Raw genomic sequence first — 87,961 nt, 5'->3', positions numbered from 1 at the left:
CTGCGCTACCTGCGCGTCGACGTGACCGACGCCGGCGCGGTGGCCGACGCGGTCGCGGGGGGGCCCCCCGCCGGGGGGGCCGGGGGCGCCCGGGGGCCCCGGGGGGGGGCGCCCCCCCCCGCGGGGGGGGGGGCCCGCCCGGGGGGCGGCCCGGGGGGGGGGGGCCCGCCGCGGCGCGGGGGGCCCCCCCGGGGGCCACCCCCCCCCCCCCGGCGCCCCCCGCGGGGCCCCCCGCGGGGGGGGGGGGGGGGGGCCGCCCCGGCCGCCCCGGCCGTCGCGGCACCACCCCGCCGCCGACCCCTGGCCCGAACACCCATCCGAACCAGAGAGATCGAGGATCACCCGTGACCGTGACGGAACACGTCCGCCCCACCGCGGCGCCGGAGACCGCCCAGGTCCTCTCCGCCGAACAGCGGTACGCCGACGAGCTGGCCTTCCTGGCCGCGTACGACGACGGGGCCCGGCCACCGGGCTGGGCGCTGACCCCGCGCGCCGTGGTCACCTTCATCCAGGGCAGCGACGGCGAGGCGCTCAAGCTGCCCGCCGACCGGCGCACCGGTCCGGGCGGCGCCGAACTGCCGGCCAGCATGACCATCGCGCCGAAGTTCATCGGTGAGCGGAGCCTGGTCGAGCGGTGCGTGGTCACCCTGGCCGGTGAGCGGGGCCTGCTGCTGGTCGGCGAGCCCGGCACCGCCAAGTCCATGCTGTCCGAGCTGCTGGCCGCCGCGGTCTGCGGCACCAGCGCGCTGACCGTGCAGGGCACCGCCGGCACCACCGAGGACGCCTTCCGGTACGGCTGGAACTACGCCCTGCTGCTCGCCCAGGGCCCGACCCCGCAGGCGCTGGTCGACTCGCCGGTGCTGACCGCGATGCGCACCGGCCGGGTGGTCCGGATCGAGGAGGTCACCCGCTGCCTGCCCGAGGTGCAGGACGCGCTGGTGTCCATCCTGTCGGACCGGCGGATGAACGTGCCCGAGCTGGCCGGCACCGAGGACGGCCTGATCCGCGCGATGCCCGGGTTCACCGTGATCGCCACCGCCAACCTGCGGGACCGCGGCGTGTCGGAGATGTCCTCGGCCCTCAAGCGCCGGTTCAACTTCGAGACCATCCACCCGATCTCGGACGCCGACACCGAGACGGACCTGGTGCGCCGGCAGGCCACCGCCGCCGTGCAGCGCGCCGGCGCGGCGTACACGGTGGACGACGCGGTGCTGGACGCGCTGGTCACCGTGTTCCGCGACCTGCGTTCCGGCCGGTCGGGCGAGGGCTGGGACGTGGAGCGGCCCGGCACGGTGATGTCCACCGCGGAGGCGGTGCAGGTGGCGGTGTCGCTCGGCCTGGCCGCCGCGTACCTGCCCGGCGGGGACGCGCTCGACCTGGTGCCCGGGCACCTGCTCGGCGTGGTCCGCAAGGACGACCAGAACGACCACGCCCGGCTGCTCGGCTACTGGGACGGGCCGGTCCGCCGCCGCGCCGAGGACGGCTCGGCGATGTGGCGCCGGCTCTGGGACCTGCGGGAGAGCCTGCGGTGACGATCCTGTCCAGCACGCCGCCCGGCGCGGCCCCGCCGACCGCCGGCCCGGTGCCGGCCGCCCCGTCGACGGCCGACCCGACGACGGCCGATCCGCGGGCCGTGGTCGACGCGCTCGCCGGTTCGGTCCGGCCGTACCTGATCGGGGTGCGGCATCACAGCCCGGCGCTGGCGGCGGTGGTCCCGGCACTGCTGGACGCCGCCGGGGCCGAGGTGGTCTGTGTCGAGCTGCCGGCCGACTTCCAGGGCTGGCTGCCGTACCTGTCCGACCCGGCCGCCCGCGCCCCGCTGGCGCTGGTCGGCAGCCACGGCGCCGACGGGCCGATGGGCTTCTACCCGTTCGCCGACTTCTCGCCGGAACTGGCCGCGATCCGCTGGGCCCGGCAGCGCGGCGTCGAGGTGGTCTGCTGCGACCTGCCGCTGGCCGACCCCGGCTGGACCGCCGCCGGCACCGACCCGGCCGGCGGTGCCGACCCGGCCGCCGGCGGCGATCCCGGCCCGGACGCCGGTGGGCCGGTGCCCGGCCTGCGCCGGTCCTTCGCCGCCGCGCTCAGCGCCAGCGGCACCGGCCGGGACGGCGACGACCTGTGGGACCGGGTGGTCGAGGTGCGTGCCCCGGGCTGCCCGCCCGAGGCCGTCCGCCGGGCCGCCCTCGGCGTCGGCTGGGCGATGCGCACCGACAGCGCCAACGGCGACGGCGTAGTACCGGCCCGCGACCTGGCGCGCGAGCGGCACATGCGCCGGGTGTTGGCCGAGGCCGGCGTCGACGGTCGGCGGGTCGCCGCCGTCGTCGGGGCCTTCCACGCCCCGGCCCTGCTCGCCGCCCCGTCGGCCGACACCGCCGCCGACCCGGCCCGGGCGGCCGGGCCGGCCGGAGGTGCCGCGCCCACCCGGCCCGTCACCGCCCCCACCGGGCCGGTCCGGTCCGTGACGACCCCGCCGGGGCCGGCCACCACCGACGGCGGCGGCACGGTCACCTCGCTGGTGCCGTACGCGTTCGACCTGCTCGACTCCCGGTCCGGCTACCCGGCCGGGATCCGCGACCCGCGCTGGCAGCAGTCCGTCTTCACCGCCGCCGGCGACCCGGAACGGATCCGGGCCGCCGCCGCCCGGGCGGTCACCGACCTGTGCCGGGAACTCCGCGCGGCCGGCCACACCGCCGGCACCGGCGAGGCCGCCGAGACCGTGCGGCTGGCCAGCGACCTGGCCCGGCTGCGGGATCTGCCCGCCCCGGGCCGGGGCGAGGTGCTGGAGGCGGTCACCACCGTGCTCGGCCAGGGTGAACTGCTCGGCCGCGGCCGAGCGCTGGCCAAGGCCCTGGAAGTCGTGCTGGTCGGCGCGGAACGGGGCCGCGTCGCTCCCGGTACGCCGCGGTCCGGGCTCGGCCCCGCGGTCGAGGCGGAACTGACCGCGCTGCGGCTGCCCAACCCGGACAGCCCGAAGCCCCGCGAGGTCCGGCTGGACCCGCTGCGCACCGAGCTGGACGGGCGGCGGGAGATCCTGCTGCAACGCCTCCAGGTCTGCGGCGTCGGCTACGGCGAGCCGATCGCGGTGTCCGGCACCGGCGACGGCGCCGCCCTGACCACCCGCTGGCAACTGGCCTGGACGCCGTCCGTGGCGGCCCGGCTGGACCTCGTCGGCGTACGCGGGGTGACCGCGGCGCTGGCCGCGGCCGGCACCCTGCGCGAGCGGTTCCGCCGGGAGGCCGCAGACGGCGGCCCCACCCCCGCGCAGCTGCTCGTCGGGCTCCGCGACGCCGCCCGCTGCGACCTGCCCGAGCTGGTCACCGACCGGCTCGAACTGGCCGCCACGGTGCTGCCGGGCACCGGCACGCTGCCCGAGCTGCTGGCCGCACTGGACCTGCTGGAGGCGCTGCGCCGCGAACACCTGCCCGGCACCACCGCCGACGGCCGGGCCCGGGCGGCCGAGCTGGCCGTGGTGCTGCTGGACGCGGCCGTCCGCGGGCTGCCCGGCCTGGCCGGCAGCGACGCCACGGCCGACGCCGCCGCGCTGGTCGACCTCGCGGTCCGCGCTGGCGAGGACCGGATCGGCCTGCGCCTGGACGAGGCCCTCGACCACCTGGCCCGGAACGGTTCGTCGCTGATCCAGGGCGCCGCCCTGGCCGCCCGGGTGCTGCTCGACCTGACCGATCTGGAGACCCTGGGCGGCCGGGTGGCCGGCTGGATCGACGCGGCGACCGGACCGGACACCCGGCGGCAGCTGCACCGGTTGCTCGGTGGTCTGCTCACCGCGGCGCACCCGCTGCTGCAGTCCGCCCCGGCCGCGCTCGACCCGCTGCTGGAGCGGGTCGAGCGGCTCACCGACGCCGACTTCCTGGACCGGCTGCCGGCGCTGCGTGGCGGGTTCGACGTGCTCACCCCGGCGGCCCGGGACCGGCTGCTGCACACCGTCGCCGAACGGCTGGGCGACCGGCTCGATCTGGCCTTGTCCGCCCCGCCCGAGCTGCTGGCCCGGTGGGCCGCCGCCGACGCGGCCGGCCGGGCCGCCCTGCTCGCCCGTCACCTCCCGATCCCGGGCCCGCCGACCGGCTCCGCCGACGCCCCGGCCGGCGTCGCGCCCGAGCCGGACACGCCGAGCGGCGGGCTCACCCCCACGGACCGGTGGCGGCTGCTGCTCGGCCGCCAACCCGACCGGTTGCCCTCCGACGCCCGCCGCTACGCCCGCGCCCTCGACGAGCTGTACGGGGCGGGTCAGGGCGAGGGCGCCACCGACCTCGGCCAGGCGGCCGGCGGCGGCCAGGAGGCTTCCTTCCCGACCGCGCGCGAGTGGGCCGACGAACTCGAGGCGTTGTTCGGCACCGCGGTACGCGAGGAGGTCATCGCCCGGGCGGCCGAGAGCGGCCGTGCCGACGTGCTCACCGAGCTCGACCCGGCCGCCGTGCGCCCCTCGATGGAGCTGCTGACCTCGGTGCTGTCGCTGGCCGGTGGCCTGCCCGAGGGGCACCTGGCCAAGCTGCGGCCGCTGGTGCGGCGGCTGGTCGAGGAGCTGACCAAGCAGTTGGCCACCCAGGTGCGTCCGGCGCTGACCGGGCTGACCAACCCGCGTCCGTCCCGCCGACCCGGCGGCCGGATCAACCTCGCCCGTACGCTGCGAGCCAACCTGGCGCACACCCAGCGGCTCGGCGACGGCCGGACGGTGGTGGTGCCGGAACGGCCGGTCTTCAACACCCGGACCCGCCGGGAGGCCGACTGGCGGCTGGTGCTGGTGGTCGACGTGTCCGGTTCGATGGAGGCGTCGGTGGTGTGGTCGGCGTTGACCGCCGCCGTACTGGCCGGGGTGCCCACCCTGTCCACTCACTTCCTCGCCTTCTCCACCGAGGTGGTCGACCTGACCGACCGGGTCGACGACCCGCTGTCGCTGCTGCTGGAGGTGCGCGTCGGCGGCGGTACGCACATCGCCGCCGGGCTGGCCCACGCCCGTTCGCTGGTGACCGTGCCGAGCCGCACCATCGTCGCGGTGGTCAGCGACTTCGAGGAGGGCTACCCGCTGGCCGGGCTGCTCGGCGAGGTCCGCACGCTGGCCGGTTCCGGCGTGCACCTGCTCGGCTGCGCCGCGCTGAACGACAGGGGAGTGCCCTGCTACTCGGTGCCGGTCGCCGAGCAGCTCGTCGCGGCCGGGATGCCGGTCGCCGCTCTCAGCCCGCTCGAACTCGCCCGCTGGGTGGGCGACCGCGTACGCGGAGGATCACGTTGACGGAGCGCACACTCACCGCCGCGGACACCGACCGGTTGCCGCCGGTGCTGCCGGGGGTCGCCGCCGCGGCGGTGGCGGCCCTGCCACCCCGGCTGCACAAGCGGCTGGACGCCACCGTCGAACGGCTGGCCGGGGTACCGGTCGGCCGGGTCGACGGCGGCGTCTCGGTCGACTGCGGCCCCGAGGCCCTGGTCACCCTGACGCCCGGGCCGACCGGCGCGGTCACCGACCCGCACCAGGCGCGGTGCAGCTGCCTGCTGGCGCCCCGCTGCCTGCACCGGACCGCGGTCCTGGTCGCCTGCCCGGTCGCCGACCCGGCCACCCACCCCGATCCGGCGGCCACCGCCGCCGCGCCGTCGACGTCGGACCACGCCGGCGCGGCCACCGGGGGGACCGGACGATCGGCTGGCGCGACCGCCGGTCGTACCGGCCGGAGCACGGCACCGACGAAGGCGCAACGGGCCGCCGCCGGCGCGCTGTGGCGGGCGGCCGCCGCGGTGCTCGCGGCCGGCGTGCCGGCCGCCGGCGCGGTCCCCCAGGCCGAACTCCTGCGGGCCGCCCACAGCGCCCGGCTGGCCGGCCTGCCCCGGGCCGAGAGCGCCGCGCTGCGCACGGTACGTGGCCTGCGCGCGCACCGGGGACGGCAGAACGGCCACCGGCTCGCCGAGCTGGTCGAGGTGCTGCACGACCTGCTGTACGTGGCGGGCCGGCTGGCCGCCGGCGACCCCGACCCGGCGCTGGTCGGCGTGCTCCGGCGGGCCTACCAGCCGGACGGCACGCTGGAGGTGTACGGCGTCTGCCGGGAACCGGTGATCAGCGCGACCGGGTACGCCGGGGTGGTCACCCATCTGGTCGCCGCCGACGGGCGCCAACTCTCCTTCGGCGACGTGAAACCGGGCGGCCCGGACCGGGCACGGGACTGCGCCCGGGCGGTCACCGAGATGGGCGCGGTGGCGGTCGACCACGCGGTGCTGTCCCGCGGTGGCCTGCGGATCACCGGCACCACCGTCTCCCCGGACGGCCGGCTCGGCGCCGGCAAGGGCGTCCGGGCCACCCCACTCACCAGGACCGACTGGTCCACCGGGCCGCTGGCGGACCTCTTCACCCGCCCGCTCGCCGAGGTGGTGACCGCGCAACTCGCCACCGACGACCCGGAGGACCCGGCCCGCGCCGGGACCGCGCTGGTCGGCTGTGACCTGGTGGTGGTGGGTGCCGCCGGTGACCAGGTGCTGGCCCGCGAGCTGGCCCCCGGCACCGACGCCGCGCCGGACCGCGCGCCGGTGCCGGACGGACCGGTGATCCGGCTGGCGCCGGTCAACTCCCACCCGCTGCTGGCCCACGTGGCCAACCTGCGGCGGCTCGCCTCCCGGCCCGGCCTGCGGATCCGGGTGGTCGGCCGGCTGGACCCGGACCGGGCCGGCACGCTGCACCCGCTCGCGGTCGGCCCGGTGCCCGGTGCCGCCACGACGCTGCGGCTGCCGGCGGACTGGCACGGCCGGGCGGACCTCGGCTACGACGAGATCCAGGGCGGCCACCTACCGCCGCGCGACCCGGCCGCGATGACCGAGCCGGTCCTCGCCGTCGGCGCCGACACGGTCGCGGAGTCCCCGCTGTGGCGGGTCCGCCGACTGGTGGAGCTGGCCGTCTCCGGCGGTCGCCGCGCCGTCGCCGAAGCGGCCCGTGGCGAGGGCGTCGGGCTGGCCGGTCCGCTGCGTCGCGCCGGCTTCACCACCGCCGCCGCGGTGGCCGCCGCGCTCGCCGACGAGTCCGACCGGCGCGGCCGGGACACGTTCGGCCGGCTCACCGATCCCGACCCGGACCGGTACGCCTGGGCCTGGCTCGCCGTGACCGCCCACCTCGCGGCCGCCGAACGGGAGCTCGTCCGGTCCTCCTGGACCGCCCCGCCCGTCGGCTGACCTGCCGGGATCCGTAGACGTCGAGTTCACGGCGGCTGGTGGGGCACGCGATCGCCGGCCGCGGCGCGGGCCGCCGGGGTCGGCGCCCGCCCGAACCCGGGCGGGCGCCGGCCCTCGGGCGGCGCGGCCTGCGCTGGTCGGACGGGTTCGCTACCTCGAGGCGAACGGCGCTCGAACGGGGCGTACGGACGGCGCCGGCTCAGCCGCCCGCGCGTACGCTCTCCCGCGCCGTGCGGGCGAGCTTCTCGTCGTGCGGCCGGTCCAGTTCGCGCGCGATCTCGATGATCCGGTCGAGCAGCGCCAGCGCCTCGTCGTGGCGCCCCGCCGCGCGGCACGTCTCGGCGTAGGTGTGCAGGACGTCGATCTCCAACTGCACCTCGGCCAGCGGCTCCAGCAGCTCGAAGGCCCGCCGGTGGTGTTCGAGCGCCTCCTCGGGTGAGCCCATGACCCGCAGCGCGACACCGAGGTAGTTGTGGCACCAGGCCTGGTTGTGTTGCAGGTTGTTCTGCTCGGAGAGCCGCAGCGCGTGACGCAGCGCCCGCAGCGACTCCGCCGGGTGGTCCGCTGCCAACGCGACACCGAGGGTGACGAGCCCGGTGATCTGTGCGGGCCCGTCCGCCAGGGCGACGGATGCCCGGGCGAGTTCGACGGCTTCGTGGTGCCGCCCGAGGTGAAGGGTCACCCATCCGTCGAAGGCCAGCGCCTGGGACTGCCCGGCGGGGCGCCCGATCGTCTCGAACAGCTCGCGTGCCCGCCGGAACTGCGCCTGCGCCGCTTCGAGGTCACCGAGATCCCGGCGTACGAGGCCGATGCGCAGCGCCAGCGCGGCCGCGGTGTCGTCGTCCGGCCCTGCCCGCTCCGCCGACTCGTAGGCGGAGAGCGCCCTGGTGAGTCGTCCGGCGGCGGCACAGGCGTAGCCGAGATCCGCGAGCAGCGCGGCCCGCTGCTGGTCGCGGCCGAGACGTGCGGCGGCGGCCGCGGCCGCTTCGAGCATGCGTGTCTGGTCGTCGGTGCCGCGGTGCCGGAAGAACCAGACCCGCATGGCCTGCGGCAGCTCGGCCACCACCTCGTCCACGCCGAGCCGGACGGCGACGTCGAAGCAGGCCACCAGGTTGACGTACTCGAGGTCGAACCAGGCCATGGCCCTCGCCGGGTCTCCCGGTGCGGGTTCCCTGCGGTGCGGCGAGGGCAGCGTCTGGTCGTGGGCGACCGCCCGGGCCAGGTAGTGCCCCAGGACCCGACGCAGGGCGGCGTCGGCCTGTGGTTCCTCGTCGGCGGCGATGTCCGCCGCGTACTGCCGGATCAGGTCGTGCATCCGGTACCGCCCGGGCGAGGGCTCCTGGACCAGGTGGGCGTCGACCAGTTCCTCCAGCGCGGCGCCGGTCCGGTCGGCCGGCAGGTCGGTGAGCGCGCCCACCACCGCCGCGTCGAAGTCGGCGCCCGGCAGGACGCCCAGCAGCCGGAACACGCGGCGCTGGACCCCGTCGAGCTGCCGCAGCGACATGCCGAACGCGGAGTCGAAGCGGTTGGCGGTGTCGCGCAGCCGCTCGGCCAGCACCGCCACCGTCCAGCCGGGGCGGTGGCGAAGCCGCGCCCCCGCCATGCGTAGCGCCAGCGGGAGCCCGCCGCACTGCCGCAGCACCTGGCTGACCGCCTCCTCCTCGGCGAGCGTGAGCCCGGCCGCCCGGCCGAACAGGCGTGCCGCGTCGCCGTCGGCCAGCGGCTCCAGCGACACCGGCGGCACCCCGTCCAGGCTCACCAGCCGGTGGCGGCTGGTGAGCAGGACCGCCGACCTCCCCGCGCCGGGGAGCAGTGGGCGCACCTGCTCCGCGCCGACGGCGTTGTCGAGCACGACGAGAACCCGCCGGCGCGAGAGCTCCGAGCGCCAGAGCGCCGCGCGTTCGGCGGTGCCGGCCGGCGGGTGCGTCACGCCCAACGCGCCCAGCAGCCGGCCCAGCGCGGCCGGCGGCTCCAGCGGATCCTGGCCCGGGGTGAAGCCGTGCAGGTCGAGGTAGAGCCCGCCGTCCGGGTACGCAGGGGCGAGCCGGTGGGCCACGTGTACGGCCAGGCTGGTCTTGCCCACGCCCGCCATGCCGTCGATCGCGACCGCGCCGGTGCTGTGCAGCAGCTCTTCGACCAGCGCGGACTCCGCTTCCCGGCCGGTGAAGTCGAACAGGTCGGCCGGCAGGTCGTTGCGGCGCGGGGCGGGCGCGGCGCCGGCCCTGGCCGCCTCGGCCCACACCGGGCGCAGTGACCGGGGGTCGCGGCCCACCACCCGGCACAGCGCCACGACGGCCTCCCACGGCGGCACGAGCTGACCGGTCAGGTACCGCGACAGCGACGAGCTGCTCAGATCGGCCTGGCGCGCGAGGGCGCGCAGGCTGAGCCCGCTCAGCTCCTTGATCCGGGCGAGCTGGGTCACCAGTCGCTCGTGGGGGCTGGACACGCGCGACACCGTACCGTCCCGGCCCACCGAGACGGATCGGCGGTGCGTCTGCGCTGCTGGAGCGCGTTCTACGTGTCCCACGGTGTCCCACGGACCGCGCGGGCCCCGGCCCGCCGATGGTCGGATGACTCCGGTCAGAGACACCCACGACGAAGGAGCGGCGATGTCGACCGAGCGCATGCCGAACCCGGCGGTTCTGGTCCCCGAGGCGATGGCGGCCCTGATGGCGGTCACCAGGGCGATCGCGGGTGCCGGGGTGGACGGCAGGCTGCTGGCGCTGAGCCATCTGCGGGCCAGCCAGATCAACGGCTGCGGCCCGTGCGTGGTCGGGGGCGTCCACCAGGCCCGCCAGCACGGCGTGAGCGCAGACCAGCTGCACGCCGTGGCCGCGTGGCGGGAGACGCCCTGGTTCAGCGACTCCGAGCGCGCCGCGCTGGCCCTGACCGAGGCCGTGACGCGGCTCGCCGACCAGCCGGACCCGGTGCCGGACCAGGTGTGGGACGTGGCCGCCACGCACTTCGACCAGAAGGAGTTGGCCGCCCTGCTGCTCAACATCGCGCTCACCAACGCCGTCAACCGGCTCAACGCGCCGACCCGTCAGCAGGCGGGCAGGTGGTGATCCAAAAATTGACGACGGCCGAAGAGGCCGATCGACGCTGACGCAACCGGTGGGAGTCGGCCCGGACCGGGCCCCACCGACCAGTACCGCCCGATAGCCACACGTCACGGAGAGGACGTCGCCATGTCGACCGCCACGAAGAGCACGAAGAGCACGAAGACCGCCACGAAGAGCACGAAGGCCGCCACCGAGAACGGCGAGAAGCACGAGGGTTTCACCGACGAGGAACGCAGCGCGATGAAGGAGCGCGCCAAGGAGCTGAAGAAGGGCGCTCGGCGCGGCGCCAAGGCCGACCCGGAGAGCGAGGTGCTCGCGAAGATCGCCGAGATGGCGGAGTCCGACCGCGTGATCGCCGAGCGCCTGCACGCCGTCGTCAAGGCCACCGCGCCGATCCTCACCGCCAAGCTCTGGTACGGGATGCCCGCGTACGCCCGCGACGGCAAGGTGGTCTGCTTCTTCCAGAGTGCGGCGAAGTTCAAGACGCGGTACGCGGTGCTCGGCTTCAGCGACGAGGCGAACCTCGACGACGGCGTCATGTGGCCGACCTGTTTCGCGCTGGCCGAGCTGACCGCCGAGCAGGAGGCCAGGATCGGCGCGCTCGTGAGGCAGGCGGTGAGCTGAGGGCCGGGCCCTCCTCGGCGGGATGTCGGATCTGCCTCGTCCGGCGTCCCGCCGCGGAGATCCACAATTCATCGATAGGTTTACATATATCGGTTGCCTCGTGTATGAAGGCTGCAAGCACGACTGGGTGCTGGTTCTTCGGGAGGAGCGACGATGAAACATGCCCTGCGCCGCCTACGAACGGCGGCGGTCGCACTCGGCGCCTGCACACTCGGGCTGAGTCTGCTGTCGGTACCCGCCGCCGAGGCGTCCGCGGCCCAACCTCTCGCACCGCACTCCGAACGGGCACCCGAGTCGGATCAGTTCTCGGCCGAGGGCGTCACCACGGTCGGCGAACTCCGCACCGTCGACGGATCGCTGTCCTACGCCCGGAACGGCCGTACGCAGATCATCCGGCACCCCGGCGCGTCGTACGTCAAGGTGCACTTCAGCGCGCTGCGACTGGCTGACGGCGACTACGTGACCGTGTCGAGCCCCGACGGCCGGGAGAGCTACCGCTACGACCGCTACCTGAACCGGGCGACCGGCTCGGACTACACCACGGACGGGCAGCCGGGCTTCTGGGCGATGTCGGTGGAGGGCGACACCGCGGTGGTGACGCTGCACAGCAGCCGCCCCTCCCGGGGCAGCGCCGCCACCATCGACCGGTTCTGGCGCGGCTACGACCGCACGGAGATCGCGCAGTACAACCTCTCCACGCAGTCCGTCTGCAGCACCGACGCCCGCCGCGACGTGGTCTGCTACCAGAACAGTCACCCCACCGAGTACGCCCGCGGCATGGCGGTGGCGCGGCTGCTGATCAGCGGCGGCGGGATGTGCACCACCTGGCGGGTCGGCAACACCAACCGCATGCTGACCAACAAGCACTGCTTCTCGACGCAGTCCGCCGTCAGCGGCAGCGAGATGCAGTTCAACTACCAGTGCGCCACCTGTGGCGGCGCGAACCCCGGCGCCGGCACCAAGGTGAGCGGGGCCACGCTCTACAAGGTGAGCAGCGGTGGGTCCGGCGAACTGGACTACGCCCTGTACTCGGTGAACAACTTCACCAGCATCCAGAGCTTCGGCACGCTGTACCTGGCGACGACCGCCACCAGCACCGGCACGCGGATGTACATCCCGGGGCACGGTGACGGCAGCCCGAAGCGACTGTCGATCTACGAGGACACGCAGAACGGTGCGACGTGCGCCGTGCGGAACGCGAACTACAACACCTGGAACATCAGCTACAGCTGTGACACCTCCGGCGGCAACTCCGGCTCGCCGGTGCTGAACGCCAGCCACCGGGTGATCGCCCTGCACCACCTCGGCGGCTGCCCGTCGAACCAGGGCGCGAAGGCGCACCTGATCTACAACGAGATCGCCAGCCTGATCGACAACGGCTGACGGCAGCGGCGACGACGGCCGCCGCGGCGCTCATCGCGCCCCGGCGGCCGGCGGCCGTCGGGGCGCGGGCACAGGCTCCGGGCCGGCGCCCGCAGCCGCACCATCGGCATCGTGACCCCGCACCGGCCTCAGTCCGGCAGGACGTGCGCGAGGCGGGCGAGCGCCGACTTGATCTCAGGGACGGTCCGTCCCCGGTCGTGGCGCTGGTACCGGTACACCTCCGGGGCGAGCGGCGCGAGAAGGGCGTCGGCGAGGGCGTCGTCCTGCCAGCCGACCTCCCGGATCAGGGACAGGACGAACGTCCGCCAGAAGCCGTAGGCCCCGGCCGCGAAGCGGGTGGCGCCCTGTTCGGCGCCGAGCGCCAACGGCAGGTGCTGCTCGAGCAGGTCGATCATGGAGTCGTAGAACGCCGTGAGGCGCCGGCGGGGCGGGGCGCCCGGCCCGAGCGGCGGCGGGCCGGAGAGCATCTGCCGCTGCAACCGCTGTTCGTGTACGTCGAGGAGGGCGACGGCGACCGACGTGACGTCCGGGTAGCGACGGTAGAGCGTCGCGCGGCCGACGCCGGCGGCGGTGGCCAGGTCCGTCATGGATATCTGCGGTCCACGCTCGGCGAACAGGCGTTCGGCGGCCGCGAGGATGCGCCGTCGGTTGGCTGCGGCGTCGGCCCGCTCCCCGGGGCCCGACGCCAGGAGATCGTCCGCCACCGCGACAGCTTAACCGGACATCTCGTCCGCTTGTGCGCCGCCCCGCCGCCGTCGGGCGCGGATAAGTGGACGCAATGTCCACTTGCGTGTTAGCGTCTCGGCGTAAGCGGACAGCGCGTCCGTTTCCTTCGACGATTAGGGACCAGAGCCATGACCCACCTGCTGCACCTGGACGCCAGCGCCCGCCGGGCATCACACTCCCGCACCCTGGGCAGGGCGTTCGCCGAGAAGTGGCGGGCCATCCTCCCTGACGGCAGGTACACCTACCGGGATCTCGCCGCCGCCCCGGTTCCGGTCATCGGCGAGGCGTGGACCGAGATCTGCGACTACGCGTTGGAGCACACCATCACCGACCCCGGCCGCCTCGCCGAAGGCGTGCGCACCCCGGCCCAACGGGAGGCGTGGGCGGTGGTGGAGCCGCTGCTCACCGAGCTGCTCTCCGCCGACGTGCTGTTGATCGGGGCACCCATGTACAACTTCTCGATCCCGGCCAGCCTCAAGCTGTGGATCGACCAGGTGACGTTCCCGCGCGCCGTACTGGCGGCCAAGGTCGTCGTCGTCGGCGCGCGAGGTGGCTCCTACGCCCCCGGCGCCCCCCGTGAGCCCTTCGACCACCAGGAGCGCTACCTGCGGGACTTCTTCCGCGGCCACTTCCAGGTGGACGACGTCACCTTCATCAACGCCGAGTTCGTCAACTCCACGGTGGACCCGACCCTGGACGGGTGGCGCGATTCCTACCGCAGTTCGTACGCCGACGCCCGGCAGGCGGCGGTCGAGCTGGCCGGAACCGTCGCCACCGGGACCCTCGCGCCCTCGGGTCAGCGGGCATGAGCTGGCTCGTCCTGGCGCTCGCCGGCCTGGTCGAGATCGTCTGGTCGCAGACCATCAAACCGACGCAGGGCTTCACCAGGCCGGTGCCGACCCTGCTCTGCGTGACGCTCGGAGCCGCGGCCGTCTACCTGCTGTCCCGGGCGATGCAGGACCTGCCGGTCGGTACGGCCTACGCCGTCTTCACCGGCATCGGCGCGATCGGCGCGATCTCGCTGGGCGTCGTCGTGCACAAGGATCCGGTGAGCGTCGGCCGCTTCGCCGCGCTGGCGCTGATCATCGGCGGCATCGTGCTCGCCCGGGTCACCAATCCCGACTGAGCGTCCCGGATCCCCGTTGCCGGTCCGGGTGGGCGCGCCGACCCGGGCGTGTCCTCCGCCGGCGCTGTCGGGGCGCCGCCCTGGTCCCCGCGCCCCGGGGGTCGGGCCGGATGCCGACTGTATCCCTGCCCCACACCTCTGCTTGCCATGATCATATCGTTTTTCAACAAAACGACGATACGATCGGTGTGTGAGTACCTCTCCGGAACCGGTGGTCATCATCGGCGGCGGCCAGTCCGGCCTCGCCGCCGCACGCGCCGCCCTCGCGGCGCGTCTTCGCCCGATCGTCCTGCACGGCGGGGCGGAGCCGGTCGGCTCCTGGCCGGCCTACTACGACAGCCTCACCCTCTTCTCCCCGGCCCGCTACAGCGCGCTGCCCGGCATGGCGTTCGACGGGGGAGACCCGGACCGCTATCCGACCCGGGACGAGACCGTCGACCACCTGCGGCGCTACGCCGGCAGCGTCGACGCCGAGATCCGCACCCGCGTCCGCGTCACGGCCGTGCGCCCGCGCCCGGGGGGCGGCTACCTCGTCCGCACCGACACCGGCGAGGAACTCGCGGCGGCGGGCGTCGTCGCCGCCAGCGGCTCCTTCGGGAATCCCTACCTGCCCGTGCTGCCGGGCCGACCCGACTATGCCGGGGAGGTGCGACACGTGGCGGACTACCGCCGACCCGACCCTTACGCCGGAAAGCGGGTCGTCGTCGTCGGCGCCGGGAACTCCGCGATCCAGGTCGCCCACGAGCTGGCCCCGCGGGCCACCGTCACCCTGGCCACCCGAGCGCCCGTCCGGTTCCTTCCGCAGCGCATCCACGGCCGGGATCTGCACTACTGGCTCGACGTCACCGGCGCGGACCGCATGCCGCGGGGGCTGCTCACCCGCCTCATCCGGCACGCCGCCGTGCTCGACACCGGCGTCTACCGCGACGCCCTCGCCTCCGGGCTCCTCACCCGGCGGGAGATGTTCACCGCGTTCACCCCCGACGGCGTCACCTGGCCCGACGGCACGACCGAACCCGTCGACGCGGTGATCTTCGCTACCGGCTACCGACCCGACGTCGGATACCTCGCCCCCGTCGGGGCGCTGCACCGCGGCGTGCCCGCGCACGCTGGCGGCCTTTCCACCACCCATCCCGGGCTCGCCTACCTGGGGCTCGAGTTCCAGCGATCGTTCTCGTCCAACACCCTGCGGGGTGTCGGCCGAGACGCCACCCACGTCATCGCGGCCCTGGCCGGGTACGTGTCCAGCGGAGGCCGGCGCTGGCGGAGGGGAAGCCGCCAGTCGACGGCCGCCGGCGCCGGCGGCCAGCGATCCTGAGGCGCGAGGCCGTCTCCGGGCTCCGGTCCGGGTGCCCGGGCTCGAACCGCTCACCCGTCGGCGCTGCGACGGCGGTGGCCGGGGCCATCCGCCGTCGGTTCGACGAGGGTGCGCCCCCGGCTTGCTTTGACACGGGTCTAGGTTGACATTCTTCTAATCAGCGTGACAGTCTCTGCTTAGATGGACGTCAAGGCAGCGTCCGTGACGGAAGGGGAACGTCATGTTCGGACGTATTCGCCGAGCGCGGGCGGCGACGGCGGCGGTGCGGTTCTGCGACTCCTGCGCCGAGGTCACTACTGCCGAGCAGCGCGCGCAGCGCCGCTACGACGACGCACGCACTGCCGCCTACGCCGGGACCCTCCGGTAGTACCGAGGCCCGCTCGCCGCCACGTGCCGGCCGGTGCGAACGCCGCCGTCCCACGTCGCCCGGGTCGGGGCAGGGCGGCCTGTCCAGCCATCGGTTCGAATAGTGTCGAGAAAGAGGAACCTTCTGATGAGCGTTGTCGACGAGCTGCCGGTCGTGGTCATCGGCGCCGGTCCGGTGGGGCTGGCCGCCGCGGCGCACCTGCACGAGCGCGGCATCTCCTTCACCGTCCTCGAGGCGGGGGAGACCGCCGGCGCGGCGGTGCGGCAGTGGGGGCACGTGCGGCTGTTCTCCCCGTGGCGGTACAACATCGACCCGGCCGCCCGCCGGCTGCTCGACGAGGCCGGCTGGGTCGCCCCCGCGGCGGACGCCCTGCCCACCGGCGCGGAGCTCGCCGCCGAATATCTGCAGCCCCTGGCCGAACTGCCGCAGCTCAAGCCGCACCTGCGCTACGGCGCCCGGGTCGAGGCGATCAGCCGGCTCGGCCTGGACCGGTTGCGCACCGCGGGTCGCGAGCAGACGCCGTTCCTGGTCCGGCTCGCCGACGGTGAGGAACTGCTCGCCCAGGCGGTCATCGACGCGTCCGGCACCTGGGGCACGCCGAACGTGCTCGGCGCATCCGGGCTGCCGGCTCGTGGTGAGGTGGACGCCGCTGCCTTCCTGGAGCACGCGCTGCCGGACGTTCTCGGCGCGGACCGGGCCCGGTTCGCCGGCCGTCACACCCTGGTCGTGGGCGCCGGCCACTCTGCCGCGAACACGCTGCTGTCACTGGCGGAGCTGGCAGCCGTGGCGCCCGGCACGGAGGTGACCTGGGCGATCCGCGCGGCCAGCCCGGCCCGCACCTACGGCGGCGGGGACGCCGACGCGCTGCCCGCGCGTGGGGCTCTCGGTGCCCGGCTGCGTGAGCACGTCGACGCGGGACGGATCCGGCTGCTCACCGGCTTCTCCGTGTACGCCCTCACCCCGACCGACGGCCGCGTCGCTGTTGTCGTCCGGCACGACGCCGGCGGGGAGGAGTCGGTGACGGTGGACCGGATCGTCGCGGCGACCGGTTTCCGCCCCGACCACTCCATCGCCAGCGAGCTGCGGCTCGACCTGGACCCGGTGCTGGGAGCCACCCGGGCGCTCGCGCCGCTGATCGACCCGAACGAGCACTCCTGCGGCACGGTGCCCCCGCACGGTGTGGACGAGCTGGCGCACCCCGAGGCCGGCTACTACGCCGTCGGCATGAAGAGCTACGGCCGGGCCCCGACGTTCCTCATGGCCACCGGCTACGAGCAGGTCCGCTCCGTCGTCGCCGCCCTCGCCGGCGACTGGGCGGCTGCTCGCGACGTCCAGCTCGACCTGCCCGAGACCGGAGTGTGCAACAGCAACCCCGCCGAGTCCGCCAACGCCGACAGCTGCTGCGGCCCGGCGCCCGCCGCCGGCTCCACCGGTCGCGGCCTCGCCACCGGCATCTCCGGCGGCCTGCTGTCGGCGCCGCTGAACCTGGTCACGCTCGACGCCGTTCCCGCCGGCGGTCAGACCGGCGGCTGCTGCGCGAGCTGATGCCCGCCACCACGACGGTGCCCGCCGACCCCAGGGTCGGCGGGCACCACACCGTCCAGGGCCGACGGATCGTCGCCGCGCTCGCCGTCACGCAGACGGTCGGCTACGGCACCCTCTACTACGCGTACGCCGTCCTGCTGAACCCGATGGCCACCACCCTCGGCGCGTCCACCACCGCCGTGACCGGCGCCCTGACCGCCTCCGTCCTCGCCGGCGCGCTCATGGCCATCCCCGTCGGCCGGTGGCTCGACCGGCACGGCGGGCGCGCCCTCATGACCGTCGGCTCCGCCAGCGCCACCGCGCTGGTCCTGGCCTGGTCCCAGGTCGACGCCGTCTGGCAGCTCTACGCGGTGATGATCGGCATCGGTGCCGCCGGCGCGATGGTCCTCTACGAACCCGCCTTCGCCGTCATCGTCACCTGGTTCACCCCCGACCGCCGAAACACCGCGCTGCTCGTGGTCACCATCGTCGCCGGCTTCGCCAGCACGATCTTCCTGCCGCTGACCGGCCTGCTCGTCGAACACCTCGACTGGCGCACGCGCTGGTCGTCCTCGCCGCCGTCCACGGACTGACCACCGTCCCGCTGCACGCCGCCACCATCCGCCGCCCGTCCAGCCCATCCGCACGGCACCGGCGACAAGGCCACCCCGTCTCGGCCCGGACCGCGACCCACGACCGCCGATTCCGAGTCCTCGTGATCGCCTTCGTCGCCCACGCCGCCGCCACCAGCACCATGGTGGTCCACCTCGTCGGCTACCTCACCAGCCGCGGCCACCCCGCGACCTTCGCCGCGACCGTCACCGGCCTGCTCGGCGTCCTCTCCGTCACCGGCCGCATCGTCTTCACCGCAGCCCGACGACTGGCCCCGATGACCACCATCGTCGCCGCGATCTTCGCCGTCCAGGCCGTCGCCGCCGCCTGCCTGCCCACCCTCGCCGGCAACCGCGGCGGCGCTGTCATCGCCGTCGTGGCGTTCGGGCTCGGCTTCGGCGTGTCCAGCCTCGCCGCCCCCGCACTGCTCGCCGACCGCTACGGCACCATGGCGTACGCCAGCATCGCCGGCGTCCTCGCCGTGCCCGTCACCATCTCCCGAGCCCCCGCACCGCTGGCCGCCGCCGCGCTACTTCGTGACCGGCCACCACTGGCTGCTCATCGCGGTGGCGCTCTGCTGCGCCGTCGCCGCCACGGGCATGCTCCTGCGGGCCGCACCGCTGTCCGGCAGCCACGACCGCTGATCGACGAGCACCCGATGGGGCGCGTCCCGCCGTGTCGGTCGCGGCGGCGAGGTCACGGCGCGGTGGTGCCGCGGCCCGCTCGGGCGGCTGCTGGTGGCTCGACCCAGGACAGTGGTGCCGGCGGTGGAGCCGTGGGTCAGGCGCGGGGCGCTGCCGGCTCGACCGAGAGCAGCGCGGCGAGCTGGCGCAGAATCTGCGGCCGGGCCCGGTAGTAGACCCACGTACCCCGCCGCTCGGCGTCCACCAGACCCGCCTCGCGCAACGTCTTGAGATGATGCGAGATCGTCGGCCCGGACAGGTCGAACGCCGGCGTCAGGTCGCACACGCACGCCTCCCCGTCCTCGGCGGAGGCGATCATCGACATCAGCTGCAGCCGAACCGGGTCACCCAGGGCCTTGAACGCCGGCGCGAGCACCGAAGCGGTCCCGGCCGGGACCCGGCGCTGCGCCAGGGGCGGGCAGCACGGCGTGTCGGCGTTCAGGTCGATGACGGCGAGCGACGCGGGTTGCTTCGACATACCTCTAGGTTGACATCTCTCTAATCAGCGTGCAAGTCTTTGATTCGAAGGACGTCAAGACAGGCGTCCGGAGGGCAGGGGACCACCATGTTCAGCTCCATCCGCCGCCCACGGGCACCGCTGGCCGCCGTCCGGTTCTGTGACTCCTGCGCCCGGGTGTCCACGTCCGCCGAACGCGCCGAACGCCGCTACGAGACCGCCCGCACCACCGTTTACCCGCTGATCAGCCCGCGCTGAGGAAGGCCCTGACATGAGCGACGACACCACGCCCACCGGCGGCTTCGCCGGAGACCCCGCCGCGGCCCTCCGGGTCACCGGGTCGGGCGCCTGCTGCGGCAGCCCCGCCCAGGCCGTCGGCGGGCTCCTCCCGTCCGTCGGCGGAACCGACGCCGCCGACCCGTGCTGCGGCACCCGGCAGGCCGCCCAGGCGGCCACCTCGTGCTGCGGCACCCAGGCCGAGACCGACGCCGTCGCCACCGGGCAGGGGTGCTGCGGATGACCGCCCCCGCCGACCTGCTCGATCTGCTCGGCCAGGTCGACCCCGCCCGGATGACTGCTACCGTCGTCACCCTCGCCGGCGACCCCATGGCCGGCCGGCGCGTCGGCTCATCCGGCGGCGCGGCAGCCCGCGCATGGCTCGTCGAGCAGTTCACCGCCCTCGGCGCCGACGTGCGCACCGAGGGTTTCCGGTCCGCGCCGTGCCGCAGGTGTACGAGGCGCCAGCAGTCACCTGGGGTGACCGCGACGGCTCAACCCCGCTGGTCTTCGGTCGCCAGGTCGCGATCCACCCCGCCTCCGCCGACACCAGCCACCCGCGCCGGGGCGCTCTCGGTATCGCGCACACCGACGAACCGGCCGGGCGATGGCTCGTCGTGCCGGCCGGGATGAGCCTGTTCGACGCCTACCGCGACACGCAAGGCGCGGCCGGGCTGCTGGTTCGCCGCCCGGTCGACGCCGACGGCTGGCAGTTCACCATGCTCGCCGGGCCGGACCCAGGGCCGCTGCCGGTGCTGACCCTCAGCCCCGACACCCACCACGCCGTCCTCAGCGCCGCCGCCAGAGGCGGAGGTTGGCTGGACGCCGCGACCCCACTGCGTCGTGAGGACGTCACCGGCACCAACATCCACGGTGAGTTCCGGCCAGCCGATCCCGGCGGCACCGAGCTACTGCTGACCGCCCACTACGACGGCGTCGGCGACCATCCCGGCCTGCGTCTGCCCGCCGCGGCGGACAACGCCACCGGCGTGGCCGTGGTCCTCGAGGCCGCCCGCGTCCTCGCGCCCGCGCTCCCCAGCGGCGTGGGGTTGTCCGTCGCCCTGCTCGACGGTGAGGAGGTCGGCGCGCTCGGCTCCGCCCACCACGCCACCCAACTCCGCGCTGCGGGTGCCGCGCCCCTGGTCATCAACGTCGACGGAGCCGGTCACCTCGACGCGGCTGCCGCCGTCGAGGCCGGCGGCCCCGCGCACCGCCTGTTAGCCCTGCTCGATCAGGCCGGCCGCCACACCGGGGTGCCACTGGCAGCCGGCCCTGTCGCCTCCGACAACCGCCGCTACGGCGGCGCCGGCTTCGCAGCCGTGGGCATCGGCGCCGGGATGGGCGGCTACCACAGTCCCGCCGACACCCCCGACAAGGTCGACCCCACCACCCTGGCCGCGACAGCCCGCCTGGTCGTCGCCACCGTCCACCTCGCCGCGACGGCACCCGCCATCCGCTCGGCTCCGCGGTCCGGGCGTGCAACAGCATGAGGGTGAGCAGCCCCGCCACCTCGGGGTGGTCGATCGCGGCCGCGGGCTGCCGGGTGAGCCGGACGGCCGCCGCGGCGAGGTCGACGTCGCCGGAAGCTGAGCCCGGCTGAGCCGCCCCACGGTGTCCGGATCCCGGCGTCGCGCTCGTCACCACCGTCGGTGTACCGCTGCCTTGCGGCCGGTCACCAGGCTGGCCGGCGGGACGTCATCGGCCACGACCGCGCCAGCGGCGACCACGGCATCACGCCCGATGGTGACGCCGGGAAGGATCGTGGCACCGGCGCCGATCCATACGTTCTCCGCCACGTCGATGGGCGCGCCGCTCAGCCACTCCCGTCGCTCCCCGGGATCGACGGGGTGACCCACGGTGATGAACGTGGTCCCAGGTCCGACCATCACGCGCTCGCCGAGCCGGATGCCGGCGTAGTCCAGGAAGGTGCAGTTCTGATTGATGAACACGCGCTCCGCGAGGTCCAGGTGGAGGCCGTGGTCCGTGTAGAAGGGCGGATAGATCGTGACTCTCGCCGGCAGTGGCCTGCCGAGGATCTGCTCGAACAGTTCCGCCTTGCCCGCTTCGTCGTCGAAGGGCAGGACGTTCAGGCGGGTGGTGAGCGCGGTGACCCGCAGGACCCTGTCGGCCATGGCCTGGAACTCGGCGCTGTGGATGCGCATGAGAGGGTCGCTGGGCATGCCACGGTCCTTTCTGGTGTACCGCGGTGACTGGTTGAGACCCGCTGGGCGTCGGTGGCGGCCGTTACCGGCCGCCGGTCGAGTCAGCTCTGTCGGCGTCAGGACCTGCGAGAGCCTGCGATGTCGCTGTCGCCGCGCCGTGGCGTCGTTGCCCAGGACGGGTGCCAGACCGGCTCGGGGAGCCTTGGCAGGCTTTCGAGGTGCGCGATGATCCCGCGGAGTCCCGGATGTGGGTTCGTCCTGGGGAGGACGAGCGAGAGCGGGTAGGCGAGGGTCGGGTTCACGATGGGGATGCGGCGCAGGTCGTAGTTCGTGGGCCACAGGTACCGGTCGCGCGCCCCGACGAGGGTGGCCACGTCCGCGGATTCCGCGAGAGCGCCCAGGAGCACCTCGTCTCCGAAGTGCGGGCCTGCCGCGTCGAGGCGTAGGTCGAATTCGGTGGCGAGCTGGTCGTAGAAGTCCGCCCATTCGCTTCGGGGTGCGATACCCGGCACCCAGATCCGGTGCTTACGCAGCTGCGGGGGCGTCAGTCTCCGCGCGGAGGCGAGCGGATGTCCCGGGCCGACGAGAAGTTCCAGCGGGGAGTCGAACGCGTGGATCATGCGCACGTCGGGCGGCAGTGCGCCCGGGGCGGTGACGGTACGGAACGAGGCGTCGATGTCGCCCGCCTCGACGGCGGCGACCGCCACGCGCGGGTCGTTGACCCGCAGGGTCACCACGTCGAGGCTGATTTCGGGATGCGACCGCCAGTAGTCGTGCAGAACGACGGCCTGCGCGCTCCGCAGGCCGAGAACGTCGATCCGAAGGGCGCGGAAACCCGGCCTGACCGCGGTGACGGCGCGGTCGACCCCCGCGACGATGCTCCGCGCGTGGGGAAGAAACGCCTGGCCGTCGAGCGTCAGCTCGACTCCCCGGGCGGTACGTGTGAACAGACGGACCTCCAGCTCGCGTTCCAGGGCGGCGACCCGCTTGGAGACCGCCTGCTGCGTCACGCCCAGCTCGTCGGCCGCGTGTCGCAGCTGTCCGAGTTCGGCCGCCCGGACGAAGGTTCGCAGTGCCTCGCTGTCCACCGGCCCACCCTAGGCGTGCACAACCGATGGTTGTGGCGCGCCGTGGACCGGTTGTTGGATCGGGCTCCGGCGCGGCTGATGTGCGTCGAGCGTCCGAACCGTCGGTTGTCGGCAGGGGCCGTGTGCGCGTGAGATCGGGACCGGCCTCGCGGGTGGGGCGGCCCGGCGGGGACGCCGATGACGTCCCCGCCGGTGGTGACAACCTCTCGCTGGGTCGAAGGTCCACGGTGGGGCCTGTGGGAACCGGGTGGGCGGGTGGCCCCGATGGTGCGGGCGACCCGCCCGACGGGACCGGTTCGTGCGGCGGACCGTCAGGCGTGGCTGGCGGAGCGCCGGGTGCGGAGGAAGACGATGGCGATGAGTACGCCGAGCAGGACGAGGGCGGCGTTGGCGGCGATGGCGACGGTGATGCCGTGCAGGATCGCCCCGGCGGAGACGGCTCCGGCGGTGGTGGCGGTGACGATCGTGGACATGATCGGGGTCCCCATGGTGATACCGACCTGCTGGGACATCGAGGCCAGGCCGGTGGCCAGGCCCTGCTCGTGGTCGGGCAGTCCGGTGGTGGCGGTGACCATGAAGCCGACGATGACCAACATGTTTCCGACGCCGCCGAGGAAGGTGGCGGGTAGCAGCAGCCCCATCGAGGCGGACGTGTCGCCGAGGAGGAGCAGGACGGCGGTGAAGACGGCCTGCATCAGCCCGCCGCCGACCAGGACGGTCCGGGTGGAGGTGCGGGCGATCGCCTTCGGGGCGAGCATCCCGCCTGCCACGGTGCCCAGGCCCAGGACGCCGAAGGAGATCCCGGCGGCCAGCGCGGAGAAGCCGAGGGTCTTCTGCAGGTAGACGGTGAGCAGGTAGACCAGGGAGGTCTCGGTGACGAAGGCGAGCATGCCGAGCACGTTGCCCCAGGCCACGGTGGGCTTCTTCAGCACGTGCACGGGGACGAGGGGCTGGGCGGACCCGCGCTCGATGAAATAGAAGACGACCAGTAGGACCGCGCCGACGAGCAGCCCGGTGAGGGCGACGGGGTGGGTCCAGCCGTGCTCGCCGGCCTGGGTGAGGCCGTACACGATGCCGAGCAGGCCGAGGGTGACGGTCAGGGCGCCGGGCAGGTCGACCTTCGGCCGCTCGGCGGGACGCGACTCGGCGATGACGGCGGGGGCGACCAGCAGGACGGCGAGAGCGACGGGCACGTTGATGAAGAACGCCCAGCGCCAGGAGAGCAGATCGGTGAGGACGCCGCCGAGGACGGCGCCCGCGGTGAACCCGGCTGACATCAACGCCCCGTTGAGGCCGAGCGCCTTCTGCCGCAGCGGGCCTTCGGGGAAGGACGTGGTGAGCAGGGCAAGGCCGGCGGGTGTCGCGGCGGCGGTGGCCAGGCCCTGGACGACGCGGGCGATGATCAGGGTCTCCGGGTTGGGGGCGAGGCCGCCGACGAGGGACGCCAGGGCCAGCAGGCCGAGGCTGCCGAGGAAGATCCGCTTGCGGCCGACGAGGTCGCCGATGCGGCCGAAGAAGAGGGTGAACCCGGCGGCGCACAGGGCGAAGGCGGTGGCGATCCACTGCAGGTTCGTCAGGGAGAAACCGAGGTCGTCGCCGATCTTCGGCAGGGCGACGTTCAGGATCGAGAAGTCGACGGCGAGCATGAACTGGGCGACCAGCAGCACCCCGAGGACCACCTTGAGGCGGCCGGTCAGCCGCTGCGGGGAGACGCCGGCAGCGGGAGCCGCGACGGTGCCCCCGGGCGCGAGACTGGTGGTGGACATGACAACACTTCCTTCCGGGTCAGCCGACGCGAGCCGACAGCAGTCGTTGCGCGGGCGGCACGGGTGACGCGGGGACAACCCGCGCACCTAAACGGTTCCTTAGTTCCGTTACGATGGGGAACCGTAGCACCGCGAACCGACTTAAGGGAACCACAGTTCCGATACGGGTCCCTGTGAGTGAGGAGACACCCGATGGCCACCGCACCCCAGCCGGGCAGCGTCCGCCCCGGCGGACGTACCGCCCGCGTCCGCGAAGCCGTCCTGCAAGCCGCCGGCGACACCCTCGCCGAGAAAGGGTTCGACACCCTGGACCTCGCCGAGATCGCCCGTACCGCGGGCGTGGGGAAGACCACCGTCTACCGCCGCTGGGGCACCCCCGGCGCACTCGCCGCCGATCTCCTCGACCACATGGCCGAAGAGTCCCTGCCCCGCGCCCGAACCGGCAGCGTGGACAAGGATCTGCAGGAGAACGCCCGTCTGGTCGTCAAGACCCTGACCGACTCCCGCCAGGGGCGACTCTTCAAGGCCCTGATCGCCGCCTCGCTCTGCGACGAGCAGGCGGCCCGAGCGCTACACCGCTTCTACGCCGTACGCATCGACGAATGGGCCGGCTGCGTCACCGACGCCGTGGAACGCGGCGAACTGCCCCCCGGGACCGACCCCCGGCGCGTGATCGCCAACGTCTCCGCACCCCTGTACTACGCCCTGCTCAACACCGGGGAAGCGTTGGACGACGAGGCGGCGGACCGCGCCGCGGCCACGGCTCTGGCCGCCGCGCGCGCCGGCGTGGGGTGATCACCCGGGCGGACCTGCGGGCCCACGGGGATCCTCCGGAACCGGCGACGCGCCCGTGCCGCGACGGGCCCGGCAGGAGCGACGTCGGGTGCTCGCCGAGCCCGCGCGACTCGCCGAGGTACCCGACGGCCTGCCCCGGACCACCGGGGACGCGCACCAGGGGCGGGCCGGTACCGACCCCCGACATGCCAGCTCCGTGGCGCACCAGGAGTGGAGGCGTCGCCTCCGGCGCGGGTCTGCCACGGACCCGCGCCAGGGCGGGGCGGTCGGGCAGCAGCAGCGGTGCGACCCCGGCCCGCGGATGGGCCGGGACGATGCACCGCCGCTGCTCGCCCTTCGCACATCCGGGCAGAACGACCCTGCGCCGGATGGCATCCGATTCGACCGTCAGCAGCTCCCGCCGGACTTGCGGTAGCGCTCGACCTCCGACCACACCGAGGACATTCCGGCGAGACAGCGGTCGAACACCCGGGCGTGCTCCAGGTAGGCGGCGCGGTCGGGCCCGGGGTGCACGCAGAGGTCGTCCTCGTCGTTGACGGTCCACGGCGGCACGTCGTGGCCCAGCGCGCCGGGCAGCAGGGAGGCGACCCCCCGGGCGCCGAGTTCGCTGGTGAGCTGCCGCCGGACCGGGCGGCCGAGCACGTCGGCGAAGATCTGCGCCCACACCGTCGAGCGCGCGCCCCCGCCGGCCAGCCGCCAGGGCCGGTCACCGACGTCCGCGCCGCTGGCCAGCACCCGGTCGATCTGCACCCGGTGGTACTGCGCGACGCCCTCGATGACCGCCCGGGTGAGGTGGCCCCGACGGTGGTTGCTGGAGATGCCGAGGAAGGTGCCGGACGCCGACGGATGCTCGGGCGAGCCGTTGACGAAGGGCAGGAACAGCAGGCCGTCGGCGCCGGGCGGCACCGCCGCGGCCTCCTGCAGCAGTTCCGCCGCGGCGAGGCCGCCGGTCTGCTGGTGGGGCACCCCGGCACAGGCGAGCCATTCGAGGTTGGCGGCCGACGTGGGCGCCACCTCCATGGCCAGCATGGTGGCCGGGTCGGGCATGAACGCGCTGAGCGTGACCTCCGGGGCGGGGGTGCGCGCGGGCACCACCACGCCGTTGATCGCCCAGGTGCCGACGATGATCGTCCCGTCCCCGAGTTCCCGTCCCCCGGCGCCGAGGGTGGCGGCCACGCAGTCCATGCACCCGGCGATGACCGGCAGGCCCTCGGGCAGCCCCGTGCGGGCCGCCGTCGTCGCGCTGAGTCCGGCGACCACCTCGCCGGACCGGCGTGGCGGCGGGAACCGGTCCAGGTCGGCGGCGGGCAGGCCGACCAGTTCCAGCGCCGTCGGCGTGTACGCGCGGGTGTCGAGCCCGACCATGCCGAACGCGCTGGCGTCGCTGTAGTCCGCGCTGGCCACGCCGGTCAACTGGGCGGTGACCCAGTCCTTGCAGGACAGCACCCACCGGGTGGCGGCGTACGTCGCCGGTTCGGCGTCCCGCAGCCAGCGCAGCAGGACGGCGGGCTGGGCGGCCCACGGGATCGAGCCGGTCTCCCGGGCCAGCCGGCGGGCCCCCTCGGGCGGGATCGCCTGGACGATGTGCTGCGCCCGGCTGTCCGACGAGGCGATGGCCGGCCCGATGGGGCGCAGGGACGCGTCGACCGGGTAGATGCCGTTGCCGTGCGCGGCGACGCCGATGCCCGCCGGGGCGTACCCCTCGGCGGCCAGCTTGCCGCCGACCTCCGCCAGCAGCGACAGCACCGTGTCCGCCAGTCTGGTCATGTCGACGTCGTGGCGGTGGGCGGTGACGCTGGTGCGTGGCGTGCGAGCGACGACGACGGCCAGTTCGTTGCCGACGACGTCGAAGGCGGCCACCTTGGTGGCGGTCAGACCGACGTCGACCCCGAGGTAGCAGGTGTGCGGAATCGTCACGACGTCCTCCTGTCGCTCGTTCCGGTCGCCGGGACGAGGTTCAGCCCGCGCGGGCGGAAGCGCCGCAGCTCCGCCCGGTAGGCGGCCACCTCGGCGTCGGCCCGTCCGGTGTCCCAGCCGAGGTGCCGTACGGCGACGTCCGCGCAGGTCACGGCCGCCGACGCCGCCATGTCCGGGCCGAGGCCGACCAGCGTACGGCGCAGCAGCACGTCGGCCAAGGTCACCGCCCGTTCCTCGCGGAAGGCCAGGACGACCTCGGCGGCGACCGCTCCGGTCCGCTCGTCGACGACCTCGGCCAGTGCCGGGTCGGCCACGGCCAGTTCGAGCACCCGGCGGGCCCGGACGCCGTAGATGTCCAGCAGCCGGGCGGACTGCGCCGGCGTGAACGGCGTGGCCGAACGCGCGAAGTCCGCGCGGAAGGCGTACCAGTCCGGTGTGTCGGCGCCGGGCAGCGGCCGGGTCCGGGTGGTGCACCGCTGCCGCGGCCGGCCGAGCACCTTCAGCGCCTCGTCGGTGGCGTCCTCGGCCAGGGCGCGGTGGGTGGTCAGCTTGCCGCCGATGATCGTGAGCAGCCCCTCGTACGCGGGCGCGTGGTTGAGCACCGTGTGCCCGCGACTGATCTTGGCATTGTCCGACACGCCGGCCGTGTAGGGCAGCGGGCGGATTCCGGCGACGCTGTACAACACGTCGTCCGGGGTGAGGCCGGCCTGGGGGAACAGCCGGTTGGCCTCGGCGAGCAGGTAGTCGATCTCGGCGTCGCTGGCGACGACCTCGTCCAGGTCGCCCTCGTACGTCAGGTCGGTGCTGCCGAGGACGTACCGGCCCGCCCACGGAAAGACGAAGATCGGTCGCCGGTCGGCGGCGGCCTCGAAGAAGATGCAGGTGTCCGGGGCGCCCGGGAACGGGTCGATGATGATGTGGCTGCCCTTGGTGCCGCCGTTGAGGCGCCCGCTCTCGACCTGGCCGTCGAGGATCCGGTCGATCCACGGCCCGGCCGCGTTGATCGTGACGCGGCCCCGGATCTCCCCCGCACGCCCCGACTGGTTGTCGCGGGTCCGGACCCCGTGCACCCGCCCGTTCGTCACGAGCAGACCGGTCACCGTCGTGTAGGTCAGTACCCGGGCGCCCAGCCGCTCCGCGTCGATCAGCAGTTCCACGCAGAGCCGCTCGGCCCACGGCACCTGGGCGTCGTTGAAGAGCACCCCGCCGCGCAACCCCTTGCGGGACAGGTGGGGCCAGCGTCGGCCGATCGCCCGGGCGGACAGGCCCCGGCTGCGTCCGCGCCCGCGGCCCGCGGCCAGGACGTCGAACGCGGCCAGGCCGAGGCGGATCAGCGGTCCCGGCCGGCTGTCGCCGGCGTAGAACGGGATGAGCATGGGGTAGTCGTGCACCAGGTGCGGGGCGGTGCGGAACAGCAGGTGCCGTTCCCGGATCGACTCGTGCACCAGGGTGAAGTCGTAGCGCTCGAGGTACTTCAGGCCCCCGTGGATGAGCCGGCTGGAGGTGGCGGTGGTGCCGGCGCCGACGTCACCGCGGTCGACCACGACGACGCTCAGGCCCCGGCTGGCGGCGTCCCGGGCGATGGCGAGGCCGTTGATGCCGGCGCCGACGATCACGAGGTCGACGATGTCATCAGCGCCGCTCTGTGGGTGTGACATGAGGAGCTCCCGGAAGTGAGGGGTGCGGGCCGGGTTGCGGACCCGCACCCCTGGCGATGATCAGGACGCGGAAGAGGCCGACCGGAAGAGCTCGTAGGCGTCCGCGGGCTTGGCGTCGTCGTGCACCACGGCGCGGACCGCGGCCAGCATCGCGGCCGGGTACTCGCTCTGGAAGATGTTGCGGCCCATGTCGACGCCCGCGGCGCCCTCCTGCATGGCGCGGTACGCCATGGTCAGCGCGTCGAGCTCGGGCAGCTTCTTGCCGCCGGCCACGATGATCGGCACCGGGCAACTGGCGGTCACCGTCTCGAAGCCCTCGTTGACGTAGTACGTCTTGACGATGTGGGCGCCCATCTCCGCGCTGATCCGGGTGGCGAGCCGGAAGTAGCGCGCGTCGCGGACCATGTCCTTGCCCACGGCGGTCACGCCCAGCACCGCGATCCCGTGCCGCTGCCCGGCGTCCACCAGGGCGGCCAGGTTCGCCACCGACCGGGACTCGTGCTCGCCGCCGATGAACACCTGGATCGCCAGCGCCGCGGCGTTGAGCCGGACCGCGTCCTCGATGTCCAGCGCGATGTGCTCGTCCGAGAGGTCCCGCAGCACGCTGGGCCCGCCACTGGCCCGCAGCACGATGCCGGCGGTGCTGTGCGACGGGATGCTGGTGCGCAGGGCGCCGCGGGTCATCATGATCGCGTCGGCGTCCGGCACGAGCGGGGCGATGTTGGTGTCGAGCCGCTCCAGGCCGGCCATCGGCCCGAGGAAGTAGCCGTGGTCGAAGGCCAGCATCACCGTACGGCCGTTGTCGGGTCGGAAGATCCGGGACAGTCGGTTCTGCAGGCCCCAGTCCTGGGCGTGGGCGCCCTTGACGTGGAAGCCCGTGGCCGTCGAGGCGGTCCCGCCGAAGTCGCGGGCGTCGAGCAGACCGTCGGTGTCAGCCATGTGTGTTCTCTCCTGTGCTAGTTCCAGTGGCGGTCGCGGCCGCGGGTCGCAGCCGTCGACGGGGTCGGGTGGTCCAGCCGGCGTTGCGGAGGGTTCCGCCGCCGGCGAGGAAGAGGACGAACAGCACCAGGCCGCCCTTGAGCAGGTTCTGCGCGGCGGTGCTCCAGCCCACGAGGTTGACGAGACCGTCGAGCAGGATGAAGAAGAGCGCGCTGCCCCAGATGCCGACCGGCACGGCCCGGCCGCCCGAGATGAGCGTGCCGCCGATGACCACGACGGCGACCGAGTCGAGCAGGTAGCGGGTGCCCAGATCGGGCGACGGCGCGATGTAGGCGGCGAGCAGCGCGCCCGCCAGTCCGGCCAGGGCGCCGCTGGCCAGGTAGGTGGTGGCGATGATCCGGGTGACGGGGATGCCGGCGCGTTCCGCGGCCCGCCGGCTCTGGCCGACCGCGAGCAACGAGCGACCGTACGTGGTGCGGCTGAGCAGGGCCACGACCAGCGCGGTCAGCGCGGCCACCGCGACGGCGAGCACGGGTACGCCGGCCGGGCGCAGGTTGAGCAGCTTGCGCAGCCCGTCGTCGGGCACCGCGGTGAAGCCGTCGGCCAGCGACAGGGTCAGCGACGAGGCGATCAGCCCGGCGGCCAGGGTGGCGATGATCGGCGGGACGGCCAGCCCGAGGATCGCCACCACGCTGACCACCGCGACGGCCAGCCCGGCGCCGATGCCGGCCAGGATCCCGACGGGCACCGATCCGGTCGACGCGGTGACCTGGACCGCGACGAAGCCGGCGAGGGAGATGATCGGCGCCACCGACACGTCGATGTTGCCCGGCCCGGCGGTGATCACCAGCATCTGGCCCAGGCCGACGATGACCAGGTACGGGGCCAGGGACAGCGCGAGCGAGACGGTCTGCCCGCTGCCCTGGTCCGAGATGGCCAGGATGGTGACCCAGACCAGCGCGGCGGCGACGAAGCCCCACATCCAGGGGCGGGCGAGCGTACGGAGGGTCATCGGAGCACCTTTCCGACCACGACGCGGCCGGCGAGCACGGCCAGCACGATCGCGCCCTGCACGGCCGACTGCATGTTCGACGGCACGTCGAGCAGGCTGAGGACGACACTGACCAGGCCGAGGGTGATGCCGCCGATGGCGACGCCCCACGGCACGGCGGTGCCGCCGGCGAAGGACCCGCCGCCGAGGATCACCGCGGCGACCGTGATCAGCGTGTAGCTGCTGGCGGACGAGACGTCGCCGCCGCCGGTCTGCGAGGCGAGCACCAGCCCGGAGAGCACGCCGAGCGCCCCGGCCACGGCGTACGCGACGACCCGCGCGGCCAGCGGTCGCAGGCCGGCCCGTTGCAGCGCGACCGGGTTGCTGCCCAACGCGCGGACCCGCACCCCGACGGAGCTGCGGGCGGACAGCAGCCAGACCACCGCCGCGACGACGAGGATCGGCAGCAGCGGGGCGGGGATGCCGGCCGGTTGCCAGGAGCCGAACGTCGCCAGCCACTGCGGCGTGCTGCCGCCCGGCGTGGGCAGGACGAACATGCCCAGTCCCAGCCAGACGAACGAGGCGCCGAGGGTGGCGATCAGCGAGGGCACCCGGCGCAGGTGGATCAGCGCGCCGAGCACCGCGTAGGCCGCCACGAGGCCGAGCAGCATCAGCGCGCCGGTGCCGGGGGAGGAGACCAGCCTGGTGGCGGTGACGACGGTGACCAGGCCGACGAAGTTGCCGATGCCGAGGTCGATGTCGCCCACGGCCATGAGCACCATCTGGGCCTGGGCCGCGATGACCAGCGGCACGGCGGCCGAGAGGACCAGCGTGAGACCGGGGACGGTCAACACGTCGGACTGCAGCGACGCGCAGACCGCGATCATGGCGACCATGGCGACCGCGCTGACCATGGCGGGTCCGGTGCGGCGCAGCAGGGCCCGCGACGGCACCGCCGTCGCGACGAGATTCGTCATCGCTGTGCTCCTGTGGACTCGGATTCGGCGAAGGAGACGGCGATGATCCGTTCCTCGGAGATCTCCGCGCCGGTCAACTCGGCGACGACCCGGCCGGCCCGCAGCACGTAGACCCGGTCGCAGTGCGCCATCTCGGCGTTCTCGCTCGAGTACCAGACCACGCTGCGGCCGTCCGCCGCCTCCTGCCGGATGAGCGTGTAGAGGTCGGTCTTCGTGTGCACGTCGACCCCGCGGAACGGGTCGTCGAGCAGGACCAGATCGGCCGTGGAGGCGAACGCCCGGGCCACGATGACCTTCTGCTGGTTGCCGCCGCTGAGCTCGGTCATGCCCGCGTCGGCGCCACCGCGGATGGCCAACCGGTCCACCCAGTCGCGGACCGCGGTCTCCTCCGCGCCGGCGCGGCGTACGCCGTACCGGGACAAGCCGCGCATGGCGGTGACGATCAGGTTCTCCGCCACGGACCACAGCGGCAGGACGCCCGAGCGCTGCCGGTCACCGGGCACGTACGCGCGGGTGCCCTCGACCGTGGTGTCCCGCCGGACGGGGCGCCAGAGCCGTTCGAGCACCTGCTGCTGACCCTGACCGGCGAGCCCGGCCAGCCCGACGACCTCGCCCCGGCCGACCGTGATCGACACGTCGTGCAGGCCGTGGCCGGTGGCGCCGCGTAGTTCGGCGACGACCGGCCGGTCGCCGGCCGGGCGGGCGGTGGCGGGCGCGGCGGCGGGCTCGGCCACCTCCGCGCCCATGAGGGCGAGTACGTCCTGCTCGCTGAGGCCGGCAGCGGGCCGCTCCGCGACGACCGCGCCGTCGCGCATCACCGCGACCCTGTCGGCCACGGAGAGCACCTCACGGATCCGGTGCGAGATGAGCAGGACGGCCGTGCCCCGGGCGGCGAGCCGCCGGACGTACGCGTAGAGCGAACGTGCGGCGTCCGGGCCGAGCGACTCGGTCGGCTCGTCCAGGATCAGCAGCTCGAGCCGGTCGACGAGGCTCGCCCGGGCGATCTCCACCATCTGCCGCTGGGCCAGCGACAGGTCCTCGACCCGGTCCCGCGGCCCCACCCCGTGCCCCGGGAACATCTCGTCCAGCCGGCGGGCGACGGCGATGCTGGCCGCCCGCCGCCAGCGCAGGCGGGGCAGGCAGTGTCGGGAGGAGACCCAGATGTTCTCCGCGACGGTGAGGTCCGGGCAGAGCGACGTTTCCTGGTAGGCCATGCGGACCGCACGGAACGGGCCGGCGCCCGGCGCGCCGCCGCGCGGCACCTCCTGGCCGCCCACGGTGACGGTGCCCTCGTCGCACGCTTCCAGGCCGGCGAGGACGCGCATCAGCGTGCTCTTGCCGGCGCCGTTGTGGCCGACGAGGCCGAGCACCTCACCGGCGCGGACGTCGAGGTCCACCCCGGTGAGGGCCCGGGTGCGCCCGTACGTCCTGGTCACCCGCCGCGCGGTGACGACCGGTGGCGCCGCGGACGGCTCCCGGCCGCCCTGCGGCGGGGCCGCGTGCGACCCCACCGGCAGGTTGTCGACGTGCATCATGCGCTCCTCGGTTGCTGTTTCGGTCAGCCGGCGGCCGTCGGGATCGGCGGCTGCACGGGGGCGCCACCGCTCTTCGCGGCCTCGACCTGCTTGCGGAAGAGCTCCTGCGTCCACGGCCATGCGGCGTACTCGTCGGGCTTGAGGACGTTGGCCCACGCGGCGACGTCCTTCTGCTCCACCAGCACGATCGGGAAGGTGACCTCCTTCGGGATGTCCTTGCCGTCGAGCAGGTCGATCGCCTCCCACAGGGCGGCGACCGACTGGCCCGGGTCGGACATGACCGCGACCGAGCCGTTGTCGAGCTTGCTGTCCTGCCAGTACTTCAGCGCGCGACCGTTGGTCTCGAAGGTGACGGCCGGGACCGGCTTGCCCGCGCTGGTGAAGGCCTGCGCGACGCCGTAGCCGTCACCGCAGCCGATGACCCCGTCGACCTTCGGCACGCTCGACAGCACACCGAGCACGGCCTTCTGCGCCTTGGCGCCGTCGCACATGCCGTTGACCGTCGCGGCGACCTTCACGTCCGGGTTCTTGGCCAGGATGTCCTGCGTCGTCTGGTACATCTCCGCCTCGGGCTGGGAGCCGACCACGCCCCGGCTGACGATCACCGTGCCCTTGCCGCCGATGCCCTTCACCAGCGGCTCGGCGGCGGCCGTCGCCCAGTCCTTGAAGCTGTTGAGAAGCACGTGGGCGCAGGGGGCGTCGATCGCCGAGTCGAATACCACGACCTTGATCCCGGCGTCGCAGGCCTGCTGGATGACCGGCTTGAGCGCGGTCGGCGAGGCCGGGTCGATCAGCAGGGCGTCCGGCTTCTGCAGCAGCAGGCTCTTGATCTGGGCGACCTGCTCGGTGGCCGAGTTCTCGCCGGGGGCGTTGACGACCTTGAACTTGCCGATCAGCCCGTCCTTCTGCGCCTGGGTGGCGGCGGCCTCGAACTTGGCGATCATCGTCTGCCGCCAGCCGTTGCCGATGAAGCCGTTGCTGAGCGCGATGAACGGCTTGTCGCCGCCGCTTGCGCCGCCGTCGTCCGAGCCGGAGCCGCAACCGGAGGCCGTCACCGCGATTGCGGCCACGAGCGAGGCTGCGGCTGCGGCGCGCCAGCGCCGGGATGTGTGGTGGATGCGCATGGTGGGGGCCTCCAGGGAGAGCGGGCCCGCCGGAGCGGGACTCGGTGTGCGCAGGTCGCCTGCCGCCACGGGGGTGCGGCGAGGTGCAGTTATTACAGACCTGTAGTGACAGGTGCGCTAGAGCTGCGTTAAGAACGTGTTACACGTCACAGTGTTCTTGATAACAGGGGCATAACGGCCTGCGGTTTAGGGCACCCCGGGATCGCGGGACCGGGGCCTGTTCCCTGGGTGATCGGGGAGCCTGTAATGACAGGGCTGGCGACATGGCATGCTGTAGGTGATCGATGAGAAGGGGATCCATGACGATGACCTACCGGCGGTTGACCCGTGACGGGGGAGAACCGCTGTGGATGCAGCTGATGCGCGCGCTGCGCAGCCAGATCGAGGCGGGCGAGGTCGGGCCGGACCAGCCGCTGCCCTCCGAGGCGGAGCTGAGCGACATCTTCGGCGTCTCCCGGACCGTCGTCCGGGAAGCGCTGCGGGAGCTCGTCCAGCAGCGGATGATCTACAAGGTCAAGGGGCGGGGGGCCTTCGTCGCTCCACGTAAGACGGAGCTGCACTTCGTCGGCTCGGTGTCCGGATCCGCCCACGACCTGCGGGAGGCCGGCCGCCGGGTGGCCACGCACACGATCAGTCAGAGCCTCGGCGAGGCGGACCAGCGCGAGGCCGAACTCCTGCAGATCCCGTACGGCGAGCAGGTCGTACGGATGCGCAGACTCCGCCGGGTCGACGGACAGCCGTGGCTGCTCGTCGACACCGCCCTGCCCGCTCGCCTGGTGCCGGGCCTGGAGCGCGCCGTGCTCGAGAACCAGTCGCTCTACGACGTCCTGCGCCGCCGGTACGGGTTGGAGGCCGCCGCCGCCGACCGCTGGATCGAGGCGGTCTTCCCCAAGCCCGAGGACGCCGCGCTGCTCGAAGTCACCGCCTCGACGCCCCTGCTCGGCATCGAATCCGTGGCCTGGCTGCCCGACGGCACCCGCTTCGAGGCCTACTACGCGCTGCACCGCAGTGACCAGACCCGGTTCTTCGTCGGCATCCGGTGAGCCGCTGACCAAGGGATGGACGGTTCCGGTGCGGGGATGCCCTCCGCCCGCCGGTCTCCTCGCGTCAAGGCAGTTGCCTACCCGACAGATCGTGTCCGTCGCCGCCGCCAAGACATAGGTTGATGTCAAAGTGTGAGCGCGGGGGAGGCGTCAGCCGATGGACGCGGTGCGGGAAGCCCAGTCGAACGCAGGGCCTCGTCGGCCTGCTGCCAGGCCCGTCGCCGGGCGGGACGCGACCCGCTGGAGGGGTTTCCTCCGACTGGCCCGACTACGCTTCCTGCTGTACAACCTCCTGCCGGTGGGCCTCGCCGTGGCGGTGTCGGTGCACCAGGGCCACCCGCTCGACCTCACGTGGTACGCCGTCGCGCAACTGTTCGCGTGGACGGTCCACGTCATGACGCACTACTGCAACGAGTACTTCGACCTGGAGGCCGACCGGGCGAACGTCTACTACACCCCGTGGACGGGTGGCAGTCGGGCGCTCGTGGACGGGTCGGTCACACCCGTGGTGTCGCTCCGCGCCGGAGTCGTTCTGCTCGGCGCGTCGGCGCTGATGGTGGCGATCATGCCGTCCTGGCCGGCACGGGCGCTCGCCGCCGCGGCCGTGGCGTTGGCCTGGTTCTACACCGCGCCGCCGTTGCGGCTGAACTACCGAGGCGCCGGAGAGATGACGGTTGCCGCGATCCTCAACGGCTTGTGGCCCGCCGTCGCGGCGGTGCTCCAGGCCGGCACCGTGCCGGTGCTGCTGCTGGCCGTGCTGGCGCCGACCGCGGTGCTCCAGGTGGCCCGGATGATGGTGATGAACCTGGGGGACCGCCGGTCGGACGCGATGGTCGGCAAGCGCACGCTGCCCGTCATCATCGGTTACCGGCGGGCGGTGCGGGTGATCTGCGGAGCGCAGCTGATCGGGTACGCGACGCTCACCGTCTTCGCGCTGCTCGGCTGGGTGCCGTGGCTGGTCTGGGGCGCGATGGCCGCCACCGCGCCGCTGTCGGCGTGGCTCGTCGGGCAGCTCCGTGGCGGTGCCATGAGCGACCTCGACCCGGGGCGCATGACACCGGTGGTGTTCTGGGCCTCCAACCATGTGTCCCTGATCGTCGCCGCCGCGATGCTGGGCGTGATCCTGGACGCCGCGCGCCGCTCCGCCGACACCGGTGCGCTGGTCGTGCTCGGTGCGGTGCTCGCCGGCTACGGACTGCTGTTCGCCCACCGCCTGTGGTTGGCGCGCCGACCCGCCGCCGATCGGCAGGCCCGTGTCGGGGGAGCCGGGCCGACGGGCTGAACGCGACCGTGGTCCGCGCGGACCGAACGGACCAGCGGTCGTCGCCGTGACGAAGCCGACCCCGGACTATGCTGTGTCGCCGTCGCGGGTACCCGCGCGACACGTCGGAGGAGGAGTGCTCGTGCGACGTCAGCCCCTGGTCATCGCCGTCGCGCAACCACGAACCATCGCGTACGACGTCGTCGCGAACGCGGCCGGGCACGCCGACATGGTCTGGTCCGCGCAGGCGCGGGTGGTGGTCTTCCCCGAGCTGTCGCTGACCGGATACGAGCTGGACGCGCCCGCCGTCACCGCCGATGATCCGCGGTTGGCGCCGATCGTCGATGCCTGCGCCGAAACGGGGTCGACGGCGTTGGTGGGCGCTCCGGTCCAGGGCGAGGCGGGCCGGGAACACATCGCGATGCTGGCCGTCGACGGGGCCGGCGCGCGTGTGGCGTACCGGAAGAGGCATGTGCACCGGTCCGAGGAACGGTTCACCCCCGGCGACGGACCGGCGGTGCTCGACGTGGACGGCTGGCGGCTGGGCCTGGCGATCTGCCGCGACACCCGGTTCCCGGAGCACGACGCGGCCACCGCGGCGCTGGGCATGGACGTCTACGTCGCCGCCGTCCTCGACCACGCCCGGGACGCCCACGCGCCGGCCGAGCGCGCCCAGCGTATCGCCGCCGACCGCAAGGTGTGGGTCGCCACGGCGAGCTTCGCCGGGTCGACCGGCGGGGGCTTCGACGAGGCGGCGGGCGGCTCGGCGGTATGGGCGCCCGACGGCGGGATCCTCGCGCAGGCCGGGATCGAGGCCGGGGAGATCGTAGCGGCCACGCTGCGGGACTGCGCCGCGGCCAGGTAGGTCCCCGAGTACGCCAGTCCCGCGGTGATGATCAGCGCCCGCGCTCTCCGAGCGCGATGGTGAAGACCTGCTGGAACAGGGCGGTGCGAGCGGCCCCGCCCGCCCCACCCCCGGGACCTGTCCGGCGGGCTCGGCCATGAGTCGCTCGTGAGGCTCCGGGGCGCTCTCCTCCGGCAGGTGCCCCGGGATCGCGAGATGGCGAACCGAGTGCGTTACGCCGTCAAGGACGAGGAGCTCCTACTGGTCCCGCGCCTCACCGACCATGGATTCGCCGGCGGCGCGACGGAGTGAGTGGTGCCGGGAGAGGTCCTCGTGGGCCGGCGCGCCCTGCCGGACCCGCTCGGCCGAGCGCACCGTCGGCTGGGCCGGCACCCGGGGCGCCTCCCCGCTCTCCGTGACCAGGGCCTCGGTCTCCTGGACCAGATAGTGTGGCCGGCGCTTGGTCTCGTAGTAGATCCGGCCGATGTACTCACCGATGACGCCCAGGATCGTCATGTGGATGCCGCCGAGACCGATCACGCTGACGATGATGGTGGTGTAGCCGGGTACGTCGATCCCCTTGCTGACGGCGTCCGCGACCACCCAGGCCATGTAGACCACCGCGATCAGCGTGAGGAACAGGCCGCCGTAGATCGCCAACCGCAGCGGCCGGTTGTTGAACGACAGCAACCCGTCGAACGCGTAGTTGAAGAGCTTGCCGAACGTCCACCTGCTGCGGCCCGCCTGGCGGGCCTCGTTGCGGTGCGCGACCACCACCGTCCTGAACCCGATCCAGGAGAACAGCCCCTTGGAGAACCGGTTGTACTCGGGCATCGCCAGCACCGCGTCCACCGCGAGCCGGGACAGCAGCCGGAAGTCACCCGCCCCGTCCAGCAGCCGCACGTCGATCCACCAGTTGACCACCCGGTAGAAGGACCGCGAGGCCAGGGTCCGCAGGAACCGGTCGCCGCGCCGGTCCCGGCGGACGATCACCTGGTCGAAGCCCTGCCGGTACAGCGCCACCATGTCGGGCAGCAGCCGGGGCGGGTGCTGGAGGTCGGCGTCCATGATGACGACCGCGTCCCCCGTGGCCCGCTCCAGGCCGGCCATCATCGCCGCCTCCTTGCCGAAGTTCCGGCTCAGCGACGTGTACCGCACGGCCGGATCCGTGGCGGCGAGCCGGCGCAGGGCCGCGAGGGTGCCGTCGGAGCTGCCGTCGTCGACGTACACCACCTCGATGTCCACGTCGGACAGGTCCGCGATGGCGGCGGTCACGGCCGCGTGCAACCGCTCCACCGACGCTTCCTCGTTGAAGCAGGGCACCACCAGCGACAGGCGCACGTCGTCACTCCGCCCGGCCCGTACCGGCGACACCCCGACCGGCGCCGGGACGCCCCGCGCTCACCCGGTCACAGGTGGTAGACCAGCACGCCATCGATGTCCTCCCGGGTGATGCCCAGGCCGTCGACCGGCCGGGCCGCGATGCCCTCCCACGGCGTCCCGGCGGCCCAGCCCGGCAGGGCCACCACCGACCGCACCCCGATGCTCCGCAGGTACGCCACGCTGCCCGGATCGGGGAAGGCCGCCGTCGCGGCCCGGGTCTGTGCCTGGGTGACGGGCTCGAATCCGGCCAGCCCGTTCGTCACCCGGGGGAACCCGTCGGTCGTCCACAGCATGAAGATCAGGTCGACCGCGCCGCCGGCCGGCAGCACGAGCATCGGCTCCGTCGCGGCCCGCATCGCGGCCGGTGGCGTGGGCACCACCGGGTGCGGCGTCCGGTTGACCCCCTCCACGCCGACCAGGGCCAGCGGCACGAGCAGGACCGCCGGCGCCAGGAGCCGGAGCCAGCCGCGGGGCGACCACCGCCGCACCGCCCGGGCGAACACCGTCACCGTCCCCGCCGCCAGCACCGCCAGCAGCAGGCTCGTCCAGTGCATCATCCGGCCCGGCGTGCGCAGCGCGTCCCACCCCGGCAGGTGCTTGGACAGCGTCAGGTAGCCGGGGTCGCCGTCGCCGCCGAGGGTGGCGCCGAGGCCCAGCAGCACCGTGCCGAGCACGCCGAGCCCCAACGCGATCCGGTGGCGGGCCGGATACACCGAGACGAACATCCCCGCCGCGGCCAACGCGAGCAGGGTCATTCCGGGCAGCAACGCCATCTCCGGCGGCCAGGACAGCTGTTCCCGGGCCGCCGCGTGCCGCTCGCCCCACAGCCACGAGTCCGCCGGTGCGGTGACGAGCCCGATCGGCGGGGGCGAGAACATCTCCGTCCAGGCCAGCGTCCGCTCGGCCTGCGGGTTGAGGTCGACGACCCGCAGGTAGACCAGGCCCAGCAGCAGCGTCACCGCGCCGAAGACGGCCCCGCCGGCCAGGTCCGCGACCAGCAACCGCCGGCCGAACTCGGGCCGGCGCCTCCGCCGCCACCACGACCACCCGTAGCAGCCGGCCGCGACCAGCACGGCGGCCAGCAGGAAGTACACCAGCGGCAGCCCGATGCCGAAGCCCAGGCTGACCTGCCAGGCGGCGACGAGCCATCCCGCCAGCGCCCAGCCCGGCCGCCGCCGCTCCGGCCGGTACCCGTACCGCAGCGACCATCCGTGGCCGCGGGCCAGCATCGCCAGGCACAGGGCGATCCCGCCGCTGGACAGGATGTTCAGGTGACCGGAGTGCGCCAACCGCCACGGCGCGAACGCCCACGCGACCCCGGCGACCGCCCCGCCCAACCGGCCCGCCCCGAGCTGCCGGACCAGCGCGTACGCCCCGACGAACGCCAGCGCGTGCAGCAGCACGTACATCACGTTGTACCGGACGAGGGCGGCCTCGAAGCCCGAGCCGAGCATCCCCACCGGGGCGTACCCGAGCAGGGTGTCGCTGTAGGCGAACGTGTACGTCTCGGGGAAGAACGTGTTCGAGTGCCAGAGGCCGGACGGGTTGTTGAGCACGGCGTGCCCGGCCCAGGCCATCTGCCACGCCTGCAACGTCGGGTCGCCGATGTCGCCGGGGACGGTGCTCGCCGGATGCCGGATCGTCGGCCAGGTCAGCACCACCGCCAGCAGCACCCCGCCGAGCACCGCCAGCGTCCACTCGTGTCGCAGCCAACGCCACCGGTCCCCCCTGCCGGGGCGCCCGGCGGCGGGGGCCTGGTCGTGGTCGGCGATCTCGGCGGACGCTCGGGCGTCCGTGGACCCGGTGGTCATGGAGATAGATGATTCACGATGCGCGGCGCGGTGTCGATCCGCGGTCCGAGATGTGGGCTCGCGCCGGGCCGGAACGTCGACCCGGGTGCGGCGGGGGCGCCGGGTCGCGCCGCCCGCCGCCCCCGTTCACCGGCCGGACGCCAGCTCGGACCGTCGCGGCGTACGGGGAATCCGCACCAGCCCGCCCTGTTGTTCCCCGCGTCGGAGCCCGTCGGCGGGTAGTAGATGTTGCCGATGACCCAGATGCACCTTCCGCTGGCGTAGGCCGTCACCGGATCGGCGTAGTACCGGTAGGTGCCGTGGTCCCGGTCGTCCGCCGCCAGCAGCCGGTAGTTGCTGGTGCCGGACGAGCAGACCCACAGCTCGACCGACATGACCTTGCTGACGCCCCAGGTGTTGGCGCTCGACACGGTCCGGGCGCAGCTGTAGCCACCGCTGTAGTAGACCTCCACGTGCCCGTACCTCGTCGAGCCGTTGACGGCAACGTCCCCGTACAGGTCGAATCGCCCAGGATTCGCGATCGCGAGGTGGTCAAGGGTGCCTCCGTTCTCTCGGTGTCACGCCGCGCCGAGCGGCGCGTGTCGCCCGACCCGCGGCACCCCGGCGGGCGGCGACGTGGCCGCGTACGTCGATGGCGGGGGCGGTTCGAGACCGGCACAGTCAACGCCGTCCACACCCGGCGGCCGAGTGATTCGAACTGGTTCGAATCACTCGGCCGAGCCGACCGGCGCCGTTGCCGGACGTTGCCCGCCGCGACGGCGTCGACGGGGGGACATATCGTCGGTGCGGTGATCACCGTCCGACCCGACGTGCGGGCGCCGGCCGGCACCCGACCGCGCCGAGGGCGGGGGCTGCCGCGATGAGCGGCCCGTCCCGCATCCTGATCTACGCGGTGTACGGCGCGGGCAAGTCGACCCTCGCGGCGCGGCTGGCCGAACGCCTCGGGTTGCCGTGGTACCCGGTCGACGACCTGCTCTGGCAGCCCGGCTGGGTCGAGGTGCCGCTCGCGCGGCAGCGCAGCCGGATCGAGGAGATCTGCCGACGCGACCGCTGGATCCTCGACGGGGCGTACCACGGGTGGCGCGATGTGCCGCTGGCCCGCGCCGACCTGGTCGTCGGCCTGGACTACCCCCGGTGGCGCTCCTTCTGGCGCCTGCTGCGCCGCACCCTCCGCCGGCTGCTGACGGGGGAGGAGATCTGCAACGGCAACCGCGAGTCGCTGGGCAGCGTGCTGTCCCGGGACTCGATCCTGGTGTGGCACATCTGCGCGTTCGGTCGGGCCCGGCGGCGGATGCGGGCCTGGCAGGCCGATCCGTCCGGCCCGCCGGTACTGCTGTTCCGCTCCCCGGCGGCCCTGGAGCGCTGGCTGGCGGGTCTGCCCCGTCGGTGAGGCTCGGCGGCGCTCCCCGGTGCCGGGTTCGCCGTCCTTCGCCGTCCTTCGGCGATCGGCGGCCCGGTGATCCGGGTCCCTTCCGTCCGTTGAAGTTTTCTGCCAGGATGCATCGATACATGGAAGACTTTCTTCCTTGCGGGGTGCTCGTCCGCCGGGCCGGCGGCGGCCACCCTGCCCGCCGCCGCGACCCTCGTCGGGCCTGTGCCGCTGGTGCTGGGCCGCGTCCATCCTTCGGGAGGAAAAGTGCTGACCAGGAGAAACCTGCTGACCACCGCCGCTGCTGTCGCGGTCGGGTCGGCGGTAACGGGGCAGGCCGCCCAGGCGGCCCTTCCCGTGGTGGACATGGAGGCGCTCATCAAGGCCGCACAGACCGATCCGCGTCGGGCGGACACGGCGATCACCGTCGGCAGCAGGGAGAGTGTCCTGCAGGTGGAGCGCGCCCTGCAGGCCCGGGGGTTCCTCGCCACCACGTACGTCGACGGTCACTTCGGCACCAGCACCATCGCGGCCTACGCCGCCTACCAGCGCTCGCTGGGATACTCGGGCCTCGACGCCACGGGCCTTCCCGGCCAGACCTCGCTGCGGCTGCTGGGCGAGCAGCGTTTCACGGTGACCCGGGTGCTGTCGCCGGGCAGCGTCGTGGCCTTCCGCGGTGTGCAGGTGAACACGCGTACCAGGGCCATGTTGCTGGAGGCCGAGCGGCTGCTCGGCGGGCAGTTGACCATCACCCAGGGCTCGTACAACGTCAGCAACCCGGCCTCTGCCGGCACCCATGACGGGGGCGGGGCCCTGGATCTCTCCGTCAGCGGCATGTCCACCACCTACCGCACCAACGTGGTGCGGCAACTGCGCCGGGTGGGCTTCGCGGCCTGGCTGCGCACGCCGGAGCAGGGAAACTGGCCCTACCACATCCACGCCATCGCCCTGGCCGACACGGACCAGGCCGTGAACGCGCAGCACCAGGCCGGCGACTACTACCTCGGTCTCAACGGGCTGGCCAACCGGGGCGCCGACGACGGCCCGGCCGTCACCCCGAAGGTGTCCTGGGAGGAGTACCTGCGGACGACCTGATCCGGCCGGTGCCGGGGAGGCGGGCAGGGCGGTCGGCAGGCAGGGCGGTCCCGGCTGGTTTCATCCGGTACGTTCCGGGCATCCGGCGACATGCCGGTCGACATCATGGATCCCCCACTGCCGTCACACCTGCAGCTGGAGGTCACCTCGGCGTGCAACCTGCGCTGCATGATGTGCCTGGTGCGGTACCGGCCGCCGGTGAACAAGATCGCCGGCGCGATGCGACCGGAGCTGTTCCACCGGCTGGTGGGGGAGATGCCGGGACTGAACCGGCTGACCCTGCAGGGCCTGGGCGAGCCGCTGCTGTCGCCGTACCTCATGCAGATGATCGAGGCGGCCGTCGCGCGGCGGATCACGGTCGGTTTCAACACCAACGCCACCCTGCTCACCCGGCGCCGAGCCGAGGAGCTGGTGGCGAGCGGGGTCGACTGGCTGCACGTCTCGCTCGACGGCGCCCGGGCGACCGCCTACGAGGCGGTCCGCGACGGCGCCGACTTCGACACCGTGGTGGCCAACCTCGCCGGCCTGGTACGGGCCAAGCGGGCCGCGGGCAGCGCCACCCCGTGGATCCGGGTGGTGTTCGTGGCCATGCGGGACAACGTCACCGAGCTGCCGGAACTGGTGCGCCTGCTCGCCCGGATCGGGGTGGACGAGCTGCACGTGCAGAACCTCTCGCACAGCTTCTCGGACGCCGATCCGGCCGGCCGGTACGACGAGATCCGGCAGTTCACCACCGACCAGGCGCTGTGGGCCGGTGCCGATTCCGGCCGCGCCGCCGACGCCTTCGCCGAGGCGGGCCGGGTGGCCCGGGAGCACGGGGTGCGCATCCGCCTGCCGCAGGCCGGCGTTCCGGCCGCTCCGAGCCCGCTGCCGGAGCGAGGATGTTCCTGGCCCTGGGACGCCGCCTACATCACCAGCGCCGGCGTCGTGCAGCCGTGCTGCATGGTGATGGGCGACGACCGGGTGTCGCTGGGCCGGCTGGGTGAGCAGAGCTTCCCGCAGATCTGGTACGGCGAGGCGTACCGCGAGTTCCGCCGGCGCCTCGCCGGTGCGGATCCGCCCGAGGTGTGCCGGGGTTGCTCGCTGTACCGGCGCACCTTCTGACATCCCCGGGCCGGCCTGCGCGCCGGCCGGGTCCTCTCCGCGGCAGCACCGGCGCGGATCCGGCTCAACCCGTCCGGGAGACCGGGGGGAGCTCCGCCGTGTCGGCGCCCGTCGCCGCGGCCGCCTGTCGGTCGCCAGGCGGCCGCGGGGGCGAGATCCAGGTGACCATCACGACCGAGATGATCATGAGAAGGAACCACGACGCGAGCTTGGCCGGCGAGACCGGGTGCCAGCCGCCCAACTGGGTGGGGTACAGCCAGGCCTGCGACCAGGTGGCGATGTTCTCCGCGAGCCAGATGAAGAGGGCGACGAGGAGGAAGGCGAGCAGGAGCGGCATGCGCAGACGCGCCCGGAAGATGCGGAAGTGCATGACACAGCGCCCGAACACGAGCGCGACGACCGCGATGAGCAACCACCGGATGTCGAAGACGTAGTGGTTGGTGAAGAAGTTGGCGTAGATCGCGGCGGCGACGACGGCCGTCGTCCAGCGCCTGGGGTAGCGGTCGAAACGCAGGTCGAACAGCCGGTTGACCCGGACCATGTAGGAGCCGACCGCGGCGTACATGAAGCCGCTGAAGAGGGGCACCCCGCCGAGCCGCAGGACGCCGTCGGGCGCGTAGGACCACGAGCCGATGTGGGTCTTGAACAGCTCCATCGCCGTGCCGACGAGGTGGAACAGGATCACCACCCGCAGTTCGCGCAGGCTTTCCAGGCGTCCGGCCACCATCGCGATCTGGATGCCCGCCGCGGCGAGGGTCAGGAAGTCGTTGCGGGCGAACGCCGCGTCCTTCGGATACCAGAGATGCGCCGCGAGGATGACCGCGAGCATCGCCCCACCAAACACGCACGCCCAGGCCTGTTTGAGCCCGAAGACCGTGAACTCGGTCAGCCAGGCGGCCGGTCCGCGCCGGGGCAGCCGCGCCAGGACCGCGCGGAAGCGGGCATCGATCGCACGTTCGGCCGTGGTCAGGGCGGCCGGTCCGGACCGGGTACGCATCGCCCCGACGCTAGCGTGCCGGCAGGTCGGGCCGGCACGACCGCTCGCGGTGCGGCTGCTCGCACCCCGGCGACCACGGGGCCCCGGCGGGGGGCCGCGATCCGGGTGGACGGTGGAGCGGCCGCGTGGTCCTGCGACGATGCCGAGCGGCGTGCCCGCGAGCCGGCCGGGGCGGGGCGGCTCACGCCTCTGCTGCGGCGGGTGCCGGTGCGCCGCCGCGGGAACGCTGGGTCAGGACGACGCAGGCGAGCACCACGGACGCGGCTCCGACCGACGCCGGGGTCACGGCCTCGCCGAGCAGCAGCGCCGACCAGAGCAGGGTGAGGACGGGCTGGGTGAGCTGGATCTGCCCGACCTGCGCGATGCCTCCGCGGGCGAGGCCCGCGTACCAGGCGAAGAAGCCCAGGAACATGGAGACCGCGGTGAGATAACCGAACGCCGCCCAGGAGACGGCGCCCGCGTGCGGCGGGTGGACCGCGGCGGCCACGGCCGTGCTGGGCAGCGTGACGGGCAGCGAGAGCAGCAGCGCCCAACAGATCGTGCGGGCGCCACCCAGCTCGCGGGCGAGCGCGCCGCCCTCGGCGTATCCCAGGCCGCACAGCACGACCGCCGCGAGCAGGTACAGATCGGCGAGGGCCGGGGCGCCGCTCACCGTGCCGCTGACGACCAGGAAGGCCAGCACCGCCAGCAGGCCACCGATGCTCGCGACCCAGAACAGCGGCGGCGGACGCTCACCGGCGCGTAGCACCGCGAACACCGCGGTCGTGGCGGGCAGCACGGTGATGACGACCGCGCCGTGCGCGGAGGTCTGCGTCGTCAGGGCCAGCGAGGTGAGCAAGGGGAAGCCGACGACGACGCCGAGCGCGACGATCGACAGGCGCCGCCACTGGCCGGGGTGGGGCCGCGGCGCGCCCGTGGACCTCAGGTACGCCCACGCCAGCAGCGCCGCGCCGACGGCCCGGCCGAAGGCGACGAACCAGGGGTCGAGCTCATGTACGGCAACGCGGGTCATGGGCAGCGACATGCTGAAGCCCAAGACGCCCAGCGCTCCGAGGGCGAGCCCGAGGGTGCGGTCCGTTGTTACCGTGCTGGTGGCAGTAGCGCTACTCTTCCCCCTCATGGACAACGGTAGCGCAGTCGAGCGCGTCATCCAAGATCTGCGCGGGCTGGTGGCCGACGCGGATCCCGGGGACCGCCTGCCGTCGGTGCGCGAGCTGACCGCGCGGCACCACGCCTCCCCGGTGACGGTCACCGAGGCGATCCGTCAGCTCGCGGCGCAGGGGCTGGTCGAGGCGCGGTCGGGCAGGGGCACGTTCGTGGCCGCCGCGCCCACGCGGCAGCGCGTGTCGGACCTGTCCTGGCAGACGGTGGCGCTCGGCCCCCGCCCAGCGGGCGAGGAGGACATGCAGGCGTTACTGGCGTTACCGCCAGCGGGCGCGATACCGCTGTCCGGCGGCTACCTGGACCCGGATCTCCAGCCGGCCGCCGCGCTCGGCGCCGCGCTCGCCCGAGCCGCGCGGCAGCCCGCGTCGTGGCAACGCGGTCCGGCCGAGGGGCGGGAGGATTTGCGCGCCTGGTTCGCCCGCGAGACCGGCGGCGGACTGAGCGCGAGCGACGTGGTGATCTGCCCGGGCGGGCAGGCCGCGCTCTCCTCCGCGCTCCGCGCGCTCGCCGCCGCGGGGGACACCCTGCTCGTCGAGTCGCCGACCTATCTGGGCGCGCTGGCCACGGCCCGCGCGGCCGGGCTGCGGGTGGTGCCCGTTCCCGCCGACGCCGACGGCGTGCGCCCCGACCAACTGACCGCCGCGTTCGCCCGCACCGGCGCCCGGTTGTTCTACTGCCAGCCGCTGCACGCCAACCCCACCGGCGCGACCCTGGCGGCCCACCGCCGCGCCGACGTCTCCGCCGCCGTACGCGACGCCGGGGCCTTCCTGATCGAGGACGACTACGCCCGGGACCTCACCGTCGACGGCGAAGCCCCCGCCCCGCTGGCCGCCGACGACCCCGACGGGCACGTCATCTACCTGCGTTCCCTGACCAAGTCCGCCGCGCCCGGGCTGCGCGTCGCCGCGATCGGCGCCCGCGGCCCGGCCGGCGCCCGGCTGCGGGCGGCCCGGCTGCTCGACGACTTCTTCGTGGCCGGCCCGCTGCAACAGGCCACGCTCGAGTTCGTCACCTCGCCGGCCTGGGCGCGGCACCGGCGGGCCGTGCGTGCCGCGCTGCGGGCGCGGCGCGGGGCGCTGCTGGCCGCGCTGGCGCGGCACCTGCCCCACCTCGCCCCGCCGGCGGTTCCGCGAGGCGGCCTGCACCTGTGGGTCCGCCTGCCCGACGGCACCGACGACGTCGCACTGGCCGCCGCCGCGGCCACCGAAGGCGTCGTGGTCTTTCCCGGGCGGCCGTGGTTCGCCGCCGAACCCCCGGCACCGCACCTGCGCCTCACCTACGCGGCCGCGCCACCGGAGCTCATGGACGAGGCCGTCCGCAGGCTCGCCCGCGCCCTGAGCAGCCGAACGCCATCCGCCTGAGCTTCGCCGTCCGCGGCGCGGTCGCTCACCGTCGCCGCCGGCACGTCCGCGCGGGCAGGGGTAGCCCGCAGGGTACGCACGGCCCGCGGGAGCCGGCGGGGAGCCGCGCCGAGCCGGGCCGACCTGACGGCGGCCCGGCTCGACGTCGCGGCTCGCGCTGGGGACCGGGGGTCAGCGCAGGCGGGCCTCGATGGCCTCGATGATCCGCGGGCGCAGTTCCGCGGCGCGGATGACGGCGTCGACGGAGCCGACCTCGACGGCACGCTGGATGTTGTGTACCCGGTCGAACTCCGCGGCCACCTCGCCGAGCTTCTCCGCGCGGACCGCCGAGCGGAGCTCGTCGAGCTCCGCGGTCAACGCGGCGCGGTCGGCGCCGGAGGCGGCCGCGACGCGGGCCTCCAACTCCCGCACGCGCGGGTCAGCCGCGGTACGGGCGTTGACGTCGCCGGAGAACACCACCGCCGCGGCGGGGGCGCCGCCGAGCACCGAGGCGAACGAGCCTTCCAAGGCGAGCACGGTCATGTTCGGGTTCAGCGCCTTGGAGAACACCACGAACGCGCCGCCGTGGTACCGCGAGATCACGCAGAACACGATGGGCCCGCGGAAGTTCACGATGGCGCGGCCGATCTCGGCGCCGTACTCCAGTTGCAGCTTCCGCATCGACTCCGGCGAGCCGTCGAAGCCCGACAGGTTCGCCAGCACCACCACCGGCCGGTTGCCGCTGGCCGCGTTGATCGCCCGCGCGGCCTTCTTCGACGACCGCGGGAACAGGGTGCCCGCGGTGTAGGTGTCCGGGCCGTCGGTGGGCGGGAAGCCGCGTCGCGGCACCGACCGTGACTCGATGCCGAGCAGGCACACCGGCATGCCGCCGAGGTGCACGTCCTGCACCACGGCGGTCTCCGCGTCGGCCATGCCCGCCCAGCGTTCCAGCACCGGGTGGTCCTGGTCGGAGAGCGCCCGCATCACGGTACGGATGTCGAACGGCTTCTTGCGATCCGGGTTGGCCTCGGCGGAGAAGATCTCGCCGACGGTGGTGAAGTCGCTGCCCGCCATGGCGTGCGGGAAGTCGGAGATGTCGCGGTCGGCGGGATCGGTCGTGGTCGCCCGCCGGGGCGCCTCCTCGCCGGGCGCGACGTACGTGTGGTCGTAGTACGACATCAGCACGTCCCGCGCGGCGACCAGGTTCGGCGCCCAGTACTGCGCCTGCCCGTTCGGGCCCATCACCCGGTCGTAGCCGCCGATGCCGAAGTTGTCCTCGGCCGACACGCCGCCGGAGAAGTCGAGCGACTGCTTGCCGGTGAGCACCATGGCCGAGTCCGGCGTCATCACCAGGATGCCCCTGGTGTGCATGAGCATCGTCGCCTCGGCGTTCCAGTACGGCTGGGCCCCGACGTTGATGCCGGCGACCACGATGTTGATCTCGCCGCCGTCCTGGGTGAACTCGACGATCCGCTTGAGCGCCGCGGCCACCCAGTCCATGTTCTCCGTGCCGGACTCCATCGAGATCCGCGCACCGGAGGAGAGCGCGTACCACTCCAGCGGCACCCGCAGCCGCTCGGCCAGGTCCAGCGCGGCGATCACGCGGCGGCACTCCGGCTCCGACAGCGCGCCCAGCGACTTCGTCGGGTCGCCGAGCAGCACGACCCGGGTGACGCCCTCCGGGTGCCGGGGGGTCGGGGTGGTGACCACGCCCGCGACGATCGCCGCCGTGTTGCGGCCCTTGGGCCGGTCGACCGGCACCAGCGCGTGGTTCGCGTCGAGGTCGTGCTCGACGAAGTCGCCGAGCAGGCCGGTCAGCTCGTACGGGTACACCGTGTTGCGGCTGCTCGCGCGCAGCACCTTCTGCCGGTAGTCGTCGAGCGGCTCGATCGGCTCGTCCGACGGCTCGCCGACGGTCAGCTCGGCGCCGCCGGTGGCGTCGAAGGAGATGCGCACGGCCATCTTGGTCAGCTCGCCGGTCCTCCGGTCGCGCTGCCGCGCGATGAACAGGATCTCCTCCAGCCCGGCGCCCGCGGTCGTCGGCCGCACGCGCCCGGCGATCATCTCCAGCTCCGCGCGGGTGAGCTCGCTCGGCGGCCAGACGTAGACCACGATGCGGTTGGTGGGTAGGCGCTTCTTCGACGGTCGCCGCGACTGGGCGCGCCGGATGGAGTCGAGGCAGGTGGCGATCGTGTCCTCGGCCGTCGGCAGGGCGACCAGCCTGCCGTCCTGCTCGCGCAGCTCGGTCAGGTCACGCACCTGTGCGAACGCGACGAGCCGGTCGTCCGACGGGTTCTCCCGCGCCACGCACTGGAACAGGTAGACCTCCTCGTCCGACGACGGCAGCCGGGTGAGGTCGAACTTGCGCAGCCGCTCCAGCTGCATCCGCTGCGCGATGTAGGGGTGCAGGCCGCGGACCAGCCGCTCCTCGGTCATCCCGGCGGTCGACGGGCGGAACGTGAAGTGGTGGTGCATCACCGCGCCGCTGCGGCCCGCGACGGTGGTGGTGAGTCGGCGGACCTGGTTGGGCAGGGGGTGGGCGCTGACGACCTCGTGCAGCGCGGCCGCCATCGCCTCGGAGCCCTCCGGCTGGTTCTCCCAGGCCAGATAGATGTCGGCGTCGACGGCGTCCTCGCCGCCCGCCAGCTCCGCGAGCCCGCGCAGCGCGCTGCCCAGCGCGTCGAACTTCACCGCGGCGGAGACCACACACGAGTCCGCCCGCTCGGCGACCACGAAGGCGCAGCCCGCGACCTCGCGGGTGCGGACGCTGGTGAGGCCCTTGTTGCCGTAGTACCGCCGGGTCAGCACCTCCAGCATGACCGTGTGGTCCAGGGCGTCGCGGACGAGCCGCTGGCCGAGCAGCCGCACCAGGGGCTCGGTGCTGCGCACCATCTCGGCGATGCGTTCGGCGCGGTCCGGCGCGTCCGGGTGCGCGTCCAGGTGGCGCAGGTGCTTGCGCACGCCCGCGTAGACGCGGGCGCGGTTGCGGCGCAGCAACGGCTGGCCCAACCAGGCGAACACCACCCCGCGGGCGAGGTCGGCGACCACGGGGAAGCGGACCTGCGTCGCGGCCACCAGTCGCTCCAGCGCCAGACCGGCGGGCTCCCGCAGCGCCTCGTCCGGCGGTGGCTCCCGCAGCCACGCGCGCAGCAACGTCGCGACGACCGCGGCGTCGGCGGACGCGCGTTGCTGGGCGAGGAAGATCCGGAACACCGCGGCCTCGAGTTCGGGGGAACGCTCCAGGTCGGTGACGCCGTAGTGCCCGAGGGCCTTGGCGAGCTTGGCCTGGAACGACTCCGGCAGCCCGGCCCGCTCCACGTCGAGGCACTGCAGGTAGGTGTGGAAGTACTCGCGGGCGCTGTAGACGTGGCCGCCACCGCCGTCCTCGCCCGCCGGCCGGTTGCGGCTCAGCTCGGCGAGGTCGGCGAACACGTCGACGAGTTCGAACTCCTCGGTCAGCGGTCGGTAGCCGTCCTCGGTGGCCGCCCGGCGGGCGGCGAGGTAGTCGTCGAGCGTCCGGCGGTCGTCGTGCGGGTCGACGTCGAAGCCCAGCAGCAGGCTGCGCAGGTCCTCCTGGCCGCGCGTGAGGCGTTCCAGTGCCGGAACCTCCCCGGTCGCGGCGGGCAGGTCCAGCTCGACGGACTCGGCGGCCGAGGTGTCCTCGGCGTCGGCGTCGTCGGCGAGCGGCTCCAGCCGCAGCAGCGGGGCGCCGGTCTCCACCTGGCTGCCCACGGACACGGCGCATTCCTTCAGCCGCGCCCGGAACGGCGCCCGCAGCACCGTCTCCATCTTCATGCTCTCCAGCACCAGCACCGGCGCGCCCGCCGCGACCTCGGCGCCGACCTCCAACGGCGTGGCGACGACCAGCGCGGGCGCGGGGGAGCGGACGACGCCGCCCTCGTCGCGGCTGACCCGGTGCGTCACACCGTCCACCTCGACCAGGTGGACCGGCCCGTGCGTGCCGGTGAGCAGGCGGTACCGGATGCCGTTGACGACGATCTGCCCGGTGTGCCGGTCGAAGCGCTCGAGCTCGACGTCGGCGGTGCGGACGTCGCCCCCGGCTTCGAGGCCCACCCGGAACCGGTGCGCGCCGACCCGTGCGACGCGCACGCGGTAGCCGACGCCACGCAGCTTGAGGTCCAGCGGCCGGCCGCTCTGGTGCTGCACCTGAGGGCGTCCGCCGAACGCCGTGGAGAGCAACCGCTGCCGCTCGGCGCGTTCCTCCTCCTCGTACGCCTCGATGGCGGCCGCCGCCAGCGCGACGGCGGAGTGCCGGTTCGAGACGAGCCTGCCCTCGCCGCGGACCCGGTCGATCCAGCCGGTGTCCGCGCTGGCGTCGATCACCTCGGGCTGGTCGAGCAGGTCGAGCACGAAGCTCTTGTTCGTCGCGCCGCCCTCGATGATCACCGTGGTCTCGGCCATCGCCCGGCGCAGCCTGCCGAGAGCCTCGTCACGGTCGCGGCCGTAGGCGATGATCTTCGCGATCATCGAGTCGAAGTCGGCGGGAATGGTGTCGCCCTCGCTGACCCCGGTGTCCACCCGGATGCCCGGCCCGGCCGGCAGGTCCAGCCGCGCGATGCGGCCCGGGGAGGGCGCGAAGTCGCGGTCGGGATCCTCGGCGTTCAGCCGGGCCTCGATGGCGTGCCCGCGCTCCGCCGGCGGCTCGCCTTCGAGCCGGCCGCCGGCCGCCACCCGGAGCTGCGCCTTGACCAGGTCGAACCCGGTGGTGCACTCGGTGATCGGGTGCTCGACCTGCAGGCGCGTGTTGACCTCGAGGAACGCGAACAGCCTGTCCCCGGGGTGGTAGAGGAACTCGACGGTCGCCGCGCCGCGGTAACCGACCGCGACGGCCAGGCGTTCGGCCGACGCCTTGAGCTCGGCCGTCTGCGCGGGGTCGAGCACCGGCGAGGCCGACTCCTCGATGACCTTCTGGTTGCGCCGCTGCACCGAGCAGTCGCGGACGCCGAGCGCCCACGCGGTGCCCTCGCCGTCCGCGATCACCTGCACCTCGACGTGCCGGGCGCCGGTGACCAGACGCTCCAGGAACACGACGCCGCTGCCGAACGCCCGCGCGGCCTCCTGGCTGGTGCGCTCGTAGGCGTCGGCGAGCTCGGCCTCGTTGGTGATCACGCGGATGCCGCGCCCGCCGCCGCCCGCGGTCGCCTTCAGCATCAGCGGGTAACCGATCCCGGCCGCCGCCGCCAGGGCGGCGTCCAGGGTCTCGACCGCGCCGCGGCTCCACGGCGCGACCGGCACGCCGACCTCCTCGGCGAGCAGCTTCGCACCGATCTTGTCGCCGAGCCTGCGCATGGCCTCCGCGCTGGGGCCGACGAAGGTGACCCCGACCTTCTCGCACAGCTCCGCGAACGCCGGGTCCTCCGCCACGAAGCCCCAGCCGACCCACGCGGCGTCGGCGCCGGTCTCCACCAGCGCGCGCTCCAGCACCTTCAGGTCGAGGTACGGGCGCGCGAACGCCGGACCCAGCTCGTAGGACAGGTCCGCTTCGCGGACGAAGGTGGCCGTGCGGTCGACGTCGGTGTGCAGGGCGACGGTCTCGATCCGCGTCCCCGTCTCCGCGGCCAGGTCCCGTACGGCGTGAATGAGCCGCATGGCGGCCTCACCACGGTTGACGATGGCGACACGACTGAACACCCGACCGAGCCTTCCTGTGGACCAACGATGTGTGCGCCGCGACGCGGCGGCCTCTGGCAGTGTTCACCATTCCGCCGGCAACTGAGAACCCCTGCTTCGCCGATCCACCGGCTCGCAGCGCCGTGCCGCAGCTCCAACCGGTCAGGGTACGGGAGCTGGTCGGCGGGCCGGGCGGCGCGCGGCGCCGCCGTGGTCAGCGCGGCTGCTCGGCGAGGTTCCGGATGCCCCGCAACGTGGCGGTCATGCCGTCGCGCAGGGCGGTCAGCCGATGTTCGATGATCTGCTCCTCGTTCTCGGGGGCCCGGTCGATGAACAGGCTGAGCCCGGTGCGGCCGGGGCCGACGCGTACGAAGTGCGACAGCCGGCAGCCGTCCTCCTCCGGGGTGAGCCGGAACTGCCAGGTGGCGGCCGGGTACGCCAGGTCGACGGGGCCGCCGCCGAAGCGGTCGTCCGGGTCGAGCACCACCCAGCCGAAGACCTCCGGCTCGTCGAACCGCACGACCTGCGAGACGGTGCGCCACTCGCCCAGCAGGGGATGCTGGTTGTGCCCCTCGAACCGGGCGCCGAGCGCCGGCCCCCGGTCGCCGTCCAGCCAGCGCACCCGGCGCAGCTCCGGACTGAACCGCGCGGGCAGCTCGATGTCCGTGACCAGTCTCCACACCCGGGCCGGATCGGCCGCCAGGTACAGGTCGCACTCGACAGTCGGACCGTCGACGTAACGCACGGCACCCTCCTTCGTCCTCGTCCTCGTCCTCGTCCTCGGCACTCCGGATCCTCCCACCGCACCCGTCGCCGCGCGGATCGACGTCGATCGTTCGACGTCGGCGGCGACTACGCGGCGATGGGTACTGTGACCGAAAGGTCACCGGACGGTCGGGAGGTCGTGGTGCGGGTGCGGATCGCCGTAGACGGCGCCGAGGAGATCCACACGCTCTATGTCTGGCTGCGGTCCGATCTGGAGCTGGCGCGGGGCGCCGAGGTGTGCGCGGTCGCGACGGACCCGACCCGGATGGGCGCGCTGGAGGTCATCGACGTCGTGCTCACCCAGGCCACGAGCCTGTCCGCGCTCGCCCTCGCCGTGGTCTCCTGGCGGCAGTCCCGCTCCCGGCCGGAGCCCGTCACGATCACCCGGCCGGACGGCGGGACACTGACCATCGGCGACCCGCGGCAGGTGGACGCCGAAGTCATCCGGGCCTTCCTGGCCGACGACGCCACCGGCCCGGGCGAGGGTCCACGGCAGGTCGGGTGATGGGCCGGCTGTCGGACCCGGCCGAGTCGCGGGCCGTCCTGATCGGCGTCTCGCGATACCAGCAGATGGACGAGTTGCCCGCCGTGGCCGCCAACGTCACGACGCTCGCCGGGCTGCTGACCGATCCGACGGTGTGGGGCCTGCCGGCGGCCAACTGCGCCGTCGTGCTCGATCCGTCGTCGAGCGTGGAGATCCTGGAGCCGATCCACGAGGCCGCCCGATCCGCGCGGGACGCGCTCGTCGTCTACTTCGCCGGCCACGGACTGCTCGACCAGCACTCGCGGCTGTATCTCGGCCTTCCGCAGGGCAGCCCGGCGCGCCTGCACCACGCCGTGCACTTCGACGAGATACGCCGGGAGGTGGTGCTGACCGCTCGTCGGTGCCGGGCGAAGGTCGTCATCCTCGACTGCTGCTACAGCGGCAAGGCCATGACCGGCTACATGTCGGCCCGTACCGCCGACCCCCCGGTGGTCGACGGCGCCTACCTGATGACGGCCACCGCCGAGGGAACCCTGGCCGTGGCCCCGCCCGACGCGGACTACACGGCGTTCACCGGGGCGCTCGTGGAGACGCTGCGCGACGGGGTGCCGGACGGTCCCGACCCACTCGACATGGAGACGCTGTTCGGCCACGTCGAGCGGAGGCTGAGCGACCGCGGCCTGCCGACGCCGCAACGCCGCAGCCGCAACGAGGGGCACCGGATAGCCATCGCCCGCAACCGCGCCCCCACCGCCGTACCCGCCCCGCCGGTTCCGTCGGCACCGTCGCGACACCCGGCGCGGCTCGCCGTCGCCGGCGGCGCGGCGGCGCTGCTGCTGCTGGTCCTGCTGCTCGCCGCGCAGCAGGTGGGGATGTTCTCCGACGCGCGCGAGCGGGGTCGCCAGGCGCCGGACCTCGGGAAGGCGCCGTCAGCGACCGGCGTCGGGACAGCGACCTCCACACCGGCCCGCGGGCGGATGTCGCCGACGACGTCGAGCCCGGCCCCCGTCCCCGGGCCGAACCAGCCCGACCCCGCGCTGAACCAGCGGGTGACAGTCGGCGTCGGCGACACCGGACGCACCTCCGACGGGACGGTGGATGTCGGCGTGACCCACAACAGCCAGGACGGCATCGGCTTCTTCGTATTGACGTCGGCTGTCAACTGCACCGTCAACGGCTCGACCGTCGGCGACTCGGTCGTCGTCCCCGAGCTGTCGGGCACCTGGATCAGGGTTGTCGTCCTCAGCTCCATCCACCCGACCGTCGACGCGCGGGATCCCACCTTCGACATCCCGGTGGTCTTCTCGATCACCCGAGGCACCGGCGCCAGGCCCAAGAGCGTGCCCTGCGCATAGGTTCGGCCCGACCGTCCGCGGCACCAACAGCGCTGACGGGTGCGACGGCGACGCGGGCCGCCACGCGGGCGTCCGTGGGTGGGAGCAAGGCGCGGGGGAGGCGCCGCGGAGACCCGGGTGGCCCGGGTCTCCGCCGACGGGGTGGTGACGCCCCGTCCCCGGCGCCCTCCGAGCAGCGCTACGGTGTTGTGAGCCCGAGGCTGATCGTCCTGGTCAACGTGGCGTTGTCGTCGTCGCCGTCCAACGACCAGACCATCGCTCCGGCCAGGCCGGCCCGCCGGATGTACAGGGCCTTCTGCAGCACGACCGCTGGATCGTCGTACGTCCAGAACGTCGTGCCGTCGAACAGCCAGGCGTGCCCGGCACGAAGGTCGCGGTGGACGGTGAAGCCGCTGCCGGCCAGGGTCCTGAGCCGCCGGTAGTCCTCGTACCCGGCCTCGAAGGTGGCCGGCGCGGGCCCGGCCGCGGGCTGGAACAGGCCGTTGCCACCCCCGACGACGCCGGTCCAGCCCCGACCGTAGTAGGGGATGCCCAGGACCAGCTTGTCGCGCGGGGCGCCGCGGGCGATCCAGCCGTCGATCGCCACCTCGACGGAGAAGTCCGGGCTGTCCGGCGCTCCCGCCGGCACGCGCAGCGCCGACTGCTGGTTGGTCACCGCGTCCCAGCCGCCGTGGAAGTCGTACCCCTGCACGGTGGCGAAGTCCAGGTACCGGAAGATCTTGCGACCCTCGTACCCGGCGTCCATGGTCGCCGGGTTGGCCGGCAGGAAGGCGGTCAGCGGGTGGTGCTTGCGGGTCTCGCGGCCGTACGCGTCGAGCTGCCGGCGGAACTCGGCGAGCAGCTCGGTGAAGTTCTGGCGGTCCTCCGGGCGGACCAGGTTGCCCGGCTCGCCCGGCCAGTTCGGCCACTCCCAGTCCAGGTCGATGCCGTCGAAGACGCCGGCGGCGGCCCCCGGGCCGCCGCTGCCGCCGTCCAGGACGGGGAGGTTGCCCTTGAGGTAGAGATCGATGCAGGAGGCGACGAACGCCCGGCGGGAGGCGTCGGTGCGGGCGGCGTTCGAGAAGTACGTCGACCAGCTCCAGCCGCCCAGTGAGATCAACACCTTCAGGCCGGGGTGCTTGGCCTTGAGCTTGGCCAGTTGGCCGAGGTTGCCGTTGAGCGGCTCGCCCCAGGCGTCGGCGACGCCGTCGACGCTCTCCTCGGCCGGCACGGGACGCTGGTAGTCGGCCCAGGCGTCACCCTCGCCCGGCCCACCGTCGACGTGGCAGCGCCCGTCCTCGCTGACGTTGCCGAAGGCGTAGTTGACGTGGGTGAGGCGGCTTGCCGCACCGGACGTGTCGAGCTTCTTGACCGGGAAGGCCCGGCCGTAGATGCCCCACTGGGTGAAGTAGCCGACGCGGTGGTAACCGGCACGGCGGTCCGGGCTGCCGTCCGCGCTCGCCGCGGTCGGCGGTGCGGCGGTGACCAGCACGGTCGCCAGGGCGACGAGGGCGGTGAGGCGGCGGTGGCGGGATGGTCGCATCGGCACTCCCACGAGGACGGACGGAATTAGTAAAGAGACCTTTCTGATTGATGAAGCTAAGCCGACCACGATCCACGGTCAAGGGACCGCCGGCGATCCGCCCACCGTGGGCCGCGCCCTCCGGGGCGCCGGGCCGGGTCGGTGAGGGTCGCGACCGCACCGCCCCGCCACCGGGTGCGGGCGGGTCCTACGGTGGGGCCTCGCCACCGATCGAGGGAGAGACAGTTGTCGCCGTCGTACCGTCCGCCCCGCTGGAGCCACGCCGGCGTGGCCCTGAGCCTGGTCGTCGGGCTCGCCGCCTGCACCCGGCCCCGGGCGGAGCCACCGGAGCCGCCGGGGCCGAGCGTCGAGGTGAGCCAGGAGAGCCTGCGGGGCAGCCGATCGGGACAGGAAGGCCCGGAGCCGGCCTGGTCGGTTTCGGTCAGCCGCCTGGACCAGCAGCTGGCGCAGATCGACCAGGTGGTCGTCGTGCCCGACGAGCGGGAGCTGCGTGGGGTGGACCGGTCCACGGGGCAGGAGCGGTGGCGCCATCCGGTCTCGACGAGCTACCAGTACGCGGTCGCCGACGGTCTGATCGTCGTCAGCGCCACCGACGGCGGGCCGCTGGAGGTGCTCGAGGCGGTCACCGGCGCGACCCGCTGGCGGGCCGGGGACACCGAGGACGTCGTCGTCCAGCAGCGAATCGTCTACAACAGGGAGTGCGCCGGCGCCGGGCAGTCGGCGAGGTGTGTGGTCATCGCCCGGGACGTGCGGGACGGTCGTCAGCTCTGGAAACTGCCCGCCGACCGGTTCGCCCGGGTGAGCGACGTGGCGCTCGGTGCGCGCGCGCCGTACGCCCCGCCGACCGCGCCGTACGTAGCGGTGCGGCTGAACTCGGCCGCCCGCGCCTACACCGCCGTCGCGACGAGCACCGGCAAGGCCGGCGCCGGGCGGTTGCCGAACCGCGCCTGGTACGGCTTCGTCGCCGGTGACCTGCTGGTGGCCACCGACAACGATCCGCCCCGGGGCGACCAGCGGTGCACGGTCAGCATCGCCACCGTCAACGCGGCCACGGGTGCCCGAGGCTGGTCCGGTGAGGTCTACAGCGGGCGCAAGGAGGACGGCGAGTGCGCCAGGCGGCTGGCGAACCACCGGAGCGGGCTGGTCCTGATCGGGGCCGGCACCCGGCTGGTCGCGGTCACCGCGGCCGAGCGGCCGCAGCTGGTCGACCTGCGCACCGGCAAGGTGCGGTGGGAGGCCGCCACCTCCGGCGTACCCGTCGACGGGGACGGCGGGTCCGTGCTGGTGCGGCGCAACGCCGACGAGGGCGAGCTGGCCCTGCTCGACACGGCCACCGGCGCGCCACGGTGGACCGCCCCGGATCCGGGCCTCTCCGGTGCGTCGGCGAGCTGGCGTTCGACCGTGACCGGGCGGCTCGTGGCGGTCAGCGGCGAGACGGACGGCCGGCCGGTCGTGCTCGTCTACGACGTCCCGACCGGCCGTCAACTCGGCCGATACCCCGGCTGGCTCGCCGGCGCCGGGGACGACTGGGTCGCGGTGAGCCGTGCCGGGGGACCGGAGGGGATCACCCTGGACCTGCGCACGTTCTGAGCCGGGCGCCCGACCGGTCAGGGTCGCCGATCCCCGACGAGGGCGACACGTCGGCCGGTCGCGGCGCGGAGGGTGGAAGCCCGCGACCCCGCGGGAGCCGGGAACGCCGCGCACGAAGCCATGGCGGACGCTGGTGGCGTGGATGACGACGTGTTGGCGCGGTTCGAGGCGAACCGGTCGCGGCTCTTCGGCCTCGCGTACCGGATGCTGGGCAGCGCGGCGGAGGCCGAGGACGTCGTGCAGGAGTCGTACCTGCGGTGGCTGAAACGCGACGCCGCCGCGGATCCGGTGGACGTGCCCGAGGCATGGCTGACCACGGTGGTTACCAACCTGTGCCTCAACCAGCTCGGTTCGGCCCGGGCGCGCCGGGAACGGTACGTCGGCGCGTGGCTTCCGGAGCCGGTGCTGACCGGCGACGGCACGCTCGGTCCGCTGGAGACGGTCGAGCAGCGCGAGTCGGTGTCGCTGGGCCTGCTGGTGCTGTCGGAACGGCTGACGCCACGGGAACGGGCGGTCTTCGTGCTGCGGGAGGCGTTCCAGCACTCGTACCGGGAGATCGCCGACATCCTGGACGTCGACGAGGCGCACGCCAGGCAGTTGCACCGGCGCGCCGGGCAGCAGTTGGACCGGCCGCGTCGACGCCGGTCGGTCGACGTCGACGAACACGCCCGGATCGTCGAGCGGTTCCTGGCCGCGGCGCTCGACGGCGACGTCGCCGGCCTGGAGGCACTGCTCGCCGACACCGTCGTGAGCTGGGCCGACGGCGGCGGGAAGGCCGCGGTGGCGCGGCGGCCGGTCCGCGGCAGGGACCGGGTGGCGCGGTACTGGCTCGGCCTGGGCGGACGGCCGGAGGCAGCCGCCGTCCGGGTACGCGTCGTCGAGGTCAACGGCGAGCCGGCCGCCGTCTTCACGAAGGACCGCGACCTGCTGGCCGTCGTCGCCCTGGAGGTCGCGGAGTCGCGGGTCACCGCCGTCCGCCTCCTGGCGAGCCCGGCCAAGCTCGGGTTCGCCGCGTCGCAGTTGCCGTGAGCGGCGTCACATCCCTGCTCGTCACGGATCGACCCGGTCGTCGGTTCAAGCCACCGACGACCACACTGGGGAGGATCCATGACGCACCGCATCGTGGTGGCCGGCGCCGGCTACGCCGGACTGACCGCCGCCAACCGGATGGCCCGACGGCTTCGGGGCACGGGCACCACGGTGACCCTGGTCAACGCGCGGGACCGTTTCGTCGAGCGGGTCCGGCTGCACCAGCTCGCGGCCGGTCAGCGGCTGCGTGACCTGCCGCTGCGCGACCTGGTCCGCGACACCGGCGTGCGGCTCGTCGTCGCCGACGTGACGGCCGTGGACCCGGCCGCGCGGACCGTTCGGCTGGGCGCCGCGCCGTACCGTATCGAGTACGACACGTTGGTCTACGCCCTGGGCAGCGTCGCCGATCTCGACGGCGTTCCCGGCGCGGCGGCGCACGCGTTCGCCGTGGCCAGCTTCGACGCCGCCGTCCGGCTGCGGGACCACCTCGCCGACGACCCGCCGCGTACCGGCGTGCTGGCCGTCGTCGGCGGCGGCCTGACCGGGATCGAGACCGCCGCTGAACTCGCTGAGGCGCACCCGGCGCGACGGATCGCGCTGGTGACCGCCGGAGCGCTCGGCGAGGGCCTGTCGGCGCGCGGCGGGGAGTACCTGCGTCGAGCGCTGCGGCGCGTCGGCGTCGCGGTCCACGAGGGCACCTCCGTCACGGAGGTCACCGACCGGGGGCTGGTGCTCGGCGGCGGGACGGACCTGGCCGCGGACGCCGTGGTGTGGGCCACCGGCTTCCGGGCTCCGGCGCTGGCCCGCGAGGCCGGGTTCGGCGTCGACGCGCGCGGCCGGATCACCGTCGACGACACGCTGCGGTCGACATCCCACCCCCAGGTGTACGCGGTGGGCGACGCGGCGGCGCTGCCCACTCCGGACGGGCGGACGTCCCGGATGTCGTGTCAGACCGGCCTGCCCATGGGCGGGAGCGTGGCCGACATCGTCGTGGCCCGGCTGGCCGGTCGTGAGCCGGGGCCGGCCCGGGTGCGGTACGTGTGGCAGAACATCAGCGTCGGCCGCCGCGACGGGCTCACCCAGTTCGTCCGGTCCGACGACAGCCCCGTCGCCGCGACGCTCACCGGTCGGGCCTCGGCCCGGTTCAAGGAGACCGTCACCCGTGCCACCGTCCAGAGGGTGCGCCGGCCGGGCCCGCCCCTGCCGTTCGCGCGCTTCGGGCCGTCAGGTGGCTGAGCGGCGCCGATCGTGGTGCGTCGGCGGCGGATCCGTTTCCGCTCCGCCGCCGAGGTCGCCGCCCGTTGCCGGAGGCGGCGGCTGAGCCCGGTGCGAGGCCCGCGGCAGTGTCACGTGACCGCTGTATCCGGGCCCCAGCACGATGGCCGCCCCGTTGGTCGGAGGGGCGCCGACGGCGCTGCTTTCCACCGCCGGTACCGCGGGAGCGAAATCCGGCCCACCCAGGTCTCCGGCGTCCGCCGCGTCACCGTCTCCCATGACCGCTCCTTTTGTCGTCGACTCCGCGCCCGGGCCCGGGATGCCCGGCCGGCGTGGGCCCGCCCACCGGCTCGCATCATATCTTGCCTTCCATTATATTGGGCGGATGAGTACCAGGGCGATGACCGAACCGGCCTTCTTCATCCTCACCGCGCTGCTCGACGCCCCGCGGCACGGCTACGGGATCGTCGCGGAGGTGGCGGAGCTGTCGGAGGGCCGCGTGCGGCTGAAGATCGGCTCCCTGTACGGAGCCCTGGACCGGCTCGTCGGCGACGGCCTGGTCGAGCTGGACCGCGAGGAGGCGTGGCAGGGACGGTTGCGCCGGTACTACCGGCTGACCGAGCGGGGCCGCCACGCCCTCGATGCGGAGGCGCAACGGATGGCCGCCAACGCGCGCCTCGCCTCGACCCGGTTGCGCGCCCACCGCAACCCGATCACGGGGTCGTCGTCGTGAGCCGGCTGGAGGAGCGCTACCGCCTCGTGCTGCGGCTGCTGCCCGCCGGATACCGGCAGGAATGGGAGGACGACATGGTCGCCGCGTTCCTGGACAGCATGGACACCGGCGACCCCGACACCACCGCATACCTGACGGACTACGGCCGGCCGAGCCTGTCGGAGGTCGCCAGCATCGTGTCCCTCGCCGTCCGGCTGCGTCTCGGCGGGGCCGACGCGTCGCCGCGCTCGTACGCCTGGGGAGAGGCCGTGCGACTGGCGACTCTGATGGCGATGCTGACCCACGCCGTCATGGTCACCGCGAGCATCGCCGTCGCGCTGTGGCTCACCGGGAAGGTCGCCTGGCTGCCGGCACCCGCGCCCGAACTGGCCCTCACCCCGACCGGGAACGCCTGGCACACCGCGTGGAACCTCGCCGGCTACGCCTGGTTGCCGGCCTACGTCGCGCTCGTCCTCGGGCACCGGCGCGTGGCCCGGGCGGTCGCCCTGCTGGCCGTCGTGCCTCCCGCCGTCACCACCGCCGTGGAACAGGCCGCCGGTGTGGCACCGCTCTCCGTGGCGCCCTGGGCCATGCGGCTCGTCGACGTCCTCCTGCTGCTCGCCATGGCGGCCTTTCACCACGGCGTCCCACCGGTGCGGCCCCGCCCCTGGCTCCTCGCGCTGCCGATCGGCATCCTCCTCGTCCCCGTGCCGCTGTTCGTCGTCCAGGCGAACACGCCTGCGCTGAGAATGCTGGACTGGCCGGGCCTGTCCTGCGCGGTGGTCACCGCCGCCATGGCGGTCCACCTGGCCGTTCGGGTGTCCGGCCGCGCGTCCCGCACGCTGCCGTGGTCGCTGGCGCTCACCCTGCTCGGCGCGGCCACGCTCGCCCTGCGAGCCGCGACCCTGCCCGACCACCGCGGCCAGGCGGAGCGCGGGGCGCTCGCCGCGCTCGCGTCCCTGGAGGTCGTCGCCGTCCTGGCGGTGGGTGCGCCGCTCGCCGTGCTGGCCCTGCGCGCGCTGCGTCGACTGCCAGCGTCCCCCGCCGCCCCGGGCGCCCCGTGCGATTCGACCATGGGCGTCCCCTGAGCACAGCGGCGTGCGCCAGAGCCGAACGGGCAGCAGACCCGGTCTGCTGCGCGTGGGCGCAGGGTGGGCGTCAGCTCAAGGACCGTCCGGTGCGGACTCCACCCTCTGGCGCTCGGGGTCATGGTCGGTCTGTTGGCTCCGCGCCGTATCCGTGGCGCATGCGGATTCCTACATCACGTCAAGACCAGCCGGAACCACGATGAAAGGGTTCGCTGGCTTCACGAAAACTGGGCGGTGCGGTATTGGAGCAGTCGTTGGCTGATCGGGCCGGATTGACCGTGGCGTTGTCGGTGGGGCTGGCCGGTGACCGGGCATAATCGGGGTCGGTGCTCGGAACACGCCGTGACTCGCTCTGTTCACTACCGCGACCCCCCGGGCCAGCCGGTTGTCGCGATCGGTGACCGCCGATTCCGGTGTGCCTCAAGCTTTGCTCAAGATTCATGCGCACCCGTTGAGCGGTATCCCCCGGAGTGACATGGTCGAGCCTACACCGGAGCTGACAAGGGGGCGTGCGATATTGGGTACCGCGGTATCGCGAGGGCAATGATCGTGGCTGCCATTGCGGCGCTCCTGGTGGTACCCACGCCGCGCGCTGACGGTCGACGCCGATTGCAGAGTTTCTGGCACAGACCGGAAACCGGCCAGGACAGCTGTTACAAGGCGTCTGGCGGCACCGTGCGCCCCTAGTGGTTCGGCGATCCCTGACGACTATCATAGGAGAGCACGCATGCGAATGCCCCGTCGCAAGTCCCTCGCCCTGGCCGCCGTGGTTGGTGCGACGTTGACCCTGATGACGCCGTCCGCCGCGTTCGCCTACTATGGCGACGAACTGAACTACGCGGTTGCCTCCAGCGGCCCGACCGGCGAGTACACCTGCACCAGCGTGACTGGCGCAAAGGCTTGTTTCAAGCCGAACGGCGACGATTTCTTCGTCCAGGACACCCGGGAGGATGGTCATGCTGCGGCCGCCGACTGGCTCTACTCGAATTACGTGCGAACGGGTGCCTGCGTCAATACCCTAGGCTCGGGGAAGTGGGGACTGTGCAACAAGGACTTCCCGGAGGGCCAGGAAATCAGACTGTCCGCGTCGGTCTATGAGCAGGGCCGCTACGTGGTGGCCGGCTCCCTCATCTCCGTCTACGCCTGACCTGGCGCCGCGATAGTTGTCACCTGCGCGATCGAGGGCTTGTGGACGCCGGTTCGACCCGGCTCCTGGCCACGTCGCCTCTCGCCAGGCCGCAGGAGCGCCGACCAGCAGAAATGCCGGTCGGCGCTCCTGTTCTGGGCCCAGGGAGTCCGGCTGTCTGCACCTCGGCAGGTATCCCGCACCGGGTCGGCCCCGACGAGCGACGGCACCGGGGCGACCAGCTGCGCCAACGGCCTGCTCGCCCCACGACGTCGGGAGGAACAACTGTAAATCCGGAGGGCAGCACGACGCGGCGTCGGTGACGGCGTGAACACTCACCCCGATCTGGCGGTTCACCACGCTACCGCATCCGATGGGAACGCCGCGACGACATCCACGAAGCCTTCCTCACCCTCGCCACCTCTATCACGTACCGGCACGTCGCACGACTTTGTGAGGACCTTCAACCCGGAAGAGGCGGGCCGGTGGGTCAGGCACATGCGGTAAAGCTCAAAAATTCCTCAACTTTGCTGTGCGGTCCTCGACGCCCGTCCGCCACATACCTCAGCATGAATTTGCTGGCGCGACGGCATAGTCATCGTCAGCCCACCCCACTCACCCCCAGTAGTCCTTTGTCACATGGGAGCCCACCTTGCGTAGATCTCGCCGGATGTCAATCACGCTCGCCGTCATGATCGGCGTCACCGCAACCCTGCTGACCCCCACCGCCGCTCAAGCCGCGTACTTTGGCAGTGAAACCGATTACGCCCAACCCTCCGGTGGCCCCACCGGCTCCTACAGCTGCAACACGTGGCATCCGCACGTCACTGTGTGTTTCAGGCCAGAAGGTGACGACATCTGGGTCCTCGACAAGCTGGCGGACGGCCACTCCGCAGTCGGCGAATGGCGCTTACGGACGAGCAGCACGGTCCACCGGACCGGTTCTTGCGTCAACCAGCTGGGCAAGGGCTACTGGGGCTACTGCAACAAGGACTTCACCGAGAACCTGCAATTCGTTTACAACGGCGCACGCTATGAAGGCGGCAATCTGGTGGACCGAAACCTCTCCGAACTCGCCTACAGCTAGTGCTGTAACGGCAATAGGCGAACCGAGTTCGGCTCGTGTCCGTTGGTCTGCCTGACGGTTGTTGATGTGACCGGTGGCATACGGAGCTGGACCGTCGCTGGCTGCGGCTCGGACGGCGAGCCACAAGGCACCGGTGCGTCCACCACGCCCTCTGCCACCTCCTCGCCCAACCCGTCCCCTCCACCGACCCTCTCGATGTCCCCCACGCCCGTCCCGAGCACCAGCCCGCCGGCGCCGGCGGACTGGTGCTCGGCCAGAAGCAGACGACCGATCTGGGCGACGTGACCGTCTACAGCGTCGCATTCCCGGTCCAGCCGCAGGACGACGTGGCCGCCCGCATAAGACCAAGGGGATGCAGTTCGCGGTCGCCGACATCAAGGCCTGCTCGAATGGCACCACTGACGGCGACGGCTACGGTCAGTGACTTTCCAGCTCGTCGACACGGACTCCCGGACCTACACCTTCTGCAACGTCCAGGTCGGCGCGCGGTCGCCCAACCTCACCGACAGCCTGCGGCGCAGGCTACGGTCAGCGCAGCGACATGCGGTGAACTCCGCACCGCTGCCGGGCAACGCCTTCATCGAGATACGAGACCTCCTTCAGCCCGTCAGCCTTCGCGATCGCCGACAGCTTGACGGCCATACGGCGCATCGCCCGGCTCGCGTACGCCATCCTCGACGGCACCCTGATCCCCATCGATCGGGTCGCAAACCAGAGGCCGTACTACTTCGACAAGCACAAGCGCCACGGCGTGAACGTGCAGGTCATCGCGGACTGCAAGGGACGCCTCATCCGGGCCTCAGCCGCCCTGCCCGGCGCCGTGCAAGACCTGAGCGCCGCCCGCACCCACGGCCTGATCGACGCTCTGAGTGAAGCGAGCGTGATGACCTTCGCCGACAAGGCGTACCAGGGCGCTGGCGGCAGCATCCGCACGCTCTTCACGCGCCGCCGTCACCGGCCGCGGCTGTCCCGGCGCCAGCAGACCGTCAACCGGCCCACGCCAAGATCCGGGCCGTCGGCGAGCGCGCCGTCGCCACCCTCAAGGGCTGGAAGATCCTGGCCAAGCTCCGCTGCTGCCCCCGACGTGCTACCGCGATCGTCCAGGCCATCCTCGCCCTACACCACGTCCAGACCGGCCGGAACCGACGACTGAAGGGTTCCTGTAGATGGTCAGCGGCCGGAGTGGCGCAGCAACATCGTCGACCAACGGGGAACCACGAAGCGTGTGTGCGGAGTTACGTGAGGGATTCTTCAGCCGTGGCAGCCAGGGACCGGGGTGGCCGAGCGCGGGGTTCAACCGACCCGAGCAGTGGCCTCGCGGCGGAGCTGGTCGCCCAGCACGACGCCCGCCTGGCCGTCCGAGACGTCAGACGCGCGTCCCTCGACCGCGCCAGCCTCGTCCTGACCGCCGCGTCACCTGGCCTCCGTCATCGGTGGGGACAGGCCCCGGGTTTCGCGGACGGGACGCCCCGCCGGCAGATCGCCGGCGGGGCGTCCCTCTGTGGGCGGTACGGTCAGCTCCGGATCGACGGACTGTAGTTGTGGTACTTGTACACGCCGTCGCGCGATGCCCACACGTGCACCCGGATCGGGATGTCCTCGGCGGTGTTGTAGTCGCACACGGTCATGCCACCGCTGGTGTTGCTCGTGCTGGTGTCGTCGAAGCAGGCGCTGCTGTGGTTGACCCAGTGCAAGACGCCGTTGCTGTCGGGCAGGAGCTTCTGGATCTGAGCCCGGGTGCCCCAGCCGTCGGCCTGGAAGTCCTCCAGCCGCAGGATCTCGCCATCCGCGTAGAGCTTGGCGACGCCACCGTTGATCGTGGCGCCAGGAACGGCCCAGGCCGCCCATGTGTACCCGTTGTTCGCCGCGGAGGCGACGCCCGGGGTGGCGACGACGGTCATGCCAATCGCGGCGCCCAGCGCCACGGCGACCTTGGTGAACTTTCCGATCATCCTGCCTCCTCCTGTGTGGCCACGGATGGGACTGCGCCCACGCCACGGCCTCCGTTCGAGCTGCGCGATCGGGCTGGCCAGTGACCGAACCACCGCTCAATTCCTGGCATGATTTTTTCGTCCACTATGTATCGACCGCCAGGAATTGCCGGAGAGCTTGAGACAATCTTGAGGGTGGCGGTTCTCCGGGTTGCCCGTAATCGCAGCCGCGGCGCCGCACGACGGCAGCACGAGGTTCCCCGTCCTTCCTGCTCGGCGGCGACGGGTGGACGTGGTCCGTCCGGGCGCGCTGCGGCCGTGGAGCACCCGTGACGCCCGGTACGACGGCCGGCTCACCTCGTCTCCGCCCGACGACCTCGGCGGGTTGCTCGCCCGCGCCTGCCCCCGGGCGGCCAGCTCGACGGGTCCGGACGCTCCACGCGGGTGGGGTCGCCGCGCACGAGCTCGTCGTGGAGGCGCCATCGGGCGGTGGTGACGGCGCTTCGCGCCGCATCGTCGCGGTGCTCGACGCGTTGGCGCAGGAGTTGGATGGCGAGGCGGCGGTTGAGGCTGAACTGCCGCTCGGTGTCGACCACGACCACGATGCCCGAGGGACGGTGGGTCGCCCGTACCGCCGTGCTGGCCTTGTTGCGGTGCTGGCCGCCGGGGCCGCCGGTGCGGCAGGCGACGACGTCGACGTCCCCCTCCGCGAACGTCGTCGCCGGGCTGTCGAGCTGGCACGGTCGGGCGGTGACATACCAGTTCTTCCGGCCGGTGCCCGCCCGGTAGGGGCTGGGAGCCTGCCAGCACAGGGTGCCGGTCCACGAGGCGGCGAACGCCTCGGCGTCGGCGCCGAGGATCTGGATGAGGACCGACCGGTAGGTGTCGGGCCGGTCGCCGGGCACGGTCTCGACCCGGCGGGTCGTCAGACCCCGCCGGGTGGCGTCGGCCTCCAGCCGGCGCAGCAGCCGGGCAAGCGCCCAGGCGCACTCCTGCGGGCCACGCCCGGCTGACATGAGCAGGTGGACGCTCACGGCCGGCCCCGCCTGCGGCGGCTGTCCCGGCGGTCCGGTCGGGGCGCGGTCGCGGCATCGGGCGTCTTGTAGGTGACGAGGGGGACCGTGGTGGCGATGGGCGTGGCCAGGCCGTGGTCGACGAGGTCGCCGATGACGTGCTCGATGCGCTTGTAGGCCGAGGGTGCCTCCTCGAAGAGCAGTTGGCGGTCGCCACACACCACCAGCGACCCCACCGGGGTGCGGCGCAACTCCTCGACGGTGTGCTTGGCGCGGCCCCGGCGCAGGGCGTCGGCGCGGGACATCTTGCGGCCCGCGCCGTGCGCCACCGAGTGGTTGGCGGCCGCGCCGGCGTGGGCGGCCACGAGGTAGGACGGGGTGCCTCGCGTACCGGCGACGAGCACGTCGCGGCCGTCACCCGGCGCCGCGCCCTTGCGGTGCAGGTAGATCCCGTCGCGGACCTCGACCAGGTTGTGGCACTGGTCGACGATCGGCTCGGTGGGCTCGGTCCCCAGGGTGTGGGCGACCCGGGCGGCCAACAGCCGCCGGTTGAGCGAGCCCCAACGCACGGCGTCGTCGTGCATCGCCAGATAGGCGGCGGCATCGGGGGCGGGGCTGGCGCCGTGGGCCTCGGTGTGCGCGCGCAGGATCCGCTCGCCCAGCCCCCGCGAGCCGCTGTGGACGACGAGCACGAGGTCGCCCGCGTCGAGCCCGAGACGACTCGCGTGGTCCGCCTCGAAGACGGTCCCGACCCGCGACAGCTCGACGAAGTGGTTGCCCCGGCCGACCGTCCCCAGCCCTTCGACGTGACCGGCGGGAACGTTGCCCTCCACGACCGCCCAGGCCGGGTCGTCGGCGTCCAGCTCGGGATCCAGCGGGCGGTCGAGGTCGGGGAACCGGGCGGCGAGTCTCTCGGGTGCGGCGCGCTTGAGCCTGACGGGAAACACGGCGATGCCACAACCGATGTCGGAGCCCACCAGGAACGGGTACAACACGGTCGACGCCATGGCGGCGCCGATCGGGGCGCCCTTGCCCGGGTGCAGGTCCGGCATGGCGGCGACGTGGATCATGCCGTCGAGGGCGGCCACCTGCTGGCACTGGGTGAGGGCGTCCGACTCGATCCAGCTGGTGGCGGAGGCGAACAGGGAGACGGTGGCCGGGGTGGACTGCGGCAGGGACTCCCGCCGCGAGGGGTGCTGAGACAACGACGCTCGCTTCTGGCAGAGGTGTGGGCGGACGGCGGGGCGGCATCCGGTGCGTGCCGCGGGGCCTGGTGGCAACGGGGGTGCTGTCCGTCAGAACGTCATGGCCCCACCCTCGCGGAGCCGGGCCGCGCGCGGCAAGCGACTTTTTCGACGCGGGGTGCGGAGGCCGGGGGCGACGCGGGCGAGCCGATAGCCTGCGTCCGTGACGCACGAGCGGGAGATCACCGAGCCGGTGGACCTGTGCCTGCCGGACGGGCGGCTGAACCCGGCGGCGGTGGGCTGGAGCCGCCGGCCGCTGCACCGGGCGAACCTGCGCGGTTGGGGGCGGGCCAAGCGGTGGGAGTACTGGGGCATCGTCACCCCGACGCACATCGTCGGTCTCGTCGCGTCGTCGCTGGACTACGCCGGCGTGCACAGCGTCTACGTCCTCGACCGCCGCTCCAAGGTCGAGATCGACGAGGAGGTGGTGGTCCCGTTCGCCCGCGGCGCGGTGTTCCCACCCGTGAGCGGCGCGGGACCGGTGCGGGCGAGCGGTGGCCGCCTCGCGGTCGACATCGACCAGCGCCGCGACGGCAGCACGATCCGCGCGACCGCGCCCGGGGTCGAGATCGACGTGGCGGTGCCGCTGCCGCCCGGGCACGAGTCGCTCGGCGTCGTGGTGCCGTGGAGCGCCCGCCGCTTCCAGTACACGGTCAAGGACGTCGGCCGGCCGGTGCGGGGCACCCTGCGGATCGACGGCACGGCGTACCCGATCGCCGAGGACGACTCGTTCGCCGTGCTCGACCACGGTCGCGGCAAGTGGCCGTACGCCGTCCGCTGGAACTGGGCGGCCGGCAGCGGGGCCGGCCGGGCGATCCAGCTCGGCGGCCGGTGGACCGACGGGACCGGGTCGACCGAGAACGCGCTCCTCCTCGACGGGCGGCTGCACAAGATCGGCGCCGACCTGACCTGGAGCTACGACCGCGCCGACTGGCTGCGGCCGTGGCGGGTCACCGGCGAACGGGTGGACGTGGAGTTCCACCCGTTCCACGAACGCGTGGCGCGCACCAACCTCGGCGTGCTGGCCAACGAGACCCACCAGTGCTTCGGACACTTCTCGGGCTGGGCGTGCGCCGGCGACGGCGAACGCGTCGACCTCGACGGCCTCGTCGGCTGGGCGGAGGAGGCGCGCAACCGCTGGTAGCGCGCAGGCGGGAACCGCTGGGACGGCCGACCGCCAGCCCGACGATCACCGCTGGGCTGGCGGTCGCATTCCGGTCGGTCATGCGTCAGGGGAGCGTGAGCGTCACCGCGATCGCCGGGCCGAACGCCACGCTGAGCAGGTAGGCCACGGTGAGCAGGCCCAGCGCCTCGGCCCGGTGGGCGGCGGGGACGACCGCGGCGGCGCGTACGGCGAGAGCGCCCTGACCGGTGGCGGCGGCGAGGGAGGCGGTGGCCATCGCCGCCAGCAGCAGCGGTACGGCGGTAGCGGTGGCGGCCACCAGCGGCGCGGCGACGCCGGCGGCCAGCAGGGCGGCGACCACCGCGCGCGGCGACACCCGGGCGGACGCCGCGACCAGGAACGCCGAGCAGAGACCGCCGAAGAGGTACGGCGCCAGCAGCACGACCCCCGTTCGCGCGCTCGTCCAACCCGCGTGGCGGTGCAGCAGGTCCGGCGCGGCGTACAGCAGGGCGAAGTTGACCACTCCCAGCGCGAATGCCAGCGCGCACGCCGCCAGGAACCGGGCGTTGCCCGCCACGGCGGCGGGCACGGCGCCGTCGGGCCGGGAGCGCACCCGGGCGACCAGGAGCAGCAGCAGCGCGACGGCGGCCGGGCCGGCGGCCAGCGGTCGGTGCGGAACGACTACCAGCGCGGTGACGAGCAGGGCCAGCAGGAGCATGCCGAGCCCGTCAAAGCGCGGCCGCGCCGGCACCGGCGCGGCACCGCCCCGGCGGGCCGCGGGCACCGCCAGCGCCGACAGCAGCGGCAGCGCGAGCGCGGCCCGCCACGAGAGCACGTCGGCGACCAGCGCGCCGACCAGTGGCCCGGTGGCGCCGACGACCGCCAGCGACGCGGTGGCCACGCCCATCCGGCGGGCCGAGTCGGCCAGGCTCATCGCCGCGACGGTCAGCCCGGCCGAGCCCAGCGCCTGCACCGCGGCGGCGGCGACGAGCACCGGCAGGGCCGGGGCGAGGACGATCAGCACGGTGCCGGCCGACAGCAGCGCGGCCGAGGCGGCCAGCAGGACCGGCAGGCCGCGGCGGGCCAGCAGCGCCGCCAGCAGCGCGGTGCCCAGCGCGATGCCCCAGCCGAACGCGGTGACGGTCAGGGCGGCCCCGCCGGGGCCCACGTCCAGGGCCCGCGCGACGTCGTCGACGATCAGCGCCGGTGCGGCGATCCCGAAGGACAGGGGACCGGCCAGCACCGCGAGCCAGGGCGTCGACACCCGGCGCGCAGGCGTGGTGGCGGTACGGAGATCCGCGTGGTGCGGCAGTCTGGTCACGAGACGCTCCTTGGTGTGGGGTCGCGTCCAGCCTGGCGCCGCCACTTACCGTCGACTGACCGTCGGCTGACCCGCGCCGGCGCGGCGCCCCCGGCCGGCTACCGTTGCCTGGTGCGATTCGGGGTGCTCGGCCCGCTGGCGGTGTGGACGTCGACCGGCGCCGCCGTCGCCGTGCCCGGCCTGAAGGTCCGGGCGTTGCTGGCCGACCTGCTGGTGCACGAGGGACGTCCGGTGTCCGCCGACCGGCTCGTCGAGGACCTGTGGGCCGAACAGGCGCCCGGCAACGCGCTCGGGGCGTTGCAGGCCAAGGTGTCGCAGCTGCGCCGGGCGCTGGAGACCGCCGAGCCCGGCGGGCGGGACCTGGTCGGGTCCGGCGACGCCGGGTACCGGCTGCGCATCGCCGCCGAGGCCGTCGACGCCGGGCGCTTCGCCGCCCTGCTCGCGCGCTCGCGGGCGCAGTCCGAGCCGGCGCGGCGGGTCACCCTGCTGACCGAGGCGCTGGCCCTGTGGCGCGGTCCCGCGTACGCCGACTTCGCCGACGAGCCGTTCGCGCGCCAGGCCGTCGAGCGGCTCGGCGAGCAGCGGCTGACCGCGCTGGAGGACCTCGCCGAGGCCCGGCTCGCGCTCGGCGAGCACACCCTGCTCGCCGGCGAGCTGGCCGACCTCGTGGGCGAGCACCCGTGGCGCGAGCGGTTGCGGGTGGCGCACCTGCGCGCGCTCTACGGCTCGGGACGCCAGCGCGAGGCACTGGCCGCCTACGAGCGGTTCCGCCGTGACCTGCGCGACGAGCTCGGCCTGGACCCGGGCCCGGAGCTGGTCGAACTGCACCGGGCGATCCTGCGCCAGGACCCCACCCTGCGACCGCGGGCGGCACCGCCGCCCCGGGCCCGCAGCAACCTGCCCGCCCCGGCGTCGAGCGGGCCGCACGGCGGGCTGATCGGACGCGGCGAGGCGGTCGAGGCCGTACGCGAGCGGTTGGCGGGGGAGCGGCTGGTGACCCTGACCGGCCCGGGCGGGGTGGGCAAGACGCGGCTGGCGGTCGAGGCGGCCCGTACCCTCGCCGACCAGTTCCCGGACGGGGTCTGGGTCGTGGAACTGGCCGGCCAGCCGGCACGCGCCGAGCCGGCGGCGGCCGCGGAGATCGCCGACGCGGTGGCCGACACCATGGACATCCGCGAGGACAGCGCGCCGGGCATGCCGGGTGACCGGTCGCGGGACGCCACCGACCGGCTCGTCGACGCGCTGCGCGACCGCCGGACGCTGCTGGTGCTCGACAACTGCGAGCACGTCGTCGTGCCGGTCGCCCACCTGGCCGAGCGGCTGCTCGGTGCGGCCCCCGAGCTGCGGCTCCTGGCGACCGGTCGCGAGCCGCTCGGCGTCGCCGGCGAGGTCACGCTGCCGGTGCCGCCGCTGGCGCTGCCCGAGCCGCGGGCGACGGCGGAGCAGGTCGCGCGGGCCCCCGCCGTACGGCTGTTCCTGGCCCGCGCCCGCGCCGTCGAGCCGCGCTTCACCCTCGACGCGGGCACCGCCGCGACCGTCGCCACGATCTGCCGGCGCCTCGACGGCGTACCGCTGGCGCTGGAGCTGGCCGCGTCCCGCCTGCGGGCGCTCGACCTGACGGAGTTGGCCGCCCGGCTCGACGACCGGTTCCGGCTGCTGTCGTCCGGTCGGCGCACCGCGCCGGCGCGCCAGCAGACCCTGCGTGCCGTCATCGACTGGAGCTGGGAGCTGCTGTCGGATCGCGAACGCGCGGTGCTGCGGCGGCTGGCCGTCTTCGCCGACGGCGCCACGCTGCCCGCCGCCGAGCAGGTGTGCGCCGGCGGGCAGGTGACGCCCGAGGACGTCCTCGACGTGCTGGCACGGCTGGTCGACCGCTCCCTGGTCAGCGTCCGACACGGCGAACACCCGCGCCGCTACCGGCTGCTGGAAACCGTCGCCGCCTACAGCGCGGAGCAGCTCGAACGCGCCGGCGAGACCGTCGCGACGCGCCGCCGGCACGCCGAGTTCTTCGCCCGCCTCGCCGACGACACCGCGCCGCGCCTGCGCGGGCACGACCAGCACGCCGCACTGCGCGAACTCGACAGCGACACCGCGAACCTGCGGGCGGCGCTGGACGCCGCGGCGGCCCACGGCTGGGCGCGCCTGGGCCTGCGGGTGGCCACCTCGCTGGCCTGGTACCGGCTGGTGCGGGGCCGCCTCCGCGAGGCCGGACCGGCGCTGCGGACCGCGCTGGAGACCGTGCCGGCCGGCGACGGCGACACCGCGCCCGACGCGCTGCGGCTGCGGGCGTCGATGTGGCTGGCCGCCATCGCCACCCGCGACGGCGACCCGGCCGCGCCGCGACAGCGGGTGCTCGACCGGTACGCGGACACCGACGCGCAGGGCCGGGCGTTCGCGCAGTGGCTGTTCGCGTTCACGTTGCGCGGCTCCGGCGACGCGAGCGAGGCCGCGCGCCTGGCCGGCGCGGCGCTGGCGACGTTCCGGGCGGTTGGCGACCGGTGGGGGATCGCGGCGGCCCTGGCCACCCGGGTCGACCTGGCGCTCGTGCAGGGTGACCTGTCGACCGCGCAGCACGACTGCGAGACCAGCCGGTCGTTGTTCACGCAGCTCGGCGACTCCTGGGGGCAGGCGCACTCGATGAGCCTGCTGGGCACCCTGGCCGAGATCCGCGGCGACTACGCGGCCGCCGGGGCGTCGTACCGCGAGGCGCTGCGCATCGCCGAGCAGCTGCGGCTGTGGGCGTCGGTGTCCCGGCAACTGGCCAGCCTCGGCCGGTTGGCGCTGCTGGCGGGCGACCACGACGAGGCCGTGGCGTACCACGAGCGTGCGCTGCGGTTGGCCGAGGAGCAGTCGAACCGGCCCGCGGCCGCGTTCGCCGGCACCGGCCTGGCGATGATCGCGCGCCGGCGCGGCGACCTCGACGCCGCCGAGTCACGCCAGCGGGACCTGCTCGACTGGAACCGCCGGGCCGGCTACCTGCCGGGCTGCGCGCTCGCGCTGGCGGAGCTGGGATTCATCGCCGAGCAGCGGGGCGACGCCGCCGCCGCCGAGCGCCACCACCGCGCGGCCCTCGACGCCGCGCGCGCAACCGGGGACCGCCGGGCCGTCGCCCTGGCCGTGGAGGGCCTGGCCGGCGCCGCCAGCCTGGCCGGCGAGCATCGGCGCGCCGCCCGGCTGCTGGGTGTGGCCGGAGCGCTGCGCGAGGCGGCGGGGGTGCCGCTGCCGGCCGGGGAGCGGTACGACGTGGAGCGGATCACCGCGCGCGTTCGCGCGGCGCTCGGCGCCGACGACTACGCCGCCGAAGTGGGGCGCGGCGTGCGGCTGGACCCCGACGACCCGGCGGTGACGGGGGACGGTCAGCGCACCGTCACCGCACGGTAAGTCCGCTCGGCACGGTGGAGGAAACCGAGCCGAGAAAGGAGACACCGATGCGGCCGGAAACCAGGATCGCCGTCATCCACTACTCCGCCACGGGCACCGTGCACCGCCTCGCGCAGGCGTTCGTGGACGGCGCCGCCGACGCGGGCGCCGAGGTGCGCCTGCGCCGGGTGGCAGAGTTGGCCCCCGACCACGTCATCGACGCCAAGCCGCAGTGGCGGGCCCACCTCGACGCCACCGCCGACATCCCCGTCGCCACCCTGGACGACCTGCGGTGGGCCGACGGGTACGCCTTCGGCACGCCGACCCGGTTCGGCAACGTCTGCTCCCAGCTGCGCCAGTTCCTGGACACCACCACCGCCCCCTGGCAGGCGGGGGAGCTGGCCGACAAGCCCGCCACCGGCTTCACCGCCAGCTACGAGGAGCACGGCGGCCAGGAGGCGACCCTGCTGAGCCTCTACCAGACGTTCCACCACTGGGGGTCGATCGTGCTGCCCACGGGTTACCTCGACTACGACCTCTGTCACGCCGCCGGCGGCAACCCGTACGGCGTGAGCCTGGTGGAGAGCCGTGCCGCCCGCGACCCCGGCTACGTCGAGGCCGTGCTGGCGGCGGCCCGCCACCAGGGCGCCCGGCTCGCCCGCACGGCGGCGGCGCTGGCGGAGCTGCGGGCCCGCGTCTGACCCGACGTCGGCAGGTGGTGCCCCGGCCGCGCCCCGGCGGCCGGGGCCCCGCCCGGGTCAGGCCCGCGCCACGGTCACGCCGGCCTGGGTGAAGAGCCGGGCCTGCTCGTCGGCCGCGCCGGTGTCGGTGACCAGGGTGTCGATCTCGGCGACCGGGCAGATCCGGGCGAACGCGCGGCGCCCCAGCTTGGAGGCGTCCGCCACCACGATCGCGCGGGACGCCGTGGCCAGCATGGTGTGGTTGATGGCGGCCTCGCCGTCGTGGTGGGCGCTTGCCCCGTGCCGGTGGTCGACCGCGTCCACGCCGATCACGGCGACGTCCAGCGCCACCCCGTCGAGCATCGTCGCGGCGATGGGACCGATCAGCTCGTACGAGTGGGGGCGGGCCGTCCCTCCGGTCAGGACCACCCGGATGTGCGGGCGCACGATGAGCTCGTTGGCGATGTTGAGCGCGTTGGTGACCACCGTGAGCGCCGGCGTGCGGCCGTCGGCGGCCAGGTCGGCGCGCAGCGCCAGGGCGCGGGCGACCTCGGTCGCGGTGGTGCCGCCGTTGATGCCGACGGTCGAGTGCGGGGCGATCATCGCGGCGACGGCCGCGCCGATGCGCTGCTTCTCCGGCGCGTGCCGGCCCGCCTTGTAGCGCAGCGGCAGGTCGTAGGTGACGTTGCTCGCGGCGGCGCCGCCCCTGGTGCGGATGACCAGTTGCTGCGCGGCGAGCTCGTCGAAGTCGCGGCGCACCGTCGCGCCACTGACCCGCAGCGCGGCGGCGGTCGTCTCGATGTCGAGCTGGCCCTCCTCGGCCAGCATCTCGAGCAGCTTGTTCCACCGTTCGTAGCGGTTCATCGTCGCGCACTCCGGTCCCTGGACGCACCCAGCGGGTAACCCTAACGGCTTGCCCGCCGGGGCCTGCCCGCCCTTGACCGGTGCCGTCCCGCGTCGTAGCGTCCTGCAATAAGCTGCAAGGTTGTGGCACTAATATTGCATGAGGTGGCACAAAATGGCGTACATCAGTGACGAGATCGCATCGCAGCCGGCGCTGTGGTCGCGAGCCGAGAGCCTCGCCCGGTCGTCCGCCGTCGCCGCGGCGCTGCCCGCACCCGGTGAGCGGGTCGCGGTCGTCGGCTGCGGCACGTCGCTGTACATGGCGCAGTGCTTCGCCGCGCTGCGCGAGGCCGCCGGCGGCGAGACCGACGCCTTCGCCGCCTCGCAGTTCCCGCTCCACCGCGACTACGACCGGGTCGTCGCCCTGACCCGGTCCGGCACCACCACCGAGGTGCTCCGGCTGCTCGCCGACCTCCCCGCCGGTCGGCGGTCCACCGTCGTCACCGCCGTCGCGGGCGAGGCGGCCACGCGGCTGGCCGACCGGTCGCTGGTGCTGGCCTTCGCCGACGAGCGGTCGGTCGTGCAGACCCGGTTCGCCACGACGGCGCTCGCGCTGTGGCGCTGCGCCGTCGGCGCCGGCCTCGGCACCGCGGTCGACGACGCCCGCGCGGTCCTGGCCACCGCCGTCGACCCGGCGCTGCTCGACCGCCGGCAGTTCACCTTCCTCGGCACCGGCTGGGCAGTCGGCCTGGCGCACGAGGCGGCCCTGAAGCTGCGCGAGGCCGCGCAGCTGTGGACGGAGTCGTATCCGGCGATGGAGTACCGGCACGGACCCGTCAGCGTCGCCGACGAGCACTCGGCGGTGTGGATCCTCGGGCCGGCGCCGGACGGCCTGCGCGAGGACGTCGCCGCCACCGGGGCCATGGTGGTCCACTCCCCGGCGGACCCGATGGCGCAGCTGGTCGCCGCGCAGCGGCTGGCCGTCGCGCTCGCCGCCCGCAAGGGCCTCGACCCGGACCGTCCGCGCCACCTCGCCCGGTCCGTCGTGCTGCCGGCGAGCGCGGGCCGGCCGTGATCGTCGCGGTGTGCCCGAACCCGGCGATCGACGTCACCTACACGGTGCCCGAGCTGGTTCCCGGCGCGTCGCACCGGGTCATCACGACGCGGAGCCGGGCCGGCGGCAAGGGCGTGAACGTGGCGCGCGTGCTGTCCCGGCTCGGCGTCGAGACCCGGCTGCTGGGCCTGGCCGGCGGGACGACCGGCGAGAGCATCCGGGAGCAGCTGCGCGACGCCGGCATTCCGGTCGACCTCACCGCCGTCGCCGGCGAGTCCCGGCGTACGGTCACCGTGGTGTCCCCGGCGGGAGCGACCGTCCTGAACGAACCCGGACCCGTCGTCACGGCCGCCGAATGGACCGCCTTCACCGCGCGCTTCGCCGCCGCCGTCGCGTCCGCCGAGGTCGTGGTGCTCTCCGGGAGCTGCCCGCCCGGGGTGCCGGTCACCGCGTACCGCGACCTGACCGTCGCGGCCCACGCCGCCGGGGCGGTCGTGCTGGTCGACGCGGCGGGGGCCACGTTGCGCCACGCGCTCACCGCACGCCCCGACCTCGTCAAGCCCAACGCCGACGAGATCGCCGATCTCGTCGGGGCCCCGCCCCGCACCCGCGCGGAGGCGGTCTCGGCCGCCCACCGGCTGGGCGATCTGGGAGCCGCGGCCGCGGTGGTCACCCGCGGCGCCGCGGGCTTCGTCGCCGTGATCGGCGAGACCGCGTACGAGGCGCGCGCGCCGGAGACCGTCCTCGGCAACCCCACCGGCGCGGGCGACGCCCTGGCCGCCGTCCTCGCCCGGGGACTCGCCACCGGCCAGCCGTGGTCGTCGACCCTCGCCCAGGCCGCCGCGGTGTCGGCCGCGGCCGTCGTGTCGCCGTGCGCCGGCGACTTCGACGCCCCCACGGCGGACCGGCTGCTCACCCACGTCACCGTCGAGGAGGTCACCGATGCCGCTCGCCGCCACCGCTGAACTGGTCGCCGCCGCCCGCGCCGCCGGCACCGCCGTGCTGGCCTTCAACGTCATCACCCTGGAACACGCCCAGGCGATCGCGGCCGGCGCCGCCGCCGCGGACCGGCCGGCGATCCTGCAGATCAGCCAGAACGCGGTGCGCTACCACGCCGGGGTGCTGCCGATCGCCACCGTGGCGGCCGAGGTCGCGCGCCTCTGCCCCGTCCCCCTCGGCCTGCACCTCGACCACGTGGAGGACGTCACGCTGCTGCGCCAGGCGGTGGACGCCAGATTCAGCTCGGCGATGTTCGACGCCGGAGCGCTGCCGTACGACCGCAACGTCGCGGCCACCCGCGCGGCGGCGGACTGGGCGCACGAGAGGGGCCTGTGGCTGGAGGCGGAGCTCGGTCACGTCGGCGGCAAGCCCGGGGCGCCGGCCAGCGCCCACCTCGCGGGCGTGCGCACCGACCCGCGGGAGGCGGCCCGGTACGTGGCGGAGACGGGCGTCGACGCGCTCGCCGTCGCCGTCGGCAGTTCGCACACCATGACCACCCGGACGGCGGCACTGGACCAGGAGCTGATCGTGGCGCTGCGCGAGGCCGTGCCGGTGCCGCTGGTCCTGCACGGATCGTCCGGCGTGCCCTTCGACGAGCTGCGGGCCGGCGTCCGCAACGGCATCGTCAAGGTCAACGTCGGGACCGCACTCAACGTGGCGTTCACCGGCGCGGTCCGGACGGCGCTCGCCGCCGACGACTCGGTCGACCCGCGGCGCTACCTGAGCGCCGGCCGGGAGGCGATGACCGTCGCCGTCGCGGACCTGCTCGCCGTGCTGCCGGAGCCGTCGGGGACGCCCGTCCGCGGTTGAGCCACCGGGGCCGGGCGATGCGGCGGCCGGTCGATCGTGGACGGTCCGGCGCGGAGCGCGTCGGGCCGCGACGCCGGCGGCGCTCCGGGCGTAGCGACCCGCTGGGCATCGTGCTATATATGTTTAAAGCCTTGGCCCCCATCGTGTCCGCTGACCCCGCTGTCGGCGGACACGGTCAGATCCCGGTGGAGCTGCCGCTCCGCCGTGCACGCGCGGTGTCGACGACGCCGAGACGACCAGCCGGGAGTGAGCCCATGCGCCAGCGTCACATCCTCTTCGTCAACGTCCAGGGGCACGGCCACGTCTACCCGTCGCTCGGCCTGGTGAGCGAGCTCGCCCGCCGCGGGCACCGGGTCACGTACGTGACGACGGCGCTCTTCGCCGACGAGGTCAAGGCCGCCGGGGCCGAGGTGGTGCTGTACAAGTCGGAGTTCGACACCTTCCACGTGCCCGAGGTCGTCAAGCGGGAGGACGCCGAGACGCAGCTGCACCTGGTCTACGTCCGCGAGAACGTGGCCATCCTGCGGGCCGCCGAGCAGGCGCTGCGCGACGACCGCCCCGACCTCGTGGTCTACGACGTGTTCCCGTTCATCGCGGGGCGACTGCTCGCCACCGCGTGGGGCCTGCCGGCCGTGCGCCTCACCGGCGGCTTCGCGGCGAACGAGCACTACTCGCTCTTCAAGGAGCTGTGGAAGAGCAACGGCCAGCGCCACCCCGCCGACGTCGAGGCGGTGCACTCGGTGCTGGTCGACCTGCTCGGGCGGTACGGCGTCGACACCCCCGTCAAGGAGTACTGGGACGAGATCGAGGGGCTCACGATCGTCTTCCTCCCGAAGTCGTTCCAGCCCTTCGCCGAGACGTTCGACGAGCGGTTCGCCTTCGTCGGTCCCACCCTCACCGGCCGCGACGGCCAGGCCGCCTGGGAGCCGCCGCGGCCGGGCGCGCCGGTGCTGCTGGTCTCGCTGGGCAACCAGTTCAACGAGCACCCCGAGTTCTTCCGCGCCTGCGCGGACGCCTTCGCCGGCACCGACTGGCACGTGGTGATGGCGATCGGCGGCTTCCTCGACCCGGCGGCGCTGGGTCCGCTGCCGCCCAACGTCGAGGCGCACCAGTGGATCCCGTTCCATTCGGTCCTCGCACACGCCACGGCGTGCCTGACGCACGGCACCACCGGAGCCGTGCTGGAGTCCTTCGCCGCGGGCGTGCCCCTGGCGCTCGTGCCGCACTTCGCGACCGAGGCCGCCCCGTCCGCGGCGCGCGTGGTCGAGCTGGGCCTGGGCCACGTGCTGCCGCCGGAGAAGGTCGAGCCGGCCGGCATCCGCGAGGTCGTGCAGCGGCTCGCGGCCGACTCCGCACTGCGGGAGCGGGTCCGCCGGATGCAGCGCGACGTCCTCTCCGCCGGCGGGCCGGTCCGGGCGGCCGACGAGGTCGAGGCGTACCTGGAGCGCACCGCCCCCTGATCCCGCCCGCGCCGCCGGGCTCCGGTGCCGGATCGGCCGGCGTCCGGCGTGGATGGTCGCTGCCCGGGGGTGTGTGGCCGCACGGCGTCGCGCCCACTTGAAGCTGCTGTGCCGGAGGCGGCCATCCACGCGTGCGCCTTGTCCAATCACTTGAAAAGTAGGTAGTATCCGGTCATGGGTCTTCGTGACGTCAGCGTGCTGCTGCTGTACCCGCCGAACCAGACCGCGCCCGGCACGGTGTGCAAGCCGAACGGCTCGCTCGCGTACCCGAACCTGGGTGGAGCCCTGCGCGAGCACGGCGTGCACGTCCGTGTCTTCGACGCGTGCGTCGGCGAGGGCGACGACCCGCTCGACGAGATATTCGCCAACCCCACGCCGCTGCCCAGCGGCTTCCTCCGCACCGGCGTCAGCGACGAGCGGATCCTGGACGTGGTGCGGGACCACGACATCGTCGGCATCACGTCGATCTTCACCGACCAGGAGTCGATGGTCCTGCACTGCGCGCGGCTCATCCGGGCGGCCTTCCCGGAGAAGATCCTCGTCTCCGGCGGGGTCAACGCGCGGTCGCGGCTGCCGCAGTTCTTCGGGGCCGGCTTCGACGTGGTCTGCCTGTCCGAGGCCGAGCACACGATCATCGACATCGTCGAGGCCGTACGGCGGTCGACCCGTCCGAGCTTCGCCGACATCCACGGTGTCGCCTTCCCCGACGACGGCCGGATCCGGGTCAACCCGGCGCGCGCGCAGGACGTGGTGTGGGACCTGGACACCCTCGCCATGCCGGCCTGGGACCTGCTGCCCAACGAGCGCTACTGGACCATCGCCCGGCCGCACTCCGGCCTCTTCGAGCCGGGCGCGGAGCTGCGCTACGCGACCATGATGACCTCGCTCGGCTGCCCGTTCCACTGCGCGTACTGCCACATCGCCGGCGAGCAGGAGGGGAGCCCCAGCGGGCCGATCGGCAAGTTCCGCGTCAAGTCGGACGAGCGGGTGCTGGCGGAGATCGAGACGCTGAAGAGCCTGGGCGTCGACAACGTGTTCATCGAGGACGACTCGCTGCTGGGGGACAAGCGGCGCGGCCTGCGGCTGCTGAAGAAGATCCAGGGCGCCGGGGTGACCATCTGCGACCTCAACGGCATCAACCTGATCCACCTGCTCAAGCGCTGGAAGCCCGACCACGAGGTCCTGGAGGCGATGCAGCAGGCGGGCTTCACGCAGATCAACATGCCCTTCGAGTCGGGCAACCTGCGGATCATCCGCAAGTACGCGAGCAACAAGCTCAACATCGAGAAGGCCGACCTCCGCGCGTTGATCATCGCGATGAAGGAGTACGGCTTCATGATCTACGGCAACTACATGATGGGGTACCCGGACGAGACGCTGGAGGAGATCGAGACGACCATCCGGCTCGCCAAGGAGCACGTCTCCTACGGGTTGGACGCGGCCAACTTCTTCCTCGTGGTGCCGCTGCCCGGCGCGCCCCTGTTCGACATGGCGATCGCCGGCGGGCACATCAGCCCCGACTTCGACCCGGACACGATGAACATCTACCGGGCCAACATGACCGGCACCCTCGTGCCGGCGGAGGTCCTGGAGGAGTTGCGCCACCGCGCCTGGGACGAGGTCAACTCTCCGACCTGGAAGAACGCCAAGAAGGCCTGGGCGGCGACCGTCGGCTGAGCGCGCCCGGACACCCCGGCGCGACCGCCGTCGTCACCGCTGGTCGTCCGTGCTCGGCGGCCGGTCGCCCGTGGCGCGTGCGCGGGCGGTCGGGGAGACCAGTTCCCCGGCCCGGGCGGCGGCGAGGACGATCCGCGCCGTCCGGTCGGCGAGCGCGTCGTCGACCGGTTCCGCGGTGACCAGCAGGCGGAAGTGGATGAGGGCCGCCAGCGCCTCGAACACCTCGACGGGGTCGGTTCCGGCGGGTAGTTCGCCCCGGTCGACGGCGCGGCGGACCAGGGGCTCGGCGCGGCGGAACCGGTCGGCGAAGAGCCGGCGCCGGGCCTCGGCGATCTCCGGCAGGCGGCCGGCGTCGGAGTACATCGCGGCCTGCACGGCGGCGCCGACCGGGCCGGTCATGCTTGCCACCAGCGCCCGGGCGAGGGCGTGCAGGTCGGTCTCCACGGCGCCGGTGTCCTCGACGGGGATCTCGGCGGCGAAGTGCTCGGCGAGCGCGTCGACGACGAGCGTCTCGCGGTCCGTCCAGCGTCGGTAGACCGTGGTCTTGTGCACCCCGGCGCGCTGGGCGACCGCGTCGACCGTCAGTTCCGCGTATCCCTTCTCCAGCAACTCGGCCAGCGTCGCGGCGCGCACCGCCGCCTGCACCTTCGGTCCACGCCCGACGGGCGGCGCGGGGGTGGGGTCTCGTTCCGGCATTATTGCAACTCCAAGTTGCGATGGATCGGTCGGCTCTGGCATGCTGCAGCGTATCGCAACTCGAAGTTGCGGTGTTGGCCGCCGCCGTCCGCGGACGACGGACGCCTCCGGCCCGCAGTCGCCAGACCTCTCGACCCCTGGGGAACGCCATGACCCGTCAGCCACGCGCCCGCTTCTCGAGACCCGCGGCCCGCCGCGACCGGCCGGCGGTGTGGACGCCCGCCGCGCTGCCCGACCAGTCCGGACGCCTGGTCGTGGTGACCGGCGCCAACAGCGGCATCGGCTACGTCACCGCCCGGGAACTCGCCCGGCGCGGCGCGCGTGTCGTCCTCGCCTGCCGCAGCCGCCAACGCGGACTGGAGGCGCTGGAGCGGCTGCGCGCCGAGGTGCCCGGCGCCCGGGTCGAACTGCGCCGACTCGACCTGGCGGACCTGTCGTCCATCCGCGACTTCGCCGCCGGGTGGGAGCACGGCCCGCTGGACGTGCTCGTCAACAACGCCGGCATCGCGATGGTGCCGTTCGCCCGCACCGTCGACGGCTTCGAGTCGCAGTTCGGGACCAACCACCTCGGCACCTTCGCCCTCACCGGCCTGCTGCTGCCACGCCTGCTCGCCGCGCCCGACCCGCGGGTGGTGACGGTCAGCAGCGAGGGCCAACGCTTCGCCCGCTTCGACCTGGAGAACCTCAATGCCGAACGCCGCTACCGCGCGGCCTTCGCCTACGTCCAGTCCAAGCGGGCCAACCTCTACTTCGCCAGCGAACTGCAACGACGCGCGGACCGGGCCGGGCTCGCGCTGCGCAGCCTCGCGGTGGCGCCCGGACTGACCCGCACCAACGTGCTCACCGGCGGGGCCAACGGCGCCCGCGGCAGGTGGTACGCGACGCTGACGCGGCTGCTCGTGCGGTACGCCTTCCGGCCCACGCCGGAGGGTGCCAAGACCTCGCTCTACGCCGCGACCGTTCCCGACCTGCCCGGCGGCAGCTACATCGTGCCGGACGGGTGGTTCCAGCTGCGCGGGGAACCCGTCCCGCGGGACCGGGAGCGGGCCCTCCGCGACGCCGCCACCGCGCACCGGCTGTGGCGGCTGTCGGAGGAACTCACCGGCGTGCGCTACCCGCTGCCCCCCGCGACGCCGGGCCCGGTTGGCGACGCGTAGCGGAGCCGGTGGCGTGCCGGACGTCGACGCAGAGCAATCTCGGAGTCACGCTCCGCCCCGCCCGCTTCTAGCGTGGAGGAACACCTTCCGGTGTGGACTCTGGAGGACCCATGGCAACCGCTGCGCGCAAGGCGTCGCCCGGCCTGGTGGCGTCGATCAACGGCCGGTACCACCGCACGGCGCTCACCCTCTACCTGGCGGTGGTCGTCGCGCACTGGGCCGAACACCTGGTGCAGGCGTACCAGATCTGGGTCCTCGGCTGGCCGCGCCCGGAGGCGCGCGGCGTCCTGGGGATGCCGTTCCCGTGGCTGGTCAGCTCCGAGTGGCTGCACTACGGCTACGCCATCGTGATGTTGATCGGCCTGTTCCTTCTCCTGCCGGGGTTCACGGGCCGGTCGAGGGCGTGGTGGACGGTGGCTCTCGCCCTCCAGTTCTGGCACCACATCGAGCACGGGCTGCTGCTCGTGCAGGCCCACAGCTCCTTCCGGCTGCCGGGCTCGGCCGAACCGACCAGCCTGCTGCAACTCGTCGTCCCCCGCGTGGAGCTGCACCTGTTCTACAACTCGGTGGTCTTCATCCCGATGGTGATCGCCATGTACCTGCACCTGCGCCCCAGCACCGCGGAGCGGGCCGCCGCGAGTTGCTCCTGCGTGGGCAGGGCCGACGCGCCGACGTGGCGCCGGCCCGTGGTCGCCGCCGACTGACCGGGATGTCCACCAACGGACGGATCTACACCGGCGCCGCCCTCACCGTGGCGGCGCTGGTCGCCGTCCTCGCCCTGGCCGGCAGGATCGACTCCTCGTCCACCACTTCGTCGAGAGCCGAGGTGGCCTCGGTCCACCCGGCCGACGGCGCCGTCCTGGCGGACGCGCCGAGCGCGGTACGGATCCGCGTCGACGGCCGGCCGGACGTCAGCCGGTCCCACATCTCCGCGTACGACGCGGACCGGTCCCTGCTCAACCGGGGGGCGCTGACGGCGGCCGGCCCGGACGGCCTCGCCCAGGCGATCGCGGTCACCGCCGGCGGCGAGGTCGCCGTCGCGTACCACGTGGTCACCGCGGACGGCCGGGACGCCTCGGGCGTCGCCCGGTTCACCGTGGGCGCGGCGGGCGGGGCGGCGGCGCCGCCGGAGCCTGCGGCGCCGGCCCACGCTCACGGGGTCGACCCGGTCGGCGCCGCGCTGCTCGCCGTCGACGGCCTCGTGCTCCTCGCCGTCCTGGTGCTGCTCGCGCGGCGCCGCTCCCGCGCCGGCCGCGATCTCACCTGATACCGCGACCGCCCGCCCCGGCGCGCCCGCCCCCGCGGTCCCGGGTTCCGCCCGCCGGCACGCCCGTTCGACGGCGCGCCGGCGCACCCGCCCTCCGCTGTCCCCGGTCCCGCCCGCCGGCATGCCCGTCCGACGGCGCGCCGGCGGGCGGTCGCCGCGCGGGGTGCTCGACCACGACGCGTTCGGGGCGGCGCACGGGACGCGACCGCGCTGCATGCACAAATGGGACGTTATGTAAGTCATGGCTGCTAAAGTCCTCGGCGTGCGGGCCGGACCGGCTCCGGTGGCACCACGCACCTGTAGGAAGGTCAAGTGGCATGAACAAGACGTCCGACGTGGTCAGGGACACCGAGCGCGAGCTGCGCGACCACCCCAGCGGCATGAACGCCCTGGTGGTCCGCCGCAGCTACGACGCCTCACCGGAGGAGCTGTGGGACGCGATCACCGATCCCGAGCGCCTCGTGCGGTGGTTCCTGCCGATCTCCGGTGACCTGCGGGTCGGCGGGCGCTTCCAACTGGAGGGCAACGCCAGCGGCGAGATCCTGCGGTGCGAGCGGCCGAGCACGATCGGCCTGACCTGGGAGTCGGGAGGCGGCAGCAGCGAGGTCCAGCTGCGGCTCACCCCGGCGGGGGAGACCACCGTCCTGGAGCTGGAGCACGCCCCGGTGCCGGTCGAGATCATCCCCAACGCGGCACCCGGGGCGTGGGGCATCGGCGCCGGCTGGGAGATGGGCCTGGTCGCGCTTGGCGACTACCTCGCCGGTGACCTGCCCGAGGGCCGGGCGGTCGACTGGATCGCCAAGGCGGGCCCCGAGGAGCTGGCGAACGCGTCCGAGTCGGCCGAGCGGATCAGCCAGGCGTGGACGAAGGTAATCTCCCAGCGGGGGTGAACCCCGGCCGGTTCGGCAACGGGCGGGCGTGACCGCCCGCGCGGTCCCGCCCGGACCACCCGCTCACCACGCGACCGGCAGCGCGTACAGGCCGAAGATGTTGCCGTCCTCCTTCAGCGGCAGGTCGTCGACCTCGGCCGCGAGACGCAACCCCGGCAGCCGCCGGACCAGCCGGCTCAGCGCGACGTCCAGTTCCAGCCGGGCCAGGTGCTGCCCCGGACAGATGTGGCGTCCGTAGCCGAACGCGAGGTGGTGCCGGGCGTCGCGGTCCGGATCGAACTCGTCCGGCCGGTCGAACGCGGCCGGGTCCCGGTTCGCGGCCTGGCCGAGCGCCACCACCCCCTCGCCGGCCCGGATGGTGACGCCGCCGATCTGGACGTCGGCGGTGGCGGTGCGCGCGGTCGCCGCCTCGACCACGGTGAAGTACCGCAGCAGCTCCTCCACGGCGGCCGGGAACCGGGTCGGCTCGGCGCGCAGGCGGGCGAGCCGCTCGGGATGGGCCAGCAGCGCCAGGACGCTCAGCGAGATCATGTTGGATGTCGTGACGTGCCCGGCGACCAGCAGCACGAAGGCCATGCTCACCACGGCCTCGTGGTCCGGCCCGCCGGCCGCGCGCTGCCGGGCCAGCAGCCGGCTCAGCACGTCGTCCCCGGGGTGGCGCTCCTTCTCGGCGACCACGCCGTCGAGGAAGTCGCGGATCTCGCGGGCGCACCGGGCCCGCTCGTCGGCGGGCGCGCCACGGCTGAACATGTGGGTCGAGCGGCGTTCGAAGAACTCGTGTTCGGCGTACGGCACGCCGAGCACCTCGCAGATCACCTGGGACGGCACCGGGTAGCTGAACGACGGCACCAGGTCGGCGCTCGACCGCCCGGCCGTCATGGCGTCGAGGTGCGCGTCGACCACCCGCTCGATGAGCGGACGCAGCCGCCGCACCCGCGCGGCGCCGAACTCGTCGACGATCTGCCGGCGGGCGGCGGTGTGCTCCGGCGGGTCCATCCAGTTCAGCGGGGGACGGAAGTTCTCGAACGACGCCTGCCGCTGGCCCTCCGTGGTCGGCGCGAACCGCGGAAAGCCGGGCCGGCGTCGGTCCGCGCTCATCCGCGGATCGCTGAGCACCCGCCGGACGTCGTCGTGCCGGGACACCACCCAG

The 87,961-nt window shown here is 73.8% G+C and carries 73 protein-coding genes and 2 pseudogenes (1 of these 75 running past the window's edge); 46 read left to right on the top strand and 29 right to left on the bottom strand.

Annotated features, from left to right (window positions below; genetic code table 11):
- Positions 1 to 344: 344 nt before the first annotated feature.
- The 3 genes from ACGF7U_RS27130 to ACGF7U_RS27120 are packed head-to-tail and all read left to right on the top strand — an operon-like array spanning position 345 to position 7,161.
- The gene (locus ACGF7U_RS27130; protein ID WP_393111338.1) at positions 345 to 1,532 is read left to right on the top strand and encodes an AAA family ATPase; all 1,188 of its coding nucleotides are present in this window, start codon (positions 345 to 347) and stop codon (positions 1,530 to 1,532) included.
- On the top strand, positions 1,529 to 5,245 hold the full coding sequence (locus ACGF7U_RS27125) for a DUF5682 family protein (protein ID WP_393111336.1): 3,717 nt from the start codon (positions 1,529 to 1,531) through the stop codon (positions 5,243 to 5,245). Before ACGF7U_RS27130 ends, ACGF7U_RS27125 begins: the two co-directional genes overlap by 4 nt.
- The gene (locus tag ACGF7U_RS27120) at positions 5,242 to 7,161 is read left to right on the top strand and encodes a hypothetical protein (RefSeq protein WP_393111334.1); all 1,920 of its coding nucleotides are present in this window, start codon (positions 5,242 to 5,244) and stop codon (positions 7,159 to 7,161) included. The genes ACGF7U_RS27125 and ACGF7U_RS27120 overlap by 4 nt, the downstream gene beginning before the upstream one ends.
- Before the next feature lie 199 nt (positions 7,162 to 7,360).
- Here the strand turns inward: ACGF7U_RS27120 and ACGF7U_RS27115 are convergent, their stop codons facing one another.
- Positions 7,361 to 9,607 carry an ATP-binding protein gene (locus tag ACGF7U_RS27115; protein ID WP_393111332.1) on the bottom strand — a complete coding sequence of 749 codons (2,247 nt, stop codon included), beginning with the start codon at positions 9,605 to 9,607 and terminating at the stop codon, positions 7,361 to 7,363.
- Positions 9,608 to 9,770: 163 nt separating this feature from the next.
- Here ACGF7U_RS27115 and ACGF7U_RS27110 point away from each other — a divergent pair, with 163 nt between their 5' ends.
- The 3 genes from ACGF7U_RS27110 to ACGF7U_RS27100 all read left to right on the top strand — a co-directional run bounded on the left by ACGF7U_RS27110 (position 9,771) and on the right by ACGF7U_RS27100 (position 12,230).
- On the top strand, positions 9,771 to 10,226 hold the full coding sequence (locus tag ACGF7U_RS27110) for a carboxymuconolactone decarboxylase family protein (protein ID WP_393111330.1): 456 nt from the start codon (positions 9,771 to 9,773) through the stop codon (positions 10,224 to 10,226).
- 123 nt (positions 10,227 to 10,349) lie between these two features.
- Positions 10,350 to 10,847 (top strand): iron chaperone, encoded by a 498-nt coding sequence (locus tag ACGF7U_RS27105; protein ID WP_393111328.1) that lies wholly within the window; start codon positions 10,350 to 10,352, stop codon positions 10,845 to 10,847.
- 153 nt (positions 10,848 to 11,000) lie between these two features.
- A complete protein-coding gene (locus tag ACGF7U_RS27100) occupies positions 11,001 to 12,230 on the top strand; it encodes a trypsin-like serine peptidase (RefSeq protein ID WP_393111326.1) in 1,230 nt (409 codons plus the stop codon).
- Between the two features lie 128 nt (positions 12,231 to 12,358).
- On the opposite strand, the gene ACGF7U_RS27095 is transcribed toward ACGF7U_RS27100, so the two are convergent.
- Positions 12,359 to 12,934: a TetR/AcrR family transcriptional regulator gene (locus tag ACGF7U_RS27095; protein ID WP_393111324.1), complete on the bottom strand. Its 576-nt coding sequence runs from the start codon at positions 12,932 to 12,934 to the stop codon at positions 12,359 to 12,361.
- 150 nt (positions 12,935 to 13,084) lie between these two features.
- On the opposite strand from ACGF7U_RS27095, the gene ACGF7U_RS27090 reads away from it, so the two are divergent.
- The 7 genes from ACGF7U_RS27090 to ACGF7U_RS27060 all read left to right on the top strand — a co-directional run bounded on the left by ACGF7U_RS27090 (position 13,085) and on the right by ACGF7U_RS27060 (position 18,759).
- Complete coding sequence (locus ACGF7U_RS27090; protein WP_393111322.1) at positions 13,085 to 13,765, top strand: FMN-dependent NADH-azoreductase; 681 nt, start codon at positions 13,085 to 13,087, stop codon at positions 13,763 to 13,765.
- Positions 13,762 to 14,082, top strand: a complete 321-nt coding sequence (locus ACGF7U_RS27085; RefSeq protein ID WP_393111320.1) for a DMT family transporter — start codon at positions 13,762 to 13,764, stop codon at positions 14,080 to 14,082. The genes ACGF7U_RS27090 and ACGF7U_RS27085 overlap by 4 nt, the downstream gene beginning before the upstream one ends.
- 190 nt (positions 14,083 to 14,272) lie before the next feature.
- A complete protein-coding gene (locus ACGF7U_RS27080) occupies positions 14,273 to 15,400 on the top strand; it encodes a flavin-containing monooxygenase (RefSeq protein WP_393111317.1) in 1,128 nt (375 codons plus the stop codon).
- 220 nt (positions 15,401 to 15,620) lie between these two features.
- Positions 15,621 to 15,767 carry a hypothetical protein gene (locus ACGF7U_RS27075; RefSeq protein ID WP_393111315.1) on the top strand — a complete coding sequence of 49 codons (147 nt, stop codon included), beginning with the start codon at positions 15,621 to 15,623 and terminating at the stop codon, positions 15,765 to 15,767.
- 126 nt (positions 15,768 to 15,893) lie between these two features.
- The gene (locus tag ACGF7U_RS27070) at positions 15,894 to 17,312 is read left to right on the top strand and encodes an FAD-dependent oxidoreductase (RefSeq protein ID WP_393111313.1); all 1,419 of its coding nucleotides are present in this window, start codon (positions 15,894 to 15,896) and stop codon (positions 17,310 to 17,312) included.
- Positions 17,312 to 17,884: an MFS transporter gene (locus tag ACGF7U_RS27065; protein ID WP_393111311.1), complete on the top strand. Its 573-nt coding sequence runs from the start codon at positions 17,312 to 17,314 to the stop codon at positions 17,882 to 17,884. The genes ACGF7U_RS27070 and ACGF7U_RS27065 overlap by 1 nt, the downstream gene beginning before the upstream one ends.
- Positions 17,885 to 18,006: 122 nt before the next feature.
- A complete protein-coding gene (locus ACGF7U_RS27060) occupies positions 18,007 to 18,759 on the top strand; it encodes a hypothetical protein (RefSeq protein ID WP_393111309.1) in 753 nt (250 codons plus the stop codon).
- On the opposite strand, the gene ACGF7U_RS27055 is transcribed toward ACGF7U_RS27060, so the two are convergent.
- On the bottom strand, positions 18,684 to 19,064 hold the full coding sequence (locus ACGF7U_RS27055; protein ID WP_393111307.1) for an ArsR/SmtB family transcription factor: 381 nt from the start codon (positions 19,062 to 19,064) through the stop codon (positions 18,684 to 18,686). The genes ACGF7U_RS27060 and ACGF7U_RS27055 overlap by 76 nt on opposite strands.
- A gap of 87 nt (positions 19,065 to 19,151) precedes the next feature.
- Here ACGF7U_RS27055 and ACGF7U_RS27050 point away from each other — a divergent pair, with 87 nt between their 5' ends.
- The 3 genes from ACGF7U_RS27050 (at position 19,152) to ACGF7U_RS27040 (ending at position 20,809) form a co-directional block, all read left to right on the top strand.
- Positions 19,152 to 19,301 (top strand): hypothetical protein, encoded by a 150-nt coding sequence (locus tag ACGF7U_RS27050; protein ID WP_393111305.1) that lies wholly within the window; start codon positions 19,152 to 19,154, stop codon positions 19,299 to 19,301.
- Between the two features lie 13 nt (positions 19,302 to 19,314).
- Positions 19,315 to 19,563 carry a hypothetical protein gene (locus tag ACGF7U_RS27045; RefSeq protein ID WP_393111303.1) on the top strand — a complete coding sequence of 83 codons (249 nt, stop codon included), beginning with the start codon at positions 19,315 to 19,317 and terminating at the stop codon, positions 19,561 to 19,563.
- 133 nt (positions 19,564 to 19,696) lie between these two features.
- On the top strand, positions 19,697 to 20,809 hold the full coding sequence (locus ACGF7U_RS27040; RefSeq protein WP_393111301.1) for a M28 family metallopeptidase: 1,113 nt from the start codon (positions 19,697 to 19,699) through the stop codon (positions 20,807 to 20,809).
- On the opposite strand, the pseudogene ACGF7U_RS27035 reads toward ACGF7U_RS27040, so the two are convergent.
- The 4 genes and pseudogenes from ACGF7U_RS27035 to ACGF7U_RS27020 all read right to left on the bottom strand — a co-directional run.
- A pseudogene (locus ACGF7U_RS27035) lies at positions 20,736 to 20,903 on the bottom strand (RNA polymerase subunit sigma-24); the annotation flags it as partial. The gene ACGF7U_RS27040 and the pseudogene ACGF7U_RS27035 overlap by 74 nt on opposite strands.
- A gap of 53 nt (positions 20,904 to 20,956) precedes the next feature.
- On the bottom strand, positions 20,957 to 21,481 hold the full coding sequence (locus ACGF7U_RS27030) for a DapH/DapD/GlmU-related protein (RefSeq protein WP_393111299.1): 525 nt from the start codon (positions 21,479 to 21,481) through the stop codon (positions 20,957 to 20,959).
- A 116-nt stretch (positions 21,482 to 21,597) separates the two neighbouring features.
- Positions 21,598 to 22,569, bottom strand: coding sequence for a LysR family transcriptional regulator (locus ACGF7U_RS27025; RefSeq protein ID WP_393111298.1), 972 nt, complete (start codon positions 22,567 to 22,569; stop codon positions 21,598 to 21,600).
- Positions 22,570 to 22,880: 311 nt separating this feature from the next.
- Complete coding sequence (locus ACGF7U_RS27020) at positions 22,881 to 24,335, bottom strand: MFS transporter (RefSeq protein ID WP_393111296.1); 1,455 nt, start codon at positions 24,333 to 24,335, stop codon at positions 22,881 to 22,883.
- Between the two features lie 192 nt (positions 24,336 to 24,527).
- Here ACGF7U_RS27020 and ACGF7U_RS27015 point away from each other — a divergent pair, with 192 nt between their 5' ends.
- Positions 24,528 to 25,130, top strand: a complete 603-nt coding sequence (locus tag ACGF7U_RS27015; RefSeq protein ID WP_393111294.1) for a TetR/AcrR family transcriptional regulator — start codon at positions 24,528 to 24,530, stop codon at positions 25,128 to 25,130.
- Positions 25,131 to 25,517: 387 nt separating this feature from the next.
- Here ACGF7U_RS27015 and ACGF7U_RS27010 read toward each other — a convergent pair whose 3' ends face one another.
- Genes ACGF7U_RS27010 through ACGF7U_RS26980 form a run of 7 tightly spaced genes read right to left on the bottom strand, consistent with a single transcriptional unit; the run spans position 25,518 to position 34,217 of the window.
- Complete coding sequence (locus tag ACGF7U_RS27010; protein WP_393111292.1) at positions 25,518 to 27,047, bottom strand: FGGY-family carbohydrate kinase; 1,530 nt, start codon at positions 27,045 to 27,047, stop codon at positions 25,518 to 25,520.
- On the bottom strand, positions 27,044 to 28,705 hold the full coding sequence (locus ACGF7U_RS27005; protein WP_393111290.1) for a glycerol-3-phosphate dehydrogenase/oxidase: 1,662 nt from the start codon (positions 28,703 to 28,705) through the stop codon (positions 27,044 to 27,046). The genes ACGF7U_RS27010 and ACGF7U_RS27005 overlap by 4 nt, the downstream gene beginning before the upstream one ends.
- 60 nt (positions 28,706 to 28,765) lie before the next feature.
- Positions 28,766 to 29,644, bottom strand: a complete 879-nt coding sequence (gene lsrF, locus ACGF7U_RS27000; protein ID WP_393111288.1) for a 3-hydroxy-5-phosphonooxypentane-2,4-dione thiolase — start codon at positions 29,642 to 29,644, stop codon at positions 28,766 to 28,768.
- Positions 29,637 to 30,656, bottom strand: a complete 1,020-nt coding sequence (locus ACGF7U_RS26995) for an ABC transporter permease (RefSeq protein ID WP_393111286.1) — start codon at positions 30,654 to 30,656, stop codon at positions 29,637 to 29,639. Before ACGF7U_RS26995 ends, lsrF begins: the two co-directional genes overlap by 8 nt.
- Positions 30,653 to 31,612: an ABC transporter permease gene (locus ACGF7U_RS26990; RefSeq protein WP_393111284.1), complete on the bottom strand. Its 960-nt coding sequence runs from the start codon at positions 31,610 to 31,612 to the stop codon at positions 30,653 to 30,655. The genes ACGF7U_RS26995 and ACGF7U_RS26990 overlap by 4 nt, the downstream gene beginning before the upstream one ends.
- On the bottom strand, positions 31,609 to 33,144 hold the full coding sequence (locus tag ACGF7U_RS26985; protein ID WP_393111282.1) for a sugar ABC transporter ATP-binding protein: 1,536 nt from the start codon (positions 33,142 to 33,144) through the stop codon (positions 31,609 to 31,611). Before ACGF7U_RS26985 ends, ACGF7U_RS26990 begins: the two co-directional genes overlap by 4 nt.
- A 26-nt stretch (positions 33,145 to 33,170) precedes the next feature.
- On the bottom strand, positions 33,171 to 34,217 hold the full coding sequence (locus tag ACGF7U_RS26980; protein WP_393111280.1) for an ABC transporter substrate-binding protein: 1,047 nt from the start codon (positions 34,215 to 34,217) through the stop codon (positions 33,171 to 33,173).
- A gap of 353 nt (positions 34,218 to 34,570) precedes the next feature.
- On the opposite strand from ACGF7U_RS26980, the gene ACGF7U_RS26975 reads away from it, so the two are divergent.
- From ACGF7U_RS26975 to ACGF7U_RS26965, 3 genes are all read left to right on the top strand, one after another.
- Positions 34,571 to 35,314: a GntR family transcriptional regulator gene (locus tag ACGF7U_RS26975; protein WP_393111278.1), complete on the top strand. Its 744-nt coding sequence runs from the start codon at positions 34,571 to 34,573 to the stop codon at positions 35,312 to 35,314.
- Positions 35,315 to 35,612: 298 nt separating this feature from the next.
- The gene (locus ACGF7U_RS26970; protein WP_393111276.1) at positions 35,613 to 36,596 is read left to right on the top strand and encodes a prenyltransferase; all 984 of its coding nucleotides are present in this window, start codon (positions 35,613 to 35,615) and stop codon (positions 36,594 to 36,596) included.
- 115 nt (positions 36,597 to 36,711) lie between these two features.
- A complete protein-coding gene (locus tag ACGF7U_RS26965; protein ID WP_393111274.1) occupies positions 36,712 to 37,440 on the top strand; it encodes a carbon-nitrogen hydrolase family protein in 729 nt (242 codons plus the stop codon).
- A 237-nt stretch (positions 37,441 to 37,677) separates the two neighbouring features.
- Here ACGF7U_RS26965 and ACGF7U_RS26960 read toward each other — a convergent pair whose 3' ends face one another.
- The 3 genes from ACGF7U_RS26960 to ACGF7U_RS26950 form a co-directional block, all read right to left on the bottom strand.
- Positions 37,678 to 38,760: a glycosyltransferase family 2 protein gene (locus ACGF7U_RS26960; RefSeq protein WP_393111272.1), complete on the bottom strand. Its 1,083-nt coding sequence runs from the start codon at positions 38,758 to 38,760 to the stop codon at positions 37,678 to 37,680.
- Positions 38,761 to 38,828: 68 nt separating this feature from the next.
- On the bottom strand, positions 38,829 to 40,613 hold the full coding sequence (locus ACGF7U_RS26955) for a hypothetical protein (RefSeq protein ID WP_393111270.1): 1,785 nt from the start codon (positions 40,611 to 40,613) through the stop codon (positions 38,829 to 38,831).
- Positions 40,610 to 41,065, bottom strand: a complete 456-nt coding sequence (locus ACGF7U_RS26950) for a hypothetical protein (protein WP_393111268.1) — start codon at positions 41,063 to 41,065, stop codon at positions 40,610 to 40,612. The genes ACGF7U_RS26955 and ACGF7U_RS26950 overlap by 4 nt, the downstream gene beginning before the upstream one ends.
- Positions 41,066 to 41,472: 407 nt before the next feature.
- On the opposite strand from ACGF7U_RS26950, the gene ACGF7U_RS26945 reads away from it, so the two are divergent.
- The 3 genes from ACGF7U_RS26945 (at position 41,473) to ACGF7U_RS26935 (ending at position 44,181) form a co-directional block, all read left to right on the top strand.
- Positions 41,473 to 42,003 (top strand): adenylate kinase, encoded by a 531-nt coding sequence (locus tag ACGF7U_RS26945; RefSeq protein WP_393111266.1) that lies wholly within the window; start codon positions 41,473 to 41,475, stop codon positions 42,001 to 42,003.
- A 246-nt stretch (positions 42,004 to 42,249) separates the two neighbouring features.
- Positions 42,250 to 43,077 (top strand): peptidoglycan-binding protein, encoded by an 828-nt coding sequence (locus ACGF7U_RS26940; protein WP_393111264.1) that lies wholly within the window; start codon positions 42,250 to 42,252, stop codon positions 43,075 to 43,077.
- A 90-nt stretch (positions 43,078 to 43,167) separates the two neighbouring features.
- Entirely contained in the window at positions 43,168 to 44,181 is a 1,014-nt protein-coding gene (locus ACGF7U_RS26935; RefSeq protein ID WP_393111262.1) for a radical SAM/SPASM domain-containing protein, read from the top strand.
- Positions 44,182 to 44,245: 64 nt separating this feature from the next.
- On the opposite strand, the gene ACGF7U_RS26930 is transcribed toward ACGF7U_RS26935, so the two are convergent.
- Both ACGF7U_RS26930 and ACGF7U_RS26925 read right to left on the bottom strand, forming a co-directional pair.
- On the bottom strand, positions 44,246 to 45,178 hold the full coding sequence (locus tag ACGF7U_RS26930; protein ID WP_393111260.1) for a DUF817 domain-containing protein: 933 nt from the start codon (positions 45,176 to 45,178) through the stop codon (positions 44,246 to 44,248).
- A 181-nt stretch (positions 45,179 to 45,359) separates the two neighbouring features.
- Complete coding sequence (locus ACGF7U_RS26925; protein ID WP_393111258.1) at positions 45,360 to 46,298, bottom strand: DMT family transporter; 939 nt, start codon at positions 46,296 to 46,298, stop codon at positions 45,360 to 45,362.
- Here ACGF7U_RS26925 and ACGF7U_RS26920 point away from each other — a divergent pair.
- The gene (locus ACGF7U_RS26920) at positions 46,297 to 47,703 is read left to right on the top strand and encodes a PLP-dependent aminotransferase family protein (RefSeq protein WP_393111256.1); all 1,407 of its coding nucleotides are present in this window, start codon (positions 46,297 to 46,299) and stop codon (positions 47,701 to 47,703) included. The two genes, ACGF7U_RS26925 and ACGF7U_RS26920, sit on opposite strands and share 2 nt — an antisense overlap.
- Positions 47,704 to 47,874: 171 nt before the next feature.
- On the opposite strand, the gene ACGF7U_RS26915 is transcribed toward ACGF7U_RS26920, so the two are convergent.
- Positions 47,875 to 53,334: a carboxyl transferase domain-containing protein gene (locus ACGF7U_RS26915; RefSeq protein ID WP_393111254.1), complete on the bottom strand. Its 5,460-nt coding sequence runs from the start codon at positions 53,332 to 53,334 to the stop codon at positions 47,875 to 47,877.
- Between the two features lie 193 nt (positions 53,335 to 53,527).
- Positions 53,528 to 54,058: an SRPBCC family protein gene (locus ACGF7U_RS26910; RefSeq protein WP_393111252.1), complete on the bottom strand. Its 531-nt coding sequence runs from the start codon at positions 54,056 to 54,058 to the stop codon at positions 53,528 to 53,530.
- Positions 54,059 to 54,175: 117 nt separating this feature from the next.
- Between ACGF7U_RS26910 and ACGF7U_RS26905 the strand changes: the two genes are divergently transcribed.
- Together ACGF7U_RS26905 and ACGF7U_RS26900 are read left to right on the top strand one after the other, a co-directional pair.
- The gene (locus ACGF7U_RS26905; RefSeq protein ID WP_393111250.1) at positions 54,176 to 54,583 is read left to right on the top strand and encodes a hypothetical protein; all 408 of its coding nucleotides are present in this window, start codon (positions 54,176 to 54,178) and stop codon (positions 54,581 to 54,583) included.
- Positions 54,583 to 55,917 (top strand): caspase domain-containing protein, encoded by a 1,335-nt coding sequence (locus ACGF7U_RS26900; RefSeq protein WP_393111248.1) that lies wholly within the window; start codon positions 54,583 to 54,585, stop codon positions 55,915 to 55,917. Before ACGF7U_RS26905 ends, ACGF7U_RS26900 begins: the two co-directional genes overlap by 1 nt.
- Before the next feature lie 178 nt (positions 55,918 to 56,095).
- On the opposite strand, the gene ACGF7U_RS26895 is transcribed toward ACGF7U_RS26900, so the two are convergent.
- Positions 56,096 to 57,439: a glycoside hydrolase family 18 protein gene (locus ACGF7U_RS26895; RefSeq protein WP_393111246.1), complete on the bottom strand. Its 1,344-nt coding sequence runs from the start codon at positions 57,437 to 57,439 to the stop codon at positions 56,096 to 56,098.
- A 225-nt stretch (positions 57,440 to 57,664) separates the two neighbouring features.
- On the opposite strand from ACGF7U_RS26895, the gene ACGF7U_RS26890 reads away from it, so the two are divergent.
- The 8 genes and pseudogenes from ACGF7U_RS26890 to ACGF7U_RS26855 all read left to right on the top strand — a co-directional run.
- Positions 57,665 to 59,029 carry a PQQ-binding-like beta-propeller repeat protein gene (locus ACGF7U_RS26890; protein WP_393111244.1) on the top strand — a complete coding sequence of 455 codons (1,365 nt, stop codon included), beginning with the start codon at positions 57,665 to 57,667 and terminating at the stop codon, positions 59,027 to 59,029.
- 138 nt (positions 59,030 to 59,167) lie between these two features.
- Positions 59,168 to 60,058, top strand: coding sequence for an RNA polymerase sigma factor SigJ (gene sigJ / locus ACGF7U_RS26885; RefSeq protein ID WP_393111242.1), 891 nt, complete (start codon positions 59,168 to 59,170; stop codon positions 60,056 to 60,058).
- A 78-nt stretch (positions 60,059 to 60,136) separates the two neighbouring features.
- Complete coding sequence (locus ACGF7U_RS26880; RefSeq protein ID WP_393111240.1) at positions 60,137 to 61,294, top strand: NAD(P)/FAD-dependent oxidoreductase; 1,158 nt, start codon at positions 60,137 to 60,139, stop codon at positions 61,292 to 61,294.
- A 364-nt stretch (positions 61,295 to 61,658) separates the two neighbouring features.
- The gene (locus ACGF7U_RS26875; protein WP_393111238.1) at positions 61,659 to 62,006 is read left to right on the top strand and encodes a PadR family transcriptional regulator; all 348 of its coding nucleotides are present in this window, start codon (positions 61,659 to 61,661) and stop codon (positions 62,004 to 62,006) included.
- Entirely contained in the window at positions 62,003 to 63,073 is a 1,071-nt protein-coding gene (locus ACGF7U_RS26870) for a hypothetical protein (protein WP_393111236.1), read from the top strand. The genes ACGF7U_RS26875 and ACGF7U_RS26870 overlap by 4 nt, the downstream gene beginning before the upstream one ends.
- A 727-nt stretch (positions 63,074 to 63,800) precedes the next feature.
- Entirely contained in the window at positions 63,801 to 64,220 is a 420-nt protein-coding gene (locus ACGF7U_RS26865) for a hypothetical protein (protein ID WP_393111234.1), read from the top strand.
- A gap of 670 nt (positions 64,221 to 64,890) precedes the next feature.
- Positions 64,891 to 65,286: a hypothetical protein gene (locus ACGF7U_RS26860; protein WP_393111232.1), complete on the top strand. Its 396-nt coding sequence runs from the start codon at positions 64,891 to 64,893 to the stop codon at positions 65,284 to 65,286.
- Between the two features lie 616 nt (positions 65,287 to 65,902).
- Positions 65,903 to 66,426 (top strand): annotated as a pseudogene (locus tag ACGF7U_RS26855) (transposase family protein); the annotation flags it as partial.
- Positions 66,427 to 66,800: 374 nt separating this feature from the next.
- On the opposite strand, the gene ACGF7U_RS26850 reads toward ACGF7U_RS26855, so the two are convergent.
- The 3 genes from ACGF7U_RS26850 to ACGF7U_RS26840 form a co-directional block, all read right to left on the bottom strand.
- Complete coding sequence (locus ACGF7U_RS26850; RefSeq protein WP_393111230.1) at positions 66,801 to 67,238, bottom strand: hypothetical protein; 438 nt, start codon at positions 67,236 to 67,238, stop codon at positions 66,801 to 66,803.
- A 332-nt stretch (positions 67,239 to 67,570) separates the two neighbouring features.
- Positions 67,571 to 68,251 (bottom strand): peptide chain release factor H, encoded by a 681-nt coding sequence (gene prfH, locus ACGF7U_RS26845; RefSeq protein ID WP_393111228.1) that lies wholly within the window; start codon positions 68,249 to 68,251, stop codon positions 67,571 to 67,573.
- Positions 68,248 to 69,435 carry an RNA ligase RtcB family protein gene (locus tag ACGF7U_RS26840; RefSeq protein ID WP_393111226.1) on the bottom strand — a complete coding sequence of 396 codons (1,188 nt, stop codon included), beginning with the start codon at positions 69,433 to 69,435 and terminating at the stop codon, positions 68,248 to 68,250. Before ACGF7U_RS26840 ends, prfH begins: the two co-directional genes overlap by 4 nt.
- Positions 69,436 to 69,637: 202 nt before the next feature.
- On the opposite strand from ACGF7U_RS26840, the gene ACGF7U_RS26835 reads away from it, so the two are divergent.
- Positions 69,638 to 70,618, top strand: coding sequence for a DUF2804 domain-containing protein (locus ACGF7U_RS26835; RefSeq protein WP_393111224.1), 981 nt, complete (start codon positions 69,638 to 69,640; stop codon positions 70,616 to 70,618).
- 85 nt (positions 70,619 to 70,703) lie between these two features.
- Here ACGF7U_RS26835 and ACGF7U_RS26830 read toward each other — a convergent pair whose 3' ends face one another.
- Positions 70,704 to 71,918 carry an MFS transporter gene (locus ACGF7U_RS26830; RefSeq protein ID WP_393111222.1) on the bottom strand — a complete coding sequence of 405 codons (1,215 nt, stop codon included), beginning with the start codon at positions 71,916 to 71,918 and terminating at the stop codon, positions 70,704 to 70,706.
- Positions 71,919 to 72,029: 111 nt separating this feature from the next.
- On the opposite strand from ACGF7U_RS26830, the gene ACGF7U_RS26825 reads away from it, so the two are divergent.
- Both ACGF7U_RS26825 and wrbA read left to right on the top strand, forming a co-directional pair.
- The gene (locus ACGF7U_RS26825) at positions 72,030 to 75,299 is read left to right on the top strand and encodes a BTAD domain-containing putative transcriptional regulator (protein ID WP_393111220.1); all 3,270 of its coding nucleotides are present in this window, start codon (positions 72,030 to 72,032) and stop codon (positions 75,297 to 75,299) included.
- Between the two features lie 47 nt (positions 75,300 to 75,346).
- Positions 75,347 to 75,979 carry an NAD(P)H:quinone oxidoreductase gene (gene wrbA / locus ACGF7U_RS26820; RefSeq protein WP_393111218.1) on the top strand — a complete coding sequence of 211 codons (633 nt, stop codon included), beginning with the start codon at positions 75,347 to 75,349 and terminating at the stop codon, positions 75,977 to 75,979.
- A 57-nt stretch (positions 75,980 to 76,036) separates the two neighbouring features.
- Here wrbA and ACGF7U_RS26815 read toward each other — a convergent pair whose 3' ends face one another.
- Complete coding sequence (locus ACGF7U_RS26815; RefSeq protein ID WP_393111216.1) at positions 76,037 to 76,822, bottom strand: DeoR/GlpR family DNA-binding transcription regulator; 786 nt, start codon at positions 76,820 to 76,822, stop codon at positions 76,037 to 76,039.
- 154 nt (positions 76,823 to 76,976) lie between these two features.
- Between ACGF7U_RS26815 and ACGF7U_RS26810 the strand changes: the two genes are divergently transcribed.
- From ACGF7U_RS26810 to ACGF7U_RS26790, 5 genes are all read left to right on the top strand, one after another.
- Complete coding sequence (locus ACGF7U_RS26810) at positions 76,977 to 77,876, top strand: SIS domain-containing protein (RefSeq protein ID WP_393111214.1); 900 nt, start codon at positions 76,977 to 76,979, stop codon at positions 77,874 to 77,876.
- Positions 77,873 to 78,820, top strand: a complete 948-nt coding sequence (locus ACGF7U_RS26805) for a 1-phosphofructokinase family hexose kinase (RefSeq protein ID WP_393111212.1) — start codon at positions 77,873 to 77,875, stop codon at positions 78,818 to 78,820. The genes ACGF7U_RS26810 and ACGF7U_RS26805 overlap by 4 nt, the downstream gene beginning before the upstream one ends.
- On the top strand, positions 78,798 to 79,664 hold the full coding sequence (locus ACGF7U_RS26800; RefSeq protein ID WP_393111210.1) for a class II fructose-bisphosphate aldolase: 867 nt from the start codon (positions 78,798 to 78,800) through the stop codon (positions 79,662 to 79,664). Before ACGF7U_RS26805 ends, ACGF7U_RS26800 begins: the two co-directional genes overlap by 23 nt.
- A 254-nt stretch (positions 79,665 to 79,918) precedes the next feature.
- Positions 79,919 to 81,124 (top strand): macrolide family glycosyltransferase, encoded by a 1,206-nt coding sequence (locus ACGF7U_RS26795; RefSeq protein ID WP_393111208.1) that lies wholly within the window; start codon positions 79,919 to 79,921, stop codon positions 81,122 to 81,124.
- Between the two features lie 174 nt (positions 81,125 to 81,298).
- Positions 81,299 to 82,801 (top strand): B12-binding domain-containing radical SAM protein, encoded by a 1,503-nt coding sequence (locus tag ACGF7U_RS26790; RefSeq protein ID WP_393111206.1) that lies wholly within the window; start codon positions 81,299 to 81,301, stop codon positions 82,799 to 82,801.
- 33 nt (positions 82,802 to 82,834) lie between these two features.
- Here the strand turns inward: ACGF7U_RS26790 and ACGF7U_RS26785 are convergent, their stop codons facing one another.
- Positions 82,835 to 83,497, bottom strand: a complete 663-nt coding sequence (locus ACGF7U_RS26785) for a TetR/AcrR family transcriptional regulator (protein WP_393111204.1) — start codon at positions 83,495 to 83,497, stop codon at positions 82,835 to 82,837.
- A gap of 149 nt (positions 83,498 to 83,646) precedes the next feature.
- On the opposite strand from ACGF7U_RS26785, the gene ACGF7U_RS26780 reads away from it, so the two are divergent.
- From ACGF7U_RS26780 to ACGF7U_RS26765, 4 genes are all read left to right on the top strand, one after another.
- The gene (locus ACGF7U_RS26780) at positions 83,647 to 84,654 is read left to right on the top strand and encodes an oxidoreductase (RefSeq protein WP_393111202.1); all 1,008 of its coding nucleotides are present in this window, start codon (positions 83,647 to 83,649) and stop codon (positions 84,652 to 84,654) included.
- Between the two features lie 110 nt (positions 84,655 to 84,764).
- Positions 84,765 to 85,358 (top strand): hypothetical protein, encoded by a 594-nt coding sequence (locus ACGF7U_RS26775; RefSeq protein ID WP_393111200.1) that lies wholly within the window; start codon positions 84,765 to 84,767, stop codon positions 85,356 to 85,358.
- 5 nt (positions 85,359 to 85,363) lie between these two features.
- Complete coding sequence (locus ACGF7U_RS26770; RefSeq protein WP_393111198.1) at positions 85,364 to 85,921, top strand: copper resistance protein CopC; 558 nt, start codon at positions 85,364 to 85,366, stop codon at positions 85,919 to 85,921.
- 317 nt (positions 85,922 to 86,238) lie between these two features.
- Complete coding sequence (locus ACGF7U_RS26765) at positions 86,239 to 86,811, top strand: SRPBCC family protein (protein WP_393111196.1); 573 nt, start codon at positions 86,239 to 86,241, stop codon at positions 86,809 to 86,811.
- Positions 86,812 to 86,874: 63 nt separating this feature from the next.
- Here the strand turns inward: ACGF7U_RS26765 and ACGF7U_RS26760 are convergent, their stop codons facing one another.
- On the bottom strand, positions 86,875 to 87,961 hold the 3' portion of the coding sequence (locus ACGF7U_RS26760) for a cytochrome P450 (protein ID WP_393111194.1). 182 nt of this gene lie beyond the right edge of the window; 1,087 of the gene's 1,269 nt are visible here — the last part of the coding sequence; the start codon falls outside the window, past its right edge; the stop codon is at positions 86,875 to 86,877.

This window comes from Micromonospora sp. NPDC047670 (assembly GCF_043204915.1).
GTDB lineage: Bacteria > Actinomycetota > Actinomycetes > Mycobacteriales > Micromonosporaceae > Micromonospora.
This window is presented reverse-complemented; position numbering and strand designations above follow the sequence as displayed.

Bases quoted from the DNA above. Each gene is read 5' to 3' on its own strand.
- ACGF7U_RS27110 (WP_393111330.1), top strand. From the start codon at position 9,771: ATGTCGACCGAGCGCATGCCGAACCCGGCGGTTCTGGTCCCCGAGGCG.
- ACGF7U_RS27105 (WP_393111328.1), top strand. From the start codon at position 10,350: ATGTCGACCGCCACGAAGAGCACGAAGAGCACGAAGACCGCCACGAAG.
- ACGF7U_RS27100 (WP_393111326.1), top strand. From the start codon at position 11,001: ATGAAACATGCCCTGCGCCGCCTACGAACGGCGGCGGTCGCACTCGGC.
- ACGF7U_RS27090 (WP_393111322.1), top strand. From the start codon at position 13,085: ATGACCCACCTGCTGCACCTGGACGCCAGCGCCCGCCGGGCATCACAC.
- ACGF7U_RS27085 (WP_393111320.1), top strand. From the start codon at position 13,762: ATGAGCTGGCTCGTCCTGGCGCTCGCCGGCCTGGTCGAGATCGTCTGG.
- ACGF7U_RS27075 (WP_393111315.1), top strand. From the start codon at position 15,621: ATGTTCGGACGTATTCGCCGAGCGCGGGCGGCGACGGCGGCGGTGCGG.
- ACGF7U_RS27070 (WP_393111313.1), top strand. From the start codon at position 15,894: ATGAGCGTTGTCGACGAGCTGCCGGTCGTGGTCATCGGCGCCGGTCCG.
- ACGF7U_RS27065 (WP_393111311.1), top strand. From the start codon at position 17,312: ATGCCCGCCACCACGACGGTGCCCGCCGACCCCAGGGTCGGCGGGCAC.
- ACGF7U_RS27055 (WP_393111307.1), bottom strand. From the start codon at position 19,064: ATGTCGAAGCAACCCGCGTCGCTCGCCGTCATCGACCTGAACGCCGAC.
- ACGF7U_RS27050 (WP_393111305.1), top strand. From the start codon at position 19,152: ATGTTCAGCTCCATCCGCCGCCCACGGGCACCGCTGGCCGCCGTCCGG.
- ACGF7U_RS27045 (WP_393111303.1), top strand. From the start codon at position 19,315: ATGAGCGACGACACCACGCCCACCGGCGGCTTCGCCGGAGACCCCGCC.
- ACGF7U_RS27040 (WP_393111301.1), top strand. From the start codon at position 19,697: ATGGCTCGTCGAGCAGTTCACCGCCCTCGGCGCCGACGTGCGCACCGA.
- ACGF7U_RS27030 (WP_393111299.1), bottom strand. From the start codon at position 21,481: ATGCGCATCCACAGCGCCGAGTTCCAGGCCATGGCCGACAGGGTCCTG.
- ACGF7U_RS27020 (WP_393111296.1), bottom strand. From the start codon at position 24,335: ATGTCCACCACCAGTCTCGCGCCCGGGGGCACCGTCGCGGCTCCCGCT.
- ACGF7U_RS27015 (WP_393111294.1), top strand. From the start codon at position 24,528: ATGGCCACCGCACCCCAGCCGGGCAGCGTCCGCCCCGGCGGACGTACC.
- ACGF7U_RS27005 (WP_393111290.1), bottom strand. From the start codon at position 28,705: ATGTCACACCCACAGAGCGGCGCTGATGACATCGTCGACCTCGTGATC.
- lsrF (WP_393111288.1), bottom strand. From the start codon at position 29,644: ATGGCTGACACCGACGGTCTGCTCGACGCCCGCGACTTCGGCGGGACC.
- ACGF7U_RS26995 (WP_393111286.1), bottom strand. From the start codon at position 30,656: ATGACCCTCCGTACGCTCGCCCGCCCCTGGATGTGGGGCTTCGTCGCC.
- ACGF7U_RS26990 (WP_393111284.1), bottom strand. From the start codon at position 31,612: ATGACGAATCTCGTCGCGACGGCGGTGCCGTCGCGGGCCCTGCTGCGC.
- ACGF7U_RS26985 (WP_393111282.1), bottom strand. From the start codon at position 33,144: ATGCACGTCGACAACCTGCCGGTGGGGTCGCACGCGGCCCCGCCGCAG.
- ACGF7U_RS26975 (WP_393111278.1), top strand. From the start codon at position 34,571: ATGACGATGACCTACCGGCGGTTGACCCGTGACGGGGGAGAACCGCTG.
- ACGF7U_RS26955 (WP_393111270.1), bottom strand. From the start codon at position 40,613: ATGACCACCGGGTCCACGGACGCCCGAGCGTCCGCCGAGATCGCCGAC.
- ACGF7U_RS26945 (WP_393111266.1), top strand. From the start codon at position 41,473: ATGAGCGGCCCGTCCCGCATCCTGATCTACGCGGTGTACGGCGCGGGC.
- ACGF7U_RS26935 (WP_393111262.1), top strand. From the start codon at position 43,168: ATGCCGGTCGACATCATGGATCCCCCACTGCCGTCACACCTGCAGCTG.
- ACGF7U_RS26930 (WP_393111260.1), bottom strand. From the start codon at position 45,178: ATGCGTACCCGGTCCGGACCGGCCGCCCTGACCACGGCCGAACGTGCG.
- ACGF7U_RS26920 (WP_393111256.1), top strand. From the start codon at position 46,297: ATGGACAACGGTAGCGCAGTCGAGCGCGTCATCCAAGATCTGCGCGGG.
- ACGF7U_RS26925 (WP_393111258.1), bottom strand. From the start codon at position 46,298: ATGAGGGGGAAGAGTAGCGCTACTGCCACCAGCACGGTAACAACGGAC.
- ACGF7U_RS26905 (WP_393111250.1), top strand. From the start codon at position 54,176: ATGGGTACTGTGACCGAAAGGTCACCGGACGGTCGGGAGGTCGTGGTG.
- ACGF7U_RS26900 (WP_393111248.1), top strand. From the start codon at position 54,583: ATGGGCCGGCTGTCGGACCCGGCCGAGTCGCGGGCCGTCCTGATCGGC.
- ACGF7U_RS26895 (WP_393111246.1), bottom strand. From the start codon at position 57,439: ATGCGACCATCCCGCCACCGCCGCCTCACCGCCCTCGTCGCCCTGGCG.
- ACGF7U_RS26880 (WP_393111240.1), top strand. From the start codon at position 60,137: ATGACGCACCGCATCGTGGTGGCCGGCGCCGGCTACGCCGGACTGACC.
- ACGF7U_RS26875 (WP_393111238.1), top strand. From the start codon at position 61,659: ATGAGTACCAGGGCGATGACCGAACCGGCCTTCTTCATCCTCACCGCG.
- ACGF7U_RS26865 (WP_393111234.1), top strand. From the start codon at position 63,801: ATGCGAATGCCCCGTCGCAAGTCCCTCGCCCTGGCCGCCGTGGTTGGT.
- ACGF7U_RS26860 (WP_393111232.1), top strand. From the start codon at position 64,891: ATGATCGGCGTCACCGCAACCCTGCTGACCCCCACCGCCGCTCAAGCC.
- ACGF7U_RS26850 (WP_393111230.1), bottom strand. From the start codon at position 67,238: ATGATCGGAAAGTTCACCAAGGTCGCCGTGGCGCTGGGCGCCGCGATT.
- wrbA (WP_393111218.1), top strand. From the start codon at position 75,347: ATGCGGCCGGAAACCAGGATCGCCGTCATCCACTACTCCGCCACGGGC.
- ACGF7U_RS26815 (WP_393111216.1), bottom strand. From the start codon at position 76,822: ATGAACCGCTACGAACGGTGGAACAAGCTGCTCGAGATGCTGGCCGAG.
- ACGF7U_RS26810 (WP_393111214.1), top strand. From the start codon at position 76,977: ATGGCGTACATCAGTGACGAGATCGCATCGCAGCCGGCGCTGTGGTCG.
- ACGF7U_RS26800 (WP_393111210.1), top strand. From the start codon at position 78,798: ATGCCGCTCGCCGCCACCGCTGAACTGGTCGCCGCCGCCCGCGCCGCC.
- ACGF7U_RS26795 (WP_393111208.1), top strand. From the start codon at position 79,919: ATGCGCCAGCGTCACATCCTCTTCGTCAACGTCCAGGGGCACGGCCAC.
- ACGF7U_RS26790 (WP_393111206.1), top strand. From the start codon at position 81,299: ATGGGTCTTCGTGACGTCAGCGTGCTGCTGCTGTACCCGCCGAACCAG.
- ACGF7U_RS26785 (WP_393111204.1), bottom strand. From the start codon at position 83,497: ATGCCGGAACGAGACCCCACCCCCGCGCCGCCCGTCGGGCGTGGACCG.
- ACGF7U_RS26780 (WP_393111202.1), top strand. From the start codon at position 83,647: ATGACCCGTCAGCCACGCGCCCGCTTCTCGAGACCCGCGGCCCGCCGC.
- ACGF7U_RS26775 (WP_393111200.1), top strand. From the start codon at position 84,765: ATGGCAACCGCTGCGCGCAAGGCGTCGCCCGGCCTGGTGGCGTCGATC.
- ACGF7U_RS26770 (WP_393111198.1), top strand. From the start codon at position 85,364: ATGTCCACCAACGGACGGATCTACACCGGCGCCGCCCTCACCGTGGCG.
- ACGF7U_RS26765 (WP_393111196.1), top strand. From the start codon at position 86,239: ATGAACAAGACGTCCGACGTGGTCAGGGACACCGAGCGCGAGCTGCGC.